Source organism: Rouxiella badensis, from assembly GCF_026967515.2.
In the GTDB taxonomy this organism is placed as follows: Bacteria; Pseudomonadota; Gammaproteobacteria; order Enterobacterales; family Enterobacteriaceae; genus Rouxiella; species Rouxiella badensis.
In genome coordinates, this window is sequence record NZ_CP114062.1 from 4,708,612 (window position 1) to 4,823,954 (window position 115,343).

Annotated in this window: 99 protein-coding genes and 1 other RNA gene (2 of these 100 only partly in view); 52 read left to right on the forward strand and 48 right to left on the reverse strand. The window is 51.7% G+C overall.

Annotated features, from left to right (window positions below; translation table 11 throughout):
- The 8 genes from O1V65_RS21790 to O1V65_RS21825 all read right to left on the reverse strand — a co-directional run.
- A protein-coding gene (locus O1V65_RS21790) for an ABC transporter permease (RefSeq protein WP_084913141.1) crosses the window boundary here: on the reverse strand, positions 1–538 show its 5' portion. The gene continues 434 nt to the left of window position 1, outside the view; only the first 538 of its 972 coding nucleotides appear in the window; the start codon lies at positions 536–538; its stop codon lies off the left edge, out of view.
- A gap of 55 nt (positions 539–593) precedes the next feature.
- Positions 594–2,096: a sugar ABC transporter ATP-binding protein gene (locus O1V65_RS21795; protein WP_269130025.1), complete on the reverse strand. Its 1,503-nt coding sequence runs from the start codon at positions 2,094–2,096 to the stop codon at positions 594–596.
- A 22-nt stretch (positions 2,097–2,118) separates the two neighbouring features.
- The gene (locus tag O1V65_RS21800; RefSeq protein WP_017494113.1) at positions 2,119–3,162 is read right to left on the reverse strand and encodes a sugar ABC transporter substrate-binding protein; all 1,044 of its coding nucleotides are present in this window, start codon (positions 3,160–3,162) and stop codon (positions 2,119–2,121) included.
- Between the two features lie 83 nt (positions 3,163–3,245).
- Positions 3,246–4,223, reverse strand: a complete 978-nt coding sequence (locus tag O1V65_RS21805; protein ID WP_017494112.1) for a TIM barrel protein — start codon at positions 4,221–4,223, stop codon at positions 3,246–3,248.
- A gap of 347 nt (positions 4,224–4,570) precedes the next feature.
- Positions 4,571–5,431 carry an SMP-30/gluconolactonase/LRE family protein gene (locus O1V65_RS21810; protein ID WP_017494111.1) on the reverse strand — a complete coding sequence of 287 codons (861 nt, stop codon included), beginning with the start codon at positions 5,429–5,431 and terminating at the stop codon, positions 4,571–4,573.
- 14 nt (positions 5,432–5,445) lie between these two features.
- A complete protein-coding gene (locus O1V65_RS21815) occupies positions 5,446–6,552 on the reverse strand; it encodes an ABC transporter substrate-binding protein (RefSeq protein ID WP_269130026.1) in 1,107 nt (368 codons plus the stop codon).
- Positions 6,553–6,571: 19 nt separating this feature from the next.
- The gene (locus tag O1V65_RS21820; RefSeq protein WP_017494109.1) at positions 6,572–7,663 is read right to left on the reverse strand and encodes an ABC transporter permease; all 1,092 of its coding nucleotides are present in this window, start codon (positions 7,661–7,663) and stop codon (positions 6,572–6,574) included.
- A 65-nt stretch (positions 7,664–7,728) separates the two neighbouring features.
- Positions 7,729–9,267 (reverse strand): sugar ABC transporter ATP-binding protein, encoded by a 1,539-nt coding sequence (locus O1V65_RS21825; protein ID WP_026110823.1) that lies wholly within the window; start codon positions 9,265–9,267, stop codon positions 7,729–7,731.
- A gap of 275 nt (positions 9,268–9,542) precedes the next feature.
- On the opposite strand from O1V65_RS21825, the gene O1V65_RS21830 reads away from it, so the two are divergent.
- Both O1V65_RS21830 and O1V65_RS21835 read left to right on the forward strand, forming a co-directional pair.
- Positions 9,543–10,361, forward strand: coding sequence for an IclR family transcriptional regulator (locus tag O1V65_RS21830; protein WP_017491872.1), 819 nt, complete (start codon positions 9,543–9,545; stop codon positions 10,359–10,361).
- A 489-nt stretch (positions 10,362–10,850) separates the two neighbouring features.
- Entirely contained in the window at positions 10,851–13,286 is a 2,436-nt protein-coding gene (locus O1V65_RS21835; protein WP_084913144.1) for a glucose/quinate/shikimate family membrane-bound PQQ-dependent dehydrogenase, read from the forward strand.
- 124 nt (positions 13,287–13,410) lie between these two features.
- Here O1V65_RS21835 and araC read toward each other — a convergent pair whose 3' ends face one another.
- The 7 genes from araC to O1V65_RS21870 form a co-directional block, all read right to left on the reverse strand.
- The gene (gene araC, locus O1V65_RS21840) at positions 13,411–14,286 is read right to left on the reverse strand and encodes an arabinose operon transcriptional regulator AraC (protein WP_084913145.1); all 876 of its coding nucleotides are present in this window, start codon (positions 14,284–14,286) and stop codon (positions 13,411–13,413) included.
- Positions 14,287–14,333: 47 nt separating this feature from the next.
- Positions 14,334–16,367: a beta-galactosidase gene (locus O1V65_RS21845; protein ID WP_269130027.1), complete on the reverse strand. Its 2,034-nt coding sequence runs from the start codon at positions 16,365–16,367 to the stop codon at positions 14,334–14,336.
- Positions 16,368–16,381: 14 nt separating this feature from the next.
- A complete protein-coding gene (locus O1V65_RS21850; protein WP_227953553.1) occupies positions 16,382–17,614 on the reverse strand; it encodes an oligosaccharide MFS transporter in 1,233 nt (410 codons plus the stop codon).
- 231 nt (positions 17,615–17,845) lie between these two features.
- Positions 17,846–19,099: a c-type cytochrome gene (locus tag O1V65_RS21855; RefSeq protein ID WP_390896426.1), complete on the reverse strand. Its 1,254-nt coding sequence runs from the start codon at positions 19,097–19,099 to the stop codon at positions 17,846–17,848.
- Positions 19,100–19,113: 14 nt separating this feature from the next.
- Positions 19,114–20,883 carry a GMC family oxidoreductase gene (locus O1V65_RS21860; RefSeq protein ID WP_017491878.1) on the reverse strand — a complete coding sequence of 590 codons (1,770 nt, stop codon included), beginning with the start codon at positions 20,881–20,883 and terminating at the stop codon, positions 19,114–19,116.
- 49 nt (positions 20,884–20,932) lie between these two features.
- Positions 20,933–21,658 carry a gluconate 2-dehydrogenase subunit 3 family protein gene (locus O1V65_RS21865; protein ID WP_026110531.1) on the reverse strand — a complete coding sequence of 242 codons (726 nt, stop codon included), beginning with the start codon at positions 21,656–21,658 and terminating at the stop codon, positions 20,933–20,935.
- Between the two features lie 528 nt (positions 21,659–22,186).
- The gene (locus O1V65_RS21870; protein ID WP_038328013.1) at positions 22,187–23,209 is read right to left on the reverse strand and encodes a LacI family DNA-binding transcriptional regulator; all 1,023 of its coding nucleotides are present in this window, start codon (positions 23,207–23,209) and stop codon (positions 22,187–22,189) included.
- 199 nt (positions 23,210–23,408) lie between these two features.
- Between O1V65_RS21870 and O1V65_RS21875 the strand changes: the two genes are divergently transcribed.
- Complete coding sequence (locus tag O1V65_RS21875; protein WP_017491881.1) at positions 23,409–23,603, forward strand: tautomerase family protein; 195 nt, start codon at positions 23,409–23,411, stop codon at positions 23,601–23,603.
- Positions 23,604–23,669: 66 nt separating this feature from the next.
- Here the strand turns inward: O1V65_RS21875 and O1V65_RS21880 are convergent, their stop codons facing one another.
- Positions 23,670–24,770, reverse strand: a complete 1,101-nt coding sequence (locus O1V65_RS21880; RefSeq protein WP_017491882.1) for an NADH:flavin oxidoreductase/NADH oxidase — start codon at positions 24,768–24,770, stop codon at positions 23,670–23,672.
- Between the two features lie 154 nt (positions 24,771–24,924).
- Positions 24,925–25,818 (reverse strand): LysR family transcriptional regulator, encoded by an 894-nt coding sequence (locus tag O1V65_RS21885; RefSeq protein WP_269130028.1) that lies wholly within the window; start codon positions 25,816–25,818, stop codon positions 24,925–24,927.
- A gap of 248 nt (positions 25,819–26,066) precedes the next feature.
- Between O1V65_RS21885 and O1V65_RS21890 the strand changes: the two genes are divergently transcribed.
- The gene (locus tag O1V65_RS21890; RefSeq protein ID WP_017491884.1) at positions 26,067–26,468 is read left to right on the forward strand and encodes a (R)-mandelonitrile lyase; all 402 of its coding nucleotides are present in this window, start codon (positions 26,067–26,069) and stop codon (positions 26,466–26,468) included.
- 74 nt (positions 26,469–26,542) lie between these two features.
- Positions 26,543–27,283: an SDR family oxidoreductase gene (locus O1V65_RS21895; RefSeq protein WP_017491885.1), complete on the forward strand. Its 741-nt coding sequence runs from the start codon at positions 26,543–26,545 to the stop codon at positions 27,281–27,283.
- A 40-nt stretch (positions 27,284–27,323) separates the two neighbouring features.
- On the opposite strand, the gene O1V65_RS21900 is transcribed toward O1V65_RS21895, so the two are convergent.
- A complete protein-coding gene (locus tag O1V65_RS21900) occupies positions 27,324–27,956 on the reverse strand; it encodes an NADPH-dependent F420 reductase (RefSeq protein ID WP_269130029.1) in 633 nt (210 codons plus the stop codon).
- 736 nt (positions 27,957–28,692) lie between these two features.
- Between O1V65_RS21900 and speF the strand changes: the two genes are divergently transcribed.
- Positions 28,693–30,852 carry an ornithine decarboxylase SpeF gene (gene speF, locus O1V65_RS21905; RefSeq protein ID WP_017491887.1) on the forward strand — a complete coding sequence of 720 codons (2,160 nt, stop codon included), beginning with the start codon at positions 28,693–28,695 and terminating at the stop codon, positions 30,850–30,852.
- 74 nt (positions 30,853–30,926) lie between these two features.
- Here the strand turns inward: speF and O1V65_RS21910 are convergent, their stop codons facing one another.
- The 4 genes from O1V65_RS21910 to mutY form a co-directional block, all read right to left on the reverse strand.
- A complete protein-coding gene (locus tag O1V65_RS21910) occupies positions 30,927–32,291 on the reverse strand; it encodes a hypothetical protein (RefSeq protein ID WP_084913248.1) in 1,365 nt (454 codons plus the stop codon).
- Positions 32,292–32,490: 199 nt separating this feature from the next.
- Entirely contained in the window at positions 32,491–33,570 is a 1,080-nt protein-coding gene (gene mltC / locus O1V65_RS21915) for a membrane-bound lytic murein transglycosylase MltC (RefSeq protein WP_017491889.1), read from the reverse strand.
- Between the two features lie 72 nt (positions 33,571–33,642).
- On the reverse strand, positions 33,643–33,915 hold the full coding sequence (locus tag O1V65_RS21920; RefSeq protein ID WP_017491890.1) for an oxidative damage protection protein: 273 nt from the start codon (positions 33,913–33,915) through the stop codon (positions 33,643–33,645).
- A 94-nt stretch (positions 33,916–34,009) separates the two neighbouring features.
- The gene (mutY, locus tag O1V65_RS21925; protein WP_084913249.1) at positions 34,010–35,065 is read right to left on the reverse strand and encodes an A/G-specific adenine glycosylase; all 1,056 of its coding nucleotides are present in this window, start codon (positions 35,063–35,065) and stop codon (positions 34,010–34,012) included.
- Positions 35,066–35,388: 323 nt separating this feature from the next.
- Here mutY and trmB point away from each other — a divergent pair, with 323 nt between their 5' ends.
- From trmB to O1V65_RS21945, 4 genes are all read left to right on the forward strand, one after another.
- Positions 35,389–36,108, forward strand: a complete 720-nt coding sequence (gene trmB, locus O1V65_RS21930; protein WP_026110535.1) for a tRNA (guanosine(46)-N7)-methyltransferase TrmB — start codon at positions 35,389–35,391, stop codon at positions 36,106–36,108.
- Positions 36,108–36,434 (forward strand): YggL family protein, encoded by a 327-nt coding sequence (locus tag O1V65_RS21935; protein ID WP_017491893.1) that lies wholly within the window; start codon positions 36,108–36,110, stop codon positions 36,432–36,434. Before trmB ends, O1V65_RS21935 begins: the two co-directional genes overlap by 1 nt.
- Before the next feature lie 69 nt (positions 36,435–36,503).
- Positions 36,504–37,430: a glutaminase B gene (gene glsB, locus O1V65_RS21940; RefSeq protein ID WP_017491894.1), complete on the forward strand. Its 927-nt coding sequence runs from the start codon at positions 36,504–36,506 to the stop codon at positions 37,428–37,430.
- Between the two features lie 58 nt (positions 37,431–37,488).
- On the forward strand, positions 37,489–38,220 hold the full coding sequence (locus tag O1V65_RS21945) for a YggN family protein (protein WP_017491895.1): 732 nt from the start codon (positions 37,489–37,491) through the stop codon (positions 38,218–38,220).
- Between the two features lie 41 nt (positions 38,221–38,261).
- On the opposite strand, the gene hemW is transcribed toward O1V65_RS21945, so the two are convergent.
- From hemW to O1V65_RS21970, 5 genes are all read right to left on the reverse strand, one after another.
- On the reverse strand, positions 38,262–39,398 hold the full coding sequence (gene hemW / locus O1V65_RS21950) for a radical SAM family heme chaperone HemW (RefSeq protein ID WP_269130030.1): 1,137 nt from the start codon (positions 39,396–39,398) through the stop codon (positions 38,262–38,264).
- Positions 39,391–39,999, reverse strand: a complete 609-nt coding sequence (locus O1V65_RS21955) for an XTP/dITP diphosphatase (RefSeq protein ID WP_017491897.1) — start codon at positions 39,997–39,999, stop codon at positions 39,391–39,393. Before O1V65_RS21955 ends, hemW begins: the two co-directional genes overlap by 8 nt.
- Positions 40,000–40,073: 74 nt before the next feature.
- Positions 40,074–40,628: a YggT family protein gene (locus O1V65_RS21960; protein WP_017491898.1), complete on the reverse strand. Its 555-nt coding sequence runs from the start codon at positions 40,626–40,628 to the stop codon at positions 40,074–40,076.
- Between the two features lie 118 nt (positions 40,629–40,746).
- On the reverse strand, positions 40,747–41,568 hold the full coding sequence (gene proC / locus O1V65_RS21965) for a pyrroline-5-carboxylate reductase (RefSeq protein WP_084913251.1): 822 nt from the start codon (positions 41,566–41,568) through the stop codon (positions 40,747–40,749).
- A 78-nt stretch (positions 41,569–41,646) separates the two neighbouring features.
- A complete protein-coding gene (locus O1V65_RS21970) occupies positions 41,647–42,360 on the reverse strand; it encodes a YggS family pyridoxal phosphate-dependent enzyme (protein ID WP_017491900.1) in 714 nt (237 codons plus the stop codon).
- A 108-nt stretch (positions 42,361–42,468) separates the two neighbouring features.
- On the opposite strand from O1V65_RS21970, the gene O1V65_RS21975 reads away from it, so the two are divergent.
- Together O1V65_RS21975 and O1V65_RS21980 are read left to right on the forward strand one after the other, a co-directional pair.
- Positions 42,469–44,262: a recombinase family protein gene (locus O1V65_RS21975; protein ID WP_269130031.1), complete on the forward strand. Its 1,794-nt coding sequence runs from the start codon at positions 42,469–42,471 to the stop codon at positions 44,260–44,262.
- Between the two features lie 213 nt (positions 44,263–44,475).
- The gene (locus tag O1V65_RS21980; RefSeq protein WP_269130032.1) at positions 44,476–45,915 is read left to right on the forward strand and encodes a type III restriction endonuclease subunit R; all 1,440 of its coding nucleotides are present in this window, start codon (positions 44,476–44,478) and stop codon (positions 45,913–45,915) included.
- A 1,088-nt stretch (positions 45,916–47,003) separates the two neighbouring features.
- On the opposite strand, the gene O1V65_RS21985 is transcribed toward O1V65_RS21980, so the two are convergent.
- Positions 47,004–48,140, reverse strand: a complete 1,137-nt coding sequence (locus O1V65_RS21985; RefSeq protein ID WP_269130033.1) for a DUF3800 domain-containing protein — start codon at positions 48,138–48,140, stop codon at positions 47,004–47,006.
- 310 nt (positions 48,141–48,450) lie between these two features.
- Here O1V65_RS21985 and O1V65_RS21990 point away from each other — a divergent pair, with 310 nt between their 5' ends.
- The gene (locus O1V65_RS21990; protein ID WP_269130034.1) at positions 48,451–48,714 is read left to right on the forward strand and encodes a hypothetical protein; all 264 of its coding nucleotides are present in this window, start codon (positions 48,451–48,453) and stop codon (positions 48,712–48,714) included.
- 553 nt (positions 48,715–49,267) lie between these two features.
- Positions 49,268–49,918, forward strand: coding sequence for a hypothetical protein (locus O1V65_RS21995; RefSeq protein WP_269130035.1), 651 nt, complete (start codon positions 49,268–49,270; stop codon positions 49,916–49,918).
- 596 nt (positions 49,919–50,514) lie between these two features.
- On the opposite strand, the gene O1V65_RS22000 is transcribed toward O1V65_RS21995, so the two are convergent.
- Positions 50,515–51,129, reverse strand: a complete 615-nt coding sequence (locus O1V65_RS22000) for a LexA family transcriptional regulator (RefSeq protein WP_269130036.1) — start codon at positions 51,127–51,129, stop codon at positions 50,515–50,517.
- A gap of 100 nt (positions 51,130–51,229) precedes the next feature.
- On the opposite strand from O1V65_RS22000, the gene O1V65_RS22005 reads away from it, so the two are divergent.
- From O1V65_RS22005 to O1V65_RS22025, 5 genes are all read left to right on the forward strand, one after another.
- Positions 51,230–51,487, forward strand: a complete 258-nt coding sequence (locus O1V65_RS22005; protein ID WP_269130037.1) for a helix-turn-helix domain-containing protein — start codon at positions 51,230–51,232, stop codon at positions 51,485–51,487.
- A gap of 5 nt (positions 51,488–51,492) precedes the next feature.
- Positions 51,493–52,299, forward strand: coding sequence for a hypothetical protein (locus O1V65_RS22010; RefSeq protein ID WP_269130038.1), 807 nt, complete (start codon positions 51,493–51,495; stop codon positions 52,297–52,299).
- Between the two features lie 11 nt (positions 52,300–52,310).
- A complete protein-coding gene (locus O1V65_RS22015; protein WP_269130039.1) occupies positions 52,311–52,667 on the forward strand; it encodes a hypothetical protein in 357 nt (118 codons plus the stop codon).
- A 428-nt stretch (positions 52,668–53,095) separates the two neighbouring features.
- Positions 53,096–53,671 carry a recombinase family protein gene (locus tag O1V65_RS22020; RefSeq protein ID WP_269130040.1) on the forward strand — a complete coding sequence of 192 codons (576 nt, stop codon included), beginning with the start codon at positions 53,096–53,098 and terminating at the stop codon, positions 53,669–53,671.
- A 135-nt stretch (positions 53,672–53,806) separates the two neighbouring features.
- The gene (locus tag O1V65_RS22025; RefSeq protein WP_269130537.1) at positions 53,807–54,796 is read left to right on the forward strand and encodes a type IV pilus twitching motility protein PilT; all 990 of its coding nucleotides are present in this window, start codon (positions 53,807–53,809) and stop codon (positions 54,794–54,796) included.
- Between the two features lie 16 nt (positions 54,797–54,812).
- Here O1V65_RS22025 and ruvX read toward each other — a convergent pair whose 3' ends face one another.
- The 8 genes from ruvX to metK form a co-directional block, all read right to left on the reverse strand.
- Positions 54,813–55,241, reverse strand: coding sequence for a Holliday junction resolvase RuvX (gene ruvX, locus O1V65_RS22030; RefSeq protein WP_017491902.1), 429 nt, complete (start codon positions 55,239–55,241; stop codon positions 54,813–54,815).
- Complete coding sequence (locus O1V65_RS22035) at positions 55,241–55,804, reverse strand: YqgE/AlgH family protein (protein ID WP_017491903.1); 564 nt, start codon at positions 55,802–55,804, stop codon at positions 55,241–55,243. Before O1V65_RS22035 ends, ruvX begins: the two co-directional genes overlap by 1 nt.
- A 76-nt stretch (positions 55,805–55,880) precedes the next feature.
- Positions 55,881–56,834: a glutathione synthase gene (gene gshB / locus O1V65_RS22040; protein WP_017491904.1), complete on the reverse strand. Its 954-nt coding sequence runs from the start codon at positions 56,832–56,834 to the stop codon at positions 55,881–55,883.
- 23 nt (positions 56,835–56,857) lie between these two features.
- Positions 56,858–57,589, reverse strand: a complete 732-nt coding sequence (gene rsmE / locus O1V65_RS22045) for a 16S rRNA (uracil(1498)-N(3))-methyltransferase (protein WP_017491905.1) — start codon at positions 57,587–57,589, stop codon at positions 56,858–56,860.
- A 114-nt stretch (positions 57,590–57,703) separates the two neighbouring features.
- The gene (gene endA / locus O1V65_RS22050; protein ID WP_017491906.1) at positions 57,704–58,420 is read right to left on the reverse strand and encodes a deoxyribonuclease I; all 717 of its coding nucleotides are present in this window, start codon (positions 58,418–58,420) and stop codon (positions 57,704–57,706) included.
- Between the two features lie 111 nt (positions 58,421–58,531).
- Positions 58,532–59,047, reverse strand: coding sequence for a SprT family zinc-dependent metalloprotease (locus O1V65_RS22055; protein WP_026110536.1), 516 nt, complete (start codon positions 59,045–59,047; stop codon positions 58,532–58,534).
- A gap of 101 nt (positions 59,048–59,148) precedes the next feature.
- Entirely contained in the window at positions 59,149–60,546 is a 1,398-nt protein-coding gene (locus O1V65_RS22060; protein ID WP_017491908.1) for a sugar porter family MFS transporter, read from the reverse strand.
- Between the two features lie 368 nt (positions 60,547–60,914).
- A complete protein-coding gene (gene metK, locus O1V65_RS22065; RefSeq protein ID WP_017491909.1) occupies positions 60,915–62,069 on the reverse strand; it encodes a methionine adenosyltransferase in 1,155 nt (384 codons plus the stop codon).
- Positions 62,070–62,914: 845 nt separating this feature from the next.
- Between metK and speA the strand changes: the two genes are divergently transcribed.
- The 6 genes from speA to fbaA all read left to right on the forward strand — a co-directional run bounded on the left by speA (position 62,915) and on the right by fbaA (position 72,368).
- The gene (gene speA, locus O1V65_RS22070; RefSeq protein WP_017491911.1) at positions 62,915–64,894 is read left to right on the forward strand and encodes a biosynthetic arginine decarboxylase; all 1,980 of its coding nucleotides are present in this window, start codon (positions 62,915–62,917) and stop codon (positions 64,892–64,894) included.
- A gap of 56 nt (positions 64,895–64,950) precedes the next feature.
- Complete coding sequence (speB, locus tag O1V65_RS22075) at positions 64,951–65,877, forward strand: agmatinase (RefSeq protein ID WP_017491912.1); 927 nt, start codon at positions 64,951–64,953, stop codon at positions 65,875–65,877.
- Positions 65,878–66,182: 305 nt separating this feature from the next.
- Positions 66,183–68,177, forward strand: a complete 1,995-nt coding sequence (tkt, locus tag O1V65_RS22080; RefSeq protein ID WP_165429781.1) for a transketolase — start codon at positions 66,183–66,185, stop codon at positions 68,175–68,177.
- A 766-nt stretch (positions 68,178–68,943) separates the two neighbouring features.
- Positions 68,944–69,960, forward strand: a complete 1,017-nt coding sequence (epd, locus tag O1V65_RS22085) for an erythrose-4-phosphate dehydrogenase (protein WP_017494317.1) — start codon at positions 68,944–68,946, stop codon at positions 69,958–69,960.
- Between the two features lie 71 nt (positions 69,961–70,031).
- A complete protein-coding gene (pgk, locus tag O1V65_RS22090; protein WP_017494316.1) occupies positions 70,032–71,195 on the forward strand; it encodes a phosphoglycerate kinase in 1,164 nt (387 codons plus the stop codon).
- A 93-nt stretch (positions 71,196–71,288) separates the two neighbouring features.
- On the forward strand, positions 71,289–72,368 hold the full coding sequence (gene fbaA, locus O1V65_RS22095; RefSeq protein ID WP_017494315.1) for a class II fructose-bisphosphate aldolase: 1,080 nt from the start codon (positions 71,289–71,291) through the stop codon (positions 72,366–72,368).
- Positions 72,369–72,456: 88 nt separating this feature from the next.
- Here the strand turns inward: fbaA and O1V65_RS22100 are convergent, their stop codons facing one another.
- Entirely contained in the window at positions 72,457–73,212 is a 756-nt protein-coding gene (locus O1V65_RS22100) for a transporter substrate-binding domain-containing protein (protein WP_084912829.1), read from the reverse strand.
- 12 nt (positions 73,213–73,224) lie between these two features.
- Complete coding sequence (locus O1V65_RS22105) at positions 73,225–74,619, reverse strand: amino acid permease (RefSeq protein WP_084912830.1); 1,395 nt, start codon at positions 74,617–74,619, stop codon at positions 73,225–73,227.
- Between the two features lie 367 nt (positions 74,620–74,986).
- Here O1V65_RS22105 and O1V65_RS22110 point away from each other — a divergent pair, with 367 nt between their 5' ends.
- From O1V65_RS22110 to O1V65_RS22135, 6 genes are all read left to right on the forward strand, one after another.
- The gene (locus O1V65_RS22110) at positions 74,987–76,072 is read left to right on the forward strand and encodes a LacI family DNA-binding transcriptional regulator (protein ID WP_017491312.1); all 1,086 of its coding nucleotides are present in this window, start codon (positions 74,987–74,989) and stop codon (positions 76,070–76,072) included.
- A 133-nt stretch (positions 76,073–76,205) separates the two neighbouring features.
- A complete protein-coding gene (locus tag O1V65_RS22115; RefSeq protein WP_084912832.1) occupies positions 76,206–79,310 on the forward strand; it encodes a beta-galactosidase in 3,105 nt (1,034 codons plus the stop codon).
- Positions 79,311–79,375: 65 nt separating this feature from the next.
- The gene (locus tag O1V65_RS22120; protein ID WP_017491314.1) at positions 79,376–80,647 is read left to right on the forward strand and encodes an MFS transporter; all 1,272 of its coding nucleotides are present in this window, start codon (positions 79,376–79,378) and stop codon (positions 80,645–80,647) included.
- A gap of 131 nt (positions 80,648–80,778) precedes the next feature.
- Positions 80,779–81,666 (forward strand): small-conductance mechanosensitive channel MscS, encoded by an 888-nt coding sequence (mscS, locus tag O1V65_RS22125; RefSeq protein WP_017491315.1) that lies wholly within the window; start codon positions 80,779–80,781, stop codon positions 81,664–81,666.
- A 168-nt stretch (positions 81,667–81,834) separates the two neighbouring features.
- The gene (argO, locus tag O1V65_RS22130; protein WP_084912835.1) at positions 81,835–82,452 is read left to right on the forward strand and encodes an arginine exporter ArgO; all 618 of its coding nucleotides are present in this window, start codon (positions 81,835–81,837) and stop codon (positions 82,450–82,452) included.
- Positions 82,453–82,531: 79 nt separating this feature from the next.
- Positions 82,532–83,266, forward strand: a complete 735-nt coding sequence (locus O1V65_RS22135; RefSeq protein ID WP_026110455.1) for an oxidative stress defense protein — start codon at positions 82,532–82,534, stop codon at positions 83,264–83,266.
- 61 nt (positions 83,267–83,327) lie between these two features.
- On the opposite strand, the gene O1V65_RS22140 is transcribed toward O1V65_RS22135, so the two are convergent.
- On the reverse strand, positions 83,328–84,230 hold the full coding sequence (locus O1V65_RS22140; protein ID WP_017491318.1) for a LysR family transcriptional regulator ArgP: 903 nt from the start codon (positions 84,228–84,230) through the stop codon (positions 83,328–83,330).
- Positions 84,231–84,417: 187 nt separating this feature from the next.
- On the opposite strand from O1V65_RS22140, the gene rpiA reads away from it, so the two are divergent.
- Both rpiA and serA read left to right on the forward strand, forming a co-directional pair.
- On the forward strand, positions 84,418–85,074 hold the full coding sequence (rpiA, locus tag O1V65_RS22145) for a ribose-5-phosphate isomerase RpiA (protein WP_026110456.1): 657 nt from the start codon (positions 84,418–84,420) through the stop codon (positions 85,072–85,074).
- A gap of 366 nt (positions 85,075–85,440) precedes the next feature.
- Positions 85,441–86,679 carry a phosphoglycerate dehydrogenase gene (serA, locus tag O1V65_RS22150; RefSeq protein WP_084912836.1) on the forward strand — a complete coding sequence of 413 codons (1,239 nt, stop codon included), beginning with the start codon at positions 85,441–85,443 and terminating at the stop codon, positions 86,677–86,679.
- 120 nt (positions 86,680–86,799) lie between these two features.
- Here serA and O1V65_RS22155 read toward each other — a convergent pair whose 3' ends face one another.
- From O1V65_RS22155 to zapA, 5 genes are all read right to left on the reverse strand, one after another.
- Complete coding sequence (locus O1V65_RS22155; RefSeq protein WP_269130041.1) at positions 86,800–88,497, reverse strand: PPC domain-containing protein; 1,698 nt, start codon at positions 88,495–88,497, stop codon at positions 86,800–86,802.
- 294 nt (positions 88,498–88,791) lie between these two features.
- Positions 88,792–89,262: a hypothetical protein gene (locus O1V65_RS22160; RefSeq protein WP_227990002.1), complete on the reverse strand. Its 471-nt coding sequence runs from the start codon at positions 89,260–89,262 to the stop codon at positions 88,792–88,794.
- A gap of 160 nt (positions 89,263–89,422) precedes the next feature.
- Positions 89,423–90,025 (reverse strand): 5-formyltetrahydrofolate cyclo-ligase, encoded by a 603-nt coding sequence (locus O1V65_RS22165; protein ID WP_269130042.1) that lies wholly within the window; start codon positions 90,023–90,025, stop codon positions 89,423–89,425.
- Between the two features lie 36 nt (positions 90,026–90,061).
- Positions 90,062–90,244, reverse strand: a non-coding RNA gene (ssrS, locus tag O1V65_RS22170) — 6S RNA.
- Positions 90,245–90,304: 60 nt separating this feature from the next.
- Positions 90,305–90,634 carry a cell division protein ZapA gene (gene zapA / locus O1V65_RS22175; RefSeq protein ID WP_009637913.1) on the reverse strand — a complete coding sequence of 110 codons (330 nt, stop codon included), beginning with the start codon at positions 90,632–90,634 and terminating at the stop codon, positions 90,305–90,307.
- 205 nt (positions 90,635–90,839) lie between these two features.
- On the opposite strand from zapA, the gene O1V65_RS22180 reads away from it, so the two are divergent.
- The 7 genes from O1V65_RS22180 (at position 90,840) to gcvP (ending at position 100,284) form a co-directional block, all read left to right on the forward strand.
- A complete protein-coding gene (locus tag O1V65_RS22180) occupies positions 90,840–91,412 on the forward strand; it encodes a YecA/YgfB family protein (protein ID WP_017491323.1) in 573 nt (190 codons plus the stop codon).
- Positions 91,413–91,517: 105 nt separating this feature from the next.
- Positions 91,518–92,831 carry a Xaa-Pro aminopeptidase gene (gene pepP, locus O1V65_RS22185; RefSeq protein ID WP_026110457.1) on the forward strand — a complete coding sequence of 438 codons (1,314 nt, stop codon included), beginning with the start codon at positions 91,518–91,520 and terminating at the stop codon, positions 92,829–92,831.
- 3 nt (positions 92,832–92,834) lie between these two features.
- Positions 92,835–94,013 carry a 2-octaprenyl-6-methoxyphenyl hydroxylase gene (ubiH, locus tag O1V65_RS22190; RefSeq protein WP_269130043.1) on the forward strand — a complete coding sequence of 393 codons (1,179 nt, stop codon included), beginning with the start codon at positions 92,835–92,837 and terminating at the stop codon, positions 94,011–94,013.
- Positions 94,014–94,069: 56 nt separating this feature from the next.
- On the forward strand, positions 94,070–95,278 hold the full coding sequence (gene ubiI, locus O1V65_RS22195) for an FAD-dependent 2-octaprenylphenol hydroxylase (protein ID WP_017491326.1): 1,209 nt from the start codon (positions 94,070–94,072) through the stop codon (positions 95,276–95,278).
- Positions 95,279–95,658: 380 nt separating this feature from the next.
- Positions 95,659–96,753 (forward strand): glycine cleavage system aminomethyltransferase GcvT, encoded by a 1,095-nt coding sequence (gene gcvT / locus O1V65_RS22200; RefSeq protein ID WP_084912840.1) that lies wholly within the window; start codon positions 95,659–95,661, stop codon positions 96,751–96,753.
- A 56-nt stretch (positions 96,754–96,809) separates the two neighbouring features.
- Complete coding sequence (gene gcvH, locus O1V65_RS22205) at positions 96,810–97,196, forward strand: glycine cleavage system protein GcvH (protein ID WP_017491328.1); 387 nt, start codon at positions 96,810–96,812, stop codon at positions 97,194–97,196.
- 214 nt (positions 97,197–97,410) lie between these two features.
- Positions 97,411–100,284 carry an aminomethyl-transferring glycine dehydrogenase gene (gcvP, locus tag O1V65_RS22210; protein WP_017491329.1) on the forward strand — a complete coding sequence of 958 codons (2,874 nt, stop codon included), beginning with the start codon at positions 97,411–97,413 and terminating at the stop codon, positions 100,282–100,284.
- Between the two features lie 82 nt (positions 100,285–100,366).
- On the opposite strand, the gene O1V65_RS22215 is transcribed toward gcvP, so the two are convergent.
- Entirely contained in the window at positions 100,367–101,662 is a 1,296-nt protein-coding gene (locus tag O1V65_RS22215) for a carbohydrate porin (protein WP_017491330.1), read from the reverse strand.
- Positions 101,663–101,784: 122 nt separating this feature from the next.
- A complete protein-coding gene (locus O1V65_RS22220; protein WP_038327922.1) occupies positions 101,785–102,303 on the reverse strand; it encodes a chorismate mutase in 519 nt (172 codons plus the stop codon).
- A 232-nt stretch (positions 102,304–102,535) separates the two neighbouring features.
- Between O1V65_RS22220 and O1V65_RS22225 the strand changes: the two genes are divergently transcribed.
- A complete protein-coding gene (locus tag O1V65_RS22225) occupies positions 102,536–103,285 on the forward strand; it encodes an SDR family oxidoreductase (protein ID WP_227989997.1) in 750 nt (249 codons plus the stop codon).
- 18 nt (positions 103,286–103,303) lie between these two features.
- Here O1V65_RS22225 and O1V65_RS22230 read toward each other — a convergent pair whose 3' ends face one another.
- Positions 103,304–103,981 carry a GntR family transcriptional regulator gene (locus O1V65_RS22230; protein ID WP_017491333.1) on the reverse strand — a complete coding sequence of 226 codons (678 nt, stop codon included), beginning with the start codon at positions 103,979–103,981 and terminating at the stop codon, positions 103,304–103,306.
- 135 nt (positions 103,982–104,116) lie between these two features.
- Here O1V65_RS22230 and O1V65_RS22235 point away from each other — a divergent pair, with 135 nt between their 5' ends.
- From O1V65_RS22235 to alsK, 11 genes are all read left to right on the forward strand, one after another.
- On the forward strand, positions 104,117–104,827 hold the full coding sequence (locus O1V65_RS22235; protein WP_084912844.1) for a DUF2848 domain-containing protein: 711 nt from the start codon (positions 104,117–104,119) through the stop codon (positions 104,825–104,827).
- A gap of 41 nt (positions 104,828–104,868) precedes the next feature.
- A complete protein-coding gene (locus tag O1V65_RS22240; RefSeq protein ID WP_017491335.1) occupies positions 104,869–106,224 on the forward strand; it encodes an amidase in 1,356 nt (451 codons plus the stop codon).
- A 79-nt stretch (positions 106,225–106,303) separates the two neighbouring features.
- Complete coding sequence (locus O1V65_RS22245) at positions 106,304–106,948, forward strand: DUF4286 family protein (protein ID WP_017491336.1); 645 nt, start codon at positions 106,304–106,306, stop codon at positions 106,946–106,948.
- A complete protein-coding gene (locus O1V65_RS22250) occupies positions 106,945–108,273 on the forward strand; it encodes an MFS transporter (RefSeq protein ID WP_017491337.1) in 1,329 nt (442 codons plus the stop codon). Before O1V65_RS22245 ends, O1V65_RS22250 begins: the two co-directional genes overlap by 4 nt.
- Before the next feature lie 455 nt (positions 108,274–108,728).
- Complete coding sequence (locus tag O1V65_RS22255; protein ID WP_017491338.1) at positions 108,729–109,571, forward strand: DeoR/GlpR family DNA-binding transcription regulator; 843 nt, start codon at positions 108,729–108,731, stop codon at positions 109,569–109,571.
- A gap of 91 nt (positions 109,572–109,662) precedes the next feature.
- Positions 109,663–110,646 (forward strand): substrate-binding domain-containing protein, encoded by a 984-nt coding sequence (locus tag O1V65_RS22260; protein WP_017491339.1) that lies wholly within the window; start codon positions 109,663–109,665, stop codon positions 110,644–110,646.
- A 2-nt stretch (positions 110,647–110,648) separates the two neighbouring features.
- Positions 110,649–112,184 (forward strand): sugar ABC transporter ATP-binding protein, encoded by a 1,536-nt coding sequence (locus tag O1V65_RS22265; RefSeq protein WP_269130044.1) that lies wholly within the window; start codon positions 110,649–110,651, stop codon positions 112,182–112,184.
- Entirely contained in the window at positions 112,177–113,166 is a 990-nt protein-coding gene (locus tag O1V65_RS22270; protein WP_017491341.1) for an ABC transporter permease, read from the forward strand. Before O1V65_RS22265 ends, O1V65_RS22270 begins: the two co-directional genes overlap by 8 nt.
- A 34-nt stretch (positions 113,167–113,200) precedes the next feature.
- Positions 113,201–114,283 (forward strand): ABC transporter permease, encoded by a 1,083-nt coding sequence (locus tag O1V65_RS22275; protein ID WP_017491342.1) that lies wholly within the window; start codon positions 113,201–113,203, stop codon positions 114,281–114,283.
- A 68-nt stretch (positions 114,284–114,351) separates the two neighbouring features.
- Positions 114,352–115,032: a D-allulose 6-phosphate 3-epimerase gene (gene alsE, locus O1V65_RS22280; RefSeq protein WP_026110459.1), complete on the forward strand. Its 681-nt coding sequence runs from the start codon at positions 114,352–114,354 to the stop codon at positions 115,030–115,032.
- Between the two features lie 15 nt (positions 115,033–115,047).
- A protein-coding gene (alsK, locus tag O1V65_RS22285; protein ID WP_017491344.1) for an allose kinase crosses the window boundary here: on the forward strand, positions 115,048–115,343 show its start. Its footprint extends 652 nt past the window's final position; only the first 296 of its 948 coding nucleotides appear in the window; the start codon lies at positions 115,048–115,050; the stop codon falls past the right edge of the window.

A 115,343-nucleotide genomic window follows, 5' to 3' on the forward strand; every position in this document is an offset into this window, starting at 1 on the left:
CCACGATGAGGATTGGGCAGGGAATGCCAAACAGCGTGCCGGTGATGGCGCTGCGAAACTCCACCGGAATGCCAAAAATCGGACTGCCTCCGGTCGTGATAAGCGCCAGAGCACGGAACAGCGAGAGTGCGCCTAGCGTAACGATAAACGGCTGAAGTCCGGCATAGGCAACCAGCACGCCGCTGAACAGGCCGCACAGCGCGCCGATGCCCAGCGTGCCGACGATGGCCAGTGGGACAGGAATACCGGCGGCCATGAGCGTTGCGCCGAAAATGGCCGACAGCGCGGCGGTAGAACCGACCGACAGGTCTATCCCTCCGGAAATAATTACCAGCGTCATGCCCAGTGCGATAGCGGCATTAATTGACGACTGCTGCAAGATATTCAATAAATTAGGTATGGTAAAAAATACCGGTGATAATGCCGAGAAGGTACATACGATAATCAATAATCCAATCAGCGTACCGGTGTCGCGAAGATTGAATTTAAGCAGTGAAGATGTGCGTAAAGCCGGCATGGTTTTTCCTTGAGTATTCATTTTTTAGCCTCGTGTCTTTCACTCTCTGCATAATGCATTGCAGAGTTTTGCAGGGTTATTTTTTATGGAAAACGGCATTAATGGCGTATTGCGCGATATTTTCTTCACTGATATCTTCGCCCGTTAATTCGGCCGCTATTTTTCCTTCGCGCATAACTAATACGCGGTCAGATATACGCATGATTTCCTGCATCTCTGACGATACAACAATAATTGCCTTGCCTTCACTGGCTAATCTCTCAATCAGATTATAAATTTCCGATTTAGCTCCAATATCAATTCCCCGGGTTGGCTCATCAAAAAGAAATACCTGCGTGTCGGCGGCTATCCAGCGACCAATAATGACCTTCTGCTGGTTACCCCCGCTCAGTAGACCGATATGTTTTTCGGTATCAAGCGGACGCAGTTTTAACTCTGACATCACTTTTATGGCCGCCTGATCCAGTTTGGACTTTTGCAACATCCCAGCGCGGGTGTAATTGCGCATCTTCGGCAGCGCCATATTCACCGCCACGGAACGCTGCTTGATAATGCCCTCTTTCTTGCGGTCTTCCGGCACCAGGCCGATCCCGGCTTTGATGGCGCTGGAGACGTTCAAATTATGTATTGGTCTGCCGTTGACCTGGATACCGCCGCAGGTTTTGGCGTCGATCCCGGCAATCAGTTTGAGCAGTTCGGTGCGGCCAGAGCCTACCAGACCTGCAATGCCCAGCACTTCACCAGCGCGTACGCTAAAGGTGGCGGGCAACACGTCGTCGCCGCGCCCCAATCCCTCGACCTGCAGAATATCTCTGTCGGTCATAAAGGAGTGGTGCTGTACTTTCTCGAGCTTGCGGCCAATCATCCTGGAGACAAGGGTTTCTTCGGTCTCATCCCTGATGTTGACCACGCCGACCTGTCGGCCGTCGCGCATGATGGTGGCACGGTCGCAGATGCGGAAGATTTCGTTCATTTTGTGCGAGACATAGATTATCGATACCTTCATCGATTTCAGGTCCGAAATCAGTTCTGCCAGACGATCGAACTCGGTTGGCGTCAGGCTTGAGGTCGGCTCGTCCATTGCAATTATCTTGGCATCGTCGAGCAGCGCACGCGCAATCTCGACAATTTGCTGTTGGGCCACTTTTAAATTCTTGATAGGTTCGTCCGGATTAATCGACGGATCTAGCTGCTTGAGGATTGTTCTGGCGCGCTCAAGCTGGGCTTTCTTATTAACAAAGAGGCCTTTATATTTGGTTAGCGGACGACCTAAAAACATATTTTGAGCAACGGAGAGTTCTGGAACATGCTGCAACTCCTGGTGGATCATGGCGATCCCCGCCTGACGTGCCGAGAGCGGGTTCTTCATTTTGACGACCTCGCCGTCGACCATGATCTCACCCGTATTGGCTTCGCGAACGCCCGACAGGATATTCAGCAGCGTCGATTTACCCGCGCCGTTTTCGCCAATCAGAGCATGCACCTCGCCCTGGATCACCGAAAAGTTGATCCCTTCGATGGCCGCAACGTTTCCGTAAATCTTGGTAATTCCCTGCATGTTTAAACGATAATTTTCCATACCCCCTCCGCTGCCTTAATTATTATTTTTGTTGTGCAAGAAGCTGGCGCAGTTTCTCGTTGTCTTTGGTCGAGAAGGCGTCGGCGTTATCTTTGGTAATTAAAGCCTGCGGTGTGGACACCACGCGGGAGATTTTCTGGCCAGCTATCAGGCGCAGCATCACGTCCATCGCCACTTCGCCGGTCAGCACCGGGAAGCTGTCCACGGTACCGGTCAGCTCGCCGCGCTTGATGGAGGCGTAGGCGTCAGAGATGCCGTCGGTGCCGAACACCGCCGTTTGCTTGCTTTTACCCGCCGAACGAACGGCTTCGACTACGCCCAGCGCCATGCCGTCATTGTTGGCGTAGAAACCGATTAAATCAGGATATTGCTGCAAAATGGTCGAGGCGGCATCGTAGGCTTTTTCTCGGCTCCAGTTGGCCGGTACGCTAGCGACAACCTTGAATTTACCGTTGGCAGCTATCGTCTCGCGAAAGCCCTTGGTACGCTGACCGGCGGCGTAAACCCCGGGTTGTCCCTCGATAATTGCGACGCTGCCGCCGTTTGGATAGTGCTGGATAAACCACTGCGCCACGCGCACGCCGTTGTCTTTCTGCACGTTGCCGACGTAGTGCGCCGCGTTTGGCATCACCGCATCGTTAACGTTAACCACCGCAATCCCTTTGCTCTGTGCGACGTCATACGCCGGTTGCAGGTTGGCGTCGGTCTGCGGGGAAACCAGCAGACCATTAAAGCCCTGAGCAATCAGCGTTTCGGCAATTGAAAGCTGGCCGAGCTGGTCATCTTCATTGGCCGCTGCCTGATAGGCGAAGGTAAAGCCGTCTTTATCGGCGACGTTTTTATAGCCTTGCCCCAGCGAGCGCCAGTATTCGTTGGTCAGCGTTTTGGACACGCCGCCGATTTTTAGCTTGGCATCGGGCTTAGGCATCGCGCCGTATTTGCTATCGAGCTGGGTCCAGTCAGTTCTGTCCGGCTCGGTATCGGACTGTAGGGGAGCCAGCTCCGCCGCATAAATACTTGAGCTAAACAGGGCGGAGGCGATGGCCAGTAAAAGAAACTTTTTCATGTTCTATCCTTTTATTTTTATGAGGTTTTCAGGACGATTTGCCGCGCCGAAGCACTACGCCACGCCCCGTGTAGGGATGAGGGTTATGAAAACATGATGTCATTGATAATCAGCTGCGACGCGACCGCGTCCTGCTCGCCGATGGCTGCACGCAGCGCCTGGTTATCGTCCAGCTTTTCGCACAGCTTGAGCAGGCGTTTCACGGTCGCGATGTTCGCTTCGGCCTCACGCACCGGGTCCAGACCGCTGGCGTCCGGGAAGGTGTCGAAGTAATACGCACCCTGATAACCGTCGCGCTGCATCTGCCAAAGGAATTCCAGCGTGGCTTTCGGATTGACCGAGGCGACCATCAGCCCGTCGTCGCGTTTGCCCCAGCCATCGTTGCAGTCCAGACCCAGCAGGCGCGAGCGGCGTGAAACCATCGCCGCGGCGTAGGCCGGGATCTCGTTGGCGTAGAGCACGTGGGCGAAATCGAGGGTGATCCCCAGATTCGGGCATCCGGCTTCTTCGACGGCGATCAGACAGGTCGTCACGTTGGGAAAAATGCTGTATGCGCGCGGCTCGTTGGGTTTGTATTCAATGCTGACATCCACGTCCGGCGCATATTCGGCCACTTCACGCACCGCGCTTACTGCGTCTTCCCAGATCTTTTTATAGTCGGCCTGGAAGCAATAGTCGAAGCCGTCCTGGCCCATCCACAGGGTCATCAGGTTGGAGCCAAATTCCCGGCCCGCGTCGATCCCGCGTTTAGTCAGTTCGATAGCTTTACGACGGATTTCAGGATTGGGGTTGGTGAAGGCACCAATCTTGAATTCTGGAGCGTCCCAACGCATTTGCATGCCGTTGACCGCCAGTCCCACGTCTTCGATACGCTGACGCAGGCTTCTGATATCGGTAGTAATGTGTTGTGGGTAATTGAGATCCAGATGCGTTAACCCTTTAACCGTCGAAGCACGCTCAATCATTTGTATAACCGACGGTTTGCCCTGTTGGTTTGGCCAGTAAAGGTGTGCCCCAGAGGCAAAAGAGTTTAAACGGGTAGCAAATTTGAGATCAGACATTTGTCTTCCTTTATAAATTGACCGTGATGTACTTTCCAACTTTACCTATTTTAGTAAAGTAGTTTTATTATGAGGTGCCGTGACTATTTCACGCAAGATTAAAAAACATTCAAATTCTGGATTTGGGATGCTATTCACAGATCTGTTACATCACCAAAAAAGGCGGTGATTTTGGCTCTTTTCTTGCGCCGTGACGTAGCTCACCTTTGTCGTTCAGAAAGCAGCAGGCAGGGCGTCACGAGAAGGTGAAGGCGGGATGACATTACGCTGTGATTTTTTTATGTGAAGTTATGGCGCAGTAAGCAAGATTAATAAAAGGCCGGTGAGCAGGACGCTCACCGGTGAGGTTATTGTTGGCCGAGTCTTAAACGATAAAGTGAGGTTGTTGCGGTGATGTACAGTTCGTCGCCGTTCTCGCCGCCGAAGGTGCAGTTTGAAACCCGTTCAGGTACCGGGATTTTACCCATACGCTGCCCGTCGGCATTAAAAATGATAACGCCGTCTTCACAGCTGCAAAAAATCCTGCCCTGCTCATCGATGCAGAAACCGTCTGGAATGCCGGGAGCCACCTCGGCGAAGAAGCGGCCGATGCCGAGTCTGTTCTCCTCTACCGGAAACACGCGCAGCTCACGGCGACCGAGGGTAGGAAAGTCGACTATCGACATATCGGCCACGTAAAGCAGGCTTTCGTCCGGCGAAAATGCCAGCCCGTTGGGGCGCTGCACGTCGCTGGTCGCGATGCTCAGGGCGTGAGTTCTTGGGTTAAAACAGTAAACATAACAACCGATAACCTGGCTTTCAGATTTAAATCCTTCCTCGTCGTTAATAATGCCGTAGGGGGGATCGGTAAACCAGATTGTGCCATCCGAACGCACCACCACGTCATTGGGTGAATTAAAACGTTTGCCGTCGACCCGGTCGACGAGCAGTGTGACTTCACCCTGTGCGTCGGTCCGGCTAATACCGCGACGGCCGTGTTCACAGCTGACAATACGCCCATCGGCGTCGAGGGCGTTACCGTTGGCAAAATTTGACGATGCGCGAAACAGACTGACGCCGTCTTCGGCCGACCAGCGAAACATGCGATTGCCTTTTACATCACTAAAAACAATTGCCTGCTGGTACGGCAACCATACCGGCCCTTCGGCCCAGATGGCCGGTGAGCACAGTTTCTCGAGTTTATTCTCCCGCCAGTTCAGTTCGGACATGGTTTATCCCCGCGTTACTTCACGCCCCAAATTGTTTTGTAATGCCCCTGATAATCGTTTTGCGGATCAAAGGTATTGTTCTTTCCGCCATCGCTGGAAATATTGTCGCGGGTGACCAGATGCGGGGTCGTGACATAGCCGGAAGGCGGCTGTTTAGCGAAGGCGCGGTTGAGTTCATCGAGCAACTGCCAGCCGTGCAGTTTTAGCGGTTCCGGCACCGTTGCCGACTGGCTGTCGCCCGAACGAATACGCTGATACGCCGAAATGGAGCCGTCACCGGCCGAAATATTATAAGGCGCTTTTTCGCCACCTTTGCCGGCAGTTTTCAGCGACGGGGCCATAAAGTCGAAATACAGGTCATTGATTGCCAAAGCATACTGGAAATTATCGCCGTATTTTTGCAGCAGGCTGAAGGTCATGGAAGGCATACGGTTGGCGGTGTCCGCCAACGGCGTATCGATAAATTCTAGCACCTGGCAGCCGCTGCATTTTTCTATCTCTTTCTTCATCACGTTGGCCTTGTCCAGCGCGATTTGATACAGCGAATCGGTAAAGATAAGCACCTTGGCCTTACCGTCGGATTTCACCACCGCATACTGCGCGGCAATCTGCGCGACCTGTGTCGAGTCAGAGGTGACATTGTAGAAAACGTTGTATTTGGCGATCGGACCCGGCTCGGGCACGGCGTGCCAGGCGACGAGAGTGATGCCCTCGCTGACGGCTTTTTTCAGCGGAATTTTGGCTACGTTAGGATTCCAGCCGCCGATGACAATGCCGTCGGGCTTCTGGGCAATTGCCTGGTTGAGCGAAGAAAGCTGGTCTTTTATTGAGCCGCCGCCGTCGAGCGTTTCAAGCTTCCAGCCTGCGGCCGCTGCGGCTTCGCTGAGTCCCTGCTGCACGCCCTGAACGCCGCCGTTTTTCATGTCGGAGGCAATAAAGATGATGCGTTTACCGGCCTGCAATTTAGGACCAGAGGTCGGCCCGTCCCACTGGGTAACCGGCGTGACGGCCTTGTCGACGGCCTGCTTTGCACTGTCGAGATAGGCGTCGGCAAAGGCTGTGATCGAACTTAAGAAAACGCTGCCTGATATCAGGACGGCCAAGAGAGTTTTTGATTTCATTATTGTTCTCCAAAATGACTTAAGGGCGTTGATCGGCTTCGTGTGTAGGGGGCATCTCTTTTTTAGTGACCGCCTGACTGCGCTGCACCGCTTTTTGATTCAGCAGACGTCGGCGCTGGGCGTAACCGGCAAGGGTGATGGAAAGCAGCAGCGTCACGCCGTTAAACAGAGGCTCGACCCAGAAGTCGCCACCGAACTGTTGAATACCGGCGATGCCGATGGCGAGCACCGCAATGCCGACTACCGTACCCCAGACGTTGACGCGGCCGGGGCGGATAGTGGTACTGCCGAGGAATGCACCGACAAGGGCCGGGAGCAGATAATCCATGCCGACGCTGGCCTGGCCTACGCCCTGTTCGGAGGCTATCAGCACGCCGGTGAAGCCTGTAAGCACGCTCGAGGCAATGAACGCGCCGATGGTGTAACGGTTGACCGAAATCCCGTTCAGCCGCGCGGCCGCAGGATTGCCACCGACGGCGTACATGCAGCGGCCAAGCGGAGTGTGTTCTGTGATGAGCCACAGCACCACCGCGACCAGCAGTACGTAGAAGGCAACAATGGGGATACCGGCGATTTCGGTATGATGGAGGGCGGTAAACGCGTCGGGCAGGTCGCCGACGATTTGCCGTCCGCCCGAGTGCCACAGTGCGATAGCGTAAAGCACGGTGCCGGAGCCGAGCGTGGCGACGAAGCTGTCGATGTCGGCCAGCGCGACCAGAATACCGTTCAGCAGACCGTAAAGCGCTGACAGAATCAGCACCGCCACCACGGCAAATTCCCACGAGAAGCCGTATTGCACCTGCAAGGTGATGGCGAGAATGTGCCACAGCACGATGCCGAACCCGACGTTGAGGTCAATCTTGCCGACTATCATCGGGATAGTCGCCGCCAGCGCCAGCAGTGCAATTTTTGACTTGCTGGAGAGGATGGCCTGTAGGGTTAACATCGAAGCGAAGGCCGGGGTGGCGAGCGAAAAGAAGATCACCAGCGCAATGCACAACAGCAGCAGGCCGTAGCGGGTGAGGACTTGCATACTCCATGCGCCTGCGCCGTGCTGGCGAAGGCTGACGCGCTGCTCGAGAGCGGTTGATTTAATAGATGTTTTCGACATGACATTGACGCCTTATGGTTCTTTTAAACGCTTAAGCCGGACACAGTGAAACGAGATGAGTGTATTCAGGATGTAGCAAGAATTTCCCCGGTGCTGGCAGACGCCAACTCCAAAAGATTGGCAAAGGTGACGTCTTCATTTTTGAGTTCGCCAACCACGTTGCCGCGATTAAATACCAGCGCGCGATTACAGATGTGGGCTATTTCCTCGAAATCGGTCGAGATAACCAGCACCGCAACCCCTTCGGCCAGCGATTTATTAAGCAGATGATAGATTTCGGCGCGCGCACCGACGTCCACGCCCGCCGTCGGATCTTCAAGGATCAGCAGCGGTGCATTGAGGTTCATCCAGCGCGCCATGACCACCTTTTGCTGATTACCGCCGGAAAGGGCGCTGACGGTGGTGTTGACGTCTTTGGGGCGGATGTCGAACAGCTGCACTTTCCACCAGCTCGCGCCCGTTTCTTGACGATTGCTGTAGCGTGAGAACAGCCGATGTCCGGCGATGCAGGGGTTGAGAAACAGGTTTTCCCGCACGCTCATGGTCATCACCAGACTTTCTCCGGTGCGATCTCCGGCGACCAGTGACACACCGCGCGCAATTGCGTCGGCGGGCGTACTGGCTTTGAACGGACTGCCGCGAAAAGTAATGTTGCCGTGGGTTTTTTCGCGCAGGCCAAACAGCAGTCGGCCAATTTCTTCCTGTCCTGCACCGCGCAACCCGGCGAGTGCCAGCATTTCGCCGGGTTGAAGCGAGAAGCTCAGCGGGCCAATTTCTCCAACGATGACGTCATCGAGCTGGAGCACCGGCGGTTGATTGACAGGCAGCGGCTCGCGCTGGTCATCCTCAACGCTTTCACCGACTATCAGGTTGACAAGGTCGCGCAGCGAATAGTCAGAAGTTTTACCTCCGGCAACGTATCGGCCGTCGCGCATCACACAGACGTTGTCGGCAATCTCAATCACTTCATCCAGACGGTGAGTGACGTAAATCATGCCGACTTTTTTGGCGCGCAGTCGGTTAATAACAGTGAAAAGATGGCGGACATCATTGGCTGGCAGGGAGGCAGTGGGTTCGTCAAGCACCAGAAGTTCGGCATTGACTGCCACCGCACGGGCGATCGCCAGCAGTGATTTTTCGGTACGTGACAGTTCGAATACCCGCGCGTCGGGGTCAAGGGCAATGCCGACCTCTTTCAGCGCATTGAGCGCGCGCTGACGAATGGCTTTCCAGTTAATCAGCCCTAAACGCCTCGGGAATCCCATCACCAGCGCCATATTTTCGGCAACCGTCATCCATTCTATTAATCCCAGGTCTTGATGGATAAAGGCGATCGGCTGTCTGGATCCATTTTTGAGGTCATTGGCCGAATGAATATTTTTGCCCTGAAACAGGATGTCGCCGCCGTCGCGGGTATAAACTCCCGCCAGCACTTTTATCAGCGTCGATTTTCCCGCACCGTTTTCCCCCAGCAGCGCCAGCACTTTGCCGGGTAGCACCTCCAGACTGACATCATTAACCGCCGGGTTGCCGCCAAAACGTTTGACGATATGTTGCATCGAGAGGATGGGCCGATCGTCACTGATTTGATTGTCACTTTGCATCTTTACGCCCTTTTGAACGCTACGCTGAGTTACCAACAAACAAAATGGAAAGAGATAAACGACTGGTCTAGAATCACACGATAAATTTCAATATGCGAAACCTGATTTCAAAAATACTATGCGCATTGAGTGAAATAATCAAAGTTGTGAATGATTTTATTTACTCTATAAATCATAAGGTTAATAATAATGTTGCTTAAATGTGACCGGTAACACAGTTTGGTGAGCGTGCTGAAAAGCCGTATGAGTAGACTTTTAAACGAGGGAAATATGAGATGAGTCACAAAACAGCGGATGAAGAGAGATCGGGCAAAGAGAAACCTCTGGGCAGTCAAAGTCTGTTTCGCGGCCTTCAGCTGATAGAGATCCTGGGCAATTTCCCCAACGGCTGTCCGCTTGCCCATCTGGCCGAGCTGGCGGATATGAATAAAAGCACGGTACATCGACTGTTGCAGGGGCTGCACGCCAGCGGCTATGTCACGCCCGCGCCTTCTCCGGGAAGTTACCGGCTGACTACCAAGCTAATTTCTATCGGCCAGAAGGCGCTGACATCGCTCAATATCATCCACGTTGCCGCACCGCATCTTGAACAGCTGAATCTGAAAACCGGCGAAACGGTGAATTTCTCAACCCGTGAAGATGACCACGTGCTGCTTATCTATAAGCTTGAGCCGACCACCGGCATGATGAGAACACGGGCCTACATTGGGCAGCACATGCCGCTCTACTGTTCGGCGATGGGTAAGATTTTTATGGCCTATGAGCAGAGCCAGTTCACCGACCACTACTGGCAAACGCATCAGGATGAGATTCAGGTTTTAACCCGCAATACGCTGACCGAACTGTCGAAGATGCAGGAGGAACTGGCCGATATTCGCCAGTTTAAACGGGCGATGGATCGCGAAGAGAACGAGCTAGGGGTTTCCTGCATTGCGGCACCGGTTTTCGACCTGCACCAGCAGGTGAAATACAGCGTGTCGGTCTCTCTGCCGACCGCCAAACTCAAACAGGTCGGCACGAAGGCGCTCACCGAGGCGGTGCAGGACATCGCGCAGCGTATTTCTAAAGAAATTGGTTTTGTCACGCCGCAGTAAACTGGCAGAGGAAAGTATGGCTAAGCGGCGTGGGGAGCAGGCATTCATACTATTTTCAAACTGTAGCGAAAAAACGCCGTTTTTTTCTGGTTCGTTTAGTTAACATTTTGTTTCGTATAACACTTTATTGTTCCTGCTGCGCCCCAAAATCCCGCTTTTCATCGTGAAAAAACGCTTAATCATGTCAATTTATGACCAGATATCCATGCTAAGTGTGTGGTCTGACATACACCACCGTTACAAATTCGACCCTGAGGTTTTTTGGGTTAACGTACTGAATAACCGCATCTTTAGCAGGGTGGTTGTACAAAATTGTTAATAAATTGGTCAGAAAGAGTTATAGCGTTAACACTAAAACGAATCAGGTGGTACAATGCCGCGCTCATGTTTTGACGCAAATATATTTAAGTTGTTCATCCTTGAGAAGACCGTAGTAACTATTACAATTTGTAATTACTATCAAAATAAATTTTTTTGGAGAGTGCCTGCATGTCTGGATTAAATTCCCAGTCGAGCCTCATACTCAGGCTATGGTGTTGTATTTTAGGGGTTATTCTTACCGTAAGTGGCTTGTTCTTCGCCATTGAAGGTGGAAAACTGGTTTCTCTCGGTGGTAGCTGGTACTTCTTGATTGCCGGCATTGTGATGGTGTTATCTGCTATTCAATACTTCCGTGGTAAATCTTCTGCTGTAGTCCTGTTCGTTCTGGTGTTCCTTGGAACCCTCATCTGGTCATTCTTTGATGCAGGTTGGGATTTCTGGCCACTGGTATCCCGTTTGATGGTGCCTACGGGCTTTATGCTGTTAGGCTTTGCTACCTGGCCAATCCTGCGTAAAAAAGAAGGTAAGGCGAGTTTCGCCAAGCTGTCCTACGTCCTGACTGCCGTATTGGCCGTGGGCATGGTGGTAACCTTCGTGCAGATGTTCCAGCCGCATCCGACCGTTGCTTCTAATGGTAATGAGCTGCCTCTGGTACCTGTTGATAAAGCCAAAGAGCAAAAAGACTGGAGCAACTGGGGCAATACCCCAGGCGGTAACCGCTTCGTGGCGTTGGATCAGATCAACCGTAACAACGTTAAAGATCTGAAAGTTGCCTGGACCTTCCACACCGGCGATACCCCAATCAGCCCAGGAGGAAACGGTGCAGAAGATCAGGAAACTCCGCTGCAGATTGGCGACAAAGTATTCCTGTGTACTCCACACAACAACGTCATCGCTGTCGATGTCGATTCCGGCAAACAAATCTGGAAGCGTGAAATCAACGCGCAGGCACAGGTTTGGAACCGTTGCCGTGGTCTGGCCTACTTCGATGCGACTAAGCCTGTTGTACAGCCAACGGTGCCAAACTCTACGCCGGTACCGCAGCCTGTACTGGCTGCCGGTGACACCTGTCAGCGTCGTATTCTGATGAACACCATTGATGCGCGTCTGGTTGCTATCAACGCCGACAACGGTGAGTTCTGTTCAGACTTCGGTAACAACGGTGTTGTTGACCTGAAAGCCGGTCTGGGTGAAGCAGGCGATCCTAAATACCAGCTGACCTCCGCCCCAACTGTTGCCGGTACCACCGTTGTGGTGGGCGGCCGTGTTGCGGATAACGTACAAACCGATATGCCGGGTGGTGTAATTCGTGGTTTCGACGTTATCACCGGTCAAATGCGTTGGGCGTTCGACCCAGGCAATCCAGATCCAAACGCGAAGCTGCAACCGGGTCAGACCTACGTTCGCAGTACGCCAAACTCATGGGCACCAATGTCTTACGACCCAGCAATGAACACCGTGTTCATGCCTATGGGTAGCCCATCTGTTGACCTTTGGGGTGCAAACCGTAACGCGCTGGACCACAAATACGGTGCCTCCGTATTGGCGGTTGATGCGACGACCGGTAAAGAGAAGTGGGTTTATCAGACCGTTCATAACGATCTGTGGGACTTTGACCTGCCGATGCAGCCAAGTCTGATCGACTTCAAGATGAAAGACGGTACGACTAAACCCGCCGTTATCATCGGTGCTAAAACGGGTCAGATCTTCGTGCTCGATCGCCTGACCGGTAAGCCGCTGACCGAAGTTAAAGAACTGCCTGTTAAGACGCGTAATATTCCTAACGAGCAGTACTCTAAAACTCAGCCGTTCTCTGTAGGTATGCCTTCAATTGGCAATCAGAAACTGACCGAATCGGACATGTGGGGTGCGACACCGTTCGACCAGCTGATGTGTCGTATTAGCTTCAAATCAATGCGTTATGACGGTCTGTTCACCGCGCCAGATACCGATAAGTCTCTGAGCTTCCCAGGTTCTCTGGGCGGGATGAACTGGGGCAGCATGTCCTTCGACCCGAATCACCATTATATGTTTGTTAATGACATGCGTCTGGGCCTGTGGGTACAGATGATCAAGCAGAACAACAACAACGTTGCTGCAAGCAACGGTGGCGAGTCTGTTAACACCGGTATGGGCGCCGTTCCTCTGAAAGGCACTCCTTACGGCGTCAACAAAGACCGCTTCATGTCTCCGCTGGGTATCCCGTGTCAGAAACCACCTTTCGGTACACTGTCTGCGATTGACCTGAATACTCAGAAAATCGTCTGGCAGGTTCCGGCCGGTACTGTTCAGGACACCGGTCCATTCGGTATCAAAATGCGGGTTAAAATGCCTGTGGGTATGCCTACTCTGGGCGGTACTCTGGCAACTCAGGGCGGCCTGGTATTCATCGCCGGTACTCAGGACTACTACCTGCGTGCATTCGATGAGTCAACCGGTAAGGAAGTTTGGAAAGCGCGTCTGCCAGTAGGCAGCGGCGGCGGCCCAATGAGCTACGTTTCACCGAAAACCGGTAAACAGTACATCCTTATCTCTGCAGGCGGCGCACGCCAGTCACCAGACCGCGGTGACTACGTTATTGCCTACGCACTAGACAACAAATAAGCGCTCGCGCTTGGTTGAATGATAAAGCCCCGGCTGGAGACAGTCGGGGCTTTTTTTATAAATATCAATCTGCAAATTTTCCGATTACACCCCGATCTTTTTAAGAGTGTGAATCTTTGCCGCGTCAAATAGTGATTCTCTGCTCATAGCGCTTTTTATACTGCCGTGGACTCACGCCAACGTGATGCCTGAAAATACGCGAAAAATAGAGCGGATCCTCATAACCTACCGCCTGGGAAACCTGCCCAATCGCCAGGTGCGTTGACTGAAGAAGGTTTCTGGCGCGGTTGATGCGCTGCTTTTCCCGCCAGGAAAATAGGGTTTGCTGCATCTCCTTTTTGAACAGATGTGCCAGCCGGGAAGGGGATAAAAATACCTGCCCGGCGAGATGTTCAATCGTCAACTCATCGGCAATATGATCGGTAATGTAATGGCATAAGGCGCTGATTCTTGGGTCTACGCTTTGGTGATTTGAGGCGGGCTGCAGCTTGAAACACGAGATAATCAGTCGCTCCAGTGCATTCATTGCCAGAGCCTCGCTGAGTAATTCGTTGCTGGCATTCTGCTGGATGACCTCCCAAAAATAGTCCTGAATCTGCCCCGTTAAGGCTGGGTTATTGAGCGACGTCACGCCGATATTATCTTCAAGCCTGTCCCAGCGTAGCCAGTCTAGCCAGTAGGGACGTGGATGAAAATATATCCATAGATGATCCCAATGCTCGCTGTTGTCTGCGCGGCCATAGTGGTGGGCAACATCGGGTGGAAAGAGAAACAGATCGTTAATACGACTGTAGATGTATCGATTGCCGGCTTTTATCCTGCCTTCGCCTCTTAAGGTCATATGTAAAATATAACCCTTCATGCCACCGGGGCGGTTTATGTAGTAATCAAGCGGGCTGGCGCGTGATATTGGCGTATAACCGGCCACCAGATAGGCATTGAAGGTGAAACTTTTCATCAATGGTGAATAGCTCACCCTGTCTTGCTGATTCAATTCCATTTCATTTGCCCTGCCTGGCTGCCGGTAAGTGAGAGATTAATGGCACTTTACTTTGGGGACTCGACTTCCGATTGGTAAACGCGCACTCCCCAGGGTTCTATAGGCTGATGGCCGTTAGAAGACGCGGGTGCATTGCCCAGCAGGCAAACGCTGTTTTCTGGCGCGGTTATCTGCTGCGGTTCTAAAGAGTAATTAAAGAAGAATGTCAGTGTTTTACCCGCCCTGCCTAGTGCCTTTTTAACAATGATTGGGAAACTGTGAGCCGTGTGGCAAGACGCCAAAGAGCCCTTTTGGGTCAGGCGCTTGACCAACTGTGAAATCACCGGCTTACTGCTTAGGCAACCGATATAAATAGCCGACCCCTTACCGTATTGCGACTCGGTTATGGCGGCATATTTTCCCCAAACGGGATGCTGATAGCGGGCGAGTACCTGGACTTTATCCGCGTCATCGGGGGTCAGCAGCTCCATCCATAACTCGGCGCGCTCATCGTCGGCAAGGGTAAAGTCACCCACCTGGCTGGTCAGGCCGACATCCTGCGGCAGAACAAACTGGCTGTAGCTGACTCGGCAGCACGCTTTAATAACACCCGGTTGGCTTTGGGTCCTGACTTTCACGTTTTCATCACTGAAGCCGCTTTTAAAACTGATAAGCGCATGGCCTCCCGATTCGACATAGTGGTTGATTCGTTGCAAGAGCGCGTCAGAGGCGGCGTAGAGTGCTGGAACAACGATAGCCTTGTAGCGCGAGGTGTCTGAATTGACGTCGTTGATGATATCCACGGAAATATTGCTGTCGTAAAGCGCGTCATAAAAGCGGCGAAAAACGTTGTTATAAACGTTGCTTTGCGCGTCACCAGGTTTAAACCAGTTGAACGCATCCATCGCCTCATTGCTCACCAGAATAGCCACCTCATTGTCGATTTTCATGTCCTCCAGATAATCCGACAGCGTTGCCAACTCTGCGCCAATGGTTTTGGCCTCCAGATAGGTAGGATTAGGGGAGAAATCGTGGCTCAACAGGCCTTTCCAATAAGTTTCGAATGAATTGTGAATAGAGTGCCAATGCCAGTAGGAAACCATTCTGGCGCCGGAGGCGATATGACTGAAGGCCTGTAGGCGAAGCTGGCCGGGGAAAGGTGTCCATTGCGCAAATCCCTGGGCTTCGGTCTCCAGCACAAAATATCCGGCTCCCTGTTTCAATGCTCGAGCAATGTCACCGCCAAAGGAGATTTCACGGCCGGTCAGCTGCTCCTGAGAAGGATGGTAAATATCCACACCGGCAACGGTTAATGCCTTTGCGGCAGAGAAATGATCGACCCGAGGTTGTACACCATAGGAGTAACCACGCCATTCGAAGTCAAAATTATGGGTAATAAACTGCTCCGGACGCGCATATTCTTTTACTATCTGGCTTTGCCACGCCAGATAATCGGTCACTGTTTGACGCTGAAAGGTCGAGAAAGCGCAGCCCAGGCTGGCGTTAATCGTGTTCTCGACGGGGGGGAAATCCTCCCAATGGTCGATACGGTTACTCCAGTAATCCAGCCCAAAATCCTTATTCAACTGGTGAAGGTCAGGATAACGTTCGCGAAGGTGGGCGATGAATTTTTGCTGCATCACTGGCCCGACGTTATCGTAGTGCTTGGTTTCATTATCCAGCTGGTAGCCCACGATGGCCGGATGCTTGTGCACGTGCTCTAGCAATACGCGGATGATATTTTCCGCATAGCTCAGAAAAACGGGGCTGACGATATCCATAATCTGACGGCGACCATATTTTTCCTTTCCCTTGAGGGTAGTCACCATCACTTCGGGATGTTTACGCGCCAGCCAGGAGGGAATAGCATACGTCGGCGTACCGATAATCACCGCAATACCGGCCTCGTGCATGGCGTCCAGAACGCGGTCAATATGATAAAAGCAGTACTCTCCTTGCTGCGGCTCGAGCGTACTCCAGGTTGATTCTGCGATACGCACGATGTTAATACCGGCATCCTTCATCATGCTAATATCTGCTGCCAGCCTGTCTTCAGGCATATATTCATCATAATAGGCCACACCGTAGTAAATCGCCGACATACTGCCTCCTGATATTATTCAGTGATTGTCTTTCGAGGAATAAAAGCGCGTGCTTTATCTAATGTGAAGTAGGAAATGAGCGTAAATGAAAAGGCGATAAGCCCTAGAACCAAATAGCTGTCCGCAAAGCCAAAGTTTTTATACATATGGCCAATAGCGCTGGAAAGAAATATTTCGCTAAACCTTTTTGAGAACTGGAAGCCGATTAAATACACCGTTGCCGAAAGCCATGGGTTAAAGTTTTTAGCGATATATTTTAGGCCCGCGACTAAAAATACCGAACTTTCGAATCCATGCAGCATTTTGACGGCGCTAATTGAGACAGGTCCAACCGCGTAAGCTGAACCAATGATACGAAGACTCATGATCAGACCGCAGTAGATCAGGGCATTCTTGGGGCCAATTTTATTCACAAACCACGGCGAGAAGAACATGACTATGGCATCAAGAAATATCTGTGCCGTGTAAAGATAACCGAAAACTTCAGCGCCGCGTGCTTTACTGGAAAAGAAATGGCTGTAGTAAATGGCAAACTGCTGATCGTAGGTTTCATACACCGCGCCGACGCCAACCATGTAGAGGGCGAAGAACCAAAACTTGCGCATTTTCATTAAATTACGCACGTCTTCGAGCGTGACGGGCGCGCGTCGGCTCCCCTGTGCGGCATCATTGATTGAAACACGTGGATTGGTCTTCCACACAATGAACAATAAAATAACCCCTGCACAGCTTGCCATCCAGAAGATGAGATTCTGGTCTATTCCGTAGAGAATACCCGCCATAAAGGTGGCGATGGCCGCACCAATACCGCCAAACATTCTTGCCTTACCAAATTCGAATCCCGTCATGCGGCTGACTTTATCGATATAGGCTTCGCACACGCCACAGCCTGCACCAAAAGCAAAACCAATATAGATGCCGCCCGCCAAGGCACCGAGTATGACATTGTATTTAAGCAGTGGAGCAAAAATCCAAATCCAATAAGGGGCGAACAGCGTAATAATAATCGCCAGCATCCACATTAGATTTTTTCTAAATATAAGTTTGTCGGCCACAAATCCGAAAATAGGCTGTACGCAGACAGAGACAATGGCAGTAAAGGAATAAACCAGGCCAACGTCGGCATAATCAATGCCAATAGTGTCCGTGAGCCACAGTGAAAGATAGGGATAACAACTTCCCCATCCAATAAAGAAGAACAAAAAGAACAGGCAACACATGAGATAATTATTATTGAGTTTTAGCATGATTCACCTCGTTACCCCCGAATGGGTCGTGGAATTAACTTAGCGCTAAATATCCACATAAAGCGGTAAAGAGATGCTGCTAACATAGAAAAATCTGCTGCACAGGGTCGCTTTGTGAGCAACCTCACGTTGGCCAAGGGGGAAATAAAAAACGGCTTCCTTAGTCAGGAAGCCGTCAGGGTTTTAAGGGGATTTCAGACAAAAATCATCTTTTGGTCATTCAGAGCCCGATCAAGGTTGCAGGCTTTTTCGTACCTTACTCACCTCATCGGCCGTCACAGGCGGCGCCTTGTTGCTCCAACCTTGACGAATAAAGGTTGAGAGCTGGGCAACCTCGTCGTCAGACAGGCGTGCCGCAAAGCCTGGCATTGCCAGCGTAGACGGTGCCCGTGCGGTAGAAGGCTGTTGCGCACCGGCGAGGATTGTGTGGATCAATCCCGTAGGGTCCTGCGCATTAACAATTGTCGCCTGACTCAGCTGCGGGAAGACGCCCGGCGCCCCTTTGCCGGTCACAAAATGGCATGCTCCGCAGTTGTCCAGATACAAACGTTCGCCGACGCTCAGGTTTTTCGCTGCGGTCAGTCTGGCCTCGGTTGCGTTGTTTGACTGAGTATCCTCCGCCGATAGCGGAGGGTTTCCACCCAAAAACTTCACGTAAGCGGCAATCGCTTTCAGGTCAGCCTCGGTCATATAGGCGGTGCTGTTTTCTACCACCGAGGTCATCTCACCGCCCACGGCGGCTTTGTCGTTGCGACCTTTGCCCAGGTAATCAACAATTTCCTGTTCATTCCAGTGTGCGATACCGCGCAGGGAAGGGACTTCCCACCCGTTAAGGCTGCCCCCAGCAAGGAATTGAGCATCGCCGCTGTCGAGTGCTTTCTCGTTCATGCCAAGGCCACGCGGTGTATGGCAGCTGCCGCAGTGTCCAAGGCTTTCGACCAGATAAGCGCCACGATTGACCTCAGCCGATGCGCCACCAATAGGCTGGAAAGGCTTGTCAGAGGTGAAAGCCCAGTTCCAGAAGCGCATGCCCCAGCGCTGGCTGAACGGGAAGCTGAGTTCGGTTTTTGGCGGCGATTCGGCACTCGGTTTTACACCCTGCATGAAATAGGCGTAGAGCGCGTGCATATCCTTATCGTTAATTTTGGCGTAATCAGGGTAGGGCATTGCCGGATACAGCCGCGTACCGTCAGGCAATACGCCCTTACGAACCGCATCGGAGAACTGCTGTTCGCTGTAGCCGCCGATACCGTGGTCTTTATCCGGCGTAATGTTGGTCGAATAAATAGTGCCTAAGTTCGACCTGATGGCCAGTCCGCCGGAAAAGGCTGGCCTGCCTGCTGTCGTGTGGCACGCCCCGCAGTCGCCCAGCCGTGAAACGTATTCGCCCTGTTTGATAAGCGCTGCGTCATCGGCCTGAGCGTGTGCCATAAAGCCTGCTCCCATAAAGACGACGTTAGCAAATAAGAAGCTCTTGAGATTCATCATGTTCATGTCACTTATACCTGTACCAATGGGCCGGGATTTTTCAGATAGTGATCTTTAATCGCCTGTGCAGCCATTAGCGTAATAGCGCCAATAGTATCGGTTGGGTTAGCCTGGAAGTTTTGCGGAAAAGCGTTGCCGCCCGGCACGAAGACGTTGTGCACATCCCAACTTTGCAGGTACTTGTTCAGCGCTGAGGTTTTCGGATTGTCCCCCATCACCGCGCCACCCACGTTGTGTGTGGAGACATATTTGGTCAGGTCAAAGTGTGCGTCCATCGGCAGGAAGCTTTCGCTGTAGCTGTCAGGGTTTAGCTCTTTGGTGATATTGCCCACGATCCCTTTAAGATACTGCTGTAGCTTGAGTTCGTTCTGTTTCCAGTCGAAGGTCATACGCAGCAGCGGCATGCCGTATTCGTCTTTGTAGTTCGGATCCAGGTCGAGATAAATATCGCGATACGACTGGCAAGTCGTGGTGATGCTGATTTTCATCGAATGGCCGTACCACTCTTCCATGCCCTCTTTCCAGCCGGTTCCCCAGCTCGGCGTTCCCTTCGGCAGCGAGGTGCTGATTGGCGTCCCTGTGGCCTGAGAACTGTGAATTTTCGCGCCGCCGATGAAGCCTAATCCCGGACCGTCGAAGTTACCCGGTGAGATGTCGTTGATCATCTGTCCGGTGGCGCCTGCCGTTGCAAACGGGTTAAAGTTTTTGTCTTTGAAGAACAGCGTCGAGCCGCCGTTACTCAGGAACGCATAGTTACGACCCACCACACCTTCTTCCGTAATCGGGTTGTAAGGCTTACCGATGCCCGACAACAGCATCAGGCGTACGTTGCAGAACTGGAAGCTGCTCAGCACCACAATCTTGGCGGGCTGGAAGCACTCGTTGCCCTGCGCGTCGATGTAGATAACGCCTTTGGCGGTTTTTTTGTCATCGTGCAACACGACTTTCAGCACGTTGGCATGCACTTCGTAGGAGAAGTTCTCCCTCCGTTTTAAGGCGTCCATCACCGCCGTCTGCGGCGAGGCCTTGGAGTAGTTGAGACAAGGGTATTTACTGCAATAACCGCAGTAGTTACAAGGTGCTATCTGATTACCGTAAGGGTTGGTCCAGGCGCGAGATACGCAGGCGGACGGGTTCGGGAAGGGGTGATAGCCCATCTTTTTCGCCACGTCGGCAAACATACTGCTGTTGAGGGTATCTTCCAGGGCAGGCAGTGGATACGGCTCTGAACGCGGACCTTCGAACGGGTCGCCTCCCTCCATGATTTGGCCGCGCAGGTTGCCGGTTTTACCCGATTGACCGCAAATATGCTCGAACTTGGTGTAGTAGGGTTCGATCTCATCCCAGCTGAAGGGGAAGTCCATGATACGCATGTCTTCCTGTAAAATGCCGGGCTTATAAGCCCGATCGGCATAGGTCTTGAGCTTCAAGTCGGTTGGGGTCGGGCGGATAAGTACCGCCGTCCAGTGTAGGCCAGACCCCCCCACGCCGGTCCCTGGTGCAAACGCGCCCCATTTACGGGTCGGTAAGGCCGTTTCGCTCATGTTGTAGCGAACCGTTACGGCGGCCTCTGCAGGAGTAGCCATGACCTTGTTACGTACCGCGTAGGCGTATTCGTCTGCCGGTTTGGGGTAGGCAAAATCTTCGTAGCTACGGTCACCGCCGCGTTCGAGTGCGCGGACCTTCAGGCCTGCCATCGCCAGCTCGATACTCATCAATGAGCCTGCCCAACCGAGGCCGACGACGACGACGTCGACTTCTTCTTTCGTTACTTGTGCCATCATTAATCCTGTCAAATCATCAGAAAACGGAAATCCAGCCAGTTTCGGCTTAGGCGCGTGCACCCGTCAGGCTGACCGGGCCCAGTGGATAAGGGATGTTGTGCTGTTTCACCCACTCGGTGTAGCTCGCACGGGCACCGGGGAAGCCGATGGCAATCCAGGCCTTCATGCCTTTGTTACCGCCGTAAATCGGGTCTGCGAGATAACCGTGTTTAGTATCCGACAGCAGCTCGCTGAAGAACTGCGAGGCAACGAGAGACTGCTCACCCAGGTCGGCGAATTTGATAACGTTTTTCTGAAGCTGGGTCAGAACGTCGTCTTTCTCCAGCTCAGACAGCTGATGAAAAGCCTTCTGGTGTGTCTGCTGGCACCAACTTTCTGCCAGGCGGATACCTATTTTGTAGATTTCCTGAGGGCGATAAGGCAACTGGTAACCCATAGTCGCGGGAGCGTGCACGTTGAACGGACCTTGCATATAGATTTCACTGCCAAACTCGCCGTGCATTTGCTGGTCGATAAAAATAGGCACATTGGTTTCGAGTGCGCCGGGGGCTTTCCCTTTGCCACCCGCTGGGATCAGGCGGTCCGCGGCGGCCATAATAAACTGCCACTCATCGGCGCTGAAAAAGACCGGTTTATAGTCGAGTAATTCGGGGGCGGCCATTTCTGCTGCCTGCGCGGCAGTAAATCCTTTCATCATAATGGCGCTAACGGGCAATGCCATTATTGATCCGAGTAAGAACTTACGACGTGTGGTTTTCTTTTGTAGGAGCATAGCAATACGACTCTCACAGGCTTAAATGTTAGGAGTGGGTTAATTATTATTGTGGTTGGGTACTGAATTATAATATCACTGCAACATTATAAATAAATGAATAAATCCCAGGTTAATTAAGCTTTCATTGGTTTTTAAATGTTATGTGCAATGATTTATTGTTTTTATTTTCATAAAAAACATAATGTTATGATTTTATTTGGTGGGGGTTTTCATAAGGCAATAAAAGCCAAATAAATGTTATTATGTTCCATTTGGTACATTTTTTATATTGCGCCCCTCTCTGGAAAATATAATTTCATGCTGAAAGTTTGTGATATTAAATGTTGGTTTTGTTAGCTAACATTTATAACAAAATAAACAAATAAGAGTTTGTTTCATTTAATGATATGGAATTTAGGCTTGAGGAGAGGGTAATAAAACTGAGTAAAGTTCAGTTTTAAACAGAGTAAGAATGACGCAAAAATTAAATACTGCGGAAATTTTCCGCACGCCTAGACAGAAAAGCGTGCGGGGAAACTCAGGGTGTTAGGCCGATTCACGTATAACCAGCGAGAAGCCCATATCGACGACGCTTTCGGCAATCGGATAGCCTTCAATTTTATCGGCTAACATGTTGGCCGCCTGCTGGCCCATTTTGACCTTATCGATGCAGATGGTGGTGATCGCCGGGCGGTTATAGGCTGCAAAGTTTAAATCCGCGAAGCCAATGACCTTAAGATCGCGCGGAACCTGCATGCCTCTCGCCTCGGCCTCCATAATTGCGCCCTGTGCTAGCGTGTCTGAGGTGCAGATAATCGCGTCATACTCTTCACCGTTTTGCATCAGTTGGCCCAGACCGCTGCGCCCGACCTGCATATTTGCCGGAGCCGGTACGGTTATCTCGCGGATAAAGCTGCCCGGTGCGGTACGCAGGACATCGATCGCACCCTTTTTACGAACCTGTGCGCGGCGGTCGGAGGCGCAAATCAGACCAAAGCGGGTAAAGCCTTGCTCAAGGAAATAGTGGCCGATCGCATGACCGATTTTGTCGTGTGAGAAGCCAATCAGCATGTCCAGCGGAGTCGGCGTCATGTCCCAGATTTCGACGACCGGAATATTGGCGTTGAGGATGATCCTTTTAAGGTCTGACGAATGATGAATGCCGGTCAGCACGATGCCGTCCGGCCGTCTTGAAAGCAACGTGGCGACAATATCGGTCTCGGATTCGGGGGTATAACCGACGATGCACAGCAGCATATGGTAGCCACGCAGGGCCAGCTCATCCCCGATTGCCTGCACGGTATCAACGAACATATTGTTATTGATTTGCGGCACGACCACGGCAATCAGCTTGGTACGTTTGGTTGCCAAACCCCCGGCCAGCATGTTGGGAATGTACCCGGTCACGTTGACTGCCTCCATCACGCGGGCAATCGTCGCAGGACGCACAACTTTTGGGTTATTCAGAGCCCGGCTGACCGTCATCGGTGACAACCCGGCGGCTCTGGCGACGTCCTCTAACGTGGGGGATCGGGATTGATTTTTGTTAGCAGTTTTTTCGTTATTCAATGCATTTTCCACTGGTTAACTCACGCCAACTTACGTTGGAAAGGGGGAATGTTTGCGCAATCATTCTCTAGTACGCTCATAATATCCCTTCATAACCTTGGGTTAAAGTGTTCAATTATTGTTACTAAAATTAATGTAGTTGTTAAATGCTAGTGTATTATTTTTCCTACACAAATAGCGTTAGACGAGGGAAGAGAACATGCCAGAGATCGTGGTTTACGCGGTAGAAGGGCGCTCGGTTGAGCAAAAAACCAAGCTAATGAAGAAGATTACCGAAGCCGTGGTGGAGTCTTTAGAGGTGGATGCCGAACGTGTTGTGGTATCTATTGTTGAGACCAAGGCTGTTAACAAGTCTCGCGGTGGCGTGCCGTTTAGCGAACTCAATAAAAAGTAAAATTTGCAGCTTATTTTAAATATTTCCCGCCCGTTATCAGGCGGGAAACGTCAGTATCAAAGTGCGTTATTCAGCCGTTGAATAGCGTTCAAGCCAGTGTGCATAAGGCGCTGGCAGCACCCATGACGGCTCTTCTTTACTCAGTGCCTTGGCCGCCTGATAAGGCCAGTTAGGGTTAGCGAGGTGCGCACGGCCTACCATCACCAGATCCAGCTGATTCTGCTCGATGGTCTGACTGGCGATAACCGGTGAGTCGATACCCCATGCAGAAGCTACCGGGATCCCCGCTTCATTACGCACGCGCTCGGCGACAGGTGCCAGGAATCCGGCACCCCAGGGAATGTTGGAGTCGGCGGTTGAGAAACCGATGCTGACGCTCAGCAGGTCCAGCCCGCCCGCACGGAATTTTTTGGTGAGGCCGATAGCCTCTTCCAGCGTTTCTTCATCGCGTCCGTCATACTCAATCACGCCGAAACGTGCAGTCAACGGCAGGTTTTCAGGCCATTCACTGCGCACGGCTTCCAGTGTCTCGAGCAGGAAACGGCTGCGCCCTTCGACATTACCGCCGTAGGCGTCCTGACGCTGATTAGCGTGCACGGAGAAGAAGCTCTGTGCCAGGTAGCCGTGAGCGAAGTGCAGCTCAATCCATTCGAAACCTGCATCACGCGCGCGGCGAGTCGCGGCAACAAAATCGGCTTTAACGCGAGCGATATCGGCCAGCGTCATTTCGTGAGGTACTTTGGGCAAGTGGTGACCAAACGCCACGGCGGAGGGAGAGATTGTCTCCCAGCCACGACTGTCGCCCGCCGCGATATGATCATCACCTTCCCACGGCAGGTTGGCGCTGGCTTTACGGCCTGCGTGACCAATCTGAATCCCCGGCACGGCACCGGCAGCTTTAATCTCTTTGGCTATCTGCGCCAGTCTTTCTGCCTGCACATCGTTCCATAAACCCAGGCATCCGGGGGTGATACGACCTTCGGGAGACACGGCGGTCGCCTCGACAATAACCAGACCCGCTCCACCGCGCGCGAGGCTTGCGTAATGCACGCGATGCCAGTCGTTTGTCAGGCCATCGACCGCGCTGTATTGGCACATAGGGGGGATGGCGATGCGGTTACGCAGCGTGACGTCTTTAAGGATAAACGGAGAGAATAATCCGGACATATCAGATCTCGAAATGAGTTGAGGAATGCCGCAATCATGCTGATGGAAAGCGGAAATTGATTGCCAATCGGTGCGGTTGACCTATGAAATACTCGCCAAGATTGAACCTCTTACGCCGTTTTCCTGATAATCGAGGCCTGCGAAATATGAAGGGTTACCGTTGATAGCGCAGCGCCTCAACCAATAGGGAGAAGGCTTTGGTGTGCTGTTTGCGGCTGGGATAATAGAGATAATAGCCGGGGAATGGTGCACACCAATCTTCGAGTACGCGTATTAATCGGCCCTGTGTGAGGTCGTCCTTCACCACGTCTTCAGGTAAATAGACTAGACCGAAACCCAGGTGGGCCGCCTCTAGCCGTTGACGCAGGCTGTTGAAGGTCAGCTGTCCATCGACCCTTATTTTTAGCTCTTTGCCCTCTTTTTCGAACTCCCAGGCATAGATCCCGCCGAGTGTCGGTAAGCGCATATTTATACAACGATGATTTTGCAGATCTTGAGGGTTAGAGGGCGTGCCATATTTTTCGAAGTATGTCGGGGTGCCGACGACCGCCATGCGCATTTCAGGCCCGATTCTGACGGCAACCATGTCTTTCGCTACTTGTTCACCCAGGCGGATGCCGGCATCGAATCTGTCGCTGACGATATCCATCAGTGCGTTATCGACGATAACCTCAACGTTAATATCAGGATAATCTGCCAGAAAATTTTTCATTACCGGCCACAGCGCCGAATCGAGCGCATGTTCACCTGCGGTCAGGCGAATATTACCGCTCGGCCTGTCGCGAATTTCGCTCAGCGCATCGAGGTGATTTTCAATTTCTTCAAAGTGCGGACCTATACTACTGACCAGGTTTTCACCGGCTTCGGTGGGGGCAACGCTGCGCGTGGTACGGGTCAGAAGACGCACCTCAAGACGCTCTTCCAGCCCGCGTATTGCGTGGCTTAACGCCGACTGGGATACGCCCAGTTTGGCCGCGGCGCGGGTAAAACTGCGTTCTCTTGCCACCACCAGAAATGACATTAAGTCATTGAAGTTTTCTTTTAGCATGTAAATACCTTGTCGGTAATAACGTGACTCAGTCTGCAATTTCTCGCCTGAGCATCACTTTTTTGGCTAATCTTTAAGACGCTTGGCTCTTTGTAACACAGACAGGCCCTCCCATTTATGAGTTTAGCTCATATGTTCTAGCGCATTATTCTATCTACTCTTGGCTCTGCCTATTTGTTACTTTCTAAAACAGCCCTATTTTATAAACACTAAAATAATGACGGCAGTTCTGCCGACACGGAGAAACAATGAGCATAAAAATTACCCGCGCAGGTTCTCAGCCAAGTCAGGCCGCTCCCGAAGCCTATTTTACCGGCAAGGTGCGAATCGACTCGCCGTTTAAAGGGACGGAATCTGCGAACATCAGTGGCGCGATTGTCACTTTTGAGCCGGGAGCCCGCAACGCCTGGCATACTCATCCTCTTGGTCAGACGCTGATTGTGACGCAAGGGCGTGGATGGTTACAGGAGTGGGGGGCTGAAATTCAGGATATTCATCAAGGTGATATCGTCTGGATCCCGGAAGGCATAAAGCATTGGCATGGCGCCACGCCAGAGAATGCCATGACCCATATCGCTATCGCCGAATCACTGAACGGCAGCTCAATCGAATGGCTGGAAAAGGTTACTGACGAGCAATATCAGAAGTAGTCGCACCCTTTAAGCCGTTATCAGACAAATATCAGCGTCTTATCAGAGCTATTTTGAAAAAATGCGGAGGCACTATGTCGCAAGGTATCGAAAATAAAGTGGTAGTTATCGTGGGCGCCAGCAGCGGTTTGGGCGAAGCACTGGCGCGTCGTTTGCACAAGGACGGAGCAAAACTGGTGCTGGGTGCACGCCGCCTCGACAGGCTGGTCAAAATTGCCGAAGAACTTTCGCTGAGTAAAGACGCTATTCTGAAAACCGACGTGACCGACCCGCAGCAGGTTCAGGCGCTGGTGGACCGAGCAGTGAGCCACTATGGGCGCATTGACGTGATTGTTAACAACGCCGGTTTGATGCCGCATTCATTGCTCGAACGCCGTAAGTTCGACGACTGGAACGCAATGATTGACGTTAACCTCAAAGGCGTGCTGTACGGCATTGCGGCAGCATTGCCGTACATGAAAGAGCAGAAAAGCGGGCATATTATCAATACCTCATCGGTTGCCGGTCACAAGGTTCGCCCGGGTAGCGCGGTCTATGCGGCAACGAAAACTGCCGTTCGCGTCATCTCTGAGGGGCTGCGCCAGGAAGTGAAGCCCTACAATATTCGCACGACGATTATCTCTCCAGGGGCCGTGACCAGCGAGCTGGCTGACAGCATCACCGAGCCGGACGTGGCGAAAAATATCAAACAATTCTATGAGGATACGGCGATTTCGGCCGAGTCATTCGCCAGCGTAGTAGCCTTTGCCATCAGTCAGCCGGAAGACGTCGATATTAACGAAATTCTTTTCCGCCCCACTCGACAAGAGCTGTAATGGGCCATGCGCCGGGGGACAAAAGCCCCCGAGCGCAGCCTTAATTATTGCTCTGTACCTCTTCCAGCGTTTGTCGCAGCATTGCCCCGTCCATCGGAATGCAATAAGCGGGTGACCCACGTTCAAAGCGGTATCCCTCGCTCAAATTACCCACGTCTATGACCTCAAAACCAAACTGCTCCAGCAGATGCTCAACGCTTTTTTTTGCCTGCTGATCATCACCGGCGATAGGGTGCGCACGGTGCTTTTCCGACCCCGCAAGCTTACCGCCTCCGAGGATCTCCTCGGCTAAAATCGCGTTGAATGCTTTGACCACTCTGGCCCCCGAAAAGTGGCTGGCGATCATTTCGCTGGTGGTCGATTCTTTGTTATCGAGCAGGGCGATTTGCCCATCGCGTTCGGGGTAATAGTTATTGGCGTCGATGAGAACCTTGCCCACTAACCATTCTGCCGGGATCTGCTCGTAATATTTAAACGGGATGGCGAGCAATACCACGTCGGCAAATTCGGCCGCCTCTTTTGCCAGTCCGGCCTTGGCGCCGAGCGATTTTGTTAGCGAGTAAAGGGTATCCGGTTGGCGCGAGTTGGCAATCATGACCTCGTGGCCCTGTTTGATAGCCGCCGTCGCAAAGGCTCTGCCCACCATTCCTGCACCTATTATTCCAATCTTCATCTTTTCATCTCCGCATCTCAGGACAGAGACTCGCGCAGCCTGCCTGAGGTTGGTTGAGGTTTACTTAAGCGTAGATGATGGCGTCACGACAAAGGAGCAATCTATGCGGTCCTTCGCCCTTTTCCCCCCAGAGAGCCGAGGTTTCTGGCGTGCGAAAACGCTTCGCGAGACCTGAAAAAAACATCGCCGTTTGTATCATAAACTCTTTCATTTTTTGACAATGTTTCAGGCTTGAACCTGAGGGTAAAAGGTGCGATTATTGCGCCGTTTTCTTAGGCAAGAAAATACACTTTCTTTTCTACGCGACAGCTCAAGAGGGTTGCGGCTCATGACCGGTTTATCAGACTGCACTGCACGCCAGTGCCAAAGAACATTGATGATGACGCCAGGGTGCAGCGACCTCGACATTTCCTGTTTTTCTCCCGTTGTAAATCCTTTCATGCGGTAAGGCTAGCCTTTGCTCGCGGTTAGGCATTATTAAAAACAGAGCCGTTCTCTGATTTTACTGATGTCTATCAGACGTGGCTGAGACCGGTTAATCGTATCGTAACGACTATGCTTAAAAATAGAGCAACGTCTTACCTAATCTCGACATCACCCCTTAGCTAACGTCACTTTGTCGGGCCGGTCTCCACGTATGGACCACGTAAAAAGCGTCCCCTGCGTTGAACAAACCTGCTCATTGCCGTGCCACTCTGGCACACCCTCTTACTTAACCGTTTGAGAGCCCTGTAATATGAAACAGTTAAAAATAGCAGCAAGCGCCTCCGTGGCATCCCATCTTGATACACCGCGTGGCGTAGTAAGCCTTGAAAGTGCGGACTACACCGACGTTGCGGCGATAGTAATTTCCGTGGATGACCTTAATAACGGCAGGCTGGCGGCAGTTGAAGCCCTGGGATTCAGTATCCCTGCGTTTGTTGCAGTACAGGGAGCGGAGCAGGTTTCTCCAAATTATTTGTCTGCGCTCAAGGGCGTTTTTGCCCTGGCCGATGCCAATCAGGCGTTCTATGCCGCTCAGCTTGAAGCTGCTGCCGACGAGTACGAGCAGGGGCTATTTCCGCCGTTCTTCGACACGCTGAAGAAATACGTCGAGATGGAAAATTCCACTTTTGCCTGTCCGGGACATCAGGGCGGGGAATTTTTCCGTCGTCATCCGGCCGGACGTCAGTTCTTCGAGTTTTTCGGCGAAAACATCTTCCGTTCGGACATGTGCAACGCGGACGTGAAGCTGGGCGATCTGCTTATCCACGAAGGATCGGCCAAAGACGCGCAGAAACACGCGGCGAAAGTCTTCAGCGCAGACAAGACCTATTTTGTGCTTAACGGCACCTCGGCGGCCAACAAGGTGGTGACCAACGCGTTGCTGACCCGTGGCGATCTGGTGCTGTTCGACCGCAATAACCACAAGTCGAACCACCATGGCGCGCTGCTGCAGGCGGGCGCTACGCCGGTATATCTCGAAACGGCGCGTAACCCGTTTGGCTTCATCGGCGGTATCGACGCGGCCTGCTTCGACGAGCGCTATCTGCGTAAGCAAATTCAAGAGGTTGCGCCTGAGCGCGCCAATGAAAAACGCCCGTTCCGTCTGGCGATTATCCAGCTAGGCACTTACGACGGCACTGTTTACAACGCCCGTCAGGTGGTGGAGAAGATTGGTCATCTGTGTGACTACATCCTGTTTGACTCGGCGTGGGTCGGCTATGAGCAGTTCATCCCGATGATGAAAGAGTGTTCGCCGCTGCTGCTTGAGCTGAACGAAAACGATCCGGGAATTATCGTCACTCAGTCGGTGCACAAACAGCAGGCCGGTTTCTCCCAAACTTCGCAAATTCATAAAAAAGATAATCATATCAAAGGCCAGAAACGCCATTGCAGCCATAAAAAGCTCAATAACGCCTTTATGATGCACGCCTCGACCAGTCCGTTTTACCCGCTGTTTGCCGCGCTGGACGTCAACGCGCGTATGCATGCGGGCGGCAGCGGCAAGCATATGTGGATGGAGTGCGTGAAGCTTGGCATTGACACTCGCAAGATGCTGCTAAATCAGTGCTCGATGATCCAGCCGTTCGTGCCGCCGCTGATTGACGGTAAGCCGTGGCAGGATCACGACACCGAACAGATGGCGAGCGACGTGCGCTTCTTCGACTTCGTGCCGGGCGAGCGCTGGCACGCCTTCGCGGGCTATGCCGAGAAGCAGTACTTTGTCGACCCTTGCAAACTGTTGCTGACCACGCCGGGCATCGATGCAAGCAGCGGGAAATACACCGAGTTCGGGATCCCGGCCACCATTCTCGCTAACTACCTGCGTGAGAACGGCATCGTGCCAGAGAAGTGCGACCTGAACTCGATCCTGTTCCTGCTGACTCCGGCTGAAACACCGGCCAAGATGCAGCACCTGGTGCAAGAGATCGCCCGTTTTGAACGCTATATCGCAGAAGATGCGCTGCTGAGCGAAGTACTGCCGACCGTGTATCGCAAGAATGAAGAGCGCTACCGCGACTACACTATTCGTCAACTCTGTCAGGAGATGCATAACCTTTACGTCAGCTTCGACGTAAAAGAGCTGCAAAAAGAGATGTTCCGCGAGAAGGGCTTCCCGCAGGTGGTGATGAACCCGCAGGACGCGCACAGTGAATTCATTCGCGACAACGTCGAGCTGGTTCCCATTAGCCAGGCCGAAGGGCGCATCGCGGCGGAAGGCGCACTGCCTTATCCTCCGGGCGTGCTCTGTGTGGTGCCGGGCGAACTGTGGGGGGGCGCAGTTCAGCGTTATTTCATGGCGCTGGAAGAGGGCATAAATATTCTGCCGGGCTTCTCACCGGAATTGCAGGGTGTGTACGTTGAGAAAACGGTCGGTTGGAAGCGCGTGATGGGTTATGTCATCGCCGAGTAATCTGATTTTTCTCTAAGAATGCCTTAAAAGACCTTAAAAAACGGAGCAATGGCTCCGTTTTTTCATTCTGATGGTCAGCACTTGGAATCTGTCATGGAAGGTGCAGGATACCCGGTGATAGCCGCCACAAAACTCGGATAGATCATTCCCAGTAAGACCGCATTAAAGGCATCGTCAATCTGTTCCAGGGTTTGTTCATCAAAGTACTGCGCGAGGGCAGTTTGTAAAGCGGCGGACGCCATCAGCGGAGTGGTCATTAGCGCTGTTCTAGCCGCGATTGAGTTAAACATGACATCTCCAGGCAGTTCACTCTCGGGCCAGCTTATCTCCAGCCGATTCCTGAGCGGAATCTCGCTATGCAGGGCGTTTAGCCCGCGAAACACCAGGCTGTCTGCCAGTTCTCCCGCCGTGTTAATTCCCGCCCGCAGTAGATCGTTGACCACTGTATCGCCATAGATGCAGTGCTGCGCGGCCGACGCAGCGCCAGACGGTGAAGCTGTTTGTGACATGGTGAAAGAGACTGCCACCTGATTGGGAATATACAACCCTGCGGCGAGTAAAGTTTGTGTGACGCCTATTTTCGCCTCGCTGCTTAGACGAACAAGAGTCTGTGTGCCTTCTCGAAGTAAGCTATAAAAGAGAAAAGAAACCAGCGTTGAAGCAATACCGGGTAATACGTCGGTGGTCGCAGCGGCAATGAGTGCGCCGCTGCACACCAACATATTAAATGCGCGAGAACTCTGAGTCACAACGTTGGCCGTGCCGTGAAAATAATCGCGTAAGCCGCCGATAAAATTTAGCAGCAGTGGCACGGTGCTGGAAAATAATGCCAACGACAGGCGTGTGGCTTTGCTGGCAGAATAGCTCTCAAGGCTTGCCTCGGTATAATAGGCAATTAACTGACGCAGGAAAGTCGGTAGCGCGACACAGATAGCACTGCGTAATACGATATTTTTAGTGTTCTGGAAATAACGGCAAAGATTGTCGTCCTGCGCAAGGCTTAATATATTTCTAAGTCGGCTCCAGCCGCCGTTCTGCATGGATTGGCTGGTTAGCGAGGAGCAGGATGAGCTGCTTTCGCTGATGATGCTCAGAGAACGACATAATTCATAATCGATTGGGACAGCATTTTCAAAAATATAATCAGAAAGCGATGTTTGCAACTGAAGGTCATCGACACTGATTTCAGTTGCTGATTCAGCAGCGGCCTGCTCCGCAGTTAGCAATATATCGTCCAGCGCACGTAGCGTATTCGCAATCTCTCTATCAGACGGTACGTGCATCGCCGCAATAAGTTTATCTGTTAACGGAGTGCAATCCACCGCTAAGTCGAGGTAATTCAGCCGACTGATGGCGCTATTATTCGCTGGAAGCCGGGTAATATTCTGAGCTGAAAAACAGCGCTGAAGAGCCAGCGTCGAATCTGAAATTATGCGCATGATATATCTCTATATGTCTACCGTTAAGACTGTGAATTAATCGATTGGCGAGAAGGAAGACGAATAACGTGAATGAGTTAGTGGATGATGCAGTGATAAACTATAAGACGACTTTTTAATCCGTATTTTTATATTTCGCTCAAAACAAAAAACGGAGACCTTTTGGGTCTCCGTTTTGCTTGCACTGCCTCCGTCTCGACTAGTCGGTACGGCGGTAGCTTCTCTGCGTATTGTTCACTTTATACAGGTAACGGCGGGACTCACCCGAAGGATGTCGGCTTATCAGCGTATCGTAAACGTCTCCCGGCGCCATATCGTTTATCATATTAAACGCCGTAGTCTTATCGCTCGAGAAGACCCTCAGCACGCTGCCCGCACCACCGTTATAAGCCGTAATCACAGCATAGCGTCTCGAGGTCGGGTTGGTTATCCCTGCCAGATAGACGTTTTGTAGCATTGCCAGATAGGCCGTGCCGGTGTTGATATTGTTCGCTGGATCAAACAGATAACTACGGCTCGGCGTGCCCCAGCGTCCTTCCGCTTTAAATACGTCGGCACCGGCGGTGTGCTGCACAACCTGCATCAGACCCAGCGCGTCGGCGTTACTCACCGCATACGGGTTAAAGGCGGACTCGGTCTGCATGATAGCCAGGATCAGTGACTGATCGACGCCGTATCTTGCGGCGGCTTCGCGCACCAACGGCAGATATTTATGCGCCCGTTTGTCCAGGTGGTTCGGCACCATCTGAATCGTCACGGAATAGATGATATGCAGGCCGGACTGACGTTCTTGCAGCTTGTATTGCAGCAAATAGTTGGCAAAGTTGGTCGCACGACCCTGCCAGCGGATAGGCTGCCCGGTATTGTCTAGCACCTGACCATAAAGCATGGGCTCTTTACTGATCTGGATGTCATTGGCGTCGGAATAGAGGTCAACGCCGGTAGCATCTTCGCCGACCAACAGGGTTTTCACGATGGCCTGACGCAGCTTATCGGTAGGATCGATCCCCGAGATGGTTTCGATGGTAATGGTACCCGCTTCAAAGTTGATGTGGCTGCGGGTCTCATACTGATCGCTATATTTTACGTAGTCTTTTGGTCCGGCGATCAGGACTTCATTAATGCCCCAGATGTTCTCGATGTTGTGGGCAAATTGGCCCATCAAAATGTCAAAGCCATTGGTATCTTTGATGTAAGCTTCGTTGAATTGATTGTTTTTATTGCTCGAACAGGAAATCAACAAAGGCGCGATAACCAGTAACGCTAAAATTTTCTTCATCTTAATAGCCGTATCGTGATGAAAAATAGGGCCATTATCCTTGCGGACATTGGCCCCAAATGGGTATGGGTGTTACTCGGAAGGCGGTGTGTAGCCTTCGATATGCACATCATGGCCTTCGAACAGGAAATTGATCATCTCTTGTTCCAGCAGTTTGCGGTCATCGAGATTCATCATGCTTAATTTTTTTTCGTTGATGAGCATGGTTTGTTTCTTCAGCCACTGCGCCCAAGCTTCTTTAGAGATTTCGTTGTAGATACGTTTACCCACTTCGCCTGGATATAGCTGAAAATCCTGGCCTTCGGCTTCTTTATTCAAGAACGTACAAAAAATTGTCCTGCTCATACTTAATTCCTCATCTATGGCCCGGTGACCACAACTCGCGCTGGGGGGTTCCATTTTAATGGCTTAAAATCAACGAGTTAGGTTATTAATATTGCTATCGTGGCAGCGCTTTTGCCAGTTGACCCAACAGACGTTCAACCGGGGCTGCCAGCCCGACAGACTGCGGCTGCGCTAAGTTATACCAGAGACCTGAGCCTTCATCCATGCAACCCGCTACCGAGTCGATATTTATCAACATCGGCACGATATCGAGATGAAAATGGCTGAAAGTATGGCGGAAAGAGACCATTTGCTGCATTGCGCTACGCGCTATCGCATATTTTTTGCCGCCGGTTATTAGCTCGTCTTCGCTGGCAAACTGCGGGAAGCAGAACAGCCCTCCCCACAGACCGACAGGCGGACGCTGTTCTAGCCAAACCTTGTCACCCCGCTGAATCATCAGCATGTAGGCGGTTTTCTCCGGCAACGTTTTTTTAGGTTTTTTTCCCGGATAGTTCTGCCAGCTATGGTTGGCGTAAGCAACGCAGCCGAAGCTCAGCGGGCACAGCTCGCACTTTGGACGCGAGCGGGTGCAGACCATCGCACCAAGGTCCATCATTGCCTGATTAAACTGTTCCACGCCCTTGGCCGGCGTCACCTCTTCGGTTATCTGCCACAGCCGGTTTTCGACCTTTTTCTCACCCGGCCAGCCGTCGACGGCATAGCAACGTGCAAGCACGCGTTTTACGTTGCCGTCGAGAATAGGGTAATGCTGCCCCAGGGAGAGCGACAGGATGGCACCTGCGGTTGAGCGCCCTACGCCGGATAGCGCATTAACTTCTTCGAAGGTGGTTGGGAATTCGCCGTTATGTTGTGCCACAATAGTCTGCGCGGCTTTGTGCAGATTGCGGGCACGGGCGTAGTAACCGAGTCCGGTCCAAAGGTGCAGAACCTCGTCAAGCGGAGCGGCCGCTAACGCGGTGACGGTTGGGAAGTTTTCCATAAAGCGCTGGAAGTAGGGGATAACTGTCGCAACTTGAGTTTGCTGTAGCATCACCTCGGAGAGCCAGACTTTATAGGGAGTTTTTTCGAGCTGCCACGGTAGGGTCTTGCGACCATAGCGTTGATACCAATCGAGTACCGCAGGCGCGAAGCGATGCGCTTCCATCATAGGCGTATTACAAATCCCGTCGAGGGTTAAAATTCAGCTAAGGATTGCAGCATAGAGTCTTTGAGCTGTAAACCGGAACTTTCTCTTATCCCCTTCATTCTTCGCAATGCTGGGGGGTTGGCTGCCTTTACTCACCCCAGTCTCTAAATTAAGTCAGCGATGGGGGATTTGCGCAGTTGCCGCCTGCCAGCCTGGCGAAATATTGAGAGGGTGAAAAATGTACCGGCTAAAGTGTCCGATTTTAAACGAGAGCTTGCTAAAGGCGGGTATCTTTGGATAATGCGCCATTCCCTAAAATTATCGCCAGACAGATAGAAAGCACTATGAAAAATGACGTCATTTCACCGGAGTTTGATGAAAACGGTCGCGCTATGCGCCGTATCCGCAGTTTTGTGCGCCGTCAGGGCCGTCTGACCAAGGGTCAGCAGTATGCGCTGGACAATTACTGGTCGGTGATGGGCGTTGAATATCAGTCGCAGCCTGTCGAGATTGCCTCGCTGTTTGGTCGCGAAGCGCACACCGTTCTCGAAATCGGTTTCGGGATGGGAACCTCGCTGGTGACGATGGCCCAGCAGCACCCGGAACAAAACTTTATCGGCATTGAAGTGCACTCACCGGGCGTGGGTGCGTGCCTCGCGACGGCGCAAGAAGAAGGCGTCAGCAACCTTCGCGTGATGTGCCACGATGCCGTTGAAGTACTGGAAACCATGATTCCAGATGGCTCACTTGATATGGTGCAGCTATTCTTTCCAGACCCGTGGCATAAGGCCCGTCACAACAAACGTCGCATCGTGCAAACTCCGTTCGTTGAGCTGGTGCGCCGTAAATTGAAGCTGGGTGGCGTGTTCCACATGGCAACAGATTGGGAACCTTATGCAGAACACATGCTCGAAGTGATGAGCGGCGTGGAGGCTTATGGCAATCTGTCGGCCGAGGGCAACTATGTTCCTCGTCCAGAATCGCGCCCGGTAACCAAGTTCGAAATGCGTGGTCAGCGTTTAGGCCACGGCGTATGGGATCTGATGTTTGAGAGGAAGCAATAATGGCCAAGAATCGCAGTCGTCGTTTACGTAAGAAGTTACACATTGAAGAGTTTCAAGAGCTGGGTTTCTCCGTAAAATGGCACTTCGCTGAAGGAACGAGCGTCGAGACGATCGACGAATTCCTGGACGCTTTCATTGACGGCGTGATTGAACCTAATAAGCTGGCCTTTGACGGCAGCGGCTATCTTGTTTGGGAAGGCCTGGTTTGCCTACAGGAAATCGGTCGTTGCACCGATGAGCATCGCCAACTAGTGAAAAAATGGTTGGAAGACCATAAAATGCAGGACGTTGAAGTTAGCGAACTGTTCGATATCTGGTGGGATTGATTTACCTCCCCTGAATCAGTTATCTAAAGCGCCTTCATGGCGCTTTAATTATTTTTAAAGGGAAATACCTTGTCGACTGAATTAGATAACGGCCTGCTGGAAGAGATCCTCGCTCAGGTTCGGCCTTTGATTGGTCAGGGAAAAGTGGCGGACTATATTCCGGCGCTGGCGACCGTCGATCCTAATAATCTCGGGATCGCGGTGTGTACCGTGGACGGCCAGCAGTTTTATGCCGGTGATGCAAACACGCGTTTTTCTATCCAGTCTATTTCCAAAGTATTAAGCCTGACGCTTGCCCTGAGCCGTTACGAAGAGCATGAAATCTGGCAGCGCGTCGGCAAAGAGCCTTCGGGTCAGCCGTTTAACTCGCTGGTCCAGCTCGAGCTGGAGAAGGGCAAGCCGCGCAACCCGTTTATCAACCCGGGTGCGCTGGTTATCTGTGACATGCTGCAAAGTCGTCTCGCAGCGCCGAAGCAGCGTATGCTTGAGGTCGTGCGCCAGCTTTCTGGCGAGCAGGATATTCACTACGACACACTGGTGGCTCGTTCCGAATTCGAACACTCCGATCGCAATGCTGCGATAGCCTACCTGATGAAGTCATTTGGTAATTTTGAAAATGACGTTATCACAGTGCTGCAAACCTATTTCAACTACTGCTCGCTGAAGATGAGCTGTTGCGAGCTGGCGCGGACCTTCCTGTATCTGGTGAACAAAGGGCTGATGCCGGGCGCAGAAGAGCCGATTATCGAGCCGAGTCAGGCACGACATATCAACGCCCTCATGGTGACCAGCGGCATGTATGACGGCGCGGGTGAGTTTGCCTATCGCGTCGGCATGCCCGGTAAATCAGGCGTTGGCGGCGGGATTATCGCGGTGGTGCCTGAAGAGATGTGTATCGCCGTGTGGTCACCGGAGCTGGATGCCGCCGGGAACTCTTTAGCCGGAACCGCTGCCTTAGAGTTACTGGCGCAAAGAATTGGCCGTTCAATATTTTAATCGCGCGTTCGCAGACGAAAGGCATAGCCTGCCGGCTTGCGAGCCAAAGGGAGTAAAAATGTTAGCAAAAACAGGATTGAAACACGGCCTGATCGGTCTTCTCGCCTTGACTGCGTTGCAGGCTCACGCCGAGTTTCAGTGCAGCGCTAAACCGAAAGACGACATTGTCATCAAGCCAGATACCGTGCAGGTGGTAGGTGCCAGCGGCAATCTGCTGATTACCCAGAACGGTTCGTTGAGTGACAATGGCAAAGATATTTCTCTGACCGCCAGGCAGCGCCAGGAAGCCGTGGACTACCAGGCGGCCTTGCGTCGAGACCTGCCGTGGATTGACCAGGGGGCTCGAGCGCATCTTGAGAAAGCCCGCGTAGCGATGGACGGCATCATCGTTCAGCAACTGGGTCCAGACAGCAATGTGCGTAATCGCCTGACCAAACTTGACGGCCAGCTGAAAGCGCAGATGAATCGCGTCATTGAGCATCGTCCTGACGGCCTGACCTTCCATCATCAGGCGATTGATAAAGTGCAGCAGGACGGCCAGCATCTGGTTGAACAAACCATGGGCGGCGTGATGCAGGACAGCATGAATGAAATGGGGACGCGTCAGATGGCGAGCGGTGGCAATCCGTTGCAGGCCATGATGAGCAACCTCGGCGGGCTACAGCAAGCGGTGCAGGCTGAATGGAAGAAACAGCAGGGCGAGTTTGAGGGCTTCGGGCACAGCGTATGTAATCGCGTGACCTCTCTCGAGCAGCAGCGTCGTGAGCTGTTGGCGGACATCAAGCCGTAGTCATAAATGGCTCCCCCATCGCCTGGTGGGGGAGCCACCGCTTAATCGGCTAAAAACAGTTCCAGCAGTGAGTTCAGGAACAGTTTGCCTTTCTCGGTTATCTGCCAGTGCATCGCCGTCTCGACCAGATATTCGCTGGCGATGGCTTCATCAAGCTGCGCACGAATGCTCGACTCTTCCAGCCCGGTGTAAATTCCAAACTCTTCGCGCGGTGCGGCCTCCAGCAGTCGGAATCGATTCATAAAGAACTCGAACGGCAGCTCTTTGCCGTCGACCTCGTGCTGTTTGTCCATATAGCGACCCTGCATATAGCCGCGAGGATGCTTGGTTTTGACCGTACGCAAAATAGTGCCGTCTGGCTGAGTGAGCTTGCCGTGGGCGCCACAGCCTACGCCCAGGTAGTCCCCGAAGCGCCAGTAGTTCAGGTTGTGCTGACACTGGTATCCCGGCTTGGCATAGGCCGAGGTTTCGTACTGCTGATAACCGGCGGCGGTGAGCAATTTGTCGCCCTGCTCGAAGATGTCCCACAGCGCATCGTCGTCAGGCAGCACGGGCGTGCGTGAGGCAAACAGCGTGTTAGGCTCGATGGTGAGCTGATACCACGACAGGTGCGGAGGATTGAGGGCGATTGCCTGACGCAGGTCGTCCAGCGCCTGTTCCAGCGTCTGATTCGGCAGGCCGTGCATCAGGTCGAGGTTAAAGCTACGCAGACCGAGTCCGGTGGCGAGATGGGCCGCCCGCTTGGCTTCGTCCGGGCCGTGGATCCGGCCTAAGCGTTCCAGTTTCTCTGCGCTAAAACTTTGTACGCCGATAGAGATACGGTTGACGCCCGCCCGTTGATAGCCGCTGAAACGGTCTGCCTCAACGGTGCCTGGGTTCGCTTCCATCGTTATCTCGGCATCTGCTGAGAGCGGCAGGCGCGCGCGAACGCCGTCGAGCAGATTTTGCATTGCTTCGCTGCTGAGCAGGCTCGGCGTGCCACCGCCGATAAAAATGGTTTCTATAGTTCGGCCCGCGGTCAGAGGCAGATCGGCATCCAAATCCGCCAGCAGGTGCGCCACATAATCATCATGCGGCACCTCGCCCTTCAAGGCATGCGAGTTGAAATCGCAGTAAGGGCATTTTTGAACACACCAGGGAATATGCAGATACAGACTTAAAGGGGGCAGCTTACGCATTCTTTTCGGCAGCCCCGGACATGGCTTGCAGTAACTGAGCCAACGCCAGACCACGATGAGAAACCGCGCTTTTTTCTTCGCGGGTCAGCTCTGCGGCGGTCTTGCCCAGCGCCGGAACATAGAAAATAGGGTCGTAACCAAAACCGCCTTCACCGGCCGGTGCGTGAATGATTTCACCGGCCCAGCTGCCGTGACATACCAGCGGCGTTGGATCTTCTGCGTGGCGCATATAGACCAGCACGCAGTGGAACTGCGCCTGACGCTGGCCTTCCGGCACGTCTTTCAGCGCGTCGAGCAGCTTTTCAAGGTTCTTACGATCGGTGGCACCTTCACCAGAATAGCGCGCGGAGTAAATCCCCGGCGCACCGCCGAGAAAATCGACCGCCAGACCTGAGTCGTCGGCGACTGCCGGCAGGCCAGTGATTTGTGCCGCATGACGCGCCTTGATGATGGCGTTTTCAATAAAGGTCAGGCCGGTTTCATCTGCGTCATCAACGCCCAGCTCGGTTTGCGCCACGACTTCGAGACCGAAGTTGGCGAGGAGGTGCGCGAGTTCGCGAACTTTTCCGGGATTACCGGTGGCCAGCACTACTTTTTGCATTTCTACTTCCTGAATTAAAAAATTTTACGCGGCGAGCAGAGCGTCTCTGGCCGCCGCGTTTTAGCGACCCTGGATTAAAGCAGGAACCAGAGCTCGCCCAACAGATCCATGCCGAGGTAGTTCAGCATATACAGAATAAGGATAACCACCATCGCCGAGAAATCGATGCCGCCCATCGCCGGAATAATACGACGGATTGGCGCCATCAGGGGTTCGGTCAGCTGCATCAGTACGTAATCCATCGCGCCACGGCCCTGACTCACCCAGCTCATCAGAGAACGAATAATGATAAGCCAGAACACCAGATAGCCGGCGGACTTGACCAGCGCTATTAGCCCAAACAGCAGGTTATACGGGCTGAGTGAGATGCCACCGCCCTGAATCAACAGCAGCAGAGGATACTTAATCGTCATCAGCAGGAAAGCCAGTAGCAACGATGCGCTGTCGATGGGACCCAGTGGGGGAATGATTCGGCGCAGCGGCCCAATAATCGGTTGGGTTATTTTAACAACAAATTGCGAGAAGGGATTATAAAAATCGGTTCTCGCCCACTGCATCCAGATGCGTAAAAGTAAAACCATGACATAGAGGTCAATCAGTGTTTTGACCAGAAAAGTCAGCGTGAGCATAAATAACCTTATTCTTGTGATGAACAATTCAAAGTGATGCTTTGAATTAATTGGATTTTGTCCCTAGAGGATATTGGCCTGCCGCAGCAGGCCATATCTGAAGCGTACGGCCTGAAAACTAGAAAAGTTTTTCCATTTCCTGAGCGCGGTGAACTGCCGCCTGCATCGCCTCTGCTACGATAGCGGTCAGTTCACGCTCATTAAATACTTTTAGTGCTTCGAAGGTTGTGCCACCTTTGGAAGTCACATTCTCCCGAAGCGTAGACAGCGGCGTCTCCGGGTTGGCTTCAACCAGCGCCGCGGCACCGCTTGCGGCCTGCTGAACCAGCAGGCGCGCACTGTTGGCACTCAGACCCTGACGCTGGGCCTCTTGCTGCATCGCTTCCATAAACAGGAAGAAATAGGCCGGTGCGCTGCCTGCGGCGGCGATCACTTGATTGATGCCTTCTTCGCTATCAACCCAACAGATTTTGCCGACGGCGGTCATCAGCTCGCTGCTGTATTCGCGGTCTTGTTCGCTCACCTGCGACGGGGCATAAAGCCCGCTCATGCCTTTGCCGACCAGAGACGGGGTATTTGGCATAATGCGTACGATATTCAGATCTTTGCCCAGCAGTGCATAGAAGCGCTCAACGCTAACACCGGCGGCAATCGACAGAACCAGCTTGTTGCTGAAGTCGATGTGCTGATGCAAATCCTTGCAGACGTCGGCCATGAGCTGCGGTTTTACCGCCAGCACCACCACCTCGGCATCGCCTGCGCAGGCGATATTATCGCTGCTGCTGTGGATGCCATATTTCTCGGCCAACGCATCACGGTTTTTGTTTGAAGGCGCGCAGACGCTGATCAGACTGGCTGGATAACCGCTGGTAACCAGACCTGCGATGATGGCTCCAGCCATGTTACCGGCGCCGATGAAACATAGTTTACGATGTTGCATAACTCTCCCTAACTACACGTCGTATCTGGTCGCAGCGGAGTGCACTGCGCTCGTTTTTGCCTGATGCAGATTTCAGGCTTACGCGGAATAATCGCGTGCGCCGAAAATTGCCGTACCGATGCGAACCATCGTGCTGCCTGCGGCGATGGCGGCGGGCATGTCGTCGGTCATTCCCATCGACAGCGTATCAATCTGAGGATAACTGAGTTTGAGGCTGTTAAAAGCTTCGGTCATCTGGCGGAAAACGGCCAGTTGGCTGTCGTAATCGGTTTCTGCCGCGGGAATAGCCATCAGGCCGCGCAGCATGAGATGAGGCATCGCTGCGATATCGGCGGCCAGCTGCGGCACTTCTGCAAGAGAAATCCCTGATTTGCTCTGCTCATCGCTGATGTTGACCTGAATCAGCACCTGCAAAGGCGCTTTGTCTTTGGGACGCTGTTCGTTGAGGCGCTGCGCGATTTTCAGGCGATCGAGGGTGTGGCACCAGTCGAAATTCTCGGCGACCAGACGGCTTTTATTAGACTGTAGTGGGCCAATAAAGTGCCAGACCAGCGGGGGCTGGTGGTTGCTGAAGGCGGCGACTTTCTCTACCCCTTCCTGAACATAGTTTTCACCAAAGGCCAGTTGCCCGGCGGCGATTGCTTCTTCGATAGCGCTCGCAGGTTTGGTTTTACTGACTGCAAGCAGCGTAATTTCTTCTGGAGACCGCTCGCAAAGGGCGGCAGAAGAGGCGATACGCTCTCTGACTTGCTGTAGATTTTCCGCAATAGCTGAATGCTGACGTTGATTCATATTGGCTCAGGAGTGTTTCAAATGGATATCAGTAATTTTGTGGAGCTTAGTGTAAAGCAAAACGCCTGCTATTGTAGTGCTACATACACTAGATAAGTGCTCTATCCCATGAACAAAATCATACCATATGGCTACATACGAGTCTCAAGTCTGGAACAGGCTAGGAAGAGCAGTGGTCTAGATACACAGGATGAAGAAGTTAAGCGCTATATTATTCAGAATAGCGAAACGTTCGACATTGATAGAATAGTGATGATGAGCGATGCTGGGTTATCAGCATACGCAGGCACAAATATTAGTGAGGGAAAGTTAGGTAAATTCATTGCTGACGTTAAAGCTGGCTTGGTTCCTGAAGGGAGTGCCCTCGTCTGTTATAGTCTTGACCGATTATCTCGCCAAAATCCCTGGATTGGGAATCAATTGATATCAACTCTGATTGGAGCAGGAATTGATATTCATAGTGTCGCGGAAAAGATGATATTACGAAGTGAAGATCCCATTGGGGCAATCATGAGTACCATCTATATGATGCGATCAAATAACGAATCGGTGATTAAATCAGAACGTGCTAAAAGTGGCTACGTAAGACGTCTTAGAGAATCCATTAAGAACAAAAAGATTTTAACTCGCCAGATGCCAAGATGGTTATATGAACATGAAGGTTCATATGCCGTTGATCTTGATATGAGGCATATTATAGATTTTATATTCGATAGTTATATTAGTGGTAAAAGTACTGGTTACATTGCTTCAGAACTGAATAAAAAGGGGTGGTTGTATGGTGATACTCAATGGCGTGGCTCGTATGTAGCGAGACTAATTCGTGATGAGCGCCTTATTGGAAAACACATAAGGTATAGCAAGCAAGTTAAAGGTACTAGGCGTGAAGTGATAGAGATAATTAATGATTTTTATCCCTTAGCTGTTGATGTTGAGAAGTTCCATTTGGCAAATAACATGCTTACTAACGTGGCAGAGAACATTAGAGGTCGTACACGTATTACATATGGTGATACTTCCATACTTAGAAATATCTTTAGTAATGTTATCAAATGTGGACTGTGCGGAGGAGATACATCGGTATTACAGAACACAAGAGTAAAGATGGTAGATGGAGAAAGAAAATATATACCTTATAAAACGTTTCTTCGTTGTAGGAATAAGTCAGAGTTGAAAAAGTGTAAACAGAGGGATGTAAAATATGAGTTGATCGAAAGTGTGATCTTACTCCATTTGATGGGGTTGAACATCGCTAGCTTGTTGGCCTCACCAATTGATAATCAAGTTGAGTTATATCGTACTGAGCTTGAATCATATATAGCTGATAAAGTTCAATATAACGCAATGATTGAAGAGCGAAAGAGGGAAGGTAAACGAATTCGCCCAAATACTATCGATGCGTTAGAAGAAGTTGAAGATAGAATTGATGAGCTTAATAGATTAATTGAAAATCATGTAGATGAGAATTTTGTTCCCGACTTTAATATCGACTTGGAAAAGATTACAGATATTAGTAATGTAACAGATAGGAGTTTACTAAAAAAGGGGATCGCTACAATTGCGAAAAAAATATTATATAAGCGTGTTGGTGATTATATAATCATTGAAATTATATATAGAAACACTAATGCCAAGCATGTTTTAGTAGTGGATAATAAATTGTTGATTACAATTGTTAACTTTTCCATTCAGTACAATGAGAAAAATACGCTATATAAGTGTAATAGCTTCATCATATGTCATGAGAAAGAATCAAATGTATTCATTATTGAAGGTTGTGCGGATATTCAAGATTATGGAAACATGATGAACTTTATTGACTATGTTTCTGATGAAGAAACTATAAATCTTAAAGATTATCTTGTAAATAACGCACATAAAATTTCATTTTCTACTAATTAGTACTCGAATTATTTATTATTATGATCTTCTCAGTCTAATTATAAAAAAGATGAGTGAGGGGGTAAAGTGATATTGGGTATGTTGGATGCTTTTAAAACACACCCTCTAATAAGATTATTCGCAGTAACTAAATATTAACAACTAAAATGACAAAAAGCCGAATCACAGGACTGACTCGGCTTTTCTAAATTAATCATCATGGAGAGAGAAATAATGAATAACCCTGAGTATATTTACCCTAAATTGAGATATGTATCTGCACCTTGTGGTTCTGGTAAAACGACAGCTATATGTGAAATAATAAACAATAGCCATAAAAAGAATATATTAGTTCAGAATACACAGGAGCTTATAAAGATAACGGCAGATAAAATCACGAACTGTAAGTATATTATAACTGAGTCGATTATGAATGATGAAAGCGTAATTAGCGCTGCTATAGAGTTTCTTGAATCACCATGTACGCATAATTTGCTCATAACAGATAAAACTTTTTTTAAAATTCCGCCTGAATTTATACTGGGTTGGGATGTTTATATTGATGATGTGGTTAATTTCCATTCCTTTAAAATAATAAATGAAATTAATCCTAATGTGAAAGATATCATAATTAATAATTTGATTAGAGATGTAGAGTCTTTAGATTGTGACGAGATTTATATTACGGCTAAAAGAAATCTTCGTGTAGAAGGGGAGGTGATTAGTATGATTTCAAATCAGTTTTCAATATTGAAAGAGAATGATTTTTTTATAATGAATAATGAGTATTTTACTAAAAAAGAAAAAAAACAACTCAATATTACTGCGTGGAAAGATCTTACGGTTTATAACAAAATACCAATTACTTTTTTTGGTGCTAATTTTGAAAACTCTTTGATTTATAAAGGAAATAAAAGAATTTTTGAGTCTGTGGAATTGGAAGGGTTACTGACTCGTAAAACGGAACTCAAAGATAGATTGAAAGTTTTTTACTTCTCAAAAGAAATAACTTTATCGAAGACATGGAAAGAAAACAACTCAGAGAAAGTCCAAACTATATATGACTATCTTGATTCTGTGCTTGAGGGACAGGAGTTCTACTGGACGAAAAACAAAAGTGACTTACACAGTCTGCGAAGTGGCACAGAAATAAGTCCGGATGCTAGAGGGTTCAACCACTACCAAAGTTTTTCTAAGTGTGTCTGGATGGCTTGTATGCGACCTTCTGAAGCAGAAGCAAAACAATGCGAATTGTTCTTTAATTTCAGTGGTGAAGATATACATATTGCGAGAGAATATGAAAGTTTACATCAGTTTGTACTACGAGGTATTTCAAGGGATTTTGACAGTACAGAAAAGCAGATTGTTTATGTCTTTGATGAATGTCAGGCTAAATATCTTACAGATAATATAGAGTATATAGATCTCGGTATCGATTACAAAGAACAGGGAACGAAAGGCAGGCCACTAGGCTCCAAAAATCGAAAAAAAAAATTTACTCTCCATGAATCTAAAGCCACGCGATTTAGACGTTGGAAGAAGTCTAACCCCGCTCTTAGGATTGAAGATTTTGTAGTTTTTATGAAAAGTTCTATAAACACCGACCTAAATGAGGATGAGATAGATGCTATGTACAAGAAGTACGAAAAGGCAGTGGGAAATAAGAAAAAATAGCATTATCCCTTTGCCAAAAACGTCATCATAAAAAAGTTGTCGGAAAAATAATACCTATAAATATAAGGTAATAAATATCCAACACAACAAAAGAATCTCATTAACTGGCTGTAAGCAGTAGCGGCAACGCAAGCGAGCTGCTTCGGGCAGTTACTGAGAGTACTCACGGAAGTGAGTACTTGATTTTTTACAGGCTTAACAATTAAATAGTACCCGACAGGCGAGTACTATTCGCTGGATTTTCTTCTCCTGCAGCGTTCCCGTTGGTCACTACCAGGACGAAAAAAATCGCGGTTATTTCCTTATCAATAGTATGTAATCCTTTCTCATTTCAATAATAACTACCTACAGAGATTTATTTAGCAATATCATAAATACTAACCAGAGCGAAGCGATACCCGAGATCATTGATTCCATTCTATGATGGTGTTTCGTACATAATACGCTTATAAAAGCCTCTTGATTTCATAAAAATACAAGATGGTTTATGTTAAGTGTTATTACTTTCGAATTTTACTATAAATAATTTCTTATTGTGGAAATGTTATTTCTCCGTTGTAGAGTTACACTTGACCAGAGTTTTTTGAGTGCCCTAAGGCAATAGAAAGCTATGACTTATATTAAAGTATAGTAGGAGTTTATGGGAATACTGCGATTTACCAGAAAGCTTCATGAGGAAGATATTCTCCCTATAATTGAATATGTCTATTATTTCAACGAAATTAGTCATGTTTTTTATTTTTCTCTAAGTAGACGGTGGCATTATTTTATGGCTGATTAAATGCTAGGGCTTAAATGATGGCTGAGATGGAAACCCTATGTTCTGATATTAAAAAACTGTTTTCGATTGAAATAAATGAAAAATGTTGGGGGCTGAATGTTTATTTTAATGAAAATGAATATAATACTGTAAATGGTTGTTGGCTGCCCTGATAAGCTCTCAGCGCTTAAAGGATCAAAACTTTAAGTCTATTACTTTTCGTCCTAAACTGACTAATATTGGCACTGCTAGTTCAGTGCCAATATTTTTACACTGAATTAATACTAACTCTCGTAAAGTGAACAAATTTTTAGACAAACTCATTAATCTAAAATCTTGCTGAAAATAACTGATTTTTATAAGCTTCATAAACAGTTTTAACGGAGTAAATCATCTCTTGACAATGTTTTTCGGTTCTATCTAAAAGAACTTCTAGTAGTTGAAAGTTTTCTTCTTGACGTTGCGAGAACAGATTTCTTACTTTAATAAGTTCTTTAGGGGAGGATTTATCAATAAATGTATAATATTCTCTCAAAATACCTGTAATAGCATCGCTAACCTGAATCAATCTTACCTCTTTTGAGTCATTAAATGAGTATGTAATATCAGAGGTGAAGCTTGGATGATGATTCATTTTATTAGAAAGTAGATTCTCAATATGAGGTTCTTGGTCAAAAATATGATTTGAGTGTCTAAACATCATTGCTCTTGTCTGATAAAATAAACAAAAGTTATCAATAAGTGGAGTTTTGGCTTTGTTTGAGAATAGAGTTAAATCTTTAATGTCGGCACATCTGCTTAAAAAGTAAGATAGCTCTAAGTGACGGAAAATATCATCCTTATTTGAATTATCATCTTTTATCTTTGGTATTGAAGTTTCAATAAAAATTGATAAGTCGTTAATGAAATTTTTTTCCTTTCCAAAAAGTTCAGGAAAGTCATATTTTGACAAAAGTTCAAAAAAAAACTTAGAGTTTGAGGTTATTGCCTCATAAAGAATATCTTTTTGAGTTTTGATGAAAAGTTCAAGGTTAAAGCCTGATTTTTCAGAGGGAAGGATATCGTTATTAAGTGCGTAAATAATACAATCATCGATAACATCTATGTAAGACCAATATACAAAATTGAGATGGAAGCAATGAATATATAGATCTGAGTTTACTAGCCATTTTAAAAATGTTCCTGTGTGCCTGCGCCCGATGATATCCGGGAACTCCCCTCTGCCAAATACAGCAGCCTTCAGTTCTTCACCTTGAGCCAGTTTAAGCGTCTTGATAAGGGAATCAGGATCAGCACTTGTAAAAGCACCCTGATGTGCTACGCCTGCTAATAAGAAATGTAGGCCTTTCCTTTGAACGTTGTAGCCGCTAAAGTCTTCTCTTATATAAAACTTACGGTCATTGCCACTTTCGTCGTAATAGAATGTATATTTGTTATCGGGTGAGTCGAAAAAGGGTATGTCCATGATAGGTAGCTTTTAAGATTGAATATTAACACTATATCATAAAAAAGAAGCAGAAGCTTCTTAGTATTATACTATGCCACCTTTAACAGCTAGATTTTCTTTTTTCTTATAGATACTCTATGTCTTCGAAGTGGTGAGTTTGTACCATAACCAGGTATCAATAGTGTTAAGATGGGTTAATTCCGAATAGGGATTATTCAGCACCTTTTAAATTTTAATTTTTAATTACCTTGAATTTTATACTTAATATCTAGATGTTATATTATTTGATAAATAATTATATATACTAAGTATCCTTGGAGGAAATAAAATGTTTGATAGAGATGCTAATGGTGCCCGTAAAGCTACAAAATATGGGGAAAGAGAACTGCGATTAAAAACCTTAATGGAGTCAATAATGTTTGAGTGTGCTGAAAGTCAGAGGTTTGGTCAATATAGCGAAAGCTACAAACTAAGTGATAATGAAATCAATGAGTTACTTTATGAAGTGATGGATCTTTTTGAAGCGCGAGGCTATAAGATAACCTTCAGTAATCCTTACTTGAAAATTTCTTGGGAGTATTCAGAGGGATGAGAAAATGCTGCTGAGTTTTAGTTTTGTTTAAATAAATCTCTTATGCCAATAATTGATTTATTTTTATTAATTTTTCCTATATGTTATGCCTATTCGTGATTTATGGATGCTGCCAATTCCTGACTGCATGAAAGACAGGATTTACATGTGGTAATTTCTTTATACTAAACTGATTTTACAAAAAAATAATGCTTACTTAAGTGTGACTATAGTGGGTGTGGTTATTAGTCTGTTAAGCTACCACTAAATCTAGGTATCTAGATTTAAGGTAATAATACAGGGAGTCATAAAATGACTGAATCAGAATTCTATAAAATTTATTGAGAAGAATAATATAAACACCGATTAATTAAAAAATGTAAAGGCTTGAAAAATCAAAAAGTCTTACAGACGTACGATATAATTGGCACGGCTTTAGGTTTAGTTGTAACTACGAGTACTCGTCTTGAGTCAACTAACTTCCGTACTCAAGAAGAAACTATTTCTTGGTTCGACTTAGATGAATGAATCTCACATGTTGACATGTGAGATGACCAACATAGAGCGATCATAGATGAAAAAAATATCAAATAAATCCGACTATTTTATTTTTGGAATATTTTCTGGTTGTGTTGTTACTATTTTATACTTTGCTTTATGGATATCCTATACTGAAACGGATTTCAAGTTTGTTGCCGCACCTAGTATTTCAGGGCTGACGTTGTTGTTTGGTGTCTTCTCTGCTAGTAAAGTATTGAAGTGGCATGAAAGTAAAAAGAATGATAAAGGATTTTCTATGGCAGAATCTATAGTCATGTCAACTTATAATTGCCTTATGGTTGTAGTGAATTTGGAGCAGTTAATTATAGATTCCGATGTTATAAATACACCGCTGAACGAATTTAAAAAAGAAAGAATATTAAAAATACTTGAAACTGAAAATGATTACTTTAAGGTAAATCATAATGTTGCTAGTGTGTCAAATATATCATTATATAAATGGAATATTGAACAAAATAAAGAATTTACAAGTCCGTTACATACCATTATAGATTTATATGAATGTCTGTATAACTTACTTGATAGAGCGGTAAAAGATATGTTAAATGATGAAATGATTTATGAGAGTACAAGTATTTGGCATTTATTAAATACAAAGCTTGCTAAGGAAATGGAAATTTACAATAAACTCAGTATAAATGACATATATTTATTTAATAATTAAAAACTCTATCATTTAATGAAACATAGAAAGTAGTAGGTCTATTTTAAAGATTAAAAGAGCAAAGCTTAGTCTATGATAACTAGCATTAGCTAAGCTTTTGATCAGAAATTAATAATGTTGTTATAGTTTATTATTAAGGGATGAATTATATAGTTCTCAATGGCAGCTAAGTAGACTTAGGTCTAAGAAAATTCTACTTAAATAATTTTATATTTCTTTTGCCAAGCAAGATTGTTGAGCGTTTCGAAGCAACGATGTAAATAGCTTTACGAGTATCTAGTGGAACCTCGAATACCATATTTGAGATTATATGAGTGAGTCTGTATGTCATCTTTTGCTAGTTAATTTACAATTTTTTCTTATATCTTCATATGATCTCTTGGTTCTGTAATTAGTGCTTTTTAATCTATTAACTTAGTTGGCATACATGTAAAATATTTGAGATCTGGTTCGGCTTTAAGCTTATAAGTAAATTAAGTTACCGTCCTTTGTCATCTGTATCTGGTATAGCATATTAAAAATAGGAAATAAAAAAGTTTAAATTAAATCTCATTTCATAGTTAAATTACCTTCATCTAATGATAGATTATATAAATTTATAAATTATTTAGTACAGCTACTGCTTGCCCCAGTACTTCAAACGCAGACATTGAACTTTCTTTTACCATTATATCGTTATATTTTTTGTTATCGCTACTTAAACAGTATCCATCTGAAATTACCTGAACCCTTTTAAATAAACAGCTATCCCCCTTACGCAAAACGATTACTTTTCCATCGATAAGTTGCTGTTGGCTTCGATCTATTAGCAAAATGCTACCAGACAAAAAAGTGGGATCCATTACGTCTGTATCGACATGAACGGCTGCGAAATTCTCTATTTTTCCTTTGAAAGCTGGAAATATTGTAGAATCCAGTAAAAGGTATTTTTTGTGATCAATAAAAGGTACTTCGATTGTCTTTTCATTATGTCTTTTGCTAGACGATATTGTGAATTCTTTGCCAGTCGCCAGCCATTCCACACTTACCCCGCCCGCTTTTGCTAATAGCACGAGATTTTCAAGTGTAGGGCTTGATATAGCTTGGAGGTAGTTATGAAAAGTGCTATATCCGATCCCTGCTTTTTTAGCGAAGTCTCGTCCAGAGCCTGAATGGACTATTGATTTTAGTCTGTTGCTAAACTGTACAATACTCTCTTTTTTTTCAGTCATTTATGGCCTATTGCAAAATAAGGAATTTCGATCCTTTTTTAGTTGACGATTTCCTTTTTGTGATCAATCATATTCTTAATGTAAATAATGAGTGGTCATTATGAGTATTCACAAACGTTTAGAATCGCAGAAAAAGGCGAAAATTACCAGTACTGAGAACTGGCACAGAGCGGACATCTTGGCAGCCATAAAGAAAAAAGGCGCTACACTTGCTAAGCTTTCGAGAGATAGTGGGTTACATGAAAGGACTTTGTACAACGCTCTCGAACGACATTGGCCTAAAGGGGAACATATTATCGCTGATTTTATTGGTGAAGAAGTACACAATATTTGGCCCGAAAGATATAAAAGAGGATAATCATCGTGAGCAAGTTTGTGAAAGTAGCCATTTACGGAATTTGGGGTTTATTTTTGTTTTTTGCTTCAATAGATAACTTTGGTGATTACTTAGGTGCTGGTAACGACTTATGGTCAGTCATTATGCTTACAGTGGCTGGAGGTTGTCAGCTTGTGGCTGCTCTAATTGCTATAAGCTGGGCAGTGCTAGCATTTGGAACTATTAAATCTAAGTACTTACCATACAAATTAATTAATAATTATACAGTACCATTACTTATTATTGGTTTAATTGTAGTCGCAAGTTTTGCTTTGTCTTTGAGTGATGAACATAGAGCAGAGAAGTTGGGCTTTAAAGATGGCGAAGAGTTTTCAATCGCTCGTGAAAATAATATTGAAAATGTTGCTGATTACGTTAAATTTAAGAAAGATATAGAAATTAAAGAGAAAGAAGAAAAAATTAAAGAGAAAGAAAAAGCGGCTCATGATGCATTGCTCGCCGCAGATAAGGAACAAAAAGAAAAACAAGAAGAAAAACAAAAGGAGGCTAAATGTTTTAATGATGCTTATTGCTATGCCTCTAAACATAAAGACGGAGATTACGTCTGTAAGATTGCCGTTGAAAACTCTGCTAAGTACGAGTTTAAATGGACTGATGGGATCTTAGAACAAAAGTTCTCCTCATATAGTTGGTACGATAAAAGTAACAAACTAGTCACTCTTTTCGGTAATCGAGCGCAGGCTCAAAACGGTTTTGGCGCGTTCAAAAATGTAGAATACTCTTGTACATTCAATGCTGATACAGGCGAAGTCTTAAACGTTACTCTTCAATAAGGAAAGTCAAAATGAAAAAAAATTCCCTCTTATTTGTCTTATTTTTCTTTTCAATATCCTCAATGGGGGCTGTAACTGAAGGTAAAGTTGAAAAACCATTTACAGTGAACAATGAGGTGATTTGTCTTAAAGAGATCCAAAGAAAAATAACTCCTTTCATTATTCAGTATGAAGAGGAAAATGGAGCTAAGTATAAATATATTGTTAAATCTGGCCTTTCATACAAGGATTCAGTAGGATTGCGCTTACAGATCAACCGTGTAGATTCTGGCCAAAATGTTCGGGTTGCTGATTTGGATTACTACTGGCGACAGGAAAGAGGCAGTATGTGTGAGCCTGTTTACATGGTTCTAGATCGTTCTCAATGAATATACTCTCATAAAGGCAGCAAGGGCTGCCTTTTTTCAATCTCAAATATGAGCTTCGATAAGATTACTGGCCTTCATTTCATAGATTGGTCAACATACAAATATTGATTTATTAGAATGAAAAGCTAAAGGAATCAGTTAATTAGAAAGAAGTATAAGTTTTCTTTTCTGAATAATTTGAAATCTTATTCAACTAATCAGATTAACCCCTTACTGCCTTGCCCCCATTGGTTCATATTCGACAAATGAATTGTTCATCAGCTTGTAATTGTAAAGTAAATGAATGCCCTAGTATCTTTTGAGTAATATCTTGCGATACGTTGTTTTCGTGCTTAATTTAGTATCATTTAGTTGTTGATATTATCTATATGATACTGTATCATTGTGTTCTTGTAAATGATACTTAAAGAAGTTAAGGTAGTACTATAATGGTTTTTGGCTATGCTAGAGTTTCCACTAAAGATCAGAGCTTTGAGCGCCAATTAGCTGTACTGAAACCTATTTGTGATAAAATTGTTACAGAGAAGGAGTCTGGGAAATCCACTAGCCAAAGAAATGAATTGTTGAATTTACTTGCTCAGCTCCGTGAAGGTGACACCCTTCTTACCCATTCAATTGATCGCCTCGCACGTAACACCCGTGATTTATTAGAACTGATTGATAATCTTGTTTCTCGTGGAGTGACTGTCAAATTCATCTCAAACGCTATGAGTTTTGATAACTCGCCGCAATCTCGACTTATATTAACTATGATGGGTGCTGTAGCTGAGTTTGAGAGGGGGATGATCGCTTCACGTCGTTCTGAGGGGATTGCTCTTGCAAAAGAAGCTAAGAAGTATAAAGGTAAGCAAAAGAATAGGGAACTACACAGAAAAATCATTGAAATGCTTCAGGTTGGGAAGAACACGCCAGATGAAATTGCGAAGCTATGCGACTGTGGTAGAGCGACAGTTTTTCGTGTTAAGAAAGAGATGATTGCCAGTACTGGCAATATTAATCATTAATATACTGGCAATTAATAAAAGATGATCAGCCTGATACTGCTTAATTCGTTTCGATATCTTGGTTTATAACAGTAAAAAACGTGCTGCACCCTTTGTTATATACGGTAGTTATGATTAAGTTTTAATTATTATCATATCCAAAATAGTAGTGTAGGTAACTTCCTTAAAGCCTCGGATCTGCACCTTTGTACCGGTCAGTTGCCTATGTTACGCATTGACGGAGAACTGATCGGCGGCCAATATTCCGAACGTCTCACCCCTGCGCAGATGGTGGCGCTCAGTGAGGAGTGGCTCGGCGACGCCCAGCAAATTGAGTTAAAACAGCTTGGGCAGGCCGACGCGGCGGTTACGCTGGCAAGCGGCAGGCGTATCAGGGTTAACTTCTTTCGCCAATTCTCCGGGCTCTCGGCGGCGCTGCGACCGCTGCCGCAGCGTTGCCCGAGTCTTGCAGACTTGAATGCCCCCGATATTCTGCGCCGGCTCAGTGAACACGAAGATGGCCTGATTCTGATTACCGGTGCCACCGGCAGCGGTAAATCGACCACGCTGGCGGCGATGATTGGCCACCTCAATCAGACCCGCACACGGCACATTATCACCTTGGAAGACCCGATTGAATTCTTGCACACCAGCGACCGTTGTTTAATTCAACAGCGTGAGCTGGGCACTCATACGCCTTCATTTGTACAGGCCATACGCGCTGCGCTGCGAGAGGATCCTGACGTACTGCTGCTCGGCGAACTTCGCGACAGTGACAGTATTCGACTGGCGTTAACCGCCGCCGAAACGGGGCATCTGGTGCTGGCCACGCTTCATGCTCGCCATGCCGCACAGGCCGTTGACCGGCTAATTGACGTCTTTCCCGCCGACGAAAAGGCCTTCGTCCGTGCACAGCTTGCCGGAAGCCTGCGTGGCATATTGGCGCAAAAACTGCTGACCGCTAAGCAGGGCGGCAGGGTTGCGTTATATGAGATGCTGACCTCGACACCGGCGGTCCGTAATTTGATTCGTGAGGGAAAGACGCATCAGTTGCAGGACAGCCTGCAAACCGGCGGTGAAGCCGGCATGCAGACCTTTGAGCAGTGCAGGCAGCAGCGCGTGAGCGCGGGGTTGCTTGCAGACTAATGGGGCATTAACGGCCTCAGGGTTTGTTCCACTGATTCTCGAACCAGCTTTCGAGGATGATAACCGCAGACGCCGCGTCAACGCTGCCTTTATCCAGGGCGCGGAAACCGCCTCGCTCAAACAGGTCGGCACGCGCCTCTACGGTACTTAGACGCTCATCGTGCAGCTCCACCTGCACGCCAAAGCGGCCGTGCAGGCGGTTGGCAAACTTGCGGGCTCTGGCGGTTAAAGGTTGTTCGGTGCCGTCCATATTGAGAGGAAGCCCGACGATAACCAGATCGGGTTGCCACTCCTTGAGCAGCTTCTCGATTTTCTGCCAGTCGGGTGTGCCGTCCTGAGCTTTGAAAGAGGTCAACGGACGCGCGGTACCGGTGACCTCTTGGCCGATAGCCAGACCGATGCTTTTGGTGCCGAAGTCGAAGGCAAACAGCGTGCGATTGCCCATTATGCGTGGCCTGCGTGGGTCGCGAGTTGGCTGACTTCGATGCCGATCATTTTGGCCGCTTCACGCCAGCGTTCAGCGATAGGCGTTCTGAAAATGATGTCGCTGTTGGCTTCTATGGTCAGCCAGCTGTTGTTCAGCAGTTCCTGTTCGAGCTGGCCCTGCTCCCAGGCAGCGTAGCCCAGAGCAACCAACACGTCTTTAGGTTGATCTGGCGTACCCAGCGTTTCGAGCACGTCTTTTGACGTGGTAATCATTGTTTGATCGGAAATCTGAATGCTGGAGCCAAAATTGTTGCACGGCGTGTGGAGAATGAATCCACGATCGTCCGCCAGCGGGCCGCCAGAGAACACCGGCCTGTCGAGATTAATAGAAGGATCGCGCGGCGTCGGGTCGATGTCTAACTTGTCGAGCACGTTTTTAACCGTGAAGTCCTCGACCAGTTTATTGATCACCAGACCCATTGCGCCGTCTTCATTGTGCTCGCACACGTAGATAACCGAACGTTTGAACAGGGGTTCATCCAGTCCGGGCATGGCAATAAGAAAGTGATGCTGTAGGTTCATAAATTTTATATGCTTTTTCGGTAGGCTATAAAAATAATAGCAGGCGGCAAAGCGTCTTGCCGCCACAGATGGCAAATTAACGAGCGGCGAGGCGGGCTTCGATAGCGTCCATCAACATTCCGGTGATAGAGATATCCGGGAACGCAGCTTCGATTTCACGAACGCAGGTTGGGCTGGTGACGTTAATCTCGGTCAGACGATCGCCGATGATATCGAGACCGACAAAGATCAGGCCTTTTTTCTTCAGCGTAGGTGCCACGGTGCGTGCAATCGCCCAATCGCTTTCGCTCAGGGGGCGCGCTTCACCACGTCCACCGGCGGCCAGATTGCCACGGGTTTCGCCCTGGGACGGGATACGAGCCAGGCAATAAGGCACCGGTTCGCCGTCGACCACCAGTACACGTTTGTCGCCGTCTTTAATGGCTGGCAGATAGTTTTGCGCCATGCAGTAGCGGCTGCCGTGTTCGGTCAGGGTCTCGATAATGACCGAGACGTTGGCATCTTCAGGCTTCAGGCGGAAAATAGACGCGCCGCCCATGCCGTCGAGCGGCTTAAGGATGACGTCGCTATGTTCTTTATAGAATGTCTTCAGCTGCGAGGCGTTGCGGGTAACCAGCGTGTCCGGCGTCAGTTCAGGGAACCAGGCGGTGAACAGCTTCTCATTACAGTCGCGCAGGCTTTGCGGCTTGTTGACGATAAGCGTGCCTTTTTCTTCTGCGCGCTCAAGAATGTAGGTTGCGTAGATGAACTCGGTATCGAACGGGGGATCTTTACGCATCAGCACAACGTCGAGGTCTTGCAGGGCGATGTCCTGCTCGTCGCCAAACTGATACCAGCTTTCGTAATCTTGTTTGACCAGCAGCTTACGGGTCTGCGCACGGCCTTCGCCGCCGCGAAGATAAAGCGAGTTCATCTCCATGTAGTGCAGTTCATAGCCGCGACGCTGGGCTTCCAGCAACATGGCGAAGCTGGTGTCTTTCTTGATGTTGATGGACGAAATCGGGTCCATCACGATGCCAAGCTTAATCATCATCTCTCCTTTAGAGCCTGCTTCTAGCCCAGGTCGCCAAAACGCACCTGCAGGGCGGTGATGGCGGTGAGCGCTGTTGTTTCTGTGCGTAAAACGCGCGGTCCTAACAGGATATCAGTAAATCCGTAGCCCGTGGTCATCGCAATCTCATCGGCGGTCAGTCCGCCTTCAGGACCAATCAATAATCGCACATGTTCTACCGGTAGCGGCAGCGTATTGATGCTGTGGCTGGCACGAGGATGCAAATTAAGCTTAAGACTGTTGTCCTGCTCGGCGCACCATTGCTCCAGAGGCATCGCTTCACGTATCTCTGGCACGCGGTTGCGTCCACACTGTTCACAGGCGGCAATCGCGATTTTTTGCCACTGTTGCAGCTTTTTCGCCAGACGTTCACCGTCAAGCTTCACCCCGCAGCGCTCCGAAAACAGAGGCGTAATGGTATTAACGCCCAGTTCGATGGATTTCTGAATGGTAAATTCCATCTTCTCGCCGCGCGAAATAACCTGGCCCAGATGCAGATTAAGCGGCGATTCGTTATTAACCCACTCAGCGTCACCGAGCTGCACACGCACGCTCTTTTTGTCGACCTGAGTCAGGCTGGCTTCAAAGACCTGATTGGATCCGTCGAACAGCTGGATAAGCTGCCCCGGTTGCATGCGCAGTACACGGCCGACGTGATTTGCGGCGTCTTCGCTGAGGACAACTTCGCTATGCGCGCTCAGAAGCTCAGGATGAAAAATGCGGGGTATTCGCATGTGAGGCTGTGATCCTTTGATAAAAAAACAGCGCCGAGGCGCTATTAGGCAGCACGTTCGACCAGAGTACGGGGCGGAACGTGCATGACAGGCATTATAGGGAGATATAGTAGGTTAGCTGTTTCCCCGCTGGCAAGCCTGCTGAACATAGTTGTTGTGATTCCCCTGAATCGCGGCGATGCGATTATCGCGCTCACACTCCCATGGCGTCACGGGATACAGCTTATCCCAGGCGGTAAACAGCTGCGTTTGTTGACGCGACAGGTTCAGATGGTAACGGTCACGCATGTAGAAATAGGTGCGTGCAATAGCACCACGAGCGCGAGCAGGGGGTTCTGCAACCTTGTTTTTAAAATCGATCTTCATCTCACAGCGCCCGTATTGGGTCGCAGTTCCATTCCATTGGCCGTACTGGAAGTTATTGCGGTCGCCGTTAACCTCACCTATCGCGGGTTGCAAATTATGCAGGTCGGTTTCAATCTGGCGATAGCCCGCGTCTTTGGCGCAGTCCTTACGCCCGCCGTTCTGCCAGCACTGGCGCTGGTGTCCAAATTCCCATGCCGGGACCACGTGCTCCCACTCGATCCTGTCGGCGCGCTGGGCATTTTTACGCACACTGTAGCCGCACGACTGGAGGTCAGGCGTCCCTTTTTTGCCGCTCCAGCTCACCCTACAGCCGCAGTAAAAGGTCGGTGCATCGTGATTAACTTTAACCGCTGCAGCCTTCGCCTGGCTGAAGTTATTAATAGTAACGCCCTCGGTGGAGCGGCTAAATGCGTTAAAAGACGAGAGTGCAAAGAGGGGCAATAACAGCAAAATTTTACGAGACATATTCCAGAGCAGCCTGATATCCAAAGCGGGCAGGGTAGCGGATGTCAAACAGGCTATCAATGAGATAACTGATATATTTTAATGAGTTAAACGATTGGCTTAGTCGCGTCTTTAATGAGGGTGGGCGGCCTTGAAGCGCAGTAATGTTCCACAGTGGCTACAGCGATATTCAGCCTCTTGACGCAGGACTTTATTGTGGCGACGCACGGTGAGTTGATGGTCACGGCACTGGCAGACATAGGGATAGGTTTTGCTCTGTACCGAGGTCACGGTGAATTGGTGCGTGCGGCTGGCTGAGACCTCAAGCACGGATTCCATCATCCAGCGCCACTCCTTACCGTGTGGGGCCGCCGCGCGGCCAAAATGTTTATAGACCAGCAGGTGCGCGAGCTCGTGCGGCACAACTTCGTCTACGAACGCCTGTTGGTTTTCGAGCAACAAGACGGGATTGAGGCGAATTTGCCAGTATTGCAGGTACGCGGTACCCGCGCTGGTACCTCGTTGCTGATAGTTGAGTTCAGGTTCAGGATACGCGGTTTTGAGTTTCTGGTTGGCAAGCTGTAATTTCTCACGCAGGCAGCGCATTACGGCTTGTTGCAGGGCAATCGGGATTCTGGTGCTTTTCATCATTAAAGCATAAATCTGACGCCGAGGTTTGTGCAAGCGGATTGGGCCGTAAATAGCAAAGGCGCTCAATGAGCGCCTTTGCAGATTAATCAGCGGGAAGACTAGTCGCCAATGTTTTTCAGCGGTTTACCGCTCATCAGGTTGCGCTCGATGTGTTCCAGAGAAACGTTTTTAGTTTCCGGAATCAACGCCAGGGTGATGAAGATAAACACCAGGTTCAGACCGCCGTACACCCAGAAGGTGTTGGCATTGCCCAGGCTATCAAGCATGGTCAGGAAGGTTGCACCGACAATCATGTTGGCAATCCAGTTGGTCGCGGTTGATACGGTGATACCAAAATCGCGGCCCTTAAGCGGCTGGATTTCAGAACACAGGACCCAAATCAGCGGACCCGCACTCATCGCAAAGCCAACGATAAACATCAGCAGCATCGCAATGGAGAAGTATTTCGCGCCCATGGATTCGACGCCAACGTGCAGCATTGTGCCCAACACGCCCATACCGACGGCCATAACCAAGAAGCCCAGAATCAGGGTCGGTTTACGGCCCCAACGGTCAACCAGACCGATGGCGATAAAGGTCGCCAGAACGTTGACCAGACCGACGATTACCGTGCCCCACATCTGCTCGGCGTTGCTTGCGAACCCGGCCAGACCGAAGATTTTCGGTGCGTAGTACATGATGACGTTCATACCGGTGAACTGCTGCATAACCTGAAGCAGAATGCCGAGATAAACCGCGCGGCGGAAGTTTTTGTTGTTGGTGAACAGTGCCCAGCCGCTTTGTTTTACCTTCAGACTTTCGCGGATTTCGTTCAGTTCGTTTTTAGCCTGCTCGCTGGTATCACGCAGTTTTTCGAGTACGCGACGCGCTTTCTCGTCGTTACCGCGAGCCGCCAGCCAACGTGGGCTGTCTGGCAGGAAGAATACGCCAATCAGCAGCAGCAGGGCAGGGATGGTGATCACGCCCAGCATCCAGCGCCATGAGCCGGTGTAGCTCAGGCCGGTGTCGGAAAGGTAGGCCGCCAGAATACCGATGGTAATCATCAACTGGTACATGGAGATCATGCTGCCACGAATTTTTTCTGGAGCAATTTCAGAAAGATACAAAGGCGCAGTGTAAGATGCCACGCCAACCGCCAGACCCAGCAGCACGCGAGCGATAATCAAAACTTCGGTATTGGGCGCCAATGCAGAAGCCAGCGAGCCGAGCACGAACAGTACCGCACCGATCATCAGGCTATACTTACGGCCAATACGGAAGTTCATCCAGCCACTGCCTACGGCACCCACGGCTGCACCGAACATCATGGAACTTACCACCCACTCCTGCTCGTGGCTGGAAATCTGAAAATCGTGACTAATAAAGGGTAATGCGCCTGCGATTACGCCGATGTCCAGACCGAATAGCAGCCCAGCCAATGCGGCGAGAAAACAGACAAAAAAAGTCACACTCTTATTAGAGCGCTTCTCTGCCTTATATGACGTTGAGATACTCATCCTGCCTCCAAAATGACAATAATGCTTAGCCTGATATGTTATTTGCCCTTAAAGCCCCAAAAAGTGCGCCAGATCACAGTGTTGTAATCGCTTACACTTATTCCGAGGTGGAGAAACGTATATTGGCGAGCTTTTGTAATACTTTGTTTAGGTGGGCGCGTTAGCGGTTAAAGGTTTTAGTATATCCAATGATTTAAAGCAATCAATTGTTGTTTAACTGTTATTTACTATTGCTGTAATTATCTAATTCGTAAGAACTTATAATCTGTAACCGCTTTCATTTTGAGGCGATTCCGAAAGACCTTCAAATATAAAAAAACCCCGCCACTAGGGCAGGGTTCTTTCTCATTCAGGCGATTAGCCCAAACTTATTTCAGACCGGCAGCTTCACGAAGCTGAGCGGCTTTGTCGGTTTTTTCCCATGGGAAATGTTCGCGACCGAAGTGACCGTATGCAGCCGTCTCTTTATAGATTGGGTGCAGTAGGTCAAGCATCTGAATCAGGCCATAGGGACGCAGGTCAAAGAACTCGCGTACCAGCAGGGTCAGTTGCTCGGTAGGCACTTTCTCGGTACCGAAGGTTTCAACCATGATGGAAGTCGGTTCTGCAACGCCGATAGCGTAAGAAACCTGAATTTCACAACGGTCAGCCAGACCAGCAGCAACGATGTTTTTCGCAACGTAGCGAGCTGCATAGGCCGCAGAACGGTCAACCTTCGAAGGGTCTTTACCAGAGAATGCACCGCCACCGTGGCGCGCCATACCGCCGTAGGTATCAACGATGATTTTACGACCGGTCAGACCACAGTCACCCATTGGGCCACCGATAACGAAACGGCCAGTCGGGTTAATGTGGTATTTGGTCGAAGCATTCAGCCATTCGCTCGGCAGAACTGGCTTGATTATCTCTTCCATCACCGCTTCTTGCAGGTCTTTCAGATTCACGTCTTCAGAGTGCTGAGTCGACAGAACGACCGCGTCAATACCGACAATTTTACCGTCGTCATATTGGAAGGTGATCTGGCTTTTCGCATCTGGACGCAGCCAAGGCAGTGAACCTGATTTACGTACGGCGGCCTGCTGCTGCACCAGACGGTGAGCGTAAGTAACTGGTGCTGGCATCAGCACGTCGGTTTCGTTGGTTGCATAACCAAACATCAGACCCTGGTCGCCCGCACCTTGCTCCAGCGGATCGCTGCGGTCAACACCCTGATTAATATCAGGAGATTGTTTACCAATAGCGCTCAACACGGCACAAGAGTTCGCGTCGAAGCCCATCTCGGAGTTGATGTAGCCGATTTCACGCACGGTATTACGGGTGATTTCTTCGATATCAACCCACGCACTGGTAGTCACTTCGCCACCCACTAAAACCATACCGGTTTTAACGTAGGTCTCACACGCCACGCGCGCTTTTGGATCTTGTTCTAAAATCGCGTCGAGAACGGCATCAGAGATTTGGTCAGCGATTTTGTCTGGATGTCCTTCTGAAACAGATTCGGACGTAAAGAGGTGTTTAGCCATTATCTTCTTTACCTTTCATACGACGGTTAGAGACTGCTGCCAAACCAGGCAGCTTGAAAATAGGACAGATTTTGAGCCCATCCCTGAAGCCGTTTGACGGTGGGTCAGAGTAGACGGATTAACATCTGGATGGCTATTTTAGGCTAGCTTGTCAGGTGATTGCCAGCCCTTTTTTACTGCACCCATATTCATATTGTGCCGGATTTGCGTGATATTCACTGTTCGAAACAGCTTTCACCTTATTTTCATTTTGCATTTTTACAGGGTTCTCGGTATAAACGCCCCCGCGCTGGCATGTTTCATTCAGAAGCGATTTACGCAGCGTATTCCAGTAATTACTGTTCTCTTTATGCCCTATATGGCCGGATGTCCGCATGATTTGCGTGGCACCTGTGGAGGTGGTTAGGTTAATGACCCACTTTTTACCGCTTGTTACATTTCAACAGCATCCTCAGCAGACGCATTTAATTTCTGCGTCCCACCACTGTGAAAAAATTCTGTCATCTATCCGATGCTATAAACAGCGTGTCTCTACACCGCATGTATATAGACAGGTCAGCGACAGACATTTTGGCGCTACTCAAGATTCCAGGGCCGGTTAACCGCCCTTTCCTGAAAAAATTTTGATGTAGCCTGCGACTTTTGGGGCGTGTGTCCCATGGTTTCCCCGACTCGTTTCACGGAGTCTGACAACGTGATTTACAATTATATGAGTGATCAACTTTGCTATAGGGTTGAGGCACCGAATTTTGTTCGGCGTTTCTCGGCTTTGTCTGGGTTGTTCTCACCTGTTGTTACTGCGATAGTGGCTGGCCATGCTGTCAGTGTAGAAAAGGGTATTAACTATGTCTGATGACATGCAGTCCCACCGTCCGTCTCATGCGGGCGACAGTGTTTCTTTGCGCTCCATGCAGGAGGTTGCCGTGAACGACCGTGATGCCAGCAAAATGCTGCGCACTTACAATGTTGCCTATTGGGGTAACAATTACTACGACGTCAATGAGCTTGGCCACATTAGCGTATGTCCGGATCCGGACGTGCCTGCGGCCCGCGTAGACCTGGCCCAGCTGGTTAAAGACATGCGTGAACAGGACGGCCAACGTCTTCCCGCGTTGTTCTGTTTCCCACAAATTCTGCAACACCGTCTGCGCTCGATTAACGCCGCGTTTAAACGCGCGCGCGAATCATTTGGCTATGAGGGTGACTATTTCCTGGTTTATCCCATCAAGGTAAACCAGCACCGTCGCGTCATCGAATCACTGGTTGAATCCGGTGAGCCGCTGGGCCTTGAGGCCGGTTCTAAAGCCGAGCTGATGGCCGTACTGGCGCACGCCGGTATGACCCGTTCGGTGATTGTCTGTAACGGCTATAAAGACCGTGAATACATCCGTCTGGCGCTGATTGGCGAGAAGCTGGGTCACAAGGTTTATCTGGTCATCGAGAAGATGAGCGAGATTAAGCTGGTGCTGGAAGAAGCCGAGCGTCTGAACGTTATCCCGCGTCTGGGCGTACGTGCGCGTCTGTCTTCTCAGGGTTCCGGCAAGTGGCAGTCGAGCGGCGGCGAGAAATCTAAGTTCGGTCTGGCGGCGGCACAGGTGCTGCAACTGGTCGAGATGCTGCGCGAAGCGGGGCGTCTTGAAAGTCTGCAACTGCTGCACTTCCACTTGGGTTCGCAGTTGGCCAACATCCGCGACATCGCCACTGGCGTCCGTGAGTCGGCGCGTTTCTACGTTGAACTGCACAAGCTTGGCGTGAACATTCAGTGCTTCGACGTCGGCGGCGGCTTGGGCGTCGACTACGAAGGGACTCGTTCCCAGTCTGATTGCTCGGTCAACTATGGCCTGAACGAATACGCCAACAACGTTATCTGGGGTATTGGTGATGCCTGTAACGAACACGGCCTGCCGCACCCTACGGTCATCACCGAGTCTGGCCGTGCGGTTACCGCGCACCACACCGTGCTGGTGTCCAACGTTATCGGCGTTGAGCGCAACGAGTTTACTCCGCCAGTTGCCCCTGCTGCCGATGCGCCGCGCGCGCTGCTGAGCATGTGGGATACCTGGAACGAGATGCACGATCCTGAAAACCGTCGTTCGCTGCGTGAGTGGCTGCACGACTGCCAGATGGACCTGCACGACGTTCACTCGCAGTACGCGCACGGTATTCTGGACCTGACTCAGCGCGCCTGGGCGGAAGAGATCTACCTGAATATCTGCAACATGATTCAGCAGCAGCTTGACCCGAGCAACCGTGCGCACCGTCCAATCATTGACGAGCTACAGGAACGCATGGCCGATAAGCTGTACGTTAACTTCTCGCTGTTCCAGTCAATGCCGGACGCGTGGGGTATCGATCAGCTGTTCCCGGTGCTGCCGTTGGAAGGCCTCGACAAGCCACCGGTTGGCCGCGCCGTGCTGCTCGACATTACCTGTGACTCCGACGGGATTATCGACCACTATGTTGACGGCGACGGCGTAGCAACGACCATGCCGATGCCGCCTTATGATCCGGAAAATCCTCCGGCGTTGGGCTTCTTTATGGTTGGTGCTTACCAGGAAATCCTTGGCAACATGCACAACCTGTTCGGTGATACTGCTGCGGTAGACGTGTTTGTCTTCCCTGACGGCACCATCGAAGTCCAGCAGTCTGACGAAGGCGACACCGTGGCCGACATGCTCGAATACGTACAGTTGGACCCGAACGTACTGCTGGCCCGCTTCCGCGATCAGGTTAAAGAAACCGATCTCGACGCCGACCTGCAGCTGCAGTTCATCGAAGAGTTCGAGAGCGGTCTCTACGGTTATACCTATTTAGAAGACGAATAAGTTAAGAACAGCCTCGCCGAACATCGCTCGTGCGAGGCTTTATATAAGGATAAGTCATGAGCACTTTGGGACATAAGTTTGATAACTCGCTGGTTTCCAACGCGTTTGGTTTTCTGCGTTTCCCGGTTAATTTCGAACCGTACGACAGCGATGCCGAGTGGGTGATCACCGGTATTCCTTTCGACATGGCGACTTCTGGTCGTTCAGGTTCGCGTCTGGGCCCGGCGGCTATCCGTCAGGTATCCGTCAATCTTGCGTGGGAAGGCAAGCGCTGGCCGTGGGATTTCGACCTGCGTGAGCGCCTGAATGTGGTTGACTGCGGCGACGTAGTTTACGAGTTCGGTGATGCACAGAGCTTGGTCAACAATCTTGAAGAGCACGCCGACAAGCTGCTGGCCTCCGGCAAACGCATGCTGTCCTTCGGCGGTGACCACTTTGTGACGCTGCCGCTGCTGCGCTCGCACTTCAAGAAATTCGGCAAGATGGCGCTGGTTCACTTCGATGCGCACACCGATACCTACTCCAACGGCAGCAAATTCGACCACGGCACCATGTTCTATCATGCGCCGAAAGAAGGGCTAATCTCTGCCGAGAACTCGGTGCAGATTGGTATCCGTACCGAGTTCGACAAAGATCTCGGTTTCACCGTTCTCGACGCCGCTCAGGTCAATGACCGCACCGTTGACGATATTTTGGCGCAGGTTAAGCAGATTGTTGGTGACCTGCCGGTGTATCTGAGCTTCGACATCGACTGTCTGGACCCGGCGCACGCGCCTGGCACCGGTACGCCAGTGATCGGCGGCCTGACCTCTGACCGTGCGCTGAAGCTGGTTCGCGGCCTGAAGAATCTGGACCTCGACATCGTGGGTATGGACATCGTTGAAGTTGCCCCAGCCTACGACCAGTCTGACATCACTGCGCTGGCCGCGGCGACGCTGGCCCTGGAAATGCTTCACGTGCAGGCGGATAAAAAAGGCGCGTAAGCGTTTTAACCTTCTGACTAACACGTACACGAGACCCGGCATTGCCGGGTCTTTTTGTTTCTTTCTGTCTCGATCCCGCACCGATATTTATAAAACCGCAGCGAAAACAACATCTCCTTATAAGCCGTGTGCCGTGATTGGTTTTTAACAGCGGGGGCGATATAGTTGGGTAGACTAAACACTCTCTGCCCAAAGCGCTTGTTTTCTGAAGTGTGTCCCGTGCAGTAATAGAGATTGCCGTTTTAATACGTAGTCTGAGAAAATGATTTTTTCGACTGCTTTTTTAATCCGACCTGGAGTAGAACATGTCCTCTCGTAAAGAGCTTGCGAACGCTATCCGCGCACTCAGCATGGACGCCGTGCAGAAAGCGAATTCCGGCCACCCTGGTGCCCCTATGGGCATGGCCGACATCGCCGAAGTCCTGTGGCGTGATTACCTGAACCACAACCCGACCAACCCACACTGGGCCGACCGCGACCGCTTCGTGCTGTCAAACGGTCACGGGTCGATGCTGATTTACAGCCTGCTTCACCTCACCGGCTATGACCTGCCTATCACCGAGTTGGAAAACTTCCGTCAGCTGCACTCCAAGACCCCAGGTCACCCGGAGTACGGCTACACCCCAGGCGTTGAAACCACCACCGGCCCGCTGGGTCAGGGTATTGCGAACGCCGTGGGCTTTGCGATTGCAGAACGCACCCTGGCGGCGCAGTTCAACCGTGAAAACCACGATATCGTCAACCACCACACCTACGCCTTCCTGGGCGACGGCTGTATGATGGAAGGTATCTCGCACGAAGCCTGTTCACTCGCCGGTACCATGAAGCTCGGCAAACTGACCGCGTTCTACGATGACAACGGCATCTCCATCGACGGCCACGTAGAAGGCTGGTTCACCGACGATACCGCGGCACGTTTCGAATCCTACGGCTGGCACGTTGTGCGTCACGTAGACGGCCACGATCCGGTTGCTATCAAGGCGGCTATCGAAGAAGCACACGCTGTTACCGACAAACCTTCACTGCTGATGTGCAAAACCATCATTGGTTTCGGTTCACCGAACAAGGCCGGTACACATGAAGTGCACGGCGCTGCGCTGGGTGCTGCCGAAGTGGCCGCCACTCGCGAAGCCATCGGCTGGAAATACGCTGCCTTCGAAATTCCTCAGGAGATCTACGCCCAGTGGGACGCGAAAGAAGCAGGTCAGGCGAAAGAGTCTGCCTGGGACAAGAAGTTCGCCGCCTATGCGAAAGCGCATCCAGAACTGGCTGCCGAGTTCGAACGCCGCGTGAATGGCAAGCTGCCGGCCGATTGGGAAGCGCAGTCTCAGAAATTCATTGAAGAACTGCAGGCCAAGCCCGCTAACATCGCCAGCCGCAAGGCATCGCAGAACGCGCTGGAAGCTTTCGGTAAGGTTCTGCCGGAATTCCTGGGCGGCTCCGCTGACCTGGCACCGAGCAACCTGACCATGTGGTCTGGCTCACGTTCTATCGGCGACGATAACGCAGGTAACTACATTCACTACGGCGTGCGCGAGTTCGGCATGACCGCAATCAGCAACGGTATTGCGCTGCACGGCGGTTTCCTGCCTTACACCGCAACCTTCCTGATGTTCGTGGAATACGCGCGTAACGCCGCACGTATGGCCGCGCTGATGAAAATCCGCAACGTGTTTGTTTACACCCACGACTCTATCGGTCTGGGCGAAGACGGCCCGACGCACCAGCCGGTTGAACAGCTGGCCAGCCTGCGTGTGACCCCGAACATGAGCCTGTGGCGTCCAGCCGACCAGGTTGAGTCTGCGGTAGCGTGGAAATACGCTATCGAGCGCAACGACGGTCCGACGACCCTGATCTTCTCCCGTCAGAACCTGACCCAGCAACCGCGTACCGCCGAGCAGCTGGCGAACGTGGCGCGCGGGGGGTATATCCTGAAGGACAGCGAAGGTACGCCAGAGGTTATCCTGATTGCGACCGGTTCTGAAGTGGGTATCACTGTAGAAGCGGCCGACAAGCTGGCCGCGGCGGGCACCAAAGTGCGCGTGGTCTCTCTGCCGTCCACCGACGCGTTCGACAAGCAGGACGCCGCTTACCGCGAATCAGTGCTGCCGAAAGCCGTTGCCGCGCGCGTTGCGGTTGAAGCGGGTATCGCGGACTACTGGTACAAATACGTTGGCCTGAACGGCGCAATCGTCGGTATGACCACCTTCGGTGAGTCAGCGCCTGCGGACTTGTTGTTTAAAGAGTTCGGGTTCACGGTGGATAATATTGTTGCGAAGGCGCAATCCCTTCTTAAGTAATTACTTTTTATTGCAAAATTGCTTTTTAAGGCAGTGATAAAGGCCTCGGTGAAAACCGGGGCTTTTTTTGTGCTGGGCGCACGGCCTGGGGGGGACGGCGGTGATCGGGCGGCTGCCTAACCTGCCTTGAGGTCAACGCCCTTTAACTCCGAGGTGCTTTTCCGATTTGAAAAACACAAAGAATTTTGGTCTGACCGTGCGTGCTTTTGACCTTAAAGACTTTAACCGCAAAAGCGGATCAGGGCCGCTGCCCCATAAACCCCAAAAGCAGCCCCAGTGCAGCATCCAGCCTCCATGGCATGTGCCTCTAACAAAAAAAATTGCCATTTAAGACACTATCCTTTACTTCCTAAAAATTGATTTTTAAGAAAAGCCCAGGGCGACTCTCGCTCCAAAATTTTTGCAATAAAAAACTCTCCCTCTGATTTGCATCAAACCCTCCACAAAAGCTTTTTAATAAAATAACGCCCACGTTAGGAAAAAAAAGGAATAATCAGGCGTTTTTTTCATCAATCGCATGCGGGAGTGCGTCAAATTGCACCGAAATATTTCCTTTGCACAAAGTTTGGTTTATGCTCGGCTGAACCGTTTCAGTTAGGGTTATTTTGGCGAACGTCGCAGGATAGTCGTAAACGTGTTTGAATGTTGTTGGGGTATAGCGTTCTGAATTGCAGCCAATCAGGTGCAATGATGATTCACCGCAAAGGCGCACTGCATTACTATAGGGTTATCGTAATTAGGTAACAACCGTGTAACAGGGAGAAGTATGCCAATACGTATCGCAATTAATGGCTTTGGTCGCATTGGCCGTAGCGTATTGCGCGCTTTATACGAATCTGGTCGCCGTGCAGAAATTAGCGTCGTGGCAATCAACGAACTCGCCAGCCCTGAAGGAATGGCACATCTGTTGAAATACGACTCCAGCCATGGCCGTTTCGCCTGGGATGTGCGCCAGGAAGGTGATGTGCTCTCCGTAGGTGACGACACCATCCGACTGCTGCATCAGCCCGACGCCAGCCAACTCCCCTGGGGCGAACTGAGCATTGACGTGGTGCTCGACTGCACTGGCGTGTTCGGCAGTCGACAAGACGGGGAGGCCCAGCTTGCCGCGGGTGCGAAAAAAATCCTGTTTGCCCATCCTGGCGGACATGACCTCGATGCCACCGTCGTCTACGGCGTAAATCATCACCTGCTCGAACGTGAGCACCGCATCGTTTCAAATGCCTCCTGTACCACCAACTGTATTATTCCCATTATCAAACTTCTGGACGACGCGTTCGATATCGAATTCGGCACAGTCACGACCATTCACTCTGCGATGCATGACCAGCCGGTAATCGACGCCTACCATCCGGACTTACGCCGTACCCGCGCAGCCAGTCAGTCAATTATTCCTGTTGATACTAAACTGTCAGCCGGAATTACCCGCATCATGCCCAAGTTTTGTGACCGCTTTGAGGCGATTTCGGTGCGTGTTCCCACTATCAACGTTACCGCTATCGACCTGAGCGTTTTTGTTTCCGAAAAGGTTGACGTTGAGCAGGTCAACCAACTGCTGCAAAAGGCATCGAATGGTGCATTTCGTGGTATTGTTGACTATACCGAACTACCATTAGTTTCTACCGATTTTAACCATGACCCGCATAGCGCCATCGTCGATGGTACGCAAACTCGGGTCAGTGGTCAGCGCCTGATTAAGACTCTGGTCTGGTGCGACAATGAGTGGGGTTTCGCCAACAGGATGTTGGACACGACGTTGGCGATGTCCGCAAGCGGTTTCTAGTAAGGCAAATCAGCCACGGCTGGTCGGCCCTCAAGCAACTTTAAAAAGAATCAACGAGAAGAGGATTCACCATGTCTGTAATTAAGATGAGCGATCTGGATTTAGCAGGAAAGCGTGTACTGATCCGTGCGGACCTTAACGTACCGATTAAAGACGGTAAAGTGACGTCCGATGCACGTATCCGTGCCTCTTTACCTACCATCGAAACGGCCCTGAAGCAGGGTGCACGCGTGATGGTGACCTCGCATCTTGGTCGTCCTACCGAAGGCGAATATAACGAAGAATTTTCTCTGCTGCCGGTTGTTAACTATCTGAAAGACAAGCTGGGTTCAAAAGTTCGCCTGGCGAAAGATTATCTCGACGGTGTTGATATTGCTGAGGGTGAGCTGGTCGTTCTGGAAAACGTTCGCTTCAACAAAGGCGAAAAGAAAGACGACGAAACGCTTTCTAAAAAATATGCTGCGCTGTGTGACGTGTATGTCATGGACGCTTTTGGTACTGCGCACCGCGCTCAGGCATCGACTCACGGCGTGGGCAAGTTCGCGCCAATCGCCTGTGCAGGTCCACTGCTGTCCGCCGAACTCGAAGCTCTGGGCAAAGCGCTGGGCAACCCTGCGCGCCCAATGGTTGCTATCGTGGGCGGGTCTAAGGTTTCTACCAAGCTGACCGTTCTTGAGTCTCTGTCCAAAATCGCTGACCAGCTGATCGTGGGCGGCGGTATCGCCAACACCTTCGTGGCGGCGCAAGGCCATAATGTCGGCAAATCACTGTACGAAGCAGACCTGGTGGACACCGCCAAAAAACTGCTGAAGACCTGTGATATTCCGGTTCCAACCGACGTTCGCGTAGCAACCGAGTTTTCTGAAACCGCGACCGCTACCCTGAAATCTACCAGCGATATCAAAGACGAAGAGCAGATTCTGGATATGGGCGACGTGTCTGCACAGCGTCTGGCCGAGATCCTGAAAAACGCCAAAACCATTCTGTGGAATGGTCCAGTTGGCGTATTCGAGTTCCCTAACTTCCGTAAAGGGACCGAAATTGTGGCGCACGCCATTGCCGATAGCGATGCTTTCTCAATCGCAGGCGGCGGCGACACGCTGGCAGCTATCGACCTGTTCGGTATTGCCGACAAAATCTCCTACATCTCTACCGGTGGTGGCGCCTTCCTTGAGTTCGTTGAAGGGAAAGAGCTGCCAGCCGTTGTGATGCTGGAAGAGCGTGCTAAAAAGTAATAATCCAGGGCAGATGAGGTTGCTCGTCTGCCCACGCTATATTTTTTAATCCGATTCAATCCATCTACGACCGACGATACAGGACAACGTAATATGTCTAAAATTTTTGATTTCGTAAAACCTGGTGTTATCACTGGTGATGACGTTCAGAAAGTATTCGCAGTAGCTAAAGAAAATGCGTTTGCTCTCCCGGCAGTAAACTGTGTAGGTACCGACTCCATCAACGCCGCTCTCGAAGCCGCTGCGAAAGTGAAAGGTCCAATCATTATTCAGTTCTCTAACGGCGGTGCTGCGTTTATCGCGGGTAAAGGTCTGAAAACTGATGTGCCACAGGGCGCGGCAATTCTGGGCGCTATTTCAGGCGCACGTCACGTACACCTGATGGCTGAACACTACGGCGTGCCGGTTATTCTGCACACCGACCACGCAGCGAAGAAACTGCTGCCTTGGATCGACGGCCTGCTGGACGAAGGCGAAAAACACTTCAAAGCGACCGGTAAACCACTGTTCTCTTCTCACATGATCGACCTGTCAGAAGAATCACTGGAAGAAAATATCGAGATTTCAAGCAAGTATCTGGCACGTATGGCCAAGATCGACATGACGCTGGAAATCGAACTGGGTTGCACCGGCGGTGAAGAAGACGGCGTTGACAACAGCCACATGGACGCTTCTGCGCTGTACACCCAGCCAGAAGACGTTGATTACGCTTATGAAAAACTGAACGCTATCAGCCCACGCTTCACCATTGCGGCGTCCTTCGGTAACGTTCACGGCGTGTACAAGCCAGGCAACGTTAAACTGACTCCAACCATCCTGCGTGACTCTCAGAATTACGTCAGCAAGAAACACAACCTGCCGCACAACTCCCTGGACTTCGTGTTCCACGGTGGTTCAGGTTCTTCTGCTGCCGAAATCAAAGAGTCCATCAGCTACGGTGTTATCAAAATGAACATCGATACTGATACTCAGTGGGCTAACTGGGACGGTATTCTTCAGTACTACAAAAAGAACGAAGCTTACCTGCAGGCGCAGTTGGGTAACCCTGAAGGCGCTGACAAGCCGAACAAGAAGTACTACGATCCACGCGTATGGCTGCGCGCTGCTCAGTCCTCTATGGTGACCCGTCTGGAACAGGCTTTCGAAGAGCTGAACGACGTTAACCGTCTGTAATTCAGACTGACTTTTCATGCCGCTCAGGCAAGAAAAAACAAAAGGGCCCTTGAGGGGCCCTTTTTTATGACTCTGATAAGCGGTCCGTTTACATCCAGTTGGCGACTATCTTCTGATATTCGCCGGTGGCGCCTGCCAGATGAAGCCACTGATCGACATACAGTTTCCAGCTAATGTCATCGGTTGGCAGCATGTAAGACTTCTCACCGTATTGCATCGGTTTGTCGGGATTAACCGCGCACAGGGAAGGGTGCGACTTCTTCTGGTACAGCGCCTCTGAGGCTTCAGTCACCATCACATCGGCCTGGTTATCGACCAACTGCTGGAAGATCCCGGCGTTATCGTGAGAGAGCGTCAGCGTACTTTTCGGCAGGAAAGCATGGGCGAACGCCTCATTGGTGCCACCCGCCGGTTCGATCACGCGTACCGAGGGGTTATTGATCTGTTCGAGAGTCTGATACTTTTTCACGTCGGTGCAGCGTACTAGCGGGATTTTCCCATCGACGTCCATTCTCTCGGCAAAAAATGCCTGCTGCTGACGTGCCAGCGTGACCGAAATACCGCCCATCGCGATATCGCATTTGCCCGCGACCAGATCGGGTGTCAGCGTTTTCCAGGTCGATTTTACAAAGTTCACCTTCACACCCAGGCTCTTCGCCAGCGATTCCGCCATTGAGATATCTATCCCCTCATAGCTGCCGTCGGGTTTAAGAAAGGTATAAGGCTTGTAGTCGCCGGTAGTGCAGACGTTTAACGCGCCCTGTTTTACCACCGTTTGTAGATGCGATTCTGCGCTGGCGCTCCCGGCGGCAACCAGCAATACCCAAGGTAATAATTTTTTCATTTTGTCCCTGTCTCAGAGGTTATTGGTTTCTACAATCTTGCCCGTCGTGACGCTGTTTTTCTTTTTCTTCAAATGATAGCTAATCGCCAGCACCAGCAGCCAGACGGGGATCAGCCACACCGAAATCTGGATGCCCGGCGTCATAAACATAATCACCAAAATGCCGGCCAGGAACAGCAGGCAAAGGATATTGGTTAACGGATAGCCCAGGCTTGCAAAGCGCGTTTTTTGCCCGGCAGCGTGCATGGCGCGGCTGAATTTCAGGTGGGTAACGCTTATCATCGCCCAGTTGATCACCAGCGCCGAGACCACCAGTGACATTAGCAGTTCGAAGGCTTTGCCCGGCATCAGATAGTTGAGCAATACGCAGAGCGCCGTCACCAGCGCCGAGACGCTGAGCGCGTTCAGAGGAATACCGCGACGGTTAATCTTTAACAGCGAGGCCGGGGCGTTACCCTGTTTCGCCAGGCCAAACAGCATGCGGCTGTTGCTGAATACGCAGCTGTTATAAACAGAAAGTGCGGCGGAAAGCACGACGGCGTTGAGCAGCGTTGCGACCAGATTGCTGTTGAGCGCGTGGAAAATCAGAACGAACGGACTGCCGCCTTCGACGACTTTCTGCCATGGATAGAGTGACAACAGGACTGCCAGCGCGCCCACGTAGAACAGCAGGATGCGGTAGATCACCTGATTGGTGGCTTTCGGAATGCTTTTCTGTGGGTTATCGGCCTCGGCGGCGGTAATGCCGATAAGTTCGAGACCGCCAAATGAGAACATGATTACGGCCATCGCCATCACCAGTCCCTTGATTCCATTAGGGAAGAAGCCGCCGTGCTGCCACAGGTTTGCTACGCTTGCCTCAGGTCCGCCGTGTCCGCTGGCGAGCAACCATGCGCCAAAACCTATCATGCCGATAATCGCCGCAACTTTGATTATTGAAAACCAGAATTCGACTTCACCGTAGATTTTCACGCTGGTCATATTAATCACGTTAATGGCGACGAAGAAGACCCCGGCTGAGACCCAGGTCGGGATTTCAGGCCACCAGTATTGAACGTAGATGCCGACGGCGGTGAGCTCTGCCATGCTGACCAGCACATAAAGCACCCAGTAGTTCCAGCCTGAAACAAAACCGGCAAAGTGCCCCCAGTATTTGTTGGAAAAGTGGCTAAACGAGCCTGCGACCGGTTCGTGAACCACCATTTCGCCGAGCTGGCGCATGATAAAGAAGGCGATAATCCCAGCGATGGCGTAGCCCAGCAGCACGGAAGGGCCCGCCATTTTTATGGTTTGTGCTATCCCGAGAAACAGGCCGGTGCCGATAGCGCCGCCCAGAGCAATCAGCTGAATGTGGCGGTTTTTCAAGCCTCTTTGCAGCTGACCTTCTGACTGATTATGGTTGTCCATGCATTTTCCCCAAAGGTGTAAAAAGTTGTCTGCATGAGGAATAGCAATTCCTGGGCCAGTGACGGATTATTTAACGTCGAATTTTATTCAACTGCATGATAAATAGAGTTAATTATTTTTGTGGTTAATTCACAGGCTATGCATACAATACGGTTAGCATCCTAATGTTGCGCTTTTTACAGCGCTTTCGTGCACGGATTGAGCGGTTAATGCCTCTCTGGTGACTGATATGAACCATAAGGGTGCACCGCAATGTGCAAATCCGCGCGTGCGCGTCAGCCGCCTCAGAAATCTGTTATCATCAGTCCGATGACTTAGCTCGTGTCTCGACCCTTGTTTGTAACTCAACCCGTCAGGATAACCGCCGTTGAACAAGCCAAAATCCGTTACGCTCGATGATGTTGCCCGCCACGCAGGCGTCTCTTACCAGACGGTGTCTCGCGTGCTGAATCAGGCTGCACAGGTCTCGGAAAAAACGCGCGTCCGCGTTGAGGCGGCGATGAACGCGTTGAATTATGTGCCCAATCGGATGGCGCAACAGCTGGCGGGGAAACAGAGCTTTACCTTAGGTCTGGCGAGCACAAATCTGGCCTTGAACGCGCCTTCACAGGGGGCGTCGGCCATCAAGACGCGCGCCAGCCAACTGGGATATCACGTGGTAATCTCGATGGTGGAAGACTTGGATCTCCAGTCTTGCCGTGCCGCGGTGAATGAACTTATCGCCCAGCGGGTCGATGGGATCCTTGTCAACGTACCGCTGGAAACCGACAGCGCGTTGGCGGTCAAGCAATCCTGCGGCAATCTGCCGGTGCTATTTCTGGACGTCGACCCGAATGCTTCTCTGTTGAGTATCCTGTTTGATCCCAACGAAGGGGCGAGACAGGGTGTCGAACACCTTATTGGGCTCGGGCATCGTCAAATCGCTTTGCTGACCGGGCCGCTGGAGTCGGTTTCGGCGCGCCTGCGTTACGAGGGGTGGCTGTGTGGGTTAGCGAGTCACGGGCTTGAGCCTTTCGCCGTGCTGCACGGCGACTGGAGCTCGGCGTCGGGCTATCAGCTGGCGATGAGCCTGCTCAATCAGCCGCAGCGGCCCACGGCAATTCTGGTGGCCAACGACCAAATGGCGCTGGGGGTGCTGCGTGCGGCGCATCAGTCTGCGATATCGGTGCCAGAGCAGCTTTCCGTGGTGGGTTACGATGACACTGAAGACAGCGCCTATTTTCAGCCGCCGTTAACCACTATCGCGCAAGATTTCCGCCTCAGCGGGCGTGAGAGCGTCAATCGTATGGTGCAGATGCTGCAAAATCCGCAGCAGGCGACGCCTGACTCACTGCTGCTCAACACCACGCTCATGCTGCGCGATACCACCTCTGCCCCCGGCGAGACGGCGGACTCTGCTCAGTCACTGGCGCTAGAATTAAAACGCATCGCCCGCCAGTTGGAGCAACTTTGAGCCAACGCGTGCGGATCTGCGCTTGAAATTGTGATCCTCGTCGCCTTCTGAATCTCGGCTCCTTTACTTAATCTGGCTCTCCCCCCATTTTAAAAACATTAATGTGAGCGCATAACATTTTCGGGGAGTGACAATGAAGGTTGATACAGAACAGGCGACAAATCGGTTAAGCGCGGTATTGGCGCGACGTGACTGGGAAAACCCGGTCTGCACTCAGGTCAATCGCCTGCCTGCGCATCCACCGTTTCAAAGCTGGCGCGATACGGCCGAGGCCAGGTTGGACAAGCCTTCAACAAGCGCGCGGAGTCTTAACGGCCAGTGGGCGTTCAGCTATTTCAGCGCTCCCGAATCGGTGCCAGTGGCCTGGCTCGACGCCGACCTGCCAAACGCTGACGCCATTACGGTGCCGTCAAACTGGCAAATGGCTGGCTATGACGCGCCAATTTACACCAACGTTCAGTATCCAATTCCGGTGAATCCGCCGTTTGTGCCGCAGGAAAACCCGACCGGGTGTTATTCGCTCACATTTGAGGTTGAGGAAGCCTGGCGTGAACAGGGGCAGACGCGTGTCATCTTCGACGGTGTTAACTCGGCTTTTTATCTTTGGTGCAACGGGCAGTGGGTCGGTTATTCACAGGACAGTCGCTTACCGGCCGAATTTGACCTCAGCAACTTTTTGCACGCGGGCAGCAACCGTCTGGCGGTGATGGTTTTACGCTGGAGCGACGGCAGCTATCTCGAAGATCAGGATATGTGGCGCATGAGCGGTATTTTCCGTGACGTCAGCCTGCTGCATAAACCGGCAGTTCAACTGACCGACGTGCAGCTGCGCACCGTTCTTCACGCTGATTACCTGCTGGGTGAACTCGAGGCGAAGATGTCGGTGCGGACATCGGCCAGCCTCGCCGCCGCTCTGAAGGTGCAGGTTGAACTGTGGCACGGCGATCGGCGTGTCGGCGAAGAGGTTCAGCCGCTGGGCAGCGAAACTATCGACGAACGCGGGGCTTACTTTGATAAGGTCACGCTGCGCCTTGCCTTGAGCAAGCCCCTGCTGTGGAGCGCCGAGCAACCGAACCTTTATCGCGCCGTGATTTCCCTGCTTGATGCGGATAACACACTGATTGAGGCCGAGGCCTTTGACGTCGGTTTCCGTCAGGTTGAAATCAGTCAGGGGCTGCTCAAACTCAACGGCCAGCCGCTGCTGATTCGCGGGACCAACCGCCATGAGCATCATCCTGAGAAAGGGCAGGCTATCGACGAAGCGACCATGCTGAAAGATATCCTGTTGATGAAGCAGCATAACTTCAACGCGGTGCGCTGCTCCCATTACCCGAACCATCCGCTGTGGTACAAGCTGTGCGACCGCTACGGCCTGTACGTGGTCGATGAGGCGAACATTGAAACGCACGGCATGCAGCCGATGAATCGTCTGTCGGATGATCCGCTGTGGTTTAACGCCTTTAGCGAACGCGTCACCCGCATGGTGCAGCGCGACCGCAACCATCCTTGCATCATCATCTGGTCGCTGGGCAACGAGTCGGGCCACGGTTCCACACATGACGCGCTGTATCGCTGGATAAAATCCACCGATCCGAGCCGCCCTGTGCAGTATGAGGGCGGGGGAGCCAATACCGCGGCGACCGACATTATCTGCCCGATGTATGCCCGCGTAGATCAGGACCAGCCTTTTGACGCGGTGCCGAAGTGGTCTATCAAAAAGTGGATCGGCATGCCGGACGAGACGCGTCCGCTCATCCTCTGCGAATACGCTCATGCGATGGGCAACAGCCTCGGCGGTTTCGACAAATACTGGCAGGCGTTTCGCGACCATCCCCGTCTTCAGGGCGGATTCGTTTGGGACTGGGTTGACCAGAGCCTGACCCGCACCGGCGACGATGGCGTCAGCTATTGGGCCTACGGTGGTGATTTTGGCGACAAGCCAAACGATCGCCAGTTCTGCATGAACGGTCTGGTATTCCAGGACCGAACCCCCCATCCGGCGCTTTTCGAGGCGCAGCGTGCCCAGCAGTTCTTCCATTTTGAGCTGGTGAGTCATCATCCGCTGGTGGTGGAAATCCATAACGACAATCTGTTCCGCCGAACCGACAACGAGAGTCTGAACTGGCGCATTGAGCTGAACGGTGAAGCGCTGAGTTACGGCGAGGTGGCGCTGGATATCGCGCCGCAGGGCCGCCAGCGCATTACGCTGGGTGATATCCCTGCGGTCAGCAAGGCCGGTGAACTGTGGCTGAATATTGACATTGTGCAGCCAGAGGCAACCGCGTGGTCAGACGCCGGACATCGCAGCGCCTGGCATCAGTGGACGCTGCCGCGCGCGCTGAGCTTGCCAAAGATTTCACCAGAGCAGGGCAGTGCACCGGGGTTAACGCACAGCGACGATGGCATCATTATCACTCACGGCGGTCAGCGCTGGCAGTTCAACGCAAAAACCGGCCTGCTCGAACAGTGGTGGCAGGGAGAAGAGCCGCAGCTGCTGACACCGCTCTGTGACCAGTTTGTCCGCGCACCGCTGGATAACGATATTGGCGTGAGCGAAGCCACCCGCATCGACCCTAACGCCTGGGTTGAGCGTTGGAAGAAGGCCGGAATGTACGCGCTGGAAAGCCAGCTGCTGCATCTTGAGGTCAATCGTCTGGCCGAAGCGGTCATCGTTGAAACCGAACACGCCTTCCTTAACGACAACAAGGTCGCCCTGATTAGCCGCAAAACTTATCGCATTGGGACGCAGGGCGAACTGCATATCGACGCACGGGTTCAGGTGGCAAGCGATTTGCCGTCACCGGCGCGTATCGGCCTGACCTGTCAGCTGCGAGAGGTTGCCGCATCAGCCGAATGGCTGGGTCTCGGACCGCACGAGAACTATCCCGACAGGCAGCTGGCGGCGCAGTTCTCTCGCTGGCAGCTGCCGCTGGAGGCACTCTACACCCCTTACGTATTTCCTTCCGAAAACGGTTCGCGCGGCGGGACTCGTGAGCTGAATTACGGCCACTGGACGTTGCGCGGTGACTTCGCCTTTGGGGTGAGCCGCTTTGGTCTGAATCAGCTGATGGAAACCAGCCATCGCCATCTGTTGCAGGAAGAGGAGGGCACCTGGCTGAACGTCGATGCCTTCCGCATGGGGATTGGTGGCGATGATTCCTGGAGTCCCAGCGTCAGTCCGGAATATCTGCTGACGGCCGGTGAGTATCGCTATTCATTGAGCTGGTTGCGCAAGTAATGTTCGTTGCCCTGTCTGCACGCAAACAGCAAGGCAGGGCAGCCGTTTAGGCCGAGGAGTTTCAGATGTACTACATAAAAAATACCAATTTCTGGACGTTTGGGTTGTTCTTCTTTTTCTACTTTTTCATCATGGGTGCCTATTTTCCGTTCTTCCCTATCTGGCTGCATGATATTAACCATATCAATCAGAGTGATACCGGGATTATTTTTGCCAGCATCTCTTTCTTCTCTCTGGTGTTCCAACCGCTGTTTGGACTGCTATCAGACAAGCTGGGCCTGAAGAAACACCTGCTGTGGATCATCACCGGTATGCTGGTGATGTTTGCCCCGTTCTTTATTTACGTGTTCGGACCGCTGTTGAAAACCAACATCCTGTTGGGCTCGATTGTTGGCGGGGTCTATTTAGGCTTTATCTACAACGGTGGTGCACCGGCTATTGAAGCCTATATCGAAAAGGTCAGTCGTCGCAGCAGCTTCGAGTTTGGTCGTGCACGCATGTTTGGCTGCGTCGGTTGGGCGATTTGTGCCTCGGTGGTGGGCATTATGTTTACCATCAACAATCAGTTTGTTTTCTGGCTCGGCTCAGGCTGCGCGGTTATCCTCGCTGTACTGCTGCTGGTGGCCAAACCTGCGGTGGGAGCGACGGCTAAGGTGGCTAACGAACTGGGAGCCAACTCCAAGCCTTTTAGCCTGCGTCTGGCGGCGGAACTTCTCAAAGACAAGAAACTGTGGTTCCTCGGTCTCTACGTAGTCGGCGTGTCCTGTACCTATGAGGTGTTCGACCAGCAGTTTGCTAACTTCTTTACCTCCTTCTTCAGCAGCGCCGATGAGGGCACGCGGGTATTCGGCTACATCACCACCATGGGTGAATTGCTGAACGCGCTGGTGATGTTCTTCGCACCGCTGATTGTCAATCGCATCGGCGGCAAGAACGCCCTGTTGCTGGCGGGTACCATCATGTCTGTCCGCATCATTGGCTCCTCGTTTGCCAGTACACCGGTCGAGGTGGTGGTGCTGAAAACGCTGCATATGTTCGAGGTGCCGTTCCTGATTGTCGGCTGCTTCAAATACATCACCTCGGTCTTCGAGGTACGTTTCTCGGCAACCATCTATCTGGTCTGTTTCTGCTTTTTCAAACAGATTGCGATGATTTTTATGTCCGTCTTCGCCGGCGATATGTACGGCAAGATTGGTTTCCACGGCACTTATCTGATCCTCGGATTGATAGCGCTGGCCTTTACGCTGCTGTCGGTATTCACCCTTAGCGGCAGGGGACCGCTGCAGGCTTTTAAACCTGTTGCAAGGACGGTTGAAAAGCCGGTAAGCAACGTTTAAAAATCGCGCAAAGCGATGGTGCAGATTGGCAGTTCGGCGAAATCTTGGTTACCCTTGAGGGCTTAGGCATCATTCGTTGTGCGCTTTAGCGCGAATGTTTGGTTTCATTATTGCTTGCTAGGGTGTGTTAAATGGAAGATATAAATGTGGTTGATGGCATTCATAATGCCGGTACGTGGTTAGCCAAAAATCAGGAATTGCTGATCCATTATGCGGTCAATATCGTGGCCGCTGTGGTGATTCTGGTCATCGGGTTGGTGGCGGCGAAATTAATCTCTGGCACGGTAAGTCGCGTAATGCGTCTGCGTAATATCGACCTGACCGTTTCCGATTTCCTGGCAGCACTGGTGCGCTACGCGATTATTGCCTTTACGCTGATTGCCGTGTTGGGCCGCATTGGCGTGCAGACCACCTCCGTGATAGCCGTTATCGGTGCCGCCGGTTTGGCCGTAGGTCTGGCCCTGCAAGGTTCGCTGTCAAACTTTGCGGCGGGCGTGTTGCTGGTGATGTTCCGTCAGTTCCGCGTGGGTGAATACGTCGACCTCGGCGGCGTTGCCGGTACCGTAACGCATGTACAGATTTTCTCAACGACACTGCTGACGGCGGATAACAAGGTTATCGTGGTGCCTAACGGTAAAGTGATCGCCGGGAACATCATCAATACCTCGCGCGAACCGACCAGCCGGACTGACATCATCGTCAGCGTCTCATACGACGCCGAAATTGCGCTGGTGAAGAAGGTGCTGGGCGATATCGCCACTGCCGATGAGCGCATCATGCAAGAGAAGGGCGTGGTCGTCCGTCTTAACGAAATGGGCGCCTCGACGCTGGACTTCGTGGTGCGTTACTGGACCGCCAACGGTGATTCCCAGAACGTTAAATGGGACCTGCTGGAGAAATTCAAGGAAGCGCTGGATGCCAATAATATCGGTATTCCCTACCCGCAGATGGACGTGCATCTGTTCCGCGCCGCCGAAGCGAAAGCGGCCGAGCAGCAAGAGGCTGCAAAGGCCGAATAATCTGTCTGCTATCTAAAAAAACGCCCTGCTCGCAGGGCGTTTTGCTTGATGAATCTGCGCTATTAGCCTGCCTAATAGTCTATTAGAAAATACAATTTCATCTAATGATGACTCTCCCTTACACTGCGGCGCATAGACCTCTTGGACTCATAACAGGAAATTTTCACCATGTTCTCAATCTTCTTGCAGGGGATGATGCTCAGCGCCGCGATGATCCTGCCCATTGGCCCGCAAAACGCCTTTGTCATGAATCAGGGCATCCGCCGTCAGTACCATCTGATGATTGCCGGGCTCTGTGCTTTTAGCGACATTGTCCTGATCTGCGGCGGTATTTTTGGCGGCAGTGCGTTGCTCGACAACTATCCAACCCTGTTGTTTATCGTCAGTTGGGGCGGTGTGGCCTTTCTGCTGTGGTTTGGCTGGGGCGCATTCCGTACCGCGATGGCGGCGAATCCTTTGCAGGTTGAAGCGAAAGTGATGGAGAAAAGCCGCTGGCGCATCGTGGCCAGCATGATGGCGGTCACCTGGCTCAATCCACACGTCTATCTCGACACCTTTGTGGTGCTGGGGAGTCTGGGGGGACGCCTCGCCAGCGATGAGCGCTCCTGGTTTGCGCTGGGCGCGGTGCTTTCCTCCACGCTGTGGTTCTTCGGGCTGGCGGTGCTTGCGGCGTTGCTGTCACCGTGGCTGAACAAAGGCAAAACGCAGCGCGCGATCAATCTGGTGGTCGGGGTCGTAATGTGGGCGATTGCCCTACAGCTTGCATTGCAGAACCTGCATTTCTAAAAATTTGTCACTAATCTTAATTTCGCTACGTAACGACTGTGCTAGGGTTGTCGCTCACCAGATGAATGAGGGAAACACTGTGAAATTGAAAGCATTGGCTATGGCCGCTATGTTGGGATTAGGGACTTTACCCGCTGCGCTTCAGGCTGCTGAAGTGCCAGAGGGACCGCATGTGGTAACTTCAGGTACTGCCAGCGTCGATGCCGTTCCGGACATCGCGACGCTGGCCATTGAAGTCAATGTTTCTGCCAAAGACGCCGCATCAGCGAAAAAACAGGCCGACCAGCGCGTGGCCGAGTATTTTGCGTTTTTGCAGAAGAACGGAATAGATAAGAAAGACATTAACGCCGCAAACCTGCGCACTCAGCCTGATTACAGCTACCTGAAAGACGGCAGCAGCGTGCTGAAAGGCTATCGCGCGGTGCGTGAGGTGCAGGTCACTCTGCGTCAGCTGGACAAACTTAACGAACTGCTGGACGGGGCTTTAAGTTCTGGACTCAACGAGATCCGTGCCGTTGAACTGGGCGTTGCCAACCCGGACAGCTATCGCGATCGGGCGCGTCAGAAAGCGATTGATAATGCGACTCAGCAGGCCAAGGCGCTCGCCGAAGGCTTCCACAGCCAGCTTGGCCCGGTGTATAGCATTCGTTATCACGTCGCTAACTACCAGCCAATGCCGGTCGCCAGAATGTATAAAACGGCCGACGCCGCCGGGCAAAGTGATGCCGCTCAGACCTACGAGCAGCAGAGTATTCACTTTGACGACCAGGTTGACGTGGTATTTGAGCTGAAGAACGGCGACGCGCCTAAATAAGACGTTTAAAACGCTAAATATGTCGGCTGACAGAAGGTTAACGCCCCTGTCAGTCGAATCTTCAGTCTTGACGAAGAACCTGACGCCCGTGTTCGAGCAGGGCGTCGGTGACTTTTCTCATCATGCGGCTTTCCGGCGCGAAACGATGCCAGTACAGCATGCGGCGCTGGAACAGTCCGGGCGTCAGGTCAATCAGCTCACCGCTTTCTAACTCTTTCTCAATCTGCAAGTGCGGGATCATACAGCAGGTCGTACCCTGACGTGCCAGCTGTACGAAGGCTTCTGACGAATTAACGATATGACAGGGCACGCTGCCCGGCGAAAGATCAAAGTTCTGCTGTAAGAAGGCCTGATGCATGTCATCGAGATGGTCAAAGGCGACGGCCGGCGCTTTGAGCAGGGCGGAGCGCGTCACGCCGTTCGGGAAATAGCGCTCGGCAAAGCCTTTCGATGCCACAAACAGATAGTCGAGTGCCCCCAGCTGGTCCACCAGGCAGCTTGGCAGCGGCTGAGGTTGAATACTCACCGCGCCCACCACTTCACCCCGGCGCAAACGCTCCTGAGTGCGGGTTTCGTCTTCGACCTGCATATTTAGGCGAATCGGGGAGTCAACCAGTACCGACTTCAGTGCCGGAAGCAACCAGGTCGCCAGGCTGTCGGCGTTGACCGCCAGAGAGAGCAGCAGCGGCGTGTCGTTGCTGTCGTTAATATTGTCATTACCCAGCCACTCTTCTTCGAGCAACTCTACCTGATGCAGCAGCGCGAGCAGCTTCTGCCCCTGCTCGGTTGGGCGTGGCGGTACGGTTCGTACCAGAAGCGGCTGGCCGAATAAATTTTCCAACTGTTTAATTCGTTGAGACACGGCGGATTGGGTGATGCACAGCTTTTGTGCCGCGCGCTCAAAACCGCGTTCACGGATCACAGCGTCCAGCGCTTGCAGCGTTCTATAGTCTGGGCGTTTCATCGAAAATCTATTCCTTCGCTCGTTCGGATTTAATGCATATTTAGACACTATGCCACAGTTCTGTAACTTTTGTGGCGCACAAAATCTTCTGCCCGTTGGCCACAAGTCTGCTCCCCAATTATCCGGGCCATGCTTTATACTAATGAACACTTCAAGACGCATCGTCTACCGATAGAGAAAAATGACCATGACTCAGGATGAATTGAAAAAAGCGGTTGGTTGGGCAGCGCTGGAATACGTTACGCCGGGCACGATTGTCGGCGTGGGTACTGGCTCGACGGCGGCGCACTTTATTGATGCACTGGCGTCGATTAAACATCAAATCGAAGGCGCTGTGTCGAGCTCTGAAGCCTCGACGGCCAAGCTGAAGAGCTATGGTATCCACGTTTTCGACACCAATGAAGTGGACGTGCTGGACGTCTATGTTGACGGTGCTGACGAAATCAACGGCCATATGCAGATGATCAAAGGCGGTGGCGCAGCCCTGACCCGCGAGAAAATCATCGCCGCCATCTCGCGCAAATTCGTCTGTATCGTCGATGCCTCAAAGCAGGTCGACGTGCTGGGTAAGTTCCCGCTGCCGGTTGAGGTTATCCCGATGGCGCGTTCCTACGTGGCTCGCGAGCTGGTTAAATTGGGTGGCCTGCCGGAGTATCGTCAGAATGTGGTGACCGACAACGGCAACGTCATTCTCGACGTGCACAATCTGAGCATTATTGATGCCATCGCGCTGGAAAATAAGATTAATAGTATCGCTGGTGTTGTCACCGTTGGGCTGTTTGCCAACCGCGGGGCTGACGTCGCGCTGGTGGGCACGGCAGACGGTGTTAAAGTCGTAAAATAGCCTGTCTAGAGATAAGCGTGAGATCTGTTTTGCGCTCATAACATAATGCAATGTTATGAAGATGATAATTTTCCCCATGAATCATCTTTTATTTAAAACGGCTAATTTGGTGACTTATGTCACATAATGAGGCCGTTTTAACGTTTATATCCAGCTCGTCACGCAATGTAAGTATTAAGTTCTGAAAATTGTTGGGTCAGTCAGGGCTTGTGCTAGGGGATAGGCAATCGTTTGTATTGCCCGGCGCAAAAATTTTGTTATGTTGACTGTGAGCTGCGCAAAGCAGTGACTTCTGAAGTCTGCATTCAGCATGAATAACTTTCGGTATTCGTTACTGCCGGTATGAATAAATAGTAGGGTCGGGAAATGGCAAAAGTATCACTCGGAAAAGACAAAATTAAGTTTCTGCTGGTTGAAGGTGTCCACCAAAGCGCAGTCGACACGCTTCACGCCGCCGGTTATACCAATATCGAGTTTCATAAAGGGGCGCTGGATACTGAAGCGCTGAAAGAGTCGATCCGTGATGCACATTTTGTCGGGATCCGATCCCGTTCCCAACTGACCGAAGAAGTCTTTGCTGCGGCTGAAAAGCTGGTTGCCGTCGGCTGTTTCTGCATCGGTACCAACCAGGTGAATCTGACCTCTGCCACTAAACGTGGTATTCCAGTATTCAACGCTCCCTTCTCCAATACCCGCTCGGTTGCCGAAATGGTACTGGGCGAGATGCTGTTGATGATGCGCGGCATTCCGGCGGCTAACGCCAAGGCGCACCGTGGTATCTGGAACAAGCTGGCCGTGGGCTCCTATGAAGCGCGCGGCAAACGTCTGGGTATCGTCGGCTATGGCCATATCGGTACGCAGCTGGGTATTCTGGCCGAAGGTCTGGGGATGAAGGTTTACTTCTACGACATCGAAAGCAAGCTGCCTCTGGGCAACGCGCAGCAGATCCCTACGCTGACCGAACTGCTGAACACCAGCGACGTGGTTACCATGCACGTGCCTGAAACGGCTAACACCAAAGACATGATTGGTGCTGAAGAACTGGCGCAGATGAAGCCTGGTGCGCTGCTTATCAACGCCTCACGCGGCACGGTCATCGACATCCCTGCGCTGTGCGACGCGCTGCGCAGCAAGCATCTTTCCGGTGCGGCAATTGACGTATTCCCGGAAGAGCCGGCGACCAACAGCGATCCGTTCACTTCACCACTGTGTGAATTTGATAACGTGATCCTGACTCCGCACATTGGGGGTTCAACCATGGAAGCGCAGGAAGGTATTGGTCTGGAAGTCGCCGGTAAGCTGGCCAAATACTCTGATAACGGGTCTACGCTGTCTGCGGTTAACTTCCCGGAAGCTTCGCTGCCAACGCACAGCGAGAAAGCCAGCCGTCTGCTGCATATCCATGAAAACCGTCCGGGCGTGCTGACCAGCATCAACCAGATCTTCGCCGAGCAGGGCATCAACATTGCCGCGCAGTATCTGCAAACCAGTCCGGAAGTGGGTTATGTGGTTATCGACGTTGAGGCCGATATTGAGACTGTTGATACCGCGCTACAGCTGATGAAGGCTATCCCAGGCACCATTCGTGCGCGTCTGCTTTACTGATTAATTTTGAGCAGTTTTAATTTTTGAATGGCAAAAGGGGCATCGAGAGATGCCCCTTTTCAGTAATATCACAGCTGTAAAAAAGTCAGCCGCTATTTACAGCTAGCGTGCATATTTTTGTCACCAATTTCGCGCCAAACTCCCCATGTACCATCGACACCCGGCACATTGCCTACCGTCCATCCATTGTTTCCCCTGATAAGATACTTTTACACAGGGCTTAGGATAGGTTTTTGAGGATATCCATTGAGGGTTGTCTGCGGTTGCCGCAGGTTTTTGCGTAACCTGAGTTTCACTGGTGGCACTTGCACCGTGCGTATCCGTCACTGTGACGTTAAAACGGTAGGTGGTTTGTTTTTCCACGGCGGGGAATGATGCTGTAGCCTGAATGGTTTGAGCATTTTTGAGAGTAATTTGTGGGCCAGAAGATATCTGTCTCCACTGGTACTTCAGGCTGTCGCCGTCAGGGTCGCTGCTGCCCACGGCCGATAAAATGACGCTGCCTGAACCGGTAATTTCTGCTGGCGTGGCTTTTGCAACGGCAGTCGGAGCATGATTCTCTGGCTGATTATCGTCTCCTTCATTGCTTTTTTTCTCGATATTGAGCATAAAATCATCAAAATGTACGTCTGATGTTACCCCCATTTTTTTCGTTGCCTGCACTTGAACTTCGAGTAGCGTTGCCTGTGCTGGTAAGTCAACTGAGACCGTATTATTCAGCCAGCGTTTTTTGAGGCCTTGAGTATTTACCTGCGCCGTTTTAAGCGTCGCCCCCTTTGCATTTTTAGCAATCAAATAGACTGTACCGTAATCACCATCTCCAAAACCATTGCTCTTAAATTGCAGTTTGGCAACGTGATTACCCTGACTGACTAAAGACTTGTCCAAGGCGATGCTCTGGCTTATTTGGTCATGGGTGGCATTATTGGCCGCGCTATTATTGATTCTCGCGGTAAAGAAGTATTTCCCTTTGGCTGGCAGGATACCGTCCTGGCTGGTCACCACGCGGAATTGTCCCTGAGTCAGTTTCCAGCCACTTAGGTTACCGGTTTCTGCGCCCGCATTTTGCAGCGAGGTAGAGACTTCATCGGGTACAATCTCTTCACCAGATTCGGTAAAGGCTTGTACACGAACAATAATATCATCTATCGCTGTATTTTTAGAGGCAACCGCCAAGTGCCATTTTCCAGCAGCGGGCTTGGTCACACCCAAAGAGGTATTCCATGCTTCACGCCCTTTATAGTCGTAATCATTGGCCGAAGGCCAGCTTCCTTTGCTGAGATAAAGGCTAAATTGGCTGGTTTCTTCGTGCTGCGGACCCGGTACGGCACTGACAGCCAATCTATGGGTATTGGCCGGCACGTTAAATTCGATACGATGCAGATAATTATTGGATTTGTTCAGCTTAACGCTTTGTTCTGCCAGCATTAGCGATTTTTCGTGATCAAAAGGGATCACTGCTGGATTGTAGCCCGAGATTTTTGCCGCATTATCTCGCCAGACTCGCGCCATATTGGCCTTGTTCTTGTCACCGATCGGCAAACCATAGTTGTCTTGCAAATCGGGATTGGAGAAGTAGCCGATATCGTTACCACACTGTATGGTTTGGGTTTTATCGTTGTCCCAGCCATGATGATCGCCACTGCCTGACCAACAATGGTTACCACCGATGTTATGGCTCAATTCATGGCGCAGGGAAGTTGAAGCGTAGAGCGCGTTAATGTTGTAGCGGCCATTGACGTAGGCCCAGCCGATAGCCGTATCGTCATTATTACCTTCGAAAAAAGCAGCGATGAGGTCGGGACCATATTCGGACATGCCCTGACTAAACAGTTTATTTATTTGTGATAACGTACCACCAGTAATCGAGTAATCCTGATCAATGATTTGCGTGCCTACCAGCCTGACGCGTATTTTTTCAATGCGGGAGTTTTTTAAAGCCTGATTGACTGTGGTTAACTGAGCAAGCGCGAAGGCTTCAGGATCAATAATCGTTTTCGCTGCGGCTTTTGAGAAACCGGCAAGAACATCGATAACAATATAGCCGTCTTTATCAATATCTCCCTTATAAAGGGAGCTGCCGTCTCGTGCTAAAGTTTGTAAAGCATCGCCTTAAACGGCGGGGATTAGCGTATCTTCTTGGGAAAAAATAGGTTTTTTGAACGTGATTTGAGTTTGTTCACCTGCGGGCGTGCTGTAAATGATTTTATGCTGATCGGGATACATCGCCAGGAAACTTTTATCCTCACGAAGCACCAGAATCATATCCGTTGACTCTGCAGAGCGAATTAATGACGGCATTTTTCCGGTAAATACAACGGCGTCTTTATACTTCGCATCCCTGGCCATTGTTGCCGTAGAGGATGCCGACAACTCGGTTACTGATACTGAGTCGGTATCGCGCAGAAGCGCTGACAGCTTAAGAAACTGACCTGTTTCTCGTTCACTGCTGCTAGACATAGGGGCCTGAATATTAGGCAACATGAAAGCTGCTGTTTTGTCCGATAAATCATCAGCATTTGCAGTATTGAACGAGGCTATTACCGCGAGTGCTGCAAGTGTTAATCCGTAGTGTTTTTTCATGCTTACTTCCCTGTGTAATATAATGTAACAATAATCTGATGAGGATTTTGCTATATAAAACACATAGAAAACGTCTAATTTGGCTAAGAAGTTTCTTTAAATTTATAAGAAGAATGGGAGTGCAAAGCGGAGGAGGAAACTAACCTGCGGGGTTAAGGCGTTAATCCGGCCAACGCCAGCTTTTACTCGGCGTTAAAATCTCGGGCAACGGAATATCCCACTCCTCACTCGGCAATGTGTCCACCCACTGGCAGTCGTGGGCAATACCTATCGGGTAAGGGCCACTTTCGCGCCAGTGCTGCAACGTACGGTCATAAAATCCACCCCCCATACCTAATCGTTGCCCGAGTGAGTCAAAGGCGACGAGCGGCGTAAGGATAATGTTCAGCTGATTGAGCGGCAAAATCTCTCTCACGTCGAGTGCAGGTTCAAGGATATTCAGACGATTCCGTACCAGCTTTGTCTCGGGACGATAGCGGAGAAACAGCAAATGGCCCACCGTAAAAGGGTGCAATACTGGCAAATAAAGTGTTTTGCCCTCTTGCCACAGTAGGTCTATCAGCGGCGCAGTGTCGAGTTCTCCGTCAAAAGACAGAAAAACGGACAGCGTTTTAGCCTGCTGAACTTTGGGATGATTGGCGATGCGCTGCGCTGCTTGCAGGGCAAACTGCTGTTGCTGCTGCTGGGTAAGTTGTTTTCTGCGCTGGCGTACTTTAGTACGAATAGCTTGCCTGATCAGCGCGTGTTGAGCTGTAAAGGACATAGAAAAAACCAAAGAAGAGAGTGCGGGAAAGAAAGGGGAATCTCCGAGATGCCGCCGCAGGCTGTAACCCTTGAACCCATGGTTCAAGGTGAACGTTCAGTCACAATCTTTAGGCTTCTCGGCGGACCGAGCATGCGCACCGATTGCGGATCATCACATTCTGTTGGTACTAATTATCGGCTCAGGGGACGGGCCCGCTGGCAAACATCTCAGAGAAATTTTTGTGTACTGCTGTAGAGTTAATGTCTCATATAATAAGAAATAAATCAACAGCTTAACTTATTCGAAAGGCGCCCCTTCACGTTCAGTGATGCGTCCTTGTTCGAGCAGTGCTTGCTCGATGGTTTGTTGCAACATGCGAATACGCTGTTCCATATTGGAGGCATAATCGCGTGTTTTCAAGCGTTCTTGAGCAAGTTCGTGACAGACGTTCAATGCCGCGATAAATACCAGTTGCTCTGTATTTGTGACTCTAGTGCGAACTTTAAGATCTTGCAACCGCTGATTAAGATCCTCTGCAGCCATGTTCAACGCTTCTTGTTGTTCTGGCGGACAATTTACTCTTAATGAGCGACCAAAAATTTGTATATCTACCGGTTGTGCAGACATGCCACCTTCCTGCCATATTATTCGCCGGCCCCCGATTAACTCACTGCCAAACCGGCAGGACATCGAAAGCGGGCGCAACTATATATACCTCACTCCAGATTTGCAACGCCGTTTAGCACCAACGCATAGCTAGCTAATCTGGTACTGAGACTTGCCTTGGTGGTAGCATAACACGAACTTATCCAGCCAACGATGGCGAATGCGCATGTCTATTGAGAATACCTATCCAAGCTATGATTCGCTGAATCAATACCTGAAACAGCAGTCTGTTGCCCTGACCCCAGCTGAAATGCATGGGCTTATCAGTGGCTTACTCTGTGGTGGCAACCGTGATGGCAGCTGGCTGACCCTGGTTCACGACCTCACAAACGAAGGAATGGCCTTCAGTCATCAGCTCGCGGATGCACTTCAACAACTCCGAAAAATCACTGCCGACACGCTGGAAGACGACAGCTTCGAATTCAAGATGCTGATGCCAAGCGACGACGCTAGCGTGTTTGAACGCGCTGACGCATTAGCAGGCTGGGTCAATCATTTCCTTCTGGGCCTCGGTATGATGCAGCCTAAGCTTGCGAAAGTGAAAGGCGAAGTCGGTGAAGCCATTGACGATCTGCGCAGCATTGCCCAGTTGGGTTATGAAGACGACGAAGACCAGGAAATGCTGGCACAGTCACTTGAAGAGGTCATCGAATACGTTCGCGTGGCAGCGATTCTGTGCTTCAACGAGTTCGGTCACAGCCATCCGACGGCGCCTGAAAATCAGCGCACACTGCACTGATACCCTGCTTAAGCAAAGCAGCCAAATTCGGTTAAAAAAGCAATAAAAAAATAAGTTAACGTGGATAACATCCGATTTCAGGAGCAGGTGATGACTACAGTGACCATTACTCAGCAGGAATACGAAGCTCGTCGTCAGGCACTCATTGCCAAGATGGCACCCGGCAGTGCGGCAATTATTTTTGCCGCGCCCGAGGCTACCCGCAACGCGGACAGCGAATACCCTTATCGTCAGAGCAGCGACTTTTGGTATCTGACCGGTTTTAACGAACCGGAAGCGGCGTTGGTGCTGGTAAAAAGCGATGAGAATCATAGTCACAGCGTGCTGTTTAATCGCGTGCGTGATTTGACCGCCGAGATCTGGTTTGGTCGTCGTTTGGGGCAGGATGCTGCACCGGCGCGTCTAGGTGTTAGCCGCGCGCTGCCGTTTGATTCTATCAACGACCAGCTTCATCTGCTGTTTAACGGCCTCGATGTGCTGTATCACGCGCAGGGCTATTATGCCTACGCCGACAGCATTGTTGACCGTGCGATGGAAAAACTGCGCAAGGGTTTTCGTCAGAACCTATCTGCTCCGGCCACCGTTACCGACTGGCGTCCCTGGGTGCATGAAATGCGCCTGATCAAGTCCGCGCAGGAGATTGCGGTGATGCGTCGTGCCGGTGAAATCACCGCCAAAGGCCATACTCGCGCCATGCAAACCTGCCGCGCTGGCATGTTCGAGTATCACCTCGAAGGCGAGATTCACTACGAATTCAGCCGCCATGGCTCGCGTACCCCCTCTTATAACACCATCGTCGGCAGCGGCGAGAACGGCTGTATCCTGCATTACACCGAAAACGAGTGCGAGCTGCGCGACGGCGATTTGGTGCTGATTGATGCCGGCTGCGAGTATCAGGGCTACGCGGGTGACATTACCCGTACCTTCCCGGTCAGCGGCAAGTTCACCCCGGCACAGCGGCAGATTTACGACATCGTGCTCGCCTCCGAATACAAGGCGCTGGAAGTCTTTGGTCCGGGCCGCAGCATTCAGGAGGCGACCGAGGCCGCCGTGCGCGTCATGGTTGAAGGGCTGGTGGCCGTTGGCGTGATGAAGGGCGACGTTGATCTGCTCATCGCCGAGCAGGCACACCGCCAGTTCTTTATGCACGGGCTGTCTCACTGGTTGGGATTAGACGTCCACGATGTGGGCAACTACGGCACCGTAGAGCGCAGCCGCAAGCTGGAACCGGGGATGGTGCTGACCGTCGAGCCGGGCCTGTACATCGCGCCCGACGCTGACGTGCCGGAGGCCTATCGCGGCATCGGTATCCGCATTGAAGACGATATCGTGATTACCGAAACCGGCATCGAGATCCTGACCGGCGACGTGGTGAAAGAGGCCGACGATATCGAAGCACTGATGGCGGCGGCAAGATAACCCATGAGCATGATTATTGTGGGCGGCGGTATGGCCGGAGCAACGCTGGCGCTGGCCGTCTCGTCGCTAACGCAGGGTCGCCTGCCGGTGCATCTTGTCGAGGTCACCTCACCCGATGATTATACCCATCCGGGATTTGACGCGCGCGCGATTGCGCTGGCGCAGGGCACCTGTCAGCAGCTAAATGCCATTGGCGTCTGGCCTGCACTGGCAAACTGCGCAACGCCGATTACCGATATTCACGTCAGCGATCGCGGGCATGCCAGTTTTGTGAACCTTAACGCTGGTCATTATGGCGTTGAGGCGCTGGGGCAGGTGGTTGAGCTTCACGACGCGGGGCAGCGGCTGTTTTCGCTGCTTTCGGATGCGCCGGGCGTACATCTGCACTGTCCTGCGCGGGTGGTCGAGGTGACTCGCCGCGCCGACAGCGCCAGCGTAACGCTCGACAACGGCGAAATCCTTAAGGCCAGTCTGCTGGTCGCCGCCGACGGTTCAAACTCGACGCTGGCCCAGCACTGCGGGATTCGCTGGCACCGCGACAGCTATCAGCAGATTGCCATCATCGCCAATATCACGACTGGTCAGCCGCATCAGGGCCGTGCCTTCGAACGATTCACCGAGCACGGTCCGCTGGCGCTGTTGCCGATGTCTACAGGGCGCAGCTCGCTGGTCTGGTGTCATCCGGTTGAAAAACAGGCTGAAGTTAAGGCCTGGAGCAGCGACCAGTTTCTGTCCGAGCTACAGCAGGCGTTCGGCTGGCGTTTGGGCAAGATGCAGCAAACCGGCGCGCGCCACTGTTATCCATTACAATTATTAACCGCCAGCGGGCACATTAGTCATCGACTGGCGCTGGTCGGCAATGCGGCGCAGACGCTGCATCCGATAGCCGGGCAGGGCTTTAACCTTGGCCTGCGCGACGTCATGACGCTGAGCGAAACCCTCGCCAGCGCATGGCAAGAAAATCAGGACATCGGCAGTTATCAGGTATTAAGCCGCTATCAACAACGCCGTCAGCCCGATCAGCGGGCAACCGTCGGCATCACCGACGGGCTGGTGCGAATATTCGCCAATCGTTATGCACCGCTGGTGGCAGGACGCAGCCTTGGCCTGATGGCCATGGAGCGGATCCCCCCACTGCGTGATGCTTTTACCCGCCGCACCCTGGGCTGGACAGAACGCTGAAGGCGCTTGCGAAGGCCCAGCCTGACCGCAGAAAAATGACAGGAATGAATTAAATTATGCAATCTTTTGATGTGGTTATCGCCGGTGGCGGCATGGTCGGACTGGCGCTTGCCTGTAGCCTGCAAGGCAGTGGCCTGCGCATCGCGGTGCTCGAAAATCGCCTGCCCGACGACGCCCCTTTACCGGCCATTCCCGGCGTGCGTGTCTCCGCCGTCAACGCCGCCAGCGAACGTTTACTGCAACACATCGGCGTTTGGGACAACATTATCGGCCAGCGCGCTAATCCCTATCAGGGCATGGAAGTGTGGGACCGCGACAGCTTCGGCAAAATTGCCTTCCGCAGCGAGGAGTTCGGCTTTAGCCACCTTGGGCACATTATCGAAAACCCGGTTATCCTTCGCGCCCTCTGGCAGCGTGCAGAGCAGCTCAGCGAGGTTGAAATCTTTGCCCCTGCGCAGCTGAAAAACGTTGCCTGGGGGGAGAACGAAGCCTTTATCAATCTCGAAGACGGACGCATGCTCAGTGCACGTCTGGTGGTCGGTGCCGACGGCGCGCACTCGTGGCTGCGTCAGCATGCGGACATCCCGCTGACCTTCTGGGACTACCGCCATCATGCACTGGTTGCGACGATTCGCACCGATGAGGCGCACCAATCGGTGGCACGCCAGGTATTCCACGGTGAAGGCATTCTGGCCTTCTTGCCGCTGGCCGACCCGCATTTATCTTCTATTGTCTGGTCCGTATCGCCGGAAGAGGCCGAGCGGCTGTTGGCGCTGTCCGATGCCGAATTCAACAAGGTTCTGGCCAGCACCTTCGACCTGCGTCTGGGCGTGTGCGAGGTCATCAGCGAGCGCCAGTCGTTCCCGCTGACCGGTCGCTATGCCCGCAGTTTTGCCGCTCAACGCCTGGCGCTGATTGGCGACGCCGCGCATACCGTTCATCCGTTGGCGGGTCAGGGGGTCAATCTGGGCTTTATGGACGTCGCCGAGTTAGCGTCGGAAATCAAACGCTTGCAGCGTGAAGGCAAAGACTTCGGTCAGCACATGTATCTGCGTCGCTTTGAACGCAAGCGCAAGCACAGCGCTGCGCTGATGCTGGTGGGCATGCAGGGGTTCCGTGAACTGTTTGCCGGCAACAATCCGGCCAAGAAGCTGCTGCGCGACCTCGGTCTGACGTTGGCGGATTCACTGCCGGGCGTGAAGCCGAAACTGCTGCGTCAGGCGATGGGATTAAACGACTTACCCGAGTGGCTCCAGACCCAATAGCTTCAGCTGAAATAATCTAATTTCATCCCATTTTTTCCATTACTTTTTCTAATCTGGTGCCGGATTTTGCGAACCGCAAATGACGTGAAATTCGGCACCTGCGTTATATAACATCGACCGATTCCTCATTTAATTGTAGATTTTGCGTCATTAACCCCATTTTTCTAGTTAAAAATTCTGCATCATAGCCTCCGCAAATTCCTGACAAAACGCCAACACCGAATATTTTAACTTATGGTTAGCAGGGTCATTCGGTGATAACGTTCAGGAAAAGGTATCGTTTGCGTCGGCACAGATCTTGCACTGGCTCTTGGATGAAAGTTGGCCGCAAGGCCGGCGAGGAGCCGGGTAATTCGCTTCGGAAAAGAATGAGGAAAAAGATGACAAAGCAGACTCGGTTATATGACAGTCATGTCGCCTGTGGCGCACGTATGGTCGATTTTCACGGCTGGATGATGCCGCTGCATTATGGCTCCCAGCTCGATGAACACCATATTGTTCGCCGCGACGCCGGCATGTTTGATGTCTCCCATATGACCATCGTCGATTTGCACGGCGCACGTACCCGTGAGTTCCTGCGCTATCTGCTGGCAAACGACGTCGCCAAGCTGACCCAACCGGGCAAGGCGCTGTACACCGGCATGCTCAATGAGTCCGGCGGCGTTATCGATGACCTGATTGTTTATTACTTCACTGAAGATTTCTTCCGCCTGGTGGTTAACTCTGCGACCCGTCATAAGGATCTGGAGTGGATAACCGACCACGCCGCGCCGTTCTCCGTTGAACTGACCGTTCGTGATGACCTGGCGCTGATAGCCGTTCAGGGGCCGCAGGCACAGGAACGCGCACAGACGCTGTTCAGCGAGGAGCAAAAACAGGCCGTGAGCGGCATGAAGCCTTTCTTTGGCGTGCAGGCCGGCTCTCTGTTTATTGCCACCACCGGCTACACCGGTGAAGCCGGTTACGAAATTGCTCTGCCGCAGGAAGACGCTGCCGATTTCTGGCAAAAGCTGCTTGATGCGGGCGTACAGCCAGCCGGTTTGGGCGCGCGCGATACGCTGCGTCTGGAAGCGGGCATGAACCTGTACGGACAGGAAATGGACGAAGACGTTTCCCCTTTGGCCGCCAACATGGGCTGGACTATCGCCTGGCAGCCTGAAGACCGCCGTTTCATTGGCCGCGACGCGCTCGAAAAACAGCGTGCAGAAGGGACCGATCTGCTGGTGGGTTTGGTTATGACCGAAAAAGGTGTATTACGTAATGAGCTGCCGGTGCGTTTCACCGATGCGGCCGGTAATGTGCGTGAAGGCGTAATCACCAGCGGTTCATTCTCTCCAACGCTCGGCTACAGCATTGCGCTGGCTCGCGTGCCAGCAGGCATCGGCGAGCAGGCAGTGGTGCAGATCCGCAACCGCGAAATGCCGGTGCGCGTCACCAAACCGGGTTTCGTGCGTAACGGCAAAAGCCTGGTATAAAGCACATTTAAATTATTGATTATTTAGAACTTAAAAAACTCTTTCGGAGATTATTTATGAGCAATGTTCCAGCAGAATTAAAATACGCGACCTCTCATGAATGGGTGCGTTCTGAAGGCAATGGCGTTTACAGCGTCGGCATCACCGAGCACGCACAGGGTTTGCTGGGCGACATGGTGTTTGTCGATTTGCCTGAAGTGGGTCGCACCGTGGAAGCGGGTGAAGACTGCGCGGTAGCCGAATCCGTGAAGGCTGCCTCAGATATCTACTCGCCAATCAGCGGCGAAATCGTTGCCGTTAACAGCGAACTGGAATCCTCTCCAGAGCTGGTCAACAGCGAGCCATACGGCGAAGGTTTCCTGTTCCAGATTAAAGCCTCCGACGAATCCGAGCTGGATGCACTGCTGGATGCGGCTGGATATCAGGCCACTCTGGAAGACTGAATTTCTCGTCGCCCTTGAAGCTACAGCGGCGTTGGCAGCGTTTGTTCTCCCCGGTCACTCACTGAGTAAGCTGCCGGGGACTGTTCAAAATTGCCGCCTTGCTGTAGCGCCAATGACTTAGAGAAATCCTGCTGTTGTTTGTGCAGACATAGATGCACACAAGATTTAGTTAGCTCTCGATACCTCAATGTAAGATTTCAGGAATGCGTAGCAAATGACTCAGACTCTCAGCCAACTTGAACACAGCGAAGCCTTTATTGGCCGCCATATCGGTCCATCTTCTACACAGCAGCAGCAAATGCTGGAGACCGTAGGTGCCAGCTCGCTGAACGCCTTGATCCAGCAAATTGTCCCGGCGGATATCCAGTTACCTGGTCCCCCGGCTGTCGGCGATGCGGTAACCGAACATCAGGCGTTGGCTGAGCTGAAAGCGATTGCCAGCCAGAACCAGCGCTACAAATCTTACATCGGTATGGGCTATAGCGCGGTGCTGACCCCGCCGGTTATCCTGCGTAACATGCTCGAAAACCCAGGCTGGTACACCGCGTATACGCCGTACCAACCCGAAGTTTCTCAGGGGCGCCTTGAGGCGCTGCTGAATTTCCAGACCCTGACCCTGGACTTGACCGGCCTGGACCTGGCCTCTGCGTCACTGCTCGACGAAGCAACCGCCGCCGCTGAAGCAATGGCTCTGGCCAAGCGCGCCAGCAAGCTGAAAGACGCTAACCGTTTCTTCGTGGCCGACGACGTGCATCCGCAGACCCTCGACGTGGTCCGTACCCGTGCCGAAACCTTTGGTTTTGACATCATCGTCGATAAAGCCGAAAAGGTGCTGGAACTCGACGGCGTGTTCGGTGTGCTGGTGCAGCAGGTTGGCACCACCGGTGAAGTGCATGACTACAGCGCACTGTTCACCGAGCTGAAATCTCGCAAAATCATCACCAGCGTTGCCGCGGATATCATGGCGCTCGTTCTACTGACCGCTCCCGGCAAGCAGGGCGCAGACGTCGTCTTTGGTTCGGCGCAACGCTTCGGCGTGCCGATGGGCTACGGCGGTCCACACGCCGCCTTCTTCGCCTGCCGCGACGAGTTCAAACGCTCGATGCCTGGCCGTATTATCGGTGTTTCACGCGATGCAGCAGGCAACACCGCGCTGCGAATGGCGATGCAGACCCGCGAGCAGCACATCCGCCGCGAGAAGGCCAACTCCAACATTTGTACCTCTCAGGTGCTGCTGGCAAACATCGCCAGCCTGTATGCCGTGTTCCACGGACCTGAAGGCCTGAAACGCATTGCTAACCGTATTCATCGCCTGACCAACATTCTGGCTCTTGGCCTGAAGAAAGGCGGCTTGACGCTGCGTCATAATACCTGGTTCGACACCCTGACTGTCGAAGTCCAGGACAAGGCTGCGGTGCTGGAACGCGCGCTAAGCTTCGGTCTGAATTTCCGTACCGATATTCACAACGCCGTGGGCATCACGCTGGACGAAACGACCTCACGCGAAGACGTGCAGAACCTGTTCGCGGTATTGCTGGGCGATGACCACGCTCTGGACATCGACGCACTCGACAAGGCAGCCAGCACCGACAGCAACGCCATTCCGGCTGCGGTACTGCGTCAGGATCCTATTCTGACTCACCCGGTATTCAACAAGTACCACAGCGAAACCGAGATGATGCGCTATATGCACCGCCTCGAGAAAAAGGATCTGGCGCTGAATCAGGCGATGATCCCGCTGGGTTCCTGCACCATGAAACTTAACGCTGCGGCAGAGATGATCCCCATTACCTGGCCGGAGTTCGCTGAACTGCATCCGTTCTGCCCGATTGAGCAGGCGAGCGGTTATCAGCAGATGATCGGGCAGCTTTCACAGTGGCTGGTGCAGTTAACCGGCTATGACGCGGTGTGCATGCAGCCTAACTCAGGCGCACAGGGCGAATACGCGGGCCTGCTGGCGATTCGTCATTACCACGAAAGCCGCAACGAAGGCAGCCGTCATATCTGTCTGATCCCAAGCTCTGCGCACGGCACCAACCCGGCGTCGGCACAGATGGCGAGCATGAGCGTAGTGGTGGTTGCCTGTGACAAGCAGGGCAACATCGACCTCAGCGATTTGCGTGAGAAAGCGGCACAGGCGGGTGACGAGCTGTCCTGTATCATGGTGACCTACCCGTCTACCCATGGCGTGTATGAAGAAACCATCCGCGAAGTGTGCCAGATTGTTCACCAGTACGGCGGTCAGGTTTATCTCGACGGCGCGAACATGAACGCCCAGGTTGGCATCACGACGCCGGGCTACATCGGCGCGGACGTGTCGCACCTTAACCTGCATAAAACCTTCTGTATCCCGCACGGCGGCGGCGGTCCGGGCATGGGCCCAATCGGCGTTAAAGCGCATCTGGCACCGTTCGTTCCGGGCCACAGCGTGGTACAGATTGACGGCGTTCTGACCCAGAACGGCGCGGTTTCTGCGGCACCGTTCGGCAGCGCCTCTATTCTGCCAATCAGCTGGATGTATATCCGTATGATGGGCGCAGAAGGTCTGAAGCAGGCGAGCCAGGTCGCTATCCTGAACGCCAACTATATTGCTACCCGTTTGAAAGACGCGTATCCGGTGCTCTATACCGGTCGTGACGGCCGCGTGGCGCACGAATGTATTCTTGATATTCGTCCGCTGAAAGAGGCAACCGGCATCAGCGAAATGGACATCGCCAAGCGTCTGATCGACTACGGTTTCCACGCACCGACCATGTCCTTCCCGGTGGCGGGAACGCTGATGGTTGAGCCAACGGAATCTGAAAGCAAAGTTGAACTGGACCGCTTCATCGATGCGCTGCTGTCTATCCGCGCTGAAATCGAAAACGTGGCACAGGGCAAATGGACGCTGGAAGACAACCCTCTGGTGAATGCGCCACACACGCAGGCGGAGCTGGTCTGTAACTGGACCCACGATTATACCCGTGAGCTGGCGGTGTTCCCGGCGGGAAGTGAAGACAAGTACTGGCCAACCGTGAAGCGTCTTGATGACGTGTACGGCGACCGTAACCTGTTCTGCTCCTGTGTACCGATTAGCGACTACGAATAATACGTTTCGCAGGATTAGGTCGATAAAAAAATCCCTGACAGCGATGTCAGGGATTTTTGTTTTTATCGACCAATTGAGGCGATTAAAGCTCGATTTTAACCTGTACGGCGGCAACCCAGGCGTCAGTGATGACCTTGCTGGAGAATGCGCCAGGATCTTTGTCATATTGCAGGCTTGGACGCACTGATAGCCAAGGCGTCGCCTGAACGTTATAAGACAGTTCCACCAACTGCTCGGCCATGCTCAGGTTCTCTGCCGCATCGGCACCGGCATAGTTTCCGGCTGCGCGCATGTTGGCAATATCAACATCGCGGCTCTTTCTGTTGTAAGACGCTTTGCCGTAACCGATGGCGATAGAGTCTTTAGGACGCGACTCGAACGGGCCATTCAGTATCAGGCCAGCGGCGTACCAGTGACGGAAAGGCGCGGTGGCGGCGTCCGTTGTAGTCCACTGCCCGAAGACGTGCAGGTTCTGCGATTTCAACGCCTGTGACTGCCATACCGTCTGGTCTGCCAGCACGTAGCCGCCGCTGCGACCGGATGACTTACTCTGGCTGTCGCCGATACGCGCAACTTTAGAGGTGTCGTGGTAATAGCCAAACTTATACTGTCCCGGCAGGAAGCCGTGATAGCTATAAATAAGCTCTACGGGAATGATGGCCCCGGTCGTTCCGCTGCTGAAAGGCTTGAAGGCCTTGGACGGCGCGGAGTTGGTCTGCGGGTTAACGTTAAAGATGGCCGTATGTAACGCCCAGCTCTCGTTGAAATCATAGCGCAGTTCACCCCCGAAGTGTGCCGTCGGGTAGTTGCCCCAACCGCTGCTGCCTGACAGGCTGAGTGGGTGAGCATCAAAACCGGCGTTCACAAAGTTGCCGAGAATCGGCATGCCGCCAAAGTCATTGCCCATCGCCATCAGGCCAACCTTATAGGTAAGCTTCGGCGTCAGCAGCCAGTTGGCATAGCTGAATTCTGACAGTCGGGTGTATTCGCCCCCTACGTCTTCCTGAACCGGCAGACGGTTACCGACCAGATCGCTAGAGGTGCTGCGCCCGCGACGATCGTTGATGGTAACCTGAAGGGTACCCGCGTGCTCAGCGTCGAACATTTTATTCAGATCAAAGGTGGCACCCACTTTGACCTGCTGCGCGTAACGTGTGCCATAGCTTTCGCCACCGTGTAACACGCCTGCTGTTTCAGAAACATATTCACCACTAAGGGTTACACCGTCGTTTTTAAGCTGAGTACGAGCACCGCCCCAGTCGCCGGTTAATGTGTCCTGATTAAGAAAATCAGTAGCTTGAGCCTGAACAACGCTCCCCGCTGACCAAATTAAAATACCTGCAGCCAGAGGGGAAAGAGCAAGAAATTTTGTTTTCATTGTATATGAAGCCTGAAATGCAGAGAGAAATCCGGCGCATTATACATTGAACCAAATGATTCGAAATATATTTGCTACAAAATAGCAACTTTTGATCATGCTCTATAACTTAGAATGAGGAATTACTTTAAACGTACTTGCTCAAGTGTTTTAAACAGTAAAATTTTATCCGCCTCATTGAGGTTTTTTTGCTGAAGCTGGGCGATAAATTCGGCTTGGTTATCCGGTGAAATACGACCATTAGCCTTGAGCTCGACCGCCAGACGCTGGAGGATCCGCGTCGATAATCCGGCAATGTCCTGGCGTATTGACTCCAGCGGGCGCGGCTTCCAGTCGGTTTCCGGCGTGGAGAGCCAGTCGGCACGATAGCGATACTGAATGGCTTTCGCTGCGCTCATCTGCGCCACGATAAAGGGTTTGACCGAGTTTGGATCCAGCCCCAGACCTTCCGCCACTTTTTGGGTGTCTTGCAACACTCTGTCTTCCTGCGCCACTACCTCAACCGGCTGGTGGTTTTCCGCCTTACTGCTGGCGACGTCTTTCATATAGGAGAGACGTTCATTGATGAGCCCCGGAAGATTGCCGTTTTCTGAGGCCTGTACGTTGAGGGGGAGCGTGCTGAGCGTAACGCTGGCCAGCATCAGGCAAGCGAGCAGTTTTCTCGTCGGATGAAAATTTTTTCCCGAATGAAACAGTGAAGAAAGGCGTGACGAGGATAAATAGGCTGCCGGAGATTTCATCGTTATTATTCCCTTAATATTGGTTATGTTATCTATCGTGTGCGTAAAGCATCATACGCAATCGGGTAAAAAATGGGCACCAATAAGCCGTCAGTTTTTACACTAAATGGACAACGTTAGAGAAGGATTTACTATGAGCAAAAACATCGCGCTGGTCACCGGCGGCAGCCGTGGCATTGGACGAGCAACGGCGCTGTTGTTGGCCGAACGGGGCTATCAGGTTGCGGTTAATTATGTGAATGACGCCAAGGCGGCACAGCAGGTTGTTGATGAGATAAAGGCAAACGGCGGAAAGGCGCTGGCGATTCAGGCTGACGTTGCCGATGAAAATCAGGTCGTGGCGATGTTTAGAAAAATTGCCGATGAAATGGGGCCGTTAACCGCTTTGGTTAATAATGCGGGCATTTTGTTTCAGCAGTCGACGATTGAAAATCTCAGCGCCGAGCGGATTAATCGCGTGTTAAGCACTAACGTGACCGGCTATTTTCTCTGCTGCCGCGAGGCGGTGAAAGTGATGTCGACGCGCCACGGTGGGCAGGGTGGGGCGATAGTTAACGTCTCTTCAGCGGCCTCACGGCTGGGTGCGCCGAATGAATACATCGACTACGCGGCGTCGAAAGGGGCCGTCGATACCTTGACCACGGGTCTCTCTCTCGAAGTGGCGGCGCAGGGCATTCGCGTTAACGGCGTCAGGCCCGGTTTGATCTATACCGAGATGCACGCCAGCGGCGGCGAGCCGGGGCGGGTCGACAGGCTAAAAGCCAATCTGCCGATGCAGCGCGGCGGCCAGCCTGACGAGGTGGCACAAGGGATTGTCTGGCTGCTCTCAGACGCCGCGTCTTATGTGACCGGCAGTTTTATTGAACTGTCTGGCGGAAGATAATCCCCTTGAACGTCGTTCTTAACCGCGCAACAGCGCATTGCGGAACGACAGAATATGTCCCTCGGCGGCATCGGCGGCGGCCTGTGCGTCCCGTGCCGCCAGTGCGCTTATAATCGCCCGATGCTCCTCAATAACTTCCTGCATGTGCCCCTCTTTCGACAGTGAGCTGGCCCAGAAGCGCTGCGCCTGCGCGTGCAGCACGCTGAGAATATCCATCAGCATTTTGTTGCCTGCAACCTTGGCCAGCAGCTGATGAAACTGGTTATCCAGCAGCATCATGCCATCGCGATCGCGCTGTTGGCTGGCGACCTCAATTTGTTGGTTGATGGCTTCAAGCTCGGCGATGTCCTGAGCAGCAATGCGCTGGCTGGCCAGCTTCATACATAGCACCTCATTCGCCAGACGAACTTCAATCAGTTCCAGCGCGTCGTCTATCGACAGCGGCGACACCATCACTCCCTTGCGCGGAATAATTTGCAGCAGCCCTTCATTCGACAGCCGGTGGATGGCCTGATTAACCGGCGTACGACCCATCGACAGGTCGCTCATCACCTGTGCGGTATTCAAATATTCGCCTGGCTTATAGCTCAGGGTCACCAGCGCCTGCTTGAAACGGCGATACGCCTGCTCGTTTAACGACAATCCTGCTTCATCAATCGCCGGTCTTTCCTGCGTTTCTGTGACCTCGGTCTTCACATCCAGCTCCTGCTGAAAAGATTTTTAGACATTCTACACAAAAACATGGCACGGAAATCGCTTATTTAATGAATGAAGTTATAGTGAAATTTCACTGTGTTTTTAAAAAAGATTAATTAATAGAGGATCTGCCCGATGAAACTGACCTTCACACTGCCGGCATTAACGACCGGAAATCAACCCTCCAGCTCAGACGCGGCAAGGATCGAGGTCGATATCGACAGTCTGGTGATCGCCGGATGGGCAGGACGCGATCCTGAAGCCATCATGCACCACATTAGTGAGCTTGAGGCGCTGGGCGTGCCCCGTCCGAGTGCAGTCCCGCTGTTTTACCGCGTGGCCGCCAACCAGCTGACGCAAAATAAATCGGTAGAAGTGATAGGCCGTGCCAGTTCCGGTGAGGCCGAAGTGTTTATTTTCACCCATCAAGGGGAGCTCTACGTCTCGCTCGCCTCCGATCACACCGACCGTGAGCTCGAGTCGCACAGCGTGGCACTGTCGAAGCAGCTGTGTGTGAAGCCTGTGGCAACGGTCGCATGGCGTATGAGCGAAGTGGCAGCCCATTGGGATCAGTTGATCCTGCGTGCCTGGATCAAGGAAGACGGTGAATTTCGTCTGTATCAGCAAGGGCCGCTGTCGAGCCTGCGTCAGCCCGACGACCTGCTGAGCCGTTATCTGAACGGCGACCCCCTTCCGGCAGAAGGGTTAGGGATGACCTGTGGCACCGTCGCGGCGATAGGTGGCATTCGTCCTGCAACAGAGTTTCGCATGGAGCTGGTCGATGAACGCCTCGGGCGCAGCATCAGCCATGCCTATCACAGCCTTGAACTGCCCGTCGTTGCCTAACGGCGGCGTTAACCCAACTTGAGCCACCCCAGGAAGCAACGATGAATTCTCACCTTTCATTAAGCCTACAGCAGGCGATTGAACAACTGGCACTCGGCACGGTAACCCCCGAGCAGCTGACCGAGCAGGCACTGGCCCAGATTTCTGCCGAAGACGGCGAAGGCCGCCGCGCCTTCACGCAGGTTTATGCGCAGTGGGCGCGTGAGCAGGCGGCGGCTTCCACCGCGCGCCGTGCCGCCGATAACGCCCTTTCACCGATTGACGGTGTGCCGGTATCGGTCAAGGACCTGTTCGACGTGTCGGGTTATGTCACCACCGGCGGATCGCGCGTGCTGGCCGAGGCACCCGCCGCCACGGCGCACGCCGAGATAGTCGAAAGGTTGCTTAAGGCCGGTGCGGTGATAGTGGGTAAAACCAATATGACCGAGTTTGCCTATTCGGGGCTGGGCATCAACCCGCATTACGGCACGCCGGCTAACCCCTGGGATCGCACAGCGCGCCGCATTCCGGGTGGCTCTTCATCGGGCGCGGCCGTTTCCGTTTCTGACGACATGTGCTTTGGCGCGGTCGGCAGCGATACCGGCGGCTCGGTGCGCATTCCGGCCGCGTTCTGCGGACTGACCGGTTTTAAACCGACGGCACGCCGAATTTCCATGGCTGGCGTGTTGCCGCTCTCAGCCTCGCTCGACTCGGTAGGCACCCTGGCCCGTGATGTCGCGAGCTGCGTTGCGCTCGACGCAGCCATCGCCAAACAACCGTTATCACTGACGGTGAAAGACTTGTCCGAAGCGCACTTTGCCGTTCCGCAAACTTTGGTACTCGACGGTCTCGATGCCGCAGTGAGCGATGCCTTTGCTCGCGCGATTGCCCACCTGAGGCAGGCCGGTGCCACGGTGACCGAAATCCCTCTGACCGAACTCTCTGAACTGGCGACTATCAACGCCAGTGGCGGTTTCACCGCGCTGGAATCGTGGGCGTGGCACAAAGATTTAATCGCGCAACGCGCGGACGGCTATGACCCGCGCGTGGTCTCGCGCATTCGCCGCGGTGAGCCGTTGGGCGAAACCTCGCGTCAACGGCTGGTGCAGCAGCGCACTGACTGGCAGCAGCGGGTCAGCGCGCGGGTACAACAGTATGACGCGCTGCTGATGCCGACTGTGCCTTTTGTCGCGCCGGGTATCGCCGAGCTTGAAGCCGATGAGGAGCTCTATTTCCGTATCAACGGTGCCGCGCTGCGTAATCCTTCTGTTATCAATTTCCTCGACGGCTGTGCGGTCTCCCTGCCTTGTCAGGCCGAAGGCGCTGCGCCGGTCGGGTTGATGGTTGCGGCACTGCCGATGCAGGACGAGGCGCTGATGAGCTGGGCACTGGAGATAGAACGCTGCCTTAACGCCTGATTTCTACTTCTCAATTTTAATAAACAGAAACAGACACGACGACACTTATTCACCACTCTGGACAATGACAGGAACCATTATGAACTCTTCCCATCAGGGCATGCTTTTTGTAGCAACCGACGTCGCCGCTCAGGACGAAGCGGATTTCAACCAATGGTACGATCGTGAACACGTCGAAGAACGTGTGCGGATCGAAGGCTTCCTGTCCGGCACGCGCTATCAGTCGCTGAAGGGCGGACGCAAATATCTGGGCCTGTATAAAACCCGATCGCTCGAAAGCTTTACCTCCGCGGCGTATCACGCGGCCTTTACCCGCCAGACTGCATGGTCAGTCGCCAATCTGCAAAAGATGCAGTCGCCCATGCGCCGCGTCTGCGCAATTAGCGCGGTGGTGGGCATAGGCAACGGTAGCCATCTCGCCATCATTACGCTGCCGGCGGATACGGAAGAAAGTCGTATTGCCGAGTTGGGGACCACGCTGTTTGCCCACGACGGATTTATTCGCTCTAGCTTGTTAACGCCGGATACGGCACTCAGCACGCCGTTGCCGAAAGAGTCGACCGATAACCGCCAGCTGCTGCCGATGATGTTGCTTGAAAGCAGCAGCCTTGAAGCCTCCGAACGTCTTGCCGCGCACGCCTGCCACGCGCTGGACTACCCGCTTGACGAGGTGCTGCACTACGGCCTCGGCTGGCAACTGACCGCACAGGAGTTGAAATTATGAGTCTTTCTTCGACCGATAATCCAAAGATTTTATCTCCGAAAACCGCCAGCGCTGAGCATACTCCGCCTAACACCGGACGTTTGGCGGCGGCCAGTTCGATTGGTACCGCGCTGGAATGGTACGACTTTACCGTCTACAACATCATGGCCGCGCTGATTTTTAACCACGTGTTCTTTCCGTCATTCGATCCGCTGGTTGGCACGATTCTGGCCTTCTCGACCTACGCGGTCGGCTATGTGTCACGCCCAATCGGCGGCATGGTGTTTGGTCATCTGGGAGACGTACTCGGGCGCAAATTTGTACTGGTGACCACGCTTGTTATCATGGGGGTGACCACGGCGCTGATGGGCATGCTGCCAGGCTATGCAAGCTGGGGTATCTGGAGTCCGCTGCTGTTGGTCAGCCTGCGCTTTATTCAGGGCATTGCGCTCGGCGGGGAATGGGCCGGTGCGGTACTGCTGTCGATGGAGCACGGAAAACCCGAGCAGCGTGGGCGTAATGCTTCGTTTGCGCAGGTGGGGCCGTCATGCGGCACGCTTATTGGCACCGGGCTTATCACGCTGGTCACGGTGTTTCTTTCTGCCGATGACTTCCAACTGTGGGGCTGGCGTATTCCGTTCGTGCTGAGTCTGGTATTGGTGATGTTCGGCCTGTGGCTGCGCCGTGGCGTCGGTGAGACGCCGGCGTTCCTTAAACTGGAGCAGACTAAAAACACCACCCACACGCCGATTAAAGAAGTATTCAGCCAGCATCTGCGGCCTCTACTGGTCGCCGGAGGAGCACGCATTGGCTCCGACGTGCTCTATGCGCTGGTGGTGGTCTTCACGCTAACCTACGTGACCACGGTTCTGCATCTACCGCGACCGTTGGCGCTGACGGCCACTATGCTCGGCGCGCTCGGTAACGCCATCACCGTACCAATGTTTGGTGCGCTGTCGGATAAATGGGGCCGCCGTCCGGTATATATCATGGGCGCTGCGTTAGCGATTGCCTGGTCTTTCGTCTTCTTTATGCTGCTCGATAGCGCGCACCCGGTGCTGATTTGTCTGGCGGTGATCGGCGGACTGCAGGTTCACGCCATTATGTACGGTCCGCAGGCGGCGTTTGTGACCGAACAGTTCCCCACGCGCGTGCGCTATGCGGGTTCTTCGCTGGCGTATACGCTTTCGGGGATCGTCGGCGGTGGTTTTGCGCCATTGATCATCACCTCATTGTATAAAGAATACAGCACCACGTTGGCGGTCTCGGGCTATGTCACATTGACGCTGCTTATCACTCTGCTAGCCGTATTTGCGGCCAAAGAGACGGCCAAAAAACCGCTATAAATACCGAGCGCTGTTTCGGGAAAAGAACCGTTAAAGCGATCCTTTGTGGTCGCTTTTTTTATTGCTCCTGCGCCGGGTCTTGCGGGTGCATTCCCCTGTTTTACGGCCGCGATTCCCTGAGCATCTTCACCGATTCCGCTTTGAATTTTCATCCCAACTCATCCAGCGATGACCGAATTCGGTCAATGCCACACAAACGGTCATAAACGGTCAAAAACTTTGGCGAGGAATTGTGACCGTTTGCCTAAATGCCAGTGACGGCTTGCAAGATTGAAAGCGATTTAATGCAGGCCCCACCACAAATCCTGAATTAAAGGTTTCACCTTTTCTCATTTTTTTTTGACAACTATCACACGGAGAACGCGGCAAAAAGACCGCGCTGCCCGCTTTGAGGCAACGCGCATTCAGCATGCGAGCGGTTGCGTATCTTAATAAACATCGGGAAGGGGAAAAAAATGCTGCCTGTAGAACGTCATCGCTTTATTACCGAAGTCCTTAGCCAACGTGGTCGGGTGCTGGTGCAGGAGGTCGCTGCCATGTGCCATATCTCGATGGAGACCGCGCGCCGCGATCTCGCGCTACTCGAGAAACATGGGGTGCTGTTGCGCAGCCACGGTGGAGCGGTGTTTGTGAATCGCCATGAAAATGAAACGCTCTACGTGCCTGCGCAGATAGAACAGGGTGAATCATTTCGCGAGCGCAGCAATCAGTCACCGGACCAGAAAACGCGCATCGCTAAACGAGCGCTGGCACTGATTAATCCCGGTGACTGCCTGCTGCTCGACAGCAGCTCGACCAGTTGGTTTCTGGCGCGCCAGCTGCCGGATATTCAGCTGGTGGTGCTGACCAATTCGCTGCACATCATCCAGACCCTGGCCGCCAAGGCCAACGTAAAAACCATCGGGCTGGGCGGTGAATATTCGGCCAAGTATGAGGATTTTATCGGCGTGCTGGCCGAGAAGATTTTGAAAGAGTTCGTGATTAACAAACTGTTTTTCTCCTGTCACGGTATTAGCCATGAAGGCGGTATTCGTGAGAGCAACGAGCATCACGCGCGTCTCAAGCAGCAGATGGTGCTGTCGTCGGAGCACAAGATTTTGCTGGCCGACTCCAGCAAGTTTGGCCGCCGCTCGTTTGCCCGTATCTGCCATTACCGGGAGATAGATACGTTGATTACCGACTCCCTGGAAGACGATGAGTTCCGTCAGGAACTGGCCTGGAGCAACGTCAACGTGATTGAGGTTTCGCCGGTCAGGAGCAAGCCAAAGACCCACCGGGGAGATCCTTTTCCCATTTAAAAAACATCTTATCGATAAGTCACAACAACAATAACAGCCGTGGTGAGCCACTGACTGCGGTAAAAAACTGACATTTTGTGGAGTAATCAACATGAAGAAAACTGTCCTTGCCTGCCTGTTCGCTACCGCCTGTCTTTCTTTATCGGTGCACGCCGCCGACAAGATTCGCATGGGCGTGGTGGTAAAGGTTGGGGGAAATCCGTGGTTTAACGCGATGGAGGTCGGCATCAAGCAGGAGGCGGCGAAAGAAGGGATCGACGCCTTCCAGGTTGGCCCAACCGGCGCCGATCCTGCCCTGCAGGTGCGTGCTATCGAAGACCTGATTGCTCAGAAGGTCGACATCATCGGCGTAGTCCCGAACGATGCAAAAGTGCTGGAGCCAGTGTTGAAACGCGCTCACGACGCCGGAATCAAAATTATTACCCACGAATCACCGGATCAGAAATACGCCGACTGGGACTTTGAGATGGTCGATGCGCAGCAACACGGCATCAACCACATGATTGCTCTCGCAAAATGCATGAAAGAGACCGGCAGCTATGCGGTCTACGTTGGCAGTCTGACCGTGCCGGTGCACAAGACCTGGGCCGACGCCGCAGTGAAATACCAGCAGGAACACTACCCCAATATGCACCAGGTGGGCGACCGCTTTGGCGTAGCCGAATCGCTGGATGACACCATCCGCACCACCAATGACCTGATGTCCAAGTACCCGGATCTAAAAGGCATTCTGGCTATCGGCTCTCAGGGACCGATTGGCGCAGGCCGTGCGGTATTGAACCGCGGCAAGGCGGGCGATATCTGCGTATTTGGCCCGTTCAGTCCGGGGCAGGGGGCGTCACTGGTGAAAAGCGGCGCCATCAGCGGGGGGTATATCTGGAACCCGATGGTCGCGGGTGAAATCTTCGTGCGCATCGCCGGAATGATGGCGAAGGGCGAGAAAATCACCGACGGCATGGACATCGAAGGCATGGGCAAGGTGAAGGTCGATGAGACGACGCACACCATCGTAGGTAACCGTACCGAAAGTCTCGACAAAGACAACCTGCCGAAACTGGTCAAAATGGGGCTGTAATTATGGCGATCTCCGAGATTATCCAGCATGACACGACGGGCACTGAAAGCGTGCGTCCGTTAATCGACGTCAAAGACCTTTCCGTGACCTTCGGCGGACAGCGTGCGCTGAACAATATTGCTCTGCGGCTGATGCCCGGCGAAGTGCACTGCCTGGCCGGGACTAACGGCTGCGGTAAAAGCACGCTGATTAAGATCATCTCGGGGGTCTACCAGCCTGACAGCGGCTGCAAAATTTCACTCGGCGAGCAGACGTTCAGCAAACTGACGCCGGATCAGGCGCGCAGCTTTGGCATTCAGGTTATCTATCAGGACCTGTCGCTGTTCCCGAATCTGAGCGTCGCCGAGAACATCGCTTTTGAGCATAACCTGCACGGCCTGCTCGGCTGGTATCGCCCTGGGCGTCTGCGCCAGACCGCGCAGCGCATTCTCGACGAACTGAACTTTTCGCTCGATCTCGACAGCAAGGTTGCCGAGCTGCCGATTGCCCAGCGTCAGCAGGTTGCGATTTGCCGCGCGCTGGTCGCCGATGCGCGGCTGGTTATCATGGACGAACCGACGGCGTCGCTGACCCGCACCGAGGTCAATCAGCTGCTGCGTACCGTGCACTATCTCAAGCAGAAGGGGATAAGCGTCGTGTTCGTCAGCCATCGTCTCGATGAGGTGCTGGAGATTTCCGATCGCGTGACGGTCATTCGCGACGGTCAGAAAGTCGGGACCTTCCCGGCAGCCGAGGTCAGCAGCGAAAGACTGACCGAGCTGATGACCGGTCTGAAACTCAATTACGCGCTGAAAGCGGCCAACCAGCACGATGAACGCATCATGCTCGAGCTGGACAACCTCAGCCGCGCCGGTCAATACCACAACGTCAATCTCAATCTGTATCAGGGCGAAGTGCTTGGCCTATGCGGTCTGCTGGGATCGGGGCGAACCGAGCTGGCGCTCAGCCTGTTTGGCATGACCAAACCCGACAGCGGAAAAATCTATCTCGACAGCAAGCCCGTGCGCTTTCGCGGTCATGAAGACGCCATCAAGTCCGGCATCGGCTACGTCTCCGAGGATCGCCTGACGCTGGGGCTGGTACAGCAGCAGTCGGTGGGAGACAACACCGTACTGGCGATTATGGAAACGCTGCGCAGTCGTTTTCACTTGATCGACGAGTATCGTAAAAACCGCATTGTCCTTGAATGGATCGAAAAGCTGGGCGTTAAGGTGGCCAGCCCGGATCAGGCCATCTCGACGCTGTCCGGCGGCAATCAGCAAAAGATCGTGCTCGCTAAATGGGTGCTGACGCAGCCGAAGATCCTGATCCTTGACTCGCCAACGGTGGGCGTTGACGTCGGTGCCAAGGCCAGCATTTATCAGTTGATCCACCAGCTGGCGGCAGAAGGGATCTCCATCTTACTGATTTCAGACGAAGTTCCTGAAGTGTATTTCAACTGTGACCGAGTACTGCACTTTAGCGAAGGCACTGTACTGGGCGAATACTTCCCGCGCGGAATAACGCAGCAGCAGCTTGCGGAGGCGGTAAATGCTTAATCTCAACCGATTGAAACCCGCCAGTAACGAGGGCTATCTGGCCTGGGTGCTGGTGGCACTGATTGTCATTTTTACGCTGTCGACGCCGCAGTTCATGACGCTGCGCAACCTGCTGGATCTCAGCGAAAGCTACGCGGTCAGCGGCATCTTTGCGCTCGGCCTGTTCGTGGTGCTGGTCACCGGCGGTATCGATATCTCCTTCGCCGCCGTCGCGTCGGTGGTGCAGTACATCATTGCCACGCTGGCCATTCGCTACGGCATGACCAATCCGCTCGGCAGCATAGTGCTGGCGATGGCTATCGGGACCACGCTGGGCATGGTTAACGCGGTGCTTATTTACTGTCTGCGCATTGTGTCGATCATCGTCACCATCAGCATGCAGTCGCTGCTGTTTGGCATGCTGATGTGGCTCACCAACGGGACCAGCCTGTACGACCTGCCTGACTGGCTCATTACCCCCTTGAAAGTGCTGCCTTTTAGCGTCGGAGCCGAGCATTACCAGATTGGGTTACCGCTGGTCGTGATGCTGCTGGTCGCCGCGATGACCTGGGTGCTGTTAAACAAAACGCACCTCGGGCGGCAGCTGTTTGCCGTCGGTGGAGACCAGGAATCCGCACGCCGTATCGGCATTCGCGTGGGGCTGCTGCACCTGTTTGCCTATGGCTATCTCGGCGCAATGGCGGCGATTGGCGGTCTGGTGCAGGTTTATCGCGTCGGCGAGGTGGTGCCTAACGCGTTGGTCGGCGGTGAGCTCGACGTACTGGCCGCGGCGGTGCTGGGCGGTGCCAGCCTCAACGGCGGCAAAGGGAGCGTCGTGGGGACGCTGATGGGCGTATTTCTGATTGGTATCCTGAAAAACGGGCTGAATCTGATAGGCGTGTCCAACTACTTCATGAATGTGGTGATCGGCGGCGTGATCGTGGTGGCTATCACCGTTACGCATTACAAGAAACGCAAAGAAACCGACGTCGGCTTTGCCTGATGCCTGTTTTTGCTGATACCCAAGGAGTGCAGCCATGTTTGCAAAATCCAAGAGTTTAACGATGAAACAGAAAACCGACAGCAAGGTCCTCCCGCTTCCACGTTTCAAAATGGACGCAACCAATATCGGGCTGATTTTGCTGCTGGTTCTGGTGGTGGTGGGCTTCAGCATCGCCATGCCGGGACGTTTTTTCAGTGACGCAACCTTCATGAGCGTTGCCTTCCAGCTGCCCGAACTGGGCCTGCTGACCCTGGCGATGTTTATCCCCATCCTGAGCGGCGGTCTGAATTTGTGCATTATCGCCACCGCCAATTTGACTAGCCTGCTGATGGCCTGGGTGTTTATGACCTATCTGCCGCCGGACGCCAGCCTGCTGATGCAGGCGGTGTGGCTGACTCTGGCGCTGGTTGGGGCAATGATTCTGGCGCTGGCAATCGGCGTGCTGACCGGCGCGCTGGTGGCCTATATTGGCGCGCACCCGATTCTGGTGACGCTGGCGACCATGACTATGGTCAACGGCATTGGTATCTATCTTTCACGCGGCGCTGCGTTGAGCGGCATGCCGGACATCGTGCGCTTTATCGGGGCCGAGACCGTGCTCGGCGTGCCGGTACCGCTGATCGTTTTCCTGGCGACCGCGGTGGTTATTTCGGTATTTCTCGAGCGTACCCGCCTCGGTAAATACATCTACATGAGCGGCAGCAACATCAATGCCACCCACTTTAGCGGCGTGAACACCCATCGCGTACTGATTGCCATCTACGTGCTGTCGAGCATGCTTTGCGTGATTGCCGGACTCATCATGATGGCGCGCTTCAATTCGGCGCGCATGGGCTACGGCGACTCTTATCTGCTGCTCACCGTGCTGGCGATCATTCTCGGGGGAACGGATCCGTTTGGCGGCTTCGGCAAGGTCAGCGGCGTAGTGCTCTCGCTGATTGTTTTACAGGTTATCGCGACCGGTCTGAACCTGCTCAATGTCAGTCCGCACTTCAGCCTGGCGATGTGGGGCGTGGTGCTGATTGCGGTGCTGGCGGTGAAATTCTTCCGCAACCGTTATTTGCAACGTCGGGCCAGCCGCCGCAGCGCCGCCAAAGCGCGCGCCGCTCAACTTTGAATTAAAGAAATCAATTAATGACTGACAACTCTCTGACCATCGGCCTCTGGGGCCATGAGGAAAACGCCATGGAATACAAAATTTCGCCTTCATTAATGTGCATGAGCCTGTTTGATATCAAAGAGCAGCTCTCGGTGCTCAATCGCCGCGCTGACATGCTGCACATCGATATCATGGACGGACACTATGTGAAAAATATCACCCTGTCGCCGTTCTTTATCGAGCAGATTCGTCCGCACACGCCGCTGGTGCTGGACGTGCATATGATGGTGGAGAATCCGACCGACTTTATCGAGGCGATCGCCAACGCGGGTGCCGATTTTATCTGTCCACACGCTGAAACCATCAACCGCGATGCGTTTCGCGTGATCAACCAGATCCGATCGTTCGGCAAAAAGGTCGGTGTAGTGTTAAATCCGGCGACGCCGGTGGAATTTATTCAGCACTATATTCACCTGCTGGACAAAATCACCATCATGACGGTCGATCCGGGCTATGCCGGGCAGCCGTTCATCCCTGAAATGCTCAATAAAGTCAGCCAGCTGCGTGCCCTGAAGCAGCAGCATGGCTACAAATATCTGATCGAAATCGACGGATCCTGCAACGAACGCACCTATCAGGATCTGATGGCCGCTGGCGCAGAAGTCTTGATCGTGGGCACCTCTGGCCTGTTCAATCTGGATAAAGATCTGGATAAAGCCTGGGACAAAATGCTCGATCAGATGCGTCTGGCACGTCAGGCAGCCTAAGGGCAGGAGAGCCGTATGCGGTATTTTCTCGGCGTAGATATTGGCGGAACCAGCACGCGTTTGATGCTGATGGACAGCAGTCAGACGTTTCATGGTTACAGAAAAGTGGCGACGCAGTCTTGGGCGGGGTTGAGCGACCCGCTGAGCGGCCTTCAGCAGGTGATTAGCGACTATTTACAGCAGGCGGGCAAGGCAGAACAGGTTGCCAGAGTGATGCTGGGGCTGCCCGGGATCCTCTCGCGCGATCGCCAGACCGTGCTGTCACTGCCGTTTATTCCGGCGCTCGACGACCAGCCCGTTGCACGGCTGCT

Coding starts and splice junctions, on each gene's coding strand:
- O1V65_RS22005 (WP_269130037.1), top strand. CDS start 51,230: ATGAGTATTCACAAACGTTTAGAATCGCAGAAAAAGGCGAAAATTACC.
- O1V65_RS22180 (WP_017491323.1), top strand. CDS start 90,840: ATGTCTATTGAGAATACCTATCCAAGCTATGATTCGCTGAATCAATAC.
- O1V65_RS21980 (WP_269130032.1), top strand. CDS start 44,476: ATGAATAACCCTGAGTATATTTACCCTAAATTGAGATATGTATCTGCA.
- O1V65_RS22120 (WP_017491314.1), top strand. CDS start 79,376: ATGTACTACATAAAAAATACCAATTTCTGGACGTTTGGGTTGTTCTTC.
- O1V65_RS22020 (WP_269130040.1), top strand. CDS start 53,096: ATGGTTTTTGGCTATGCTAGAGTTTCCACTAAAGATCAGAGCTTTGAG.
- ubiI (WP_017491326.1), top strand. CDS start 94,070: ATGCAATCTTTTGATGTGGTTATCGCCGGTGGCGGCATGGTCGGACTG.
- O1V65_RS21955 (WP_017491897.1), bottom strand. CDS start 39,999: ATGCAAAAAGTAGTGCTGGCCACCGGTAATCCCGGAAAAGTTCGCGAA.
- O1V65_RS22255 (WP_017491338.1), top strand. CDS start 108,729: ATGCTGCCTGTAGAACGTCATCGCTTTATTACCGAAGTCCTTAGCCAA.
- O1V65_RS21850 (WP_227953553.1), bottom strand. CDS start 17,614: ATGCTAAAACTCAATAATAATTATCTCATGTGTTGCCTGTTCTTTTTG.
- O1V65_RS21825 (WP_026110823.1), bottom strand. CDS start 9,267: ATGCAAAGTGACAATCAAATCAGTGACGATCGGCCCATCCTCTCGATG.
- O1V65_RS22015 (WP_269130039.1), top strand. CDS start 52,311: ATGAAAAAAAATTCCCTCTTATTTGTCTTATTTTTCTTTTCAATATCC.
- O1V65_RS22240 (WP_017491335.1), top strand. CDS start 104,869: ATGAATTCTCACCTTTCATTAAGCCTACAGCAGGCGATTGAACAACTG.
- alsE (WP_026110459.1), top strand. CDS start 114,352: ATGGAATACAAAATTTCGCCTTCATTAATGTGCATGAGCCTGTTTGAT.
- O1V65_RS21910 (WP_084913248.1), bottom strand. CDS start 32,291: ATGCGCATAATTTCAGATTCGACGCTGGCTCTTCAGCGCTGTTTTTCA.
- trmB (WP_026110535.1), top strand. CDS start 35,389: ATGAAAAATGACGTCATTTCACCGGAGTTTGATGAAAACGGTCGCGCT.
- O1V65_RS21880 (WP_017491882.1), bottom strand. CDS start 24,770: ATGTCCGGATTATTCTCTCCGTTTATCCTTAAAGACGTCACGCTGCGT.
- O1V65_RS22100 (WP_084912829.1), bottom strand. CDS start 73,212: ATGAAAAAATTATTACCTTGGGTATTGCTGGTTGCCGCCGGGAGCGCC.
- O1V65_RS22165 (WP_269130042.1), bottom strand. CDS start 90,025: ATGTCCTTTACAGCTCAACACGCGCTGATCAGGCAAGCTATTCGTACT.
- pgk (WP_017494316.1), top strand. CDS start 70,032: ATGTCTGTAATTAAGATGAGCGATCTGGATTTAGCAGGAAAGCGTGTA.
- gcvP (WP_017491329.1), top strand. CDS start 97,411: ATGACTCAGACTCTCAGCCAACTTGAACACAGCGAAGCCTTTATTGGC.
- O1V65_RS22115 (WP_084912832.1), top strand. CDS start 76,206: ATGAAGGTTGATACAGAACAGGCGACAAATCGGTTAAGCGCGGTATTG.
- tkt (WP_165429781.1), top strand. CDS start 66,183: ATGTCCTCTCGTAAAGAGCTTGCGAACGCTATCCGCGCACTCAGCATG.
- O1V65_RS21855 (WP_390896426.1), bottom strand. CDS start 19,099: ATGAATCTCAAGAGCTTCTTATTTGCTAACGTCGTCTTTATGGGAGCA.
- ubiH (WP_269130043.1), top strand. CDS start 92,835: ATGAGCATGATTATTGTGGGCGGCGGTATGGCCGGAGCAACGCTGGCG.
- O1V65_RS22105 (WP_084912830.1), bottom strand. CDS start 74,619: ATGGACAACCATAATCAGTCAGAAGGTCAGCTGCAAAGAGGCTTGAAA.
- O1V65_RS22260 (WP_017491339.1), top strand. CDS start 109,663: ATGAAGAAAACTGTCCTTGCCTGCCTGTTCGCTACCGCCTGTCTTTCT.
- O1V65_RS21920 (WP_017491890.1), bottom strand. CDS start 33,915: ATGAGCAGGACAATTTTTTGTACGTTCTTGAATAAAGAAGCCGAAGGC.
- O1V65_RS21890 (WP_017491884.1), top strand. CDS start 26,067: ATGAGCATAAAAATTACCCGCGCAGGTTCTCAGCCAAGTCAGGCCGCT.
- O1V65_RS21970 (WP_017491900.1), bottom strand. CDS start 42,360: ATGAATCAACGTCAGCATTCAGCTATTGCGGAAAATCTACAGCAAGTC.
- O1V65_RS21975 (WP_269130031.1), top strand. CDS start 42,469: ATGAACAAAATCATACCATATGGCTACATACGAGTCTCAAGTCTGGAA.
- O1V65_RS22160 (WP_227990002.1), bottom strand. CDS start 89,262: ATGAAAAAACACTACGGATTAACACTTGCAGCACTCGCGGTAATAGCC.
- O1V65_RS21900 (WP_269130029.1), bottom strand. CDS start 27,956: ATGAAGATTGGAATAATAGGTGCAGGAATGGTGGGCAGAGCCTTTGCG.
- O1V65_RS21875 (WP_017491881.1), top strand. CDS start 23,409: ATGCCAGAGATCGTGGTTTACGCGGTAGAAGGGCGCTCGGTTGAGCAA.
- O1V65_RS21805 (WP_017494112.1), bottom strand. CDS start 4,223: ATGTCTGATCTCAAATTTGCTACCCGTTTAAACTCTTTTGCCTCTGGG.
- O1V65_RS22265 (WP_269130044.1), top strand. CDS start 110,649: ATGGCGATCTCCGAGATTATCCAGCATGACACGACGGGCACTGAAAGC.
- O1V65_RS21945 (WP_017491895.1), top strand. CDS start 37,489: ATGTTAGCAAAAACAGGATTGAAACACGGCCTGATCGGTCTTCTCGCC.
- O1V65_RS22155 (WP_269130041.1), bottom strand. CDS start 88,497: ATGTCCGAATATGGTCCCGACCTCATCGCTGCTTTTTTCGAAGGTAAT.
- O1V65_RS21990 (WP_269130034.1), top strand. CDS start 48,451: ATGTTTGATAGAGATGCTAATGGTGCCCGTAAAGCTACAAAATATGGG.
- O1V65_RS21835 (WP_084913144.1), top strand. CDS start 10,851: ATGTCTGGATTAAATTCCCAGTCGAGCCTCATACTCAGGCTATGGTGT.
- O1V65_RS21810 (WP_017494111.1), bottom strand. CDS start 5,431: ATGTCCGAACTGAACTGGCGGGAGAATAAACTCGAGAAACTGTGCTCA.
- rpiA (WP_026110456.1), top strand. CDS start 84,418: ATGACTCAGGATGAATTGAAAAAAGCGGTTGGTTGGGCAGCGCTGGAA.
- O1V65_RS22245 (WP_017491336.1), top strand. CDS start 106,304: ATGAACTCTTCCCATCAGGGCATGCTTTTTGTAGCAACCGACGTCGCC.
- O1V65_RS21845 (WP_269130027.1), bottom strand. CDS start 16,367: ATGTCGGCGATTTACTACGGTGTGGCCTATTATGATGAATATATGCCT.
- speF (WP_017491887.1), top strand. CDS start 28,693: ATGAAACAGTTAAAAATAGCAGCAAGCGCCTCCGTGGCATCCCATCTT.
- mutY (WP_084913249.1), bottom strand. CDS start 35,065: ATGATGGAAGCGCATCGCTTCGCGCCTGCGGTACTCGATTGGTATCAA.
- O1V65_RS22275 (WP_017491342.1), top strand. CDS start 113,201: ATGTTTGCAAAATCCAAGAGTTTAACGATGAAACAGAAAACCGACAGC.
- O1V65_RS21820 (WP_017494109.1), bottom strand. CDS start 7,663: ATGTCGAAAACATCTATTAAATCAACCGCTCTCGAGCAGCGCGTCAGC.
- zapA (WP_009637913.1), bottom strand. CDS start 90,634: ATGTCTGCACAACCGGTAGATATACAAATTTTTGGTCGCTCATTAAGA.
- O1V65_RS21800 (WP_017494113.1), bottom strand. CDS start 3,162: ATGAAAAAGTTTCTTTTACTGGCCATCGCCTCCGCCCTGTTTAGCTCA.
- O1V65_RS21830 (WP_017491872.1), top strand. CDS start 9,543: ATGAGTCACAAAACAGCGGATGAAGAGAGATCGGGCAAAGAGAAACCT.
- O1V65_RS22270 (WP_017491341.1), top strand. CDS start 112,177: ATGCTTAATCTCAACCGATTGAAACCCGCCAGTAACGAGGGCTATCTG.
- speA (WP_017491911.1), top strand. CDS start 62,915: ATGTCTGATGACATGCAGTCCCACCGTCCGTCTCATGCGGGCGACAGT.
- O1V65_RS22140 (WP_017491318.1), bottom strand. CDS start 84,230: ATGAAACGCCCAGACTATAGAACGCTGCAAGCGCTGGACGCTGTGATC.
- O1V65_RS21935 (WP_017491893.1), top strand. CDS start 36,108: ATGGCCAAGAATCGCAGTCGTCGTTTACGTAAGAAGTTACACATTGAA.
- O1V65_RS21795 (WP_269130025.1), bottom strand. CDS start 2,096: ATGGAAAATTATCGTTTAAACATGCAGGGAATTACCAAGATTTACGGA.
- O1V65_RS22215 (WP_017491330.1), bottom strand. CDS start 101,662: ATGAAAACAAAATTTCTTGCTCTTTCCCCTCTGGCTGCAGGTATTTTA.
- gcvH (WP_017491328.1), top strand. CDS start 96,810: ATGAGCAATGTTCCAGCAGAATTAAAATACGCGACCTCTCATGAATGG.
- O1V65_RS22250 (WP_017491337.1), top strand. CDS start 106,945: ATGAGTCTTTCTTCGACCGATAATCCAAAGATTTTATCTCCGAAAACC.
- mltC (WP_017491889.1), bottom strand. CDS start 33,570: ATGAAGAAAATTTTAGCGTTACTGGTTATCGCGCCTTTGTTGATTTCC.
- proC (WP_084913251.1), bottom strand. CDS start 41,568: ATGCAACATCGTAAACTATGTTTCATCGGCGCCGGTAACATGGCTGGA.
- araC (WP_084913145.1), bottom strand. CDS start 14,286: ATGGAATTGAATCAGCAAGACAGGGTGAGCTATTCACCATTGATGAAA.
- argO (WP_084912835.1), top strand. CDS start 81,835: ATGTTCTCAATCTTCTTGCAGGGGATGATGCTCAGCGCCGCGATGATC.
- O1V65_RS21995 (WP_269130035.1), top strand. CDS start 49,268: ATGAAAAAAATATCAAATAAATCCGACTATTTTATTTTTGGAATATTT.
- O1V65_RS21860 (WP_017491878.1), bottom strand. CDS start 20,883: ATGGCACAAGTAACGAAAGAAGAAGTCGACGTCGTCGTCGTCGGCCTC.
- O1V65_RS22235 (WP_084912844.1), top strand. CDS start 104,117: ATGAAACTGACCTTCACACTGCCGGCATTAACGACCGGAAATCAACCC.
- O1V65_RS22035 (WP_017491903.1), bottom strand. CDS start 55,804: ATGAACCTACAGCATCACTTTCTTATTGCCATGCCCGGACTGGATGAA.
- endA (WP_017491906.1), bottom strand. CDS start 58,420: ATGTCTCGTAAAATTTTGCTGTTATTGCCCCTCTTTGCACTCTCGTCT.
- speB (WP_017491912.1), top strand. CDS start 64,951: ATGAGCACTTTGGGACATAAGTTTGATAACTCGCTGGTTTCCAACGCG.
- O1V65_RS21815 (WP_269130026.1), bottom strand. CDS start 6,552: ATGAAATCAAAAACTCTCTTGGCCGTCCTGATATCAGGCAGCGTTTTC.
- metK (WP_017491909.1), bottom strand. CDS start 62,069: ATGGCTAAACACCTCTTTACGTCCGAATCTGTTTCAGAAGGACATCCA.
- O1V65_RS21895 (WP_017491885.1), top strand. CDS start 26,543: ATGTCGCAAGGTATCGAAAATAAAGTGGTAGTTATCGTGGGCGCCAGC.
- fbaA (WP_017494315.1), top strand. CDS start 71,289: ATGTCTAAAATTTTTGATTTCGTAAAACCTGGTGTTATCACTGGTGAT.
- mscS (WP_017491315.1), top strand. CDS start 80,779: ATGGAAGATATAAATGTGGTTGATGGCATTCATAATGCCGGTACGTGG.
- O1V65_RS21865 (WP_026110531.1), bottom strand. CDS start 21,658: ATGCTCCTACAAAAGAAAACCACACGTCGTAAGTTCTTACTCGGATCA.
- O1V65_RS22220 (WP_038327922.1), bottom strand. CDS start 102,303: ATGCTGGCCAGCGTTACGCTCAGCACGCTCCCCCTCAACGTACAGGCC.
- gcvT (WP_084912840.1), top strand. CDS start 95,659: ATGACAAAGCAGACTCGGTTATATGACAGTCATGTCGCCTGTGGCGCA.
- O1V65_RS21960 (WP_017491898.1), bottom strand. CDS start 40,628: ATGCTCACGCTGACTTTTCTGGTCAAAACACTGATTGACCTCTATGTC.
- O1V65_RS22000 (WP_269130036.1), bottom strand. CDS start 51,129: ATGACTGAAAAAAAAGAGAGTATTGTACAGTTTAGCAACAGACTAAAA.
- O1V65_RS22225 (WP_227989997.1), top strand. CDS start 102,536: ATGAGCAAAAACATCGCGCTGGTCACCGGCGGCAGCCGTGGCATTGGA.
- rsmE (WP_017491905.1), bottom strand. CDS start 57,589: ATGCGAATACCCCGCATTTTTCATCCTGAGCTTCTGAGCGCGCATAGC.
- hemW (WP_269130030.1), bottom strand. CDS start 39,398: ATGCGTAAGCTGCCCCCTTTAAGTCTGTATCTGCATATTCCCTGGTGT.
- O1V65_RS22055 (WP_026110536.1), bottom strand. CDS start 59,047: ATGAAAAGCACCAGAATCCCGATTGCCCTGCAACAAGCCGTAATGCGC.
- serA (WP_084912836.1), top strand. CDS start 85,441: ATGGCAAAAGTATCACTCGGAAAAGACAAAATTAAGTTTCTGCTGGTT.
- ruvX (WP_017491902.1), bottom strand. CDS start 55,241: ATGGGCAATCGCACGCTGTTTGCCTTCGACTTCGGCACCAAAAGCATC.
- epd (WP_017494317.1), top strand. CDS start 68,944: ATGCCAATACGTATCGCAATTAATGGCTTTGGTCGCATTGGCCGTAGC.
- gshB (WP_017491904.1), bottom strand. CDS start 56,834: ATGATTAAGCTTGGCATCGTGATGGACCCGATTTCGTCCATCAACATC.
- O1V65_RS21885 (WP_269130028.1), bottom strand. CDS start 25,818: ATGCTAAAAGAAAACTTCAATGACTTAATGTCATTTCTGGTGGTGGCA.
- O1V65_RS21985 (WP_269130033.1), bottom strand. CDS start 48,140: ATGGACATACCCTTTTTCGACTCACCCGATAACAAATATACATTCTAT.
- O1V65_RS22060 (WP_017491908.1), bottom strand. CDS start 60,546: ATGAGTATCTCAACGTCATATAAGGCAGAGAAGCGCTCTAATAAGAGT.